Origin of the sequence: Anaerostipes faecis, from assembly GCF_910574135.1 — a bacterium.
In the GTDB taxonomy this organism is placed as follows: domain Bacteria; phylum Bacillota; class Clostridia; order Lachnospirales; family Lachnospiraceae; genus Anaerostipes; species Anaerostipes hominis.
Genome location: NZ_CAJSYK010000005.1, coordinates 1 through 115,343, shown reverse-complemented (window position 1 = coordinate 115,343; position 115,343 = coordinate 1). Strand labels below are relative to the sequence as shown.

General features: G+C 44.2%; 103 protein-coding genes, 2 pseudogenes and 1 other annotated feature (1 of these 106 running past the window's edge). Of the genes and pseudogenes, 18 read left to right on the top strand and 87 right to left on the bottom strand.

Annotated elements, in window-relative coordinates; all coding sequences use genetic code 11:
* The 22 genes from QGT46_RS05405 to QGT46_RS05300 all read right to left on the bottom strand — a co-directional run.
* Positions 1–230: the start of a Zn-dependent hydrolase gene (locus QGT46_RS05405; RefSeq protein ID WP_024729169.1), read on the bottom strand. Its footprint begins 1,030 nt before the window's first position; only the first 230 of its 1,260 coding nucleotides appear in the window; its start codon is at positions 228–230; the stop codon falls past the left edge of the window.
* 12 nt (positions 231–242) lie between these two features.
* Entirely contained in the window at positions 243–683 is a 441-nt protein-coding gene (locus QGT46_RS05400; protein ID WP_148459393.1) for a threonine/serine exporter family protein, read from the bottom strand.
* A 101-nt stretch (positions 684–784) separates the two neighbouring features.
* Positions 785–1,549: a threonine/serine ThrE exporter family protein gene (locus QGT46_RS05395; protein WP_024729167.1), complete on the bottom strand. Its 765-nt coding sequence runs from the start codon at positions 1,547–1,549 to the stop codon at positions 785–787.
* A gap of 15 nt (positions 1,550–1,564) precedes the next feature.
* Entirely contained in the window at positions 1,565–2,947 is a 1,383-nt protein-coding gene (hydA, locus tag QGT46_RS05390) for a dihydropyrimidinase (protein WP_148459394.1), read from the bottom strand.
* 28 nt (positions 2,948–2,975) lie between these two features.
* A complete protein-coding gene (preA, locus tag QGT46_RS05385) occupies positions 2,976–4,232 on the bottom strand; it encodes an NAD-dependent dihydropyrimidine dehydrogenase subunit PreA (protein WP_024729166.1) in 1,257 nt (418 codons plus the stop codon).
* Between the two features lie 16 nt (positions 4,233–4,248).
* Entirely contained in the window at positions 4,249–5,457 is a 1,209-nt protein-coding gene (locus QGT46_RS05380; RefSeq protein WP_024729165.1) for an FAD-dependent oxidoreductase, read from the bottom strand.
* 79 nt (positions 5,458–5,536) lie between these two features.
* Positions 5,537–5,989: a DUF1097 domain-containing protein gene (locus QGT46_RS05375; RefSeq protein WP_024729164.1), complete on the bottom strand. Its 453-nt coding sequence runs from the start codon at positions 5,987–5,989 to the stop codon at positions 5,537–5,539.
* A 507-nt stretch (positions 5,990–6,496) separates the two neighbouring features.
* Positions 6,497–7,084 (bottom strand): Pr6Pr family membrane protein, encoded by a 588-nt coding sequence (locus QGT46_RS05370; protein ID WP_024729163.1) that lies wholly within the window; start codon positions 7,082–7,084, stop codon positions 6,497–6,499.
* A gap of 366 nt (positions 7,085–7,450) precedes the next feature.
* Complete coding sequence (locus QGT46_RS05365) at positions 7,451–8,344, bottom strand: ROK family protein (RefSeq protein WP_148459395.1); 894 nt, start codon at positions 8,342–8,344, stop codon at positions 7,451–7,453.
* A 9-nt stretch (positions 8,345–8,353) separates the two neighbouring features.
* On the bottom strand, positions 8,354–9,223 hold the full coding sequence (locus QGT46_RS05360; RefSeq protein ID WP_024729161.1) for a ketose-bisphosphate aldolase: 870 nt from the start codon (positions 9,221–9,223) through the stop codon (positions 8,354–8,356).
* Between the two features lie 22 nt (positions 9,224–9,245).
* The gene (locus tag QGT46_RS05355; RefSeq protein WP_148459396.1) at positions 9,246–10,100 is read right to left on the bottom strand and encodes a class II fructose-bisphosphate aldolase; all 855 of its coding nucleotides are present in this window, start codon (positions 10,098–10,100) and stop codon (positions 9,246–9,248) included.
* A 28-nt stretch (positions 10,101–10,128) separates the two neighbouring features.
* Positions 10,129–11,217, bottom strand: a complete 1,089-nt coding sequence (locus QGT46_RS05350; RefSeq protein WP_024729159.1) for a PTS fructose transporter subunit IIC — start codon at positions 11,215–11,217, stop codon at positions 10,129–10,131.
* Positions 11,218–11,235: 18 nt separating this feature from the next.
* The gene (locus QGT46_RS05345) at positions 11,236–11,547 is read right to left on the bottom strand and encodes a PTS fructose transporter subunit IIB (RefSeq protein WP_024729158.1); all 312 of its coding nucleotides are present in this window, start codon (positions 11,545–11,547) and stop codon (positions 11,236–11,238) included.
* A 256-nt stretch (positions 11,548–11,803) separates the two neighbouring features.
* The gene (locus QGT46_RS05340) at positions 11,804–12,250 is read right to left on the bottom strand and encodes a PTS sugar transporter subunit IIA (protein WP_024729157.1); all 447 of its coding nucleotides are present in this window, start codon (positions 12,248–12,250) and stop codon (positions 11,804–11,806) included.
* 15 nt (positions 12,251–12,265) lie between these two features.
* Positions 12,266–14,233 carry a BglG family transcription antiterminator gene (locus QGT46_RS05335; protein ID WP_148459397.1) on the bottom strand — a complete coding sequence of 656 codons (1,968 nt, stop codon included), beginning with the start codon at positions 14,231–14,233 and terminating at the stop codon, positions 12,266–12,268.
* A gap of 284 nt (positions 14,234–14,517) precedes the next feature.
* Positions 14,518–15,711: an elongation factor Tu gene (gene tuf / locus QGT46_RS05330; protein ID WP_006568224.1), complete on the bottom strand. Its 1,194-nt coding sequence runs from the start codon at positions 15,709–15,711 to the stop codon at positions 14,518–14,520.
* Between the two features lie 152 nt (positions 15,712–15,863).
* Positions 15,864–17,981, bottom strand: a complete 2,118-nt coding sequence (fusA, locus tag QGT46_RS05325) for an elongation factor G (RefSeq protein WP_024729155.1) — start codon at positions 17,979–17,981, stop codon at positions 15,864–15,866.
* A 53-nt stretch (positions 17,982–18,034) separates the two neighbouring features.
* Positions 18,035–18,505: a 30S ribosomal protein S7 gene (rpsG, locus tag QGT46_RS05320; protein WP_024729154.1), complete on the bottom strand. Its 471-nt coding sequence runs from the start codon at positions 18,503–18,505 to the stop codon at positions 18,035–18,037.
* Positions 18,506–18,759: 254 nt separating this feature from the next.
* Positions 18,760–19,173 (bottom strand): 30S ribosomal protein S12, encoded by a 414-nt coding sequence (rpsL, locus tag QGT46_RS05315; RefSeq protein WP_006568221.1) that lies wholly within the window; start codon positions 19,171–19,173, stop codon positions 18,760–18,762.
* A gap of 206 nt (positions 19,174–19,379) precedes the next feature.
* Positions 19,380–20,729: a sodium-dependent transporter gene (locus tag QGT46_RS05310; RefSeq protein WP_148459398.1), complete on the bottom strand. Its 1,350-nt coding sequence runs from the start codon at positions 20,727–20,729 to the stop codon at positions 19,380–19,382.
* A gap of 185 nt (positions 20,730–20,914) precedes the next feature.
* Positions 20,915–22,558 (bottom strand): tryptophanase, encoded by a 1,644-nt coding sequence (locus QGT46_RS05305; RefSeq protein ID WP_024729153.1) that lies wholly within the window; start codon positions 22,556–22,558, stop codon positions 20,915–20,917.
* A gap of 73 nt (positions 22,559–22,631) precedes the next feature.
* Positions 22,632–23,006 (bottom strand): RidA family protein, encoded by a 375-nt coding sequence (locus QGT46_RS05300; RefSeq protein ID WP_024729152.1) that lies wholly within the window; start codon positions 23,004–23,006, stop codon positions 22,632–22,634.
* Positions 23,007–23,238: 232 nt separating this feature from the next.
* On the opposite strand from QGT46_RS05300, the gene QGT46_RS05295 reads away from it, so the two are divergent.
* A complete protein-coding gene (locus QGT46_RS05295) occupies positions 23,239–23,943 on the top strand; it encodes a helix-turn-helix transcriptional regulator (RefSeq protein WP_024729151.1) in 705 nt (234 codons plus the stop codon).
* 162 nt (positions 23,944–24,105) lie between these two features.
* Here the strand turns inward: QGT46_RS05295 and rpoC are convergent, their stop codons facing one another.
* The 10 genes from rpoC to QGT46_RS05245 all read right to left on the bottom strand — a co-directional run bounded on the left by rpoC (position 24,106) and on the right by QGT46_RS05245 (position 41,295).
* Positions 24,106–27,681: a DNA-directed RNA polymerase subunit beta' gene (gene rpoC, locus QGT46_RS05290; RefSeq protein ID WP_148459399.1), complete on the bottom strand. Its 3,576-nt coding sequence runs from the start codon at positions 27,679–27,681 to the stop codon at positions 24,106–24,108.
* Between the two features lie 30 nt (positions 27,682–27,711).
* Positions 27,712–31,512, bottom strand: a complete 3,801-nt coding sequence (locus QGT46_RS05285; protein WP_024729149.1) for a DNA-directed RNA polymerase subunit beta — start codon at positions 31,510–31,512, stop codon at positions 27,712–27,714.
* A gap of 249 nt (positions 31,513–31,761) precedes the next feature.
* On the bottom strand, positions 31,762–32,130 hold the full coding sequence (rplL, locus tag QGT46_RS05280) for a 50S ribosomal protein L7/L12 (protein ID WP_024729148.1): 369 nt from the start codon (positions 32,128–32,130) through the stop codon (positions 31,762–31,764).
* Positions 32,131–32,171: 41 nt separating this feature from the next.
* Complete coding sequence (gene rplJ / locus QGT46_RS05275) at positions 32,172–32,693, bottom strand: 50S ribosomal protein L10 (RefSeq protein ID WP_024729147.1); 522 nt, start codon at positions 32,691–32,693, stop codon at positions 32,172–32,174.
* A gap of 50 nt (positions 32,694–32,743) precedes the next feature.
* Positions 32,744–32,876, bottom strand: a sequence feature (ribosomal protein L10 leader region).
* Between the two features lie 197 nt (positions 32,877–33,073).
* Positions 33,074–33,943, bottom strand: coding sequence for a cysteine ABC transporter substrate-binding protein (locus tag QGT46_RS05270; protein WP_148459400.1), 870 nt, complete (start codon positions 33,941–33,943; stop codon positions 33,074–33,076).
* Entirely contained in the window at positions 33,930–34,694 is a 765-nt protein-coding gene (locus QGT46_RS05265) for an amino acid ABC transporter ATP-binding protein (protein ID WP_024729145.1), read from the bottom strand. The genes QGT46_RS05270 and QGT46_RS05265 overlap by 14 nt, the downstream gene beginning before the upstream one ends.
* Before the next feature lie 10 nt (positions 34,695–34,704).
* Positions 34,705–35,382, bottom strand: coding sequence for an amino acid ABC transporter permease (locus QGT46_RS05260; RefSeq protein ID WP_148459401.1), 678 nt, complete (start codon positions 35,380–35,382; stop codon positions 34,705–34,707).
* Positions 35,363–36,022 carry an amino acid ABC transporter permease gene (locus tag QGT46_RS05255; protein ID WP_148459402.1) on the bottom strand — a complete coding sequence of 220 codons (660 nt, stop codon included), beginning with the start codon at positions 36,020–36,022 and terminating at the stop codon, positions 35,363–35,365. Before QGT46_RS05255 ends, QGT46_RS05260 begins: the two co-directional genes overlap by 20 nt.
* Before the next feature lie 274 nt (positions 36,023–36,296).
* Complete coding sequence (locus QGT46_RS05250; protein ID WP_148459403.1) at positions 36,297–36,635, bottom strand: hypothetical protein; 339 nt, start codon at positions 36,633–36,635, stop codon at positions 36,297–36,299.
* Between the two features lie 199 nt (positions 36,636–36,834).
* The gene (locus tag QGT46_RS05245; RefSeq protein WP_270431854.1) at positions 36,835–41,295 is read right to left on the bottom strand and encodes a hypothetical protein; all 4,461 of its coding nucleotides are present in this window, start codon (positions 41,293–41,295) and stop codon (positions 36,835–36,837) included.
* Between the two features lie 368 nt (positions 41,296–41,663).
* On the opposite strand from QGT46_RS05245, the gene QGT46_RS05240 reads away from it, so the two are divergent.
* The 3 genes from QGT46_RS05240 (at position 41,664) to QGT46_RS05230 (ending at position 43,366) form a co-directional block, all read left to right on the top strand.
* Entirely contained in the window at positions 41,664–42,161 is a 498-nt protein-coding gene (locus QGT46_RS05240; protein WP_270431856.1) for an IS110 family transposase, read from the top strand.
* Complete coding sequence (locus QGT46_RS17225) at positions 42,145–42,279, top strand: IS110 family transposase (protein WP_235824604.1); 135 nt, start codon at positions 42,145–42,147, stop codon at positions 42,277–42,279. The genes QGT46_RS05240 and QGT46_RS17225 overlap by 17 nt, the downstream gene beginning before the upstream one ends.
* A gap of 565 nt (positions 42,280–42,844) precedes the next feature.
* Positions 42,845–43,366, top strand: coding sequence for a hypothetical protein (locus tag QGT46_RS05230; protein ID WP_148459405.1), 522 nt, complete (start codon positions 42,845–42,847; stop codon positions 43,364–43,366).
* 185 nt (positions 43,367–43,551) lie between these two features.
* On the opposite strand, the gene rfbC is transcribed toward QGT46_RS05230, so the two are convergent.
* From rfbC to QGT46_RS05055, 35 genes are all read right to left on the bottom strand, one after another.
* Positions 43,552–44,106, bottom strand: coding sequence for a dTDP-4-dehydrorhamnose 3,5-epimerase (gene rfbC, locus QGT46_RS05225; protein WP_148459406.1), 555 nt, complete (start codon positions 44,104–44,106; stop codon positions 43,552–43,554).
* A 9-nt stretch (positions 44,107–44,115) separates the two neighbouring features.
* Entirely contained in the window at positions 44,116–44,961 is an 846-nt protein-coding gene (gene rfbD, locus QGT46_RS05220; protein WP_148459407.1) for a dTDP-4-dehydrorhamnose reductase, read from the bottom strand.
* Between the two features lie 3 nt (positions 44,962–44,964).
* A complete protein-coding gene (rfbB, locus tag QGT46_RS05215; protein ID WP_024729138.1) occupies positions 44,965–45,996 on the bottom strand; it encodes a dTDP-glucose 4,6-dehydratase in 1,032 nt (343 codons plus the stop codon).
* A gap of 16 nt (positions 45,997–46,012) precedes the next feature.
* Complete coding sequence (gene rfbA, locus QGT46_RS05210; protein WP_024729137.1) at positions 46,013–46,894, bottom strand: glucose-1-phosphate thymidylyltransferase RfbA; 882 nt, start codon at positions 46,892–46,894, stop codon at positions 46,013–46,015.
* A gap of 367 nt (positions 46,895–47,261) precedes the next feature.
* Positions 47,262–48,449, bottom strand: a complete 1,188-nt coding sequence (locus QGT46_RS05205) for a MerR family transcriptional regulator (RefSeq protein ID WP_024729136.1) — start codon at positions 48,447–48,449, stop codon at positions 47,262–47,264.
* Positions 48,450–48,474: 25 nt separating this feature from the next.
* Positions 48,475–48,642: a hypothetical protein gene (locus QGT46_RS05200; RefSeq protein ID WP_270431867.1), complete on the bottom strand. Its 168-nt coding sequence runs from the start codon at positions 48,640–48,642 to the stop codon at positions 48,475–48,477.
* A 164-nt stretch (positions 48,643–48,806) separates the two neighbouring features.
* Positions 48,807–49,421, bottom strand: a complete 615-nt coding sequence (locus tag QGT46_RS05195) for a hypothetical protein (protein ID WP_024729135.1) — start codon at positions 49,419–49,421, stop codon at positions 48,807–48,809.
* A 19-nt stretch (positions 49,422–49,440) separates the two neighbouring features.
* Positions 49,441–50,979: a Hint domain-containing protein gene (locus QGT46_RS05190; protein ID WP_148459408.1), complete on the bottom strand. Its 1,539-nt coding sequence runs from the start codon at positions 50,977–50,979 to the stop codon at positions 49,441–49,443.
* A gap of 41 nt (positions 50,980–51,020) precedes the next feature.
* Positions 51,021–52,109, bottom strand: coding sequence for a hypothetical protein (locus QGT46_RS05185; protein WP_148459409.1), 1,089 nt, complete (start codon positions 52,107–52,109; stop codon positions 51,021–51,023).
* A 10-nt stretch (positions 52,110–52,119) separates the two neighbouring features.
* Complete coding sequence (locus QGT46_RS05180) at positions 52,120–52,881, bottom strand: hypothetical protein (protein ID WP_148459410.1); 762 nt, start codon at positions 52,879–52,881, stop codon at positions 52,120–52,122.
* A 15-nt stretch (positions 52,882–52,896) separates the two neighbouring features.
* The gene (locus QGT46_RS05175; protein ID WP_301589849.1) at positions 52,897–54,183 is read right to left on the bottom strand and encodes a hypothetical protein; all 1,287 of its coding nucleotides are present in this window, start codon (positions 54,181–54,183) and stop codon (positions 52,897–52,899) included.
* A 5-nt stretch (positions 54,184–54,188) separates the two neighbouring features.
* Positions 54,189–57,590 carry a hypothetical protein gene (locus QGT46_RS05170; protein ID WP_148459412.1) on the bottom strand — a complete coding sequence of 1,134 codons (3,402 nt, stop codon included), beginning with the start codon at positions 57,588–57,590 and terminating at the stop codon, positions 54,189–54,191.
* On the bottom strand, positions 57,587–58,405 hold the full coding sequence (locus QGT46_RS05165) for a hypothetical protein (RefSeq protein WP_148459413.1): 819 nt from the start codon (positions 58,403–58,405) through the stop codon (positions 57,587–57,589). The genes QGT46_RS05170 and QGT46_RS05165 overlap by 4 nt, the downstream gene beginning before the upstream one ends.
* Complete coding sequence (locus QGT46_RS05160) at positions 58,377–59,657, bottom strand: hypothetical protein (RefSeq protein ID WP_148459414.1); 1,281 nt, start codon at positions 59,655–59,657, stop codon at positions 58,377–58,379. The genes QGT46_RS05165 and QGT46_RS05160 overlap by 29 nt, the downstream gene beginning before the upstream one ends.
* Before the next feature lie 12 nt (positions 59,658–59,669).
* The gene (locus tag QGT46_RS05155; protein WP_148459415.1) at positions 59,670–62,414 is read right to left on the bottom strand and encodes a DUF6603 domain-containing protein; all 2,745 of its coding nucleotides are present in this window, start codon (positions 62,412–62,414) and stop codon (positions 59,670–59,672) included.
* A 245-nt stretch (positions 62,415–62,659) separates the two neighbouring features.
* A complete protein-coding gene (locus QGT46_RS05150) occupies positions 62,660–63,469 on the bottom strand; it encodes a LytTR family transcriptional regulator (protein WP_148459416.1) in 810 nt (269 codons plus the stop codon).
* A gap of 229 nt (positions 63,470–63,698) precedes the next feature.
* Positions 63,699–65,051, bottom strand: coding sequence for an MATE family efflux transporter (locus QGT46_RS05145; RefSeq protein WP_148459417.1), 1,353 nt, complete (start codon positions 65,049–65,051; stop codon positions 63,699–63,701).
* Positions 65,052–65,124: 73 nt separating this feature from the next.
* Positions 65,125–65,817 (bottom strand): 50S ribosomal protein L1, encoded by a 693-nt coding sequence (rplA, locus tag QGT46_RS05140; protein WP_024729125.1) that lies wholly within the window; start codon positions 65,815–65,817, stop codon positions 65,125–65,127.
* A gap of 180 nt (positions 65,818–65,997) precedes the next feature.
* Complete coding sequence (gene rplK / locus QGT46_RS05135; protein ID WP_006568184.1) at positions 65,998–66,423, bottom strand: 50S ribosomal protein L11; 426 nt, start codon at positions 66,421–66,423, stop codon at positions 65,998–66,000.
* Positions 66,424–66,500: 77 nt separating this feature from the next.
* Complete coding sequence (gene nusG / locus QGT46_RS05130) at positions 66,501–67,049, bottom strand: transcription termination/antitermination protein NusG (protein WP_148459418.1); 549 nt, start codon at positions 67,047–67,049, stop codon at positions 66,501–66,503.
* A gap of 15 nt (positions 67,050–67,064) precedes the next feature.
* The gene (gene secE / locus QGT46_RS05125) at positions 67,065–67,262 is read right to left on the bottom strand and encodes a preprotein translocase subunit SecE (RefSeq protein ID WP_024729123.1); all 198 of its coding nucleotides are present in this window, start codon (positions 67,260–67,262) and stop codon (positions 67,065–67,067) included.
* Between the two features lie 27 nt (positions 67,263–67,289).
* Complete coding sequence (gene rpmG, locus QGT46_RS05120; protein ID WP_207727542.1) at positions 67,290–67,454, bottom strand: 50S ribosomal protein L33; 165 nt, start codon at positions 67,452–67,454, stop codon at positions 67,290–67,292.
* A gap of 97 nt (positions 67,455–67,551) precedes the next feature.
* Positions 67,552–68,043, bottom strand: a complete 492-nt coding sequence (nrdG, locus tag QGT46_RS05115) for an anaerobic ribonucleoside-triphosphate reductase activating protein (protein ID WP_148459419.1) — start codon at positions 68,041–68,043, stop codon at positions 67,552–67,554.
* An 11-nt stretch (positions 68,044–68,054) separates the two neighbouring features.
* Positions 68,055–68,447, bottom strand: coding sequence for a hypothetical protein (locus QGT46_RS05110; RefSeq protein WP_148459420.1), 393 nt, complete (start codon positions 68,445–68,447; stop codon positions 68,055–68,057).
* Positions 68,448–68,457: 10 nt separating this feature from the next.
* Positions 68,458–70,578, bottom strand: coding sequence for an anaerobic ribonucleoside-triphosphate reductase (gene nrdD / locus QGT46_RS05105; RefSeq protein ID WP_148459421.1), 2,121 nt, complete (start codon positions 70,576–70,578; stop codon positions 68,458–68,460).
* Positions 70,579–70,785: 207 nt separating this feature from the next.
* Entirely contained in the window at positions 70,786–71,319 is a 534-nt protein-coding gene (locus QGT46_RS05100; protein WP_148459422.1) for a hypothetical protein, read from the bottom strand.
* Complete coding sequence (locus QGT46_RS05095; RefSeq protein WP_024729119.1) at positions 71,300–72,358, bottom strand: GerAB/ArcD/ProY family transporter; 1,059 nt, start codon at positions 72,356–72,358, stop codon at positions 71,300–71,302. Before QGT46_RS05095 ends, QGT46_RS05100 begins: the two co-directional genes overlap by 20 nt.
* Positions 72,339–73,862, bottom strand: a complete 1,524-nt coding sequence (locus QGT46_RS05090; protein WP_129700833.1) for a spore germination protein — start codon at positions 73,860–73,862, stop codon at positions 72,339–72,341. Before QGT46_RS05090 ends, QGT46_RS05095 begins: the two co-directional genes overlap by 20 nt.
* Before the next feature lie 85 nt (positions 73,863–73,947).
* Positions 73,948–74,628, bottom strand: a complete 681-nt coding sequence (locus QGT46_RS05085) for a GntR family transcriptional regulator (protein WP_024729117.1) — start codon at positions 74,626–74,628, stop codon at positions 73,948–73,950.
* A 16-nt stretch (positions 74,629–74,644) separates the two neighbouring features.
* Positions 74,645–75,517 carry a 4-(cytidine 5'-diphospho)-2-C-methyl-D-erythritol kinase gene (ispE, locus tag QGT46_RS05080; protein WP_024729116.1) on the bottom strand — a complete coding sequence of 291 codons (873 nt, stop codon included), beginning with the start codon at positions 75,515–75,517 and terminating at the stop codon, positions 74,645–74,647.
* 89 nt (positions 75,518–75,606) lie between these two features.
* Positions 75,607–77,166 (bottom strand): DUF3794 and LysM peptidoglycan-binding domain-containing protein, encoded by a 1,560-nt coding sequence (locus QGT46_RS05075; protein WP_148459423.1) that lies wholly within the window; start codon positions 77,164–77,166, stop codon positions 75,607–75,609.
* An 89-nt stretch (positions 77,167–77,255) separates the two neighbouring features.
* Positions 77,256–77,501 carry a Veg family protein gene (locus QGT46_RS05070; protein ID WP_006568171.1) on the bottom strand — a complete coding sequence of 82 codons (246 nt, stop codon included), beginning with the start codon at positions 77,499–77,501 and terminating at the stop codon, positions 77,256–77,258.
* Between the two features lie 113 nt (positions 77,502–77,614).
* Entirely contained in the window at positions 77,615–79,606 is a 1,992-nt protein-coding gene (ftsH, locus tag QGT46_RS05065; protein WP_034550578.1) for an ATP-dependent zinc metalloprotease FtsH, read from the bottom strand.
* A 69-nt stretch (positions 79,607–79,675) separates the two neighbouring features.
* Complete coding sequence (locus QGT46_RS05060) at positions 79,676–80,077, bottom strand: protease complex subunit PrcB family protein (protein WP_024729112.1); 402 nt, start codon at positions 80,075–80,077, stop codon at positions 79,676–79,678.
* Between the two features lie 56 nt (positions 80,078–80,133).
* Complete coding sequence (locus QGT46_RS05055; protein WP_148459424.1) at positions 80,134–81,438, bottom strand: pyrimidine-nucleoside phosphorylase; 1,305 nt, start codon at positions 81,436–81,438, stop codon at positions 80,134–80,136.
* A gap of 157 nt (positions 81,439–81,595) precedes the next feature.
* Between QGT46_RS05055 and rbr the strand changes: the two genes are divergently transcribed.
* The 4 genes from rbr to QGT46_RS05035 all read left to right on the top strand — a co-directional run bounded on the left by rbr (position 81,596) and on the right by QGT46_RS05035 (position 86,615).
* On the top strand, positions 81,596–82,135 hold the full coding sequence (rbr, locus tag QGT46_RS05050; RefSeq protein WP_024729110.1) for a rubrerythrin: 540 nt from the start codon (positions 81,596–81,598) through the stop codon (positions 82,133–82,135).
* Positions 82,136–82,286: 151 nt separating this feature from the next.
* Positions 82,287–82,898 (top strand): TetR/AcrR family transcriptional regulator, encoded by a 612-nt coding sequence (locus QGT46_RS05045; RefSeq protein ID WP_148459425.1) that lies wholly within the window; start codon positions 82,287–82,289, stop codon positions 82,896–82,898.
* Complete coding sequence (locus tag QGT46_RS05040; protein WP_148459426.1) at positions 82,895–85,462, top strand: PEP/pyruvate-binding domain-containing protein; 2,568 nt, start codon at positions 82,895–82,897, stop codon at positions 85,460–85,462. The genes QGT46_RS05045 and QGT46_RS05040 overlap by 4 nt, the downstream gene beginning before the upstream one ends.
* A complete protein-coding gene (locus tag QGT46_RS05035) occupies positions 85,455–86,615 on the top strand; it encodes an MFS transporter (RefSeq protein ID WP_301589836.1) in 1,161 nt (386 codons plus the stop codon). The genes QGT46_RS05040 and QGT46_RS05035 overlap by 8 nt, the downstream gene beginning before the upstream one ends.
* Before the next feature lie 220 nt (positions 86,616–86,835).
* Here QGT46_RS05035 and QGT46_RS05030 read toward each other — a convergent pair whose 3' ends face one another.
* Positions 86,836–87,291: a nucleolar protein 3 gene (locus tag QGT46_RS05030; RefSeq protein ID WP_235824603.1), complete on the bottom strand. Its 456-nt coding sequence runs from the start codon at positions 87,289–87,291 to the stop codon at positions 86,836–86,838.
* A gap of 149 nt (positions 87,292–87,440) precedes the next feature.
* Here QGT46_RS05030 and QGT46_RS05025 point away from each other — a divergent pair, with 149 nt between their 5' ends.
* The 3 genes from QGT46_RS05025 to QGT46_RS05015 all read left to right on the top strand — a co-directional run bounded on the left by QGT46_RS05025 (position 87,441) and on the right by QGT46_RS05015 (position 90,761).
* On the top strand, positions 87,441–88,415 hold the full coding sequence (locus tag QGT46_RS05025) for a phosphotransferase (RefSeq protein ID WP_024729106.1): 975 nt from the start codon (positions 87,441–87,443) through the stop codon (positions 88,413–88,415).
* A 54-nt stretch (positions 88,416–88,469) separates the two neighbouring features.
* A complete protein-coding gene (locus tag QGT46_RS05020) occupies positions 88,470–90,194 on the top strand; it encodes a phospho-sugar mutase (RefSeq protein WP_148459428.1) in 1,725 nt (574 codons plus the stop codon).
* 264 nt (positions 90,195–90,458) lie between these two features.
* The gene (locus QGT46_RS05015) at positions 90,459–90,761 is read left to right on the top strand and encodes a hypothetical protein (protein ID WP_301589832.1); all 303 of its coding nucleotides are present in this window, start codon (positions 90,459–90,461) and stop codon (positions 90,759–90,761) included.
* A gap of 187 nt (positions 90,762–90,948) precedes the next feature.
* Here QGT46_RS05015 and QGT46_RS05010 read toward each other — a convergent pair whose 3' ends face one another.
* The 5 genes from QGT46_RS05010 to QGT46_RS04990 form a co-directional block, all read right to left on the bottom strand.
* Positions 90,949–91,461 (bottom strand): deoxyuridine 5'-triphosphate nucleotidohydrolase, encoded by a 513-nt coding sequence (locus QGT46_RS05010; RefSeq protein ID WP_148459429.1) that lies wholly within the window; start codon positions 91,459–91,461, stop codon positions 90,949–90,951.
* A gap of 8 nt (positions 91,462–91,469) precedes the next feature.
* Entirely contained in the window at positions 91,470–92,816 is a 1,347-nt protein-coding gene (locus tag QGT46_RS05005) for a glucose-6-phosphate isomerase (RefSeq protein WP_024729102.1), read from the bottom strand.
* 72 nt (positions 92,817–92,888) lie between these two features.
* Positions 92,889–93,689 (bottom strand): delta-lactam-biosynthetic de-N-acetylase, encoded by an 801-nt coding sequence (locus QGT46_RS05000; protein ID WP_148459430.1) that lies wholly within the window; start codon positions 93,687–93,689, stop codon positions 92,889–92,891.
* A gap of 47 nt (positions 93,690–93,736) precedes the next feature.
* Positions 93,737–94,438 carry a hypothetical protein gene (locus QGT46_RS04995; protein WP_148459431.1) on the bottom strand — a complete coding sequence of 234 codons (702 nt, stop codon included), beginning with the start codon at positions 94,436–94,438 and terminating at the stop codon, positions 93,737–93,739.
* A 64-nt stretch (positions 94,439–94,502) separates the two neighbouring features.
* Positions 94,503–95,219 carry a 5'-methylthioadenosine/adenosylhomocysteine nucleosidase gene (locus QGT46_RS04990; protein WP_009290203.1) on the bottom strand — a complete coding sequence of 239 codons (717 nt, stop codon included), beginning with the start codon at positions 95,217–95,219 and terminating at the stop codon, positions 94,503–94,505.
* 142 nt (positions 95,220–95,361) lie between these two features.
* Between QGT46_RS04990 and QGT46_RS04985 the strand changes: the two genes are divergently transcribed.
* Both QGT46_RS04985 and QGT46_RS04980 read left to right on the top strand, forming a co-directional pair.
* Positions 95,362–95,607, top strand: a complete 246-nt coding sequence (locus QGT46_RS04985; protein WP_009290204.1) for a TIGR03905 family TSCPD domain-containing protein — start codon at positions 95,362–95,364, stop codon at positions 95,605–95,607.
* Between the two features lie 25 nt (positions 95,608–95,632).
* On the top strand, positions 95,633–96,700 hold the full coding sequence (locus tag QGT46_RS04980; RefSeq protein WP_148459432.1) for an undecaprenyldiphospho-muramoylpentapeptide beta-N-acetylglucosaminyltransferase: 1,068 nt from the start codon (positions 95,633–95,635) through the stop codon (positions 96,698–96,700).
* A 103-nt stretch (positions 96,701–96,803) separates the two neighbouring features.
* On the opposite strand, the gene QGT46_RS04975 is transcribed toward QGT46_RS04980, so the two are convergent.
* A complete protein-coding gene (locus QGT46_RS04975) occupies positions 96,804–97,694 on the bottom strand; it encodes a PHP domain-containing protein (protein WP_148459433.1) in 891 nt (296 codons plus the stop codon).
* A gap of 127 nt (positions 97,695–97,821) precedes the next feature.
* On the opposite strand from QGT46_RS04975, the gene QGT46_RS04970 reads away from it, so the two are divergent.
* Positions 97,822–98,754 (top strand): AraC family transcriptional regulator, encoded by a 933-nt coding sequence (locus QGT46_RS04970; RefSeq protein WP_148459434.1) that lies wholly within the window; start codon positions 97,822–97,824, stop codon positions 98,752–98,754.
* Positions 98,755–98,801: 47 nt separating this feature from the next.
* Here the strand turns inward: QGT46_RS04970 and QGT46_RS04965 are convergent, their stop codons facing one another.
* From QGT46_RS04965 to QGT46_RS04950, 4 genes are read right to left on the bottom strand one after another with little or no spacing between them, the layout of a single operon-like run.
* Entirely contained in the window at positions 98,802–100,190 is a 1,389-nt protein-coding gene (locus QGT46_RS04965) for an MFS transporter (protein WP_137330115.1), read from the bottom strand.
* A gap of 7 nt (positions 100,191–100,197) precedes the next feature.
* Positions 100,198–101,118, bottom strand: a complete 921-nt coding sequence (locus QGT46_RS04960) for a sugar phosphate isomerase/epimerase family protein (protein WP_148459435.1) — start codon at positions 101,116–101,118, stop codon at positions 100,198–100,200.
* A 12-nt stretch (positions 101,119–101,130) separates the two neighbouring features.
* The gene (locus QGT46_RS04955; protein ID WP_148459436.1) at positions 101,131–102,294 is read right to left on the bottom strand and encodes a Gfo/Idh/MocA family protein; all 1,164 of its coding nucleotides are present in this window, start codon (positions 102,292–102,294) and stop codon (positions 101,131–101,133) included.
* 20 nt (positions 102,295–102,314) lie between these two features.
* Entirely contained in the window at positions 102,315–103,241 is a 927-nt protein-coding gene (locus QGT46_RS04950; RefSeq protein WP_148459437.1) for a sugar phosphate isomerase/epimerase family protein, read from the bottom strand.
* 296 nt (positions 103,242–103,537) lie between these two features.
* On the opposite strand from QGT46_RS04950, the gene QGT46_RS04945 reads away from it, so the two are divergent.
* Together QGT46_RS04945 and QGT46_RS17220 are read left to right on the top strand one after the other, a co-directional pair.
* Positions 103,538–104,413, top strand: a complete 876-nt coding sequence (locus QGT46_RS04945) for a MerR family transcriptional regulator (protein WP_148459438.1) — start codon at positions 103,538–103,540, stop codon at positions 104,411–104,413.
* A 114-nt stretch (positions 104,414–104,527) separates the two neighbouring features.
* Positions 104,528–105,537 (top strand): annotated as a pseudogene (locus QGT46_RS17220) (IS256 family transposase); the annotation flags it as partial.
* An 84-nt stretch (positions 105,538–105,621) separates the two neighbouring features.
* On the opposite strand, the gene QGT46_RS04935 reads toward QGT46_RS17220, so the two are convergent.
* Genes QGT46_RS04935 through QGT46_RS04925 form a run of 3 tightly spaced genes read right to left on the bottom strand, consistent with a single transcriptional unit; the run spans position 105,622 to position 108,849 of the window.
* The gene (locus QGT46_RS04935; RefSeq protein ID WP_081723908.1) at positions 105,622–106,671 is read right to left on the bottom strand and encodes a tyrosine-type recombinase/integrase; all 1,050 of its coding nucleotides are present in this window, start codon (positions 106,669–106,671) and stop codon (positions 105,622–105,624) included.
* Positions 106,659–107,615 carry a tyrosine-type recombinase/integrase gene (locus QGT46_RS04930; RefSeq protein ID WP_148459439.1) on the bottom strand — a complete coding sequence of 319 codons (957 nt, stop codon included), beginning with the start codon at positions 107,613–107,615 and terminating at the stop codon, positions 106,659–106,661. The genes QGT46_RS04935 and QGT46_RS04930 overlap by 13 nt, the downstream gene beginning before the upstream one ends.
* Positions 107,605–108,849 (bottom strand): tyrosine-type recombinase/integrase, encoded by a 1,245-nt coding sequence (locus tag QGT46_RS04925; RefSeq protein WP_148459440.1) that lies wholly within the window; start codon positions 108,847–108,849, stop codon positions 107,605–107,607. The genes QGT46_RS04930 and QGT46_RS04925 overlap by 11 nt, the downstream gene beginning before the upstream one ends.
* Positions 108,850–109,001: 152 nt before the next feature.
* Here QGT46_RS04925 and QGT46_RS04920 point away from each other — a divergent pair.
* Positions 109,002–109,220: pseudogene (locus QGT46_RS04920) on the top strand (transposase); the annotation flags it as partial.
* Positions 109,221–109,393: 173 nt separating this feature from the next.
* Here QGT46_RS04920 and QGT46_RS04915 read toward each other — a convergent pair.
* From QGT46_RS04915 to QGT46_RS04890, 6 genes are all read right to left on the bottom strand, one after another.
* Positions 109,394–109,756, bottom strand: a complete 363-nt coding sequence (locus tag QGT46_RS04915; RefSeq protein ID WP_148459441.1) for a hypothetical protein — start codon at positions 109,754–109,756, stop codon at positions 109,394–109,396.
* Positions 109,756–110,343, bottom strand: a complete 588-nt coding sequence (locus QGT46_RS04910; protein ID WP_148459442.1) for a hypothetical protein — start codon at positions 110,341–110,343, stop codon at positions 109,756–109,758. The genes QGT46_RS04915 and QGT46_RS04910 overlap by 1 nt, the downstream gene beginning before the upstream one ends.
* Before the next feature lie 10 nt (positions 110,344–110,353).
* Positions 110,354–110,893 carry a matrixin family metalloprotease gene (locus tag QGT46_RS04905; protein WP_148459443.1) on the bottom strand — a complete coding sequence of 180 codons (540 nt, stop codon included), beginning with the start codon at positions 110,891–110,893 and terminating at the stop codon, positions 110,354–110,356.
* A gap of 388 nt (positions 110,894–111,281) precedes the next feature.
* Positions 111,282–112,160: an AraC family transcriptional regulator gene (locus QGT46_RS04900; RefSeq protein WP_148459444.1), complete on the bottom strand. Its 879-nt coding sequence runs from the start codon at positions 112,158–112,160 to the stop codon at positions 111,282–111,284.
* Positions 112,161–112,164: 4 nt separating this feature from the next.
* Entirely contained in the window at positions 112,165–112,710 is a 546-nt protein-coding gene (locus tag QGT46_RS04895; RefSeq protein ID WP_034550594.1) for a 5-formyltetrahydrofolate cyclo-ligase, read from the bottom strand.
* A gap of 102 nt (positions 112,711–112,812) precedes the next feature.
* Positions 112,813–113,346, bottom strand: a complete 534-nt coding sequence (locus QGT46_RS04890) for a TetR/AcrR family transcriptional regulator (protein ID WP_137330121.1) — start codon at positions 113,344–113,346, stop codon at positions 112,813–112,815.
* A gap of 172 nt (positions 113,347–113,518) precedes the next feature.
* Between QGT46_RS04890 and QGT46_RS04885 the strand changes: the two genes are divergently transcribed.
* Positions 113,519–115,258: an ABC transporter ATP-binding protein gene (locus tag QGT46_RS04885; protein ID WP_148459445.1), complete on the top strand. Its 1,740-nt coding sequence runs from the start codon at positions 113,519–113,521 to the stop codon at positions 115,256–115,258.
* Positions 115,259–115,343 lie beyond the last annotated feature (85 nt).

Here is a 115,343-nt window from a genome sequence, read left to right as displayed (position 1 = left end):
ACGATGTTCGGAAGATCAGGCTCAGAACCTTTGAGAGTTGCATAGACATTTGCCATATCATCTGTTTTGATCTCTGCTCCGATGGCTTCCATTCGTTTTACGAATTCTCCTCTTGCCTGTAAAGCTTCCGGTGAAAGAGAGTATCTTGTGATGCCTCCGTGTCCGGCATCTCCAAATTTACTCATTGTTGTAATCTTATCCGCCATCCGGCCTAAATCACATGTATACATAAATGAACCTCCTTATTTTTTGTTGAACCAATAGTTTTTAAAAATGTTCCAGCACACAGCTGCCACGATCGTTCCAAAGGCTATAGAAGCGCCCGTGATAAACGCTTCGAGCCGGTACTGTGCAAACTGTTCCCAGTCGGCTTTAAATGCATTCTGCATCATCATAAACAATGCTGCCCCCGGAATGAGGGGGATCATGCCGACTGCAAGATATAATGTCGCGGGTACCTTTGTCCTGACTGCCAAAAATTCTGCATAAATTCCTAAAAATAATGCCGCTGCAAAATATTGTTTTCCGTACTGTGGGACTATAAATCCTGCCGCAAGATATACACACCACGCAAGACATCCTCCTAATGAAGTATAAAATATCTCTTTCCCATGCAGATTAAATAAAAATGCAAAGCCAAGGGCCCCAAAAAATGCTGCGGCGATTTGATTTAATTCACTCATCTCAAACTCCTCTCAACTTCATCTTGCAGCATCCTGCGAAAGTTTTTCAGCACTATTGGAGGAGTGCATTTTAAAGCAGGACGGAGATAGTGCTGAAAAATTCACAGCCAGCTGACCGCTGCAAAGCCCAGGGCAATCGAAAGGCTTAGCAGGACCGCTTCTCCAAAACGGGTCAGGCCGGATAAAAAATTATCGGATATCATCTCCCGGATACAGTTCGTGAACATAAGCCCCGGAATCAGGATCATCACATTGCCGATACTGATCTTATCAGAGGAACAGCCAATGCCTGTACGCGCCGCCATGACTGCCAGCGCCGCTGCTGCCAGCGAACACAGACATGAGACCAGAAACCGGTTCATCTTCATGTTTTTCAAAGGGATTTCCACAGCCTTGATCATGACTCCTATGGCCGCAGAAATCACAGCATCCAGCAGTGTCCCTCCGAAAAACAGGGTAAAAGCAGATGATATCAATGCATAAATGAGCATGCCCTGCCGGTTGGTATACCTGGGCAGTTCATGGATTTGTTTCAGATCCCTTCTAACCTCATCCATGTCCGGAAGGTTCTCACACACATTCCGGGACAGGTTGTTCAGATATTTCAGCTCCTGAAGGTTAAATGCTGAACCATGGATTCTCCTGGACTGGGTTATGATACCGAAATTCTTGGAGGAAATAGTGGCAACAATTGTATACGTAATAGAAAACACCTCAGTCCGTTCAGATCCATAAGCCGTGCAGATTCTAAGGATGGAATCTTCCACGCGGCTGATCTCTGCACCGGAGATCAGCATACGTGCGCCGATCTCCAATGCATTTTCAAGCATCTGTTCCGCTTCTTTTCTAGTCACTGCCTTGCCCATGGTACCCTCTCTTTTTTATTTCAGTTTTCTGGGGCTCCGTTTCACAAACCTGCCCATTCCGGGAGTTCCCTTAAACTCTCCGTCTGCATACACTACATTTCCGCGGAGGAATGTGCGAACCGGATATCCGTGAAGTTTCTTACCTTCCCAGATCGTGTGGTCACAATCTGAATGCATTGTATCAACACTGATCGTGAAATCTTTATCCTTGTCGTAAATAACAATATCTGCGTCCTTGCCGACTGCAATCGAACCTTTCTGGTCACATCCGAAAATCTTCGCAGGGTTCGTGGAGCAAAGCTCTACTGCCCTTGAAAAAGATATTTTTCCGGAGTTTGCCGCATCCAGCATATATGGATATAAGTTCTCTATTCCTGAGCATCCGTTCGGGATCTTGGTGAAATCATCCCTGCCCCAGTCTTTCTCATAGCTCTGGAACGGGCAGTGATCCGTTGCCACCGTATCAATGGAACCGTTCTTTATCGCTTTCCACAGTGCATCCTGGCTTTCCTGGTCTTTGATCGGAGGGGAGCATACAAAGTTGCGTCCGTCCTCTCTCTTATAAACGTCACAGGTGAATTCCAGGTACTGCGGACAAGTCTCCACGAATACCGGTGCCCCTTCTTCTTTTGCCTGAATACAGGCTTCAAGGCCTTCCTTATCCGCCATATGCACCAGATACAGCGGCGCATCCAAATGCCTTGACCAGTGCACAGCTCTTTTGTCTGCCTCAGCCTCCACAAATTCCGGCCGGCTCATGTAATGATACCAGGCACTCGTCTTGCCTTCTTTTAAGAACTGCTCTGTATACATATCAATCAGATCCGGATTCTCAGCATGGACATTGATCATGGCTCCCAGTTCCTTCGCGCGCAGCATCAGCTTTGCAAGAGTTCCGTCGCTTACCATCCATCCCTCTTTTTTATACACCAGGAAGCATTTAAAGCTTGTGATTCCCTCTTTTACGACCTCTTCCATCTCCTCAATGATCGCTCCGTCAGAAAGATCAGTGATACAGCAGTGGGAAGCAAAGTCCACACATGCTTCTTTCTCCAGAACAGCTTTTTTCTCTGCAATGACTCCGCGGATTGTTTCTCCGGTATGCTGAACCGGATAATCAAAGACCGTTGTGACTCCTCCGCAGGCAGCGGCCCTGGTTCCTGAAAGATAGCTGTCTGAAGAAATCGTACCGCCGAATGGCATTGCCAGGTGAGTGTGTACGTCCAGTGCTCCCGGAAGTACCAGCTTTCCTGCAGCATCAAACACTTCATCTGCATCTGCTTCTATATTTTCTGCAATGGCTGCGATCTTTCCGTCCTTCACACCTAAATCCGCAGAAAACATATCAGAAGCTGTCACAACAGTACCATTCTTGATCACTAAGTCGAATTTTTTCATATGATTGTCCCCCAATCTGACTTATGCTTTACTCATACATGGTTTTTATTTTCACTTCATGGTCTTTAACTCCCGGCTTCATCTCAACCTTTCCAGGGGTAATGCAGTCCATAACCGGACAGACATTCAGGCATAAATGGCATCCGACGCACTTATCTTCATTGAGAACCGGCTTCCTCTCTTTTTCATCCCATGTAATGGCCTGATGTCCGCCGTCAAAGCAGGATACATAGCATCTTCCGCATCCCACACACTTATCCTTATTGAAATCCGGATAGAGGATGAAAGTACGGTCGATGTCATCAGCAGGTACGATGTTCGGCAGAGCCACGCCTACCAGATCAGACAATTTATCAATTCCATGGTCTTCCATGAAATGGGACAGACCGCTGATCATGTCTTCTACAATACGGTATCCATACTGCATAACGGCCGTTGTCACCTGGAGATTGGAAGATCCCACAAGAATGAAATCCAATGCGTCCTTCCATGTCTCAATACCTCCGATTCCTGTGATCGGGACATCTTTTAATTCCGGATGCTGTTTCATCTGTGTGATAAAACGCAGCGCGATCGGTTTTACTGCCGCTCCTGAATAGCCGGAGATGGATGATTTACCATTGACTACCGGCATTGCAGTCATATTTTCAACATCAATATTTGTGATGGCTTTTACTGTGTTGATGGCAGCGATTCCCTTAGCTCCGCCCTCCATGGCAGCAATCGCAGGAATCTCCATGTTTCCGATATTCGGGGTCATCTTTGCAATTACCGGAAGATGGGTAGCACCGGAAACAACCTCACAGTATCTGCGCACAAGATCCGGATTCTGTCCTACATCGGACCCCATGGCAGAAGAAGTCATCTGAGGGCAGGAAAAGTTACACTCAATCATATCGACTCCGGCCTCTGTTACTTTCTTTGCAAGGATCTCCCATTCTTCTTCATTGCTTCCCATAATGCTGGCAACAATGACTTTTGTCGGGTAATCCTGTTTCAGCCTTCTCATGTATTCCAGATTGTCTTCCAGAGGTTTATCTGAAATCATTTCCATGTTTTTAAATCCGGTCCACGGTGTTCCTTCCTTTGAGGTAATATCAAAACGCGGAGAACACTCATTTGGTATAAAAATACCGATGGTCTTATAGTAAACTCCTGCCCATCCTGCCTCCAGCGCTTTGGCACACATTTCATAGTTGCTTCCCACCGGAGAGGATGAGAGGAAAAATGGGTTTTCACATTTGACTCCTAAAAAATCGATTGATAAATCTTTCTTTACGGACATATTCAATGCCTCCTTTCTATTTGTTAAAATAGTCTGCAATCTTTTCTGCGGCCTCTTTGCCTTCAGCGACAGCTTCTACTACGGTTTTTCCGCCGTTTACCATGTCTCCGCCTGTGAAGACGTTATCGCCGTCTGCAATGCCTGCTACATCATCTCCGACCACCTGTCCGATCGCCAGCACAACCTGATCGGTTTTCATGGTCAGTCCGGATTCCCCGTCACGTCCTTCAAATCTCATTGCGGTGACATGTCCGTTTTCTCCGACGATCTCTGCAGGTGCAAATTCCTGAATGATCGGGATACCCATACTTTGTACGAAGCTGACTTCATCCATATCTGCCGGAGCTTCTTCAATGGTTCTGCGGTAAACGATAGTCGCTTTCGCTCCCAGCTGTTTTGCAGTTGTGACACAGTCCATAGCCACATCACCGCCTCCGATGACGATTACATTTTCTCCAAGTAACAGCTGATCTGTATTTGTCTTAGCTTCCCTCAAAAAGTCAATGGCAGTTACCACACCTTCCAGATCTTTGCCCGGTATATCCACCATCTTTGATTTCCAGAGACCTGCTCCTACGAATACTGCATCGTAATCACTTTTGAGTGCCTCAAGCTTTGCCGCATCTATGGATTCATTAAATTTAAATTCTACCCCAAGTTTTTCAATAGTCTGAATATCAAAATCAACTACTTCCTGAGGAAGTCTGGTTGGAATAATACCATATGTAAGGACACCGCCTGCTTTATCCTGAGCCTCATAGACAGTCACAGAATATCCTTCCAGAGCCAGCTGTCTTGCACAGGAAAGAGAGGCCGGTCCCGCACCTACACAGGCGATCTTTTCTTTCTTTGGCTCTGCCGCTTTTAAAAATTCCATATTCTGTTTTTTCTCTTCTTCTACGAGGAAACGCTGGATCTTTCCAATCTCGATCGGCTTATCAATACCGGTCCGGCTGCACGCCTGTTCACACATTTTTCCGTATGGACAGACCTGGGCGCAGCATCCTGCCAGCGGGTTATTCTCGCGGACCGTCTCTGCTGCTCCTTTAATATTGCGGAAACGGAGAGAACGAATGAACTTTCCGGGATCTGTTCCTGCCGGGCATCCTTTGCTGCAAGGTGAATCATGGCAGAGAAGACATCTGGATGCTTCTTCCATTGCAGTTCTCAAGTTAAAGCCCTTTTCCATTTCTTCTCCATACTCTTTTTTTGTAATTTTACTCATGGTTGTTTCACACTCCTTTTATATGATCAATTTCATGGTTTTCCATCTGAGACTGGGACGTTCAGACGTTCAGCCGGCACTATTCTTTTCCGAATTTCTTAAAAAGGAATCTTCCGGAATAGTCGCAGGACACTCCGAGAATATTGCCTAACAGAAGACAGATTAAGAGCATCTTCCAATCTCCGCCGCTGGCGAATGCAGAAAAGCCTCCCATAAACGTATTGGGCACCATAGACAGAACATCAATGTGGGACTGGAATACGATCAGCCAGGAAAAGAATCCCGTTACGACTGCTCCAAATATGATCGTGTTGTTGATGCCGCCGGACAGGATGATCAGCATTCCCCACAGCAGCCCTGTGTAGTTGCTGCACATCGATTTGATAAACCCTGTCTTCCCGCATCCGGCAGAAAAATACGACGTGCATCCGACGAATCCTATCCAAGTGGCGAGCCCGAGGGCAGAGCCGACTCCCTGCCAGAGACAGCAGAAAATTCCGGTACCGATGGCATTGGCCATTATTACACTCATAGTTGCTCCTTTCTTATTGCGTTTCTGTTATTTGTTAAGTTCATTGTATCGGATACACGATGTGGAGAGTAAAGAGATAATTTTTTAGTTTTCCTTAAGATTAGTTAATGCAAACTTTTATAAACTACCAGTAAATAATTGTTTGTATTTTAAAAAAAAAGAAATTTTAGTTTTATTTTTAACAAACTGCCACCCGTTAACAAAAAAATTGCATAAAAATATTAAAAATACAACCAATATCATAGATAAAATAACAAAAAAAACCTTCCTGCAACAGGAAGGTTTTTTAAATTTATTATGTATGTCCCAGATGTACAAATGAAAGTTTGCGTTTTTCTTTGATTACCCGTTCTCCGTCAGTAAAACTACTGTCGAACATTTTGTCTGTACGATTTTTAAATAACAGAGAGGGAAACGGCGACCGTTTGAAAAAAATAACATGGATCACCGCCCCTGTATAATCCATGCCAATCAGCGGGATACTGAAATGTCAGCATCCCCGAACTCTCAAAACCAATATTTCTTCCTATTCTTGAATATTATCCTGTTCAGACAAAACATGGCACAGCCCATCATCACCACGGCGGCAGAAAGGATTAGCACAAAGGAAACACAGTAGACATAACCGTGTTCTTTTATATTCAGAAAAAAATAGATATAATCCCCCGTAGCTTTTCCATATGCCACCGCAAAGATGAGATAGAGAAGCGGAACGATCATGACGCTTAGGACCTGACTGCTTTTTTGTACACGGTTCATGTCGCAGAACAGGAAATAGTAAAGTATCATGAAAACAGGGTTGAGCATATGCAGAAAAAGAAACATGCCGTTAAATTTAAATTCGTTTGTGAATGCCGTGCAGACCATCATGACCAGGAATAACAACATCATACAATCGAGATACAGGATCTGTGGAACTTTCCTTCCTGAAAGTCTGCAGAGAACAGTATCAAACAAGAAAATACCAACGGAAAAGTTGCTGAGAAAGGTCAGTTCATGCATGTATCCCAGCCTTCCCCAATAACAGTATAAAGCAGTGCAAATAAATAATATGGACAGTCCCAGTGTCACTGGCTGCCTGAATCTCCTGTTCATACCTGTTCCTCCCTGGAGTCTGATTCTGCTCTTAAACTATATTCACTCCTGCACCCGATGATTACCGTAAAGGGCCAGGAAATAAACTCTGGCAGCAATTTGCGGCAATAGTTTTGATCTATCCTTCTTTCGATTTTAAAACTTCCCTTCCTTATCAGTCATCAGCAGTGCATATACAACCGGTACGCTCTAGTGTCAAGAGGGTGCCAATGTAAATACCAGCGTTACTGCTATTGCCATAAATAAAACCTCCAAACTGAAGAGTGTTATCTTACATCAGTTTGAAGGTTTATACAAACTTTGGGATAGTCCCATCAAAATTTCTCAGGTCTTTTCATGATAATATAGCTAACAGTTATATTGGTTTTATTTCTTTGACTGAAATACAAGGCATGCTGCTCCAATCAATCCACAGTCTTCTCCTAACACTGCGGGTACTACATGGACATTATCTTTTAAGGCATCGTATACTTTCTCTTTCACTCGTTCCTCAATTTCTTCAACAAATGTAGGAACTTTTAATGCTACGCTGCCACCCAGCACAAAAATATCCGGGTCCAGAACACCATATAGAATTCCAAGGAAACTAGACAGATATTCATAGGCATCTTCTATGATATCCGCTGCTGTCTGATTACCTTCCTGTGCCATCTGGTAAACCTCTCCAGCATGAGCTGCCCTAAGTCCCGCATCATTTGCCCTCTTGGTAATAGCTGTTCCGCTGGCAATGGATTCGATGGAACCTTTCTTTAAATTCCCCTGGAATGGACCGTTTTTCCACAAAATAGAATTGGCAACTTCCTGTGCAAATCCCTTTGCTCCTCGGAAAATATTTTGATTTACACAAAAACCTGCCCCAATTCCTGTGGAAATCGTCAGAAACTGCACATAACCTTTTCCTTTTCCTGCTCCGATTGCTGCCTCAGCCAAGCACGCCAAATTTCCATCATTCTCCAAATACACAGACAGTCCTGTTTTTACTTCCAGACATTTGGTCAGTTCAAAATAATGCCATCCCGGAAGATTCGGAGGAGTCAGTACAACCCCATTGATTAAATCCAACGGTCCCGGACAGGAAATACCGATTCCCTCCACTGGATATCCAAATCCGTCAATAACTGTTTTTATGTCATTCAGAGTTGTTTCTGGTTCCTCCTCATTGGTCGGAAATTGTCTGCGTTCTATGATTTTATAATTTTCATCAATTAAGGCTACCCTTGTATTTGTTCCGCCTACATCAATTCCAACTGCATATTTCATACGCTTTTCCTATTGGTAGTAATATTTTACTTTATCTGCAGAGTCAAATAAATTAATCTTATCTCCAATGACTGCTTTACAAGCTTCGATTGGTTCTGGATAGATTTCCAGAGGTTCTCTGTATTCTGGATGAGCATTCAATACTTCTCTGCATTTTTCATAAAATGCGACCTTAATATCACTGGAAATATTAATTTTAGAAATTCCAATTTTTACTGCTTTTGCAATTTCCTCATCTTTATTGCTGGAGCCGCCATGTAATACTAATGGGATATCCAAAGTATCTTTTAATGTCTGTAAGATGTCCAGACGTAATTCTGGTTTCATATCGCTTGGATAAATTCCATGTGCAGTTCCGATTGCAACAGCTAATGTATCAATTCCAGTCTTCTCTACGAAATCTTTTGCCTGATCCGGATCTGTATAAATGATTCCTGTTGTTCCGCCTTCAATGGAGTTTCCTGTTGTTCCGATGGTTCCTAATTCACTTTCCACAGATACATTTGCTAAATGGGCAACTTCACAAACTTTCTGTGTAACTGCTACGTTTTCTTCATATGGAAGCTTGGATGCGTCAATCATTACAGAAGTAAATCCTGCCTGAATTGCTCTTACAACTGTTTCAAATTTGTCTCCATGATCCAGATGGATAACGACTGGTACATCTGTTTTGGATGCTTCATAAATCATAGCCTGAATTAAGCTGTTTTCTACAAAGTTAAATTCATCCGGTGACATTTCCAAAATAACAGGACTTTTCATTTCCTTGACTTTCTGCATCACAGCTTTCAATAACTGATCGCTTCCAATATTAAATGCTGGTACTGCAAATCTTTTTTCGTCTGCTACTTTTAACAGCTCTTTCATGTTCATTAACATAGTAAATATCTCCTTTAATCTCTTATAATGATTTTCCTTCTGATTTTGATAATTTGATGTATTTCTTTACCAGTTCCTGGCTGTCAATCTCCACCTGGTGCATCATGACCCAATAGTTAATATCTGGTTCCTTTTTTAAATGCTTTTTAATACTGTCAACGTTGGCATTCATAAAATCACAGCCTACGTTAATCTTATTAATGCCGTATTCGACGCATTTTTGGATATTCTCATCCCCAGATCCGCTGCCTCCATGAAGTACCAGAGGCATCTGTGTCTTTTCTTTGATTTCCTTTAATCTTTCAAAATCAAATTCCGGTACATAACCTTCTGGATAGTTTCCATGGGAACTTCCAAAAGAAATTGCTAATGCGTCAATTCCGGTTTCCTGTGCAAAGCGCAATGCTTCATCTGGATTTGTTTTCATATCATCATCTGTATAGTTATCCCCTTCACTTGCACCCATACATCCGATTTCCCCTTCGACACTGGCATCAAACTGTTTTGCGAACTCCACGATTTCTCTGGTCATTTTAATATTTCCTTCCAGATCATATCTGGAAGCGTCTACCATAACACTGGAATATCCATCTGCAAGTGCTTTCTTTAATAATCCAACTTCTTCTCCATGATCAAAGTTCAACGCCACCTCTATACTAGCTCTCTCGGCAAGTTTTTTTACAATCGGTGCAATCAAATCACTATCACAGTGATTTACCATATGTTCCTGCACAATGTTTACAATAATTGGTGCTCTTAATGACTGTGCTGCCTGAATCACCGCTCTGGCCGTTTCAATATTGAAACAATTAATCGCCATAACTGCATAATTACCTTCATTTGCTCTTTCAAGCATCCCCTTCATTGATACGTACATTTTACAATTTCCTTTCTAATCTGGTACCTTATGAAATGCTGATTCCTGATAAATCCATTTCCTCTTCTTTTTCATCTGCAACCGGCTCGTCAACTTCTGTTTTTTTCTTCTTAATTAAAACTAACAATACGCCCGTTACTGCAGTACCTGCCAGTAAAGCAATCAGTGCAGCGATTGGATTTGACATTGCTGGAATAACAAAGACTCCTCCAGACGGTACTTTACTTCCTACACCCAATGAAAAACTAATCGCTCCTGTAATTCCACAACCTGTTGCTGTACAAATCACTGTACGAATTAAATCGTTCATCGCAATTGGAATAACACCTTCAGAAATCATACATAATCCCATCGGAAATGCAATTTTGATATTTTCTACTTCCTGAGAAGAATAAATAGGTTTTTTCATAAATTTAGATAATACTAATGAGAATGTAACTCCCAGAGGAGGAACCATGGCTGCTAACACTTTGATTGCTTCAGGTTCTGTAATTCCTTCCAGAAGCAAACCATCACAAATCAGGTTTGGCACCTTACTGATTGGTCCACCAAAGTCAATACACCCTAATGCTCCGATAACAAAGCCGTATACTCCTTTAGAAGACTGGTCTAACCCTGTAATAAAGTTTGTTAATGCGTTTGTTGCCCATACAATTGGATTTCCAATAACAAAGAACATAATCAATCCGGCAATAATTGCAGATAATGTTGGTATAATCATCATTGGCATAAGAGCTTCTGCCCATTTTGGAACTTTCAAATTCTTTTTAATAAATAATGCAATATATCCAACCAGGTAACCACCGATCATACCACCTAAGAATCCAGCTCCCAAGAATGAAGCAATTTGTCCCATTAAGAAACCAGGTGCAATACCAGGGCGATCAGCAATAGAATAAGAAATATACCCTGCAATAAATGATGGTAATAATCCCATTCCTAAAACACCAAGAGAAGTCAATGCATTTGGAATTGTCATTTTTGATAATTCTGTTACATTTTCTCCACCCATTAAGTTACCAACTGCAATTAATAATCCTGATGCTACAACCAATGGCAGCATGTATGAAATAGCAGTCAACGCATGTTGTTTTAATTCTGCTCCTATTTTTTTCATAATCTCTCTTCTCCTTTGTTACTTTTTCAATTCATTTTCAATTTTCTGAATTAATTGCTTGGGTGCCTTCACACACACATTTGTAGGTACTTTAATTGTAGGTTTTCCTTCAAAGCGCTCTGTTCCAGTAATTGCAATATCCACTGCCAGAATTACAATGTCAGCTTCTTTCACCTCATCTGCTGTTAATTCATCTTCGATACCAATTGTACCCTGTGTCTCCACCTTAATGGTGTGTCCCATACTTTCAGCAGCACGAATTAATTTTTCTTTCGCAATGTACGTATGTGCAATACCTGATGTACATGCTGCAACTGCAACAATTTTCATAATTTAACATCTCCTTTCATAGTTCCTATTTGTTATTCCTTACACTAAAATAGTAGCATGGATATTCTTTCTGTGTTCATTGATTAAGGGCTTTTTAATGTGGCACTTTTTTTCTGTTTTTTTTATTTTTTTGTTTTTCCGGGCATTTTAATACGGTAATTTTTAAGCTGTAAATAGTTCATAAAAGAAAAACCACCGGGAATCCGATGATCTTTTTATGAATGTTTTAAGCATTGAATTTTAAATTTTCCCTAGATTAAAATACTGCTTTTATATCTTCCACTGTTTTTGCAGAAAGCAGCTGTTCAACAGCTTCATCATTTCCAAGATTTCTTGCTACTTCTGCCAACAGCTTTAAGTGTGTCTTCGCATTTTCATTGTCATTTCCTACTGCGAACAAAAAAATCAGTTTTACACCCTTTCCATCCAGTGTCTCCCACTCGATTTCATTTTCCATTTTTCCAATGGCAATTCCAACCTGTGTTACGGAATCACTTTTTCCATGAGGAATTGCTACATAATGTCCGATTCCTGTCTGCCCTTGAGATTCGCGAAGATAAATATCTTTCACATAGGATTCTACATCTGCAATATATCCTGCATTTTTCAGCTTTCCTGCCAGATTTGTAATAGCTTCTTTCTTATCTGCAGCTTTCATATTCAAGTCAATTACTCTTTCATCTAATACATCTTTTACATTCATAATAGTTCCTCCTCATCATTGAATTAAATATTTGTAAACTTCAATATTGGTTTCCATACTTTTTAACATGAGAATTTTTTCATCTGTATCAATTAATGAAACATATTCTTTGTAAAATAACTGAATTCTGTTAATTTCATCTTTGGTAATTAGCTTGAATCCAAGTAGAAATACTACTTCCACTGGCTCATCGTCCCACATCACTGGCTCATCCAGAATTGCTATTGCAACCTTGGATTCGTTAACTGCAGCAGGTGAACCATGGGGAAGACTGACACCGTTGCCTATCGTTGTTGTTGTCTTATTTTCCCTCTCCATTACCGTATCAAAAAATTCTTCTGTCACAACGCCCTTTTCTCTCATGGCATCTGACATAACTTTTAAGATTTCTTCCTTTGACTGAACCTTCATGTGTGTGAAAATCAGTTCTGGAGAAAACAGCAGACAACATTCTGGAGAAAAAGGATTCTCACTTACATTAGAGTTAATAGTGTCCAGATAATTTCTTAAAGCAAGAATACCATTTTCACTTAAAATATTAGGAATTACTACAATTCGTTTGTCTTTCACTTTTGTTTCTTTTGATGAGATGATAATATCAATATCATAATAATCATCCAATTTAAAATCATGGGTACTGACAATTTCCAGACTTCTAATTTCCGGAACAACCTTTTTAATTCTTTCTTTCATCAACTGCGCATGTCCCATATTGAAATTCGTCAGTAAGATTGCCTTGTACTGATGTATCTTCCGCTCAATTGCCGCCTGAATATACAAAACGATGTATCCGATTTCATCTTCGGTAATCTGTACATTGTAACACTCTTCAAACAGAATACTAATTGCCCAGCTTGCCCGAAATACGTTTTTATACTCTTTTTTAATAAAATCGATTAAATCATTGCTTTGCGGGGTTCCGTATCGCAGTCGGAAAATGGTCGGTCTCAAATGTACAATAAGGCTTTCTTTTACTTTCTGGTCCGATACTAAATCTACATTCATAATGTTTCCAATGACCGTCAGCAGCCGATCCACAAATTTCACCAGCTGATTGTCATATTTTTTTACTTGTTCCAGTGTAATTTCAATCTCTGAAATTCCTATAAATTTTGAACATAGAATCTGTATGGAAAGAAAAAGAATATCTTCCTGGGAAAAGCGTACATGGAATACTTCTTCCAATTTTTCAAAGATAGCTACAGTAAACGCATACTCATTATATTTTTGAAGAATTTCCAGTTCTTCCATATGATTTTCCATCATCAATGGATTGTCGAACTCTTTTCTCTGATATGCTATACAACAGTAAATAAGAATTTCATAAAATGATTCATCTGTAAATCGATAATCCCATTCGTTTTCTGCCTGTATGATACATTTTCGCACTGTTGATACATCAATGTTCGGAAAAAAATAATCCAGATTCTGATTAATTGTAGCCGAGGTACTTCGTTCCATCATCAGATTCCTCAATGCAATCCGATATTCATTTTCTCTGCTTAACAATCGATATCCGCGACTTCTTTCGTTTACCAGTTTGATGTTATAGTAACTAAGCCATTCTTCACATTCTTTCATTACCTTCAGCATTGTTGGAACACTTAAATATAGTTTCTCTGATAACTTCTGTGTAGTAATTGTCTGCCACGGTCGTAAATTAAATAAAACCTTTAAAGCTTCCGTAACTCGTTCTTTCGGATTATAAGATTCTAACTGAAGTTCTCCCGGCCGATCCAGATAGGCTTCCAATTTTTCTTTTTTTTCTTCTGATATCTCCAGCCAAATACCTACTCTTGGTTTTCTCTGAATAATTCCAAGATTATTTTGAGTTAAAAAATCATCCAGTTCATTAAGTTTATTTCTTACGGATTTTTCAGAGAGTCCGACTTCTTTTGCAATTTTCCCGGTCGCCATGATTTCGCCGTCCATGATACAACCTAAAATCTGTTTCATATAAAACTTCTCTTTCGAACGTTTCATTCTTCCTTCGTCTCCTCTCAGTCATTATGTAAGTTCTGTCTGCACCTCCTCCCTTATGATGATTTAAATTATAGCACGGTTCCTTTTACTTAGATTATCAATTACGGGCGTTTTAATATGGTACATTTTTTTATTTTTCCAGTAAATCCTCCAAAAAACAATAGATAAAATGTGGTAATTTTTAAATAAAAGAAATTCCGTGTATATAACAAAAACCGCTTGAGTGCAAAGCACTCAGCGGTTTCATTTTTTCATTTTAGCATGGTTTAATGCTAACGCGTATATTATTCGATGATTGTAGCAACACGTCCTGATCCAACTGTACGTCCACCTTCACGGATAGCGAAAGATAATCCCTGAGCCATAGCGATTGGGTGAATCAGTTCGATTGTCATTTCTACGTTGTCACCAGGCATGCACATTTCAACACCTTCCGGTAATTCAACAACACCTGTTACGTCGGTTGTTCTGAAGTAGAACTGAGGACGATATTTGTTGAAGAAAGGAGTATGACGTCCACCTTCGTCTTTTGTTAAAACGTATACCTGAGCTGTAAACTTAGTGTGGCATGTGATAGAACCTGGTTTACAAAGAACCTGTCCTCTTTCGATTTCTTCTCTCTGAACACCACGGAGAAGAGCACCGATGTTGTCACCAGCCTGAGCTTCGTCAAGAAGTTTACGGAACATTTCGATACCAGTTACAACAACTTTTCTTGTCTCTTCTTTGATACCAACGATTTCAACTTCTTCAGATACGTGAAGTACACCGCTTTCAACTCTACCTGTTGCAACAGTACCACGTCCTGTGATAGAGAATACATCCTCTACTGGCATAAGGAATGGTTTGTCTGTGTCACGCTGTGGGTCTGGAATCCAGCTGTCAACTGCAGCCATAAGTTCCATGATCTTATCTCCCCACTCGCTGTTAGGATCTTCAAGAGCTTTTAAAGCAGATCCCTGGATAACTGGAGTGTCATCACCTGGGAATTCGTACTCGCTTAATAACTCACGGATTTCCATTTCTACTAATTCTAATAACTCTTCATCGTCTACCATGTCACATTTATTCATGAATACTACGATGTAAGGTACGCCTACCTGACGGGAAAGAAGGATGTGCTCTTTTGTCTGAGCCATAACACCGTCAGTTGCAGCTACTACAAGGATAGCTCCGTCCATCTGAGCAGCACCAGTGATCATGTTCTTTACATAATCGGCATGGCCTGGGCAGTCAACGTGTGCGTAGTGACGGTTATCTGTTTCATATTCTACATGAGCTGTGGAGATAGTGATTCCACGTTCTCTTTCTTCCGGAGCTTTATCGATATTTTCGAAATCAACGGCTGCGTTTCCATCTACTCTGGCACTTAATGTCTTTGTGATAGCAGCTGTTAAAGTAGTTTTACCATGATCGACGTGACCAATGGTACCAATGTTGCAATGAGGTTTGGTTCTCTCAAACTTTTCTTTAGCCATTTTAAATGTCCTCCTTATTAGCCCTTTGGGCAAATAGATAAATTATTATTTACTACCGGGTCGACGAATCACCTTACCAAAGGCCGTCCTACCCTTGATTATATTTCATTTCTTTGAAGAATTCAAGCATATTTTTTATCAAAAAAACCTGCTTATTTTGCTTTGTCTGCGATGATTTTTTCCTGTACGCTCTTCGGTACCGGCTCGTAGCTGTTGAAGAACATAGAGTAGTTTCCACGGCCCTGTGTTCTGGAACGAAGGTCTGTTGAGTATCCGAACATTTCTGCAAGAGGAACGAAAGCTCTGATGATCTTTCCGCCTCCGACATCATCCATACCCTCAATACGTCCGCGGCGTGAGTTGATATCACCGATAACGTCTCCCATGTAATCTTCAGGAGTTGTAACTTCGACTCTCATGATCGGCTCTAAGATGATAGCCCCGGCTTTCTGCATCGCTTCCTTGAAGGCCATGGAACCGGCGATCTTAAACGCCATCTCTGAGGAATCGACATCGTGGTAAGATCCGTCGTATACTGTAGCTTTTACACCGAGTACCGGGAATCCTCCAAGGATACCGCACTGAGCAGCTTCTTCGATACCAGCTCCGACTGCCGGGATATATTCCTTAGGAATGTTACCGCCGACAACAGTGGATTCAAACTTGAACAGTTCTTCACCGTTGGCATCCATTGGCTCAAAGTGTACTTTACAGTGTCCGTACTGACCGCGTCCACCAGACTGTTTTGCATACTTGCTGTCCACATCCACTTCTTTCGTGAAGGACTCTTTGTAAGCAACCTGAGGCGCACCTACATTCGCTTCTACTTTAAACTCACGAAGCAGACGGTCTACGATGATTTCCAGGTGAAGCTCACCCATTCCGGAAATGATTGTCTGTCCTGTCTCTTCATCAGTATGAGCTTTGAAGGTCGGATCTTCTTCTGCAAGTTTTGCAAGTGCTTCTGACATCTTGCCCTGGCCTGCTTTTGTCTTAGGCTCGATCGCTACGTCGATAACCGGCTCTGGGAATTCCATGGATTCCAGGATTACCGGACTCTTCTCGTCACAGATCGTATCACCTGTTGTTGTGATCTTGAAACCTACGGCAGCTGCAATATCACCTGCGTAAACTTTGTCTAACTCTTCACGCTTGTTGGCATGCATCTGAAGGATACGTCCAACACGCTCTTTTTTCTGTTTTGTAGCATTTAATACGTAGGAACCTGAATTCATTGTTCCGGAGTACACACGGAAGAAAGCAAGCTTTCCAACGAATGGGTCTGTCATGATCTTAAATGCAAGTGCTGCGAAAGGTTCATCATCAGATGAATGTCTTTCGATTTCATTTCCGTCTTCATCCACACCCTTGATGGCAGCGATGTCTGTCGGTGCCGGCATGAACTCAAGAACAGCGTCCAGTAATTTCTGAACACCTTTGTTGCGGTAAGCAGTACCGCAGCAGATCGGAACTGCTGTACATTCGCATGTTCCTTTTCTAAGTGCAGCTTTTAATGCTTCCACAGATGGCTCTTCCCCTTCCAGGTATTCCATCATCAGATCGTCGTCTAACTCACAGATCTGCTCTACTAACTGAGTGTGATACATTTCTGCATCATCTTTCATATCATCAGGGATATCTGTGATTGAAATGTCTTCTCCCTTATCATCATTGTAAATGTAGGCTTTCATTTCAAACAGGTCAATGATACCCTGGAAATCATCTTCTTTGCCGATTGGCAGCTGAATTACAACTGCATTGGCACCGAGACGGTCTTTGATCTGTTCCACAGATCCGTAGAAATCAGCACCTAAAATATCCATCTTATTGATGAATGCCATTCTAGGTACATTGTAAGTGTCTGCCTGACGCCATACGTTCTCAGACTGTGGCTCTACTCCACCCTTTGCATCAAATACTCCGATCGCACCGTCAAGTACACGCAGGGAACGTTCTACTTCTACTGTGAAATCAACGTGTCCCGGTGTATCAATGATGTTGATACGGTGTTCTAATGCTCCATCCTTCGGTTTGCAGTTTTCCTGGAGAGTCCAGTGACATGTGGTCGCTGCAGAAGTGATCGTGATACCTCTTTCCTGTTCCTGCTCCATCCAGTCCATGGTAGCAGTTCCCTCATGAGTATCACCGATCTTATAATTTACACCAGTATAATAGAGGATACGCTCTGTCAAAGTGGTTTTCCCAGCATCGATATGAGCCATGATTCCAATATTTCTGGTTCTCTCTAATGGATATTCTCTTCCAGCCAAGATCTTTTCCTCCTATTGTTTTTCGGATAAAGCGGTAGGCCCCGCACACCAGATTAAAATCTGTAATGTGCGAATGCTTTGTTTGCTTCTGCCATTTTGTGCATGTCTTCTTTTTTCTTTACGGATGCTCCGGTGTTGTTGGATGCATCAAAGATTTCATTTGCAAGCCTTTCTTCCATGGTCTTTTCTCCTCTTTTACGAGAGTATAAAGTCAACCAGCGGAGTGCAAGGGCCTGTCTTCTGTCCGGACGTACATCGATCGGTACCTGATAGGTGGCTCCACCGATACGTCTTGCTTTAACTTCCAGCACAGGCATGATATTGTTCATTGCCTCTTCGAATACTTCAAGGGCAGGCTTTCCAGCTTTCTCTTCAATACGGTTGAATGCACCGTATACGATCTTCTGGGCAACTCCTTTTTTACCGTCTAACATGATGTTGTTGATCAGTTTGGTCACAACTTTGTTATTGTAAATAGGATCCGCCAAAACATCTCTTTTCGCAATATGTCCTTTACGTGGCACGTTTCTTCCCTCCTTAATAATTGCCAACGGCAGAAATATTATACCTTTTTCTGACATGCCGCCGACCTTAATTCATCGGTACTCATTCATCCTTGCGCAGTTACCGGCTTTCCGCCGGTCTTCAAGCGCTCAATGCCTGATCGTGCCAGAATTTATATCTATCTCCTGTACTACAGGGAAAACATTCATTTCCGGCACAACTATACAAGGTAGCGTAATGTTACGCTGCTTTGTACCAATTTAGTTTCGTTTGATTATTTCTTCGGTCTCTTAGCTCCGTATTTGGAACGAGCCTGCATTCTGTTTGCAACACCTGCTGTATCAAGTGTTCCACGAACGATATGGTAACGGGTACCTGGTAAGTCCTTAACACGACCACCACGAATCAGAACAACACTATGTTCCTGTAAGTTATGTCCCTCACCCGGGATATAGCTTGTTACTTCGATACCGTTAGAAAGACGTACTCTGGCAATCTTACGAAGAGCAGAGTTAGGCTTTTTAGGAGTCGCAGTCTTAACAGCTGTACAAACCCCTCTCTTCTGAGGAGAGCTTGCGTTTACTGATCTCTTCTTTAAAGAGTTAAAACTTTTCTGAAGAGCCGGTGCGGTAGACTTCTTTGTAGATGTCTTTCTCCCTTTTCTAACTAATTGGTTAAAAGTTGGCATTAATTTTCACCTCCATGCATGTTTTCTGCTGTAGTTACTTATGATCTGTTGTTGCACATAGATATCTACGCGCATTTCCTAATTATAAGTGGGAGAAAATCGTTTGTCAAGGGGATTTCCATGGGTTGCATTAAAAAAGCTCGTATTTCCATAAAATTCGTAAATACAAGCTTTTAATCTTTATTTTTTATGTATTTTAAAATAATTTATCCGATACCGCCATAAAATGCACCTGCGATTAAAGCAACGATCGCACAAAGGCAGTAGACATACTTTGCCAGCAGATAAAACCACGAACCAATTGGTTTTTTCGCCCCTTCATTTACTGCCTTGAGAACATACTCTTTCCCCGCAACCCAAAAAAACATAACAGCAGCCAATAGAGCCCCCAAAGGACAAAGATAGATAGAAACAATATCCATCCATCCAGAGACTATTGCTTGAATAAACAAAGCTACGACAGCTCCCAGTACCAGAACCGTACCTGTAGCAAAGATCCGTTTAATTCCGAATCTTTCCTGTAAAAAAGCCACCGGAGCCTCATACAGATTGATTATAGAACTGATACCGGCAAAAGTCACGCACAGGAAGAAAATCACTCCGACAATCCGTCCTCCTACCATTCCATTCATAACATTTACTAAATAAATAAACATCAAGCCGGGACCGCCAGCAGTCAATTCCGCATTTCCAACTGCCATGGCAGGAATGATGACGAAAGCTGCCAGCATCGCAGACAAAGAATTAAAAAATGCTACATTACGGGCTGCCCCTGGAATGGATTCACTTTTTCCAAGATATGATCCATAAATGACAGATCCATTTCCCGCAACAGACATGGAAAAGAACGCCTGTCCAAAAGCAAAAATCCACACTTCAGGATTTAATAAGCCTGCAGGATTTAAGGAAAAAATATACTTGTACCCGTTGGACGCTCCTGGCAGTGTAGCAATATAAATTCCGAGAGCCATAAACATTATGAACAGAAGAGGCATCATGATTTTATTAGCCTTTTCGATTCCGCCTGAAATACCCATGGACATGATGGCAAAACTGGCAATAACAGCGATTAGAATCCAGGTATTAGCGCCCCAGCTACTCGCAGTAGAATTGAAAGTTCCAACAATAACATTCATATCCTGCCCCATAGAAAACATAGAACCGGAAATTGCCATGATTGTATATTTAAATACCCAGCCCATGACACATGTGTAGCCGATAGCAAGCGCCAGCGAGCCGATGATTGGAATAGCACCGATAGTTTCACCGAGCTTTTTGCTTCCAGTACGCAGTTCTGTACACTTGCCAAATGCGCCTACAGGGCCAGCGCCAGCGGAACGGCCCAGCGCAAATTCGCCAATAACGCCGGAAGCTCCAATCAACACAATAAAAATAAAAAAGGGGATCAAAAAAGTCAAACCACCGTATTTGGAAACCATAATGGGCAAACGCCAGATGTTACCCATACCAACTGCAGAACCGACACAGGCCAGAATAAAGCCCCATTTTGATTGAAATCCGTCACGGTTTTTTTGAATTGTATTAACATTTTTCATTGGTATCCCTCCTTCGGATAATACCGATCTTCTTTAAATTCACAGTTTGGATGCGGTTGAAGTTTTGTATTAATCAAGGCCTTTCCCGCAATCCTAAAATACGACCGCAAGCCACCTTTCAAAAAGACCGCCTGCGGTCGCATAAAAGTCGACGCAAAATTTATAAGATTACAAATTATAGATCATTATTTATTTTCGTTAGGGTAAGGTTCCAGGAACGCATGGAAGTGACGCATTGGCAAGTTGTGTCCCCAGACAATTCTGATATTAGGAATATTCTCACGATCTTCGTACAATGCCTTCACAGCAGCAATGACATAATCTAAATGCTCCTTGGTCAACCGGCTTCGGTCGATTGCGAACCGAACTACGTTTGCCAGCTCCGCCTGCTGTTCAGGTGTCTTCAGATCATACTCCATAGAATAATCGCCTAACTCAGAAGTACGAATCCCATAACGCCGAATCAGTTCAATGCTGAATCCCTGACCGGCAAAAGTATCATGACCACGTTTTCCATCAAAGAATTCATCCATATTGATGTACACGGCATGCCCGCCGGCCGGCAGTACCACGCCTTTAATTCCGGCATTATAGAAGCCCTCAGCCAAATAGTTACACTGACCTACTCGATCATGCATATAGTTGAAATCACAGCTCTCATACAGACCTACGGAAAGAGCCATAATGTCACGCCCTGACATACCGCCATAGGAATCGTTGCCGTAACAGGAAATCTGCTTTACCTTTAATAAAACACCCACGTCCGTCTTGATTGTTCCATCTTCATTGAAGTCTGAAAATTTCTTCCAAAACAATCCTCTATCGCGGAATGCCAGCATGCCACCCATATTAGAATGACCGTCCTTCTTCGCAGACATAGTGAACGCATCACATAAAGAAAACATTTCCGTGGCAATCTCTGCGATTGATTTGTCAGCATAGCCTTCCTCATTCATTTTAATAAAGTAGCAGTTCTCAGCCCAGCGAGCGACGTCAAACACCAAAGGAATATCATACTTATGCGCAACACGGTTGATTTCTTTCAGATTTTCCATAGATACAGCCTGACCACAAATCGGATTGTTGGTAATGCAGGCAAAAACTAATGGTACATTTTCAGGTCCACAGATTTGGATCAGCTGCTCCAACTTCTCGATGTCCATATTTCCCTTAAATGGATTCTTATCATACTTTCCACCTTCCGGAATCTCATACAACAGCTCCTTATTGTATAAATTTCGAGGAATTGAACCCATCTGCTTTATGTTTCCTTCAGTAGTGTCAAAGTGACCATTTGACGGGATAGTGAAAACTTTTCCGGGATAGCGCTGAGCCAAAATCTTTTTTACGATCTCCATCAGAACAGATTCTGCTGCACGGCCCTGCTGAATAATAAAAGTATTAGGACGTTCCATCTGTGCAGCACCACCGTTAAACAGGCCTCCTTCATATTCGCACAGATACAACTCATCCATCATCTTTTCGACGTCCCTGCAATCTGTGCGGACTAAATCAATGGATCTCTTCCAGTTCTTTTCACCCCCGCGCTCAAAAATATCACGGAAGGTATCCAGCAAGACATAATATCCTGTATTACGCCCATAAGCCTCATCCCCCAGAAACAAAGATGCCCACTGCTGATTTGTCATTGCTGTCGTTCCTGAGTCGGACAGCATATCAATCGTCAGCATACCTGCCGGAAATGCAAACTCGTTGTAATGGGTAGCTTTCAGTGCACGTTCCCGCTGTTCTACTGTCACACTCGGGATATCCCGAACTGCAAAACTGTAATGACTTGGAGAAGGAACGTTCAAAGGATACTCATTCATAGTGGATTTCTTCATAGTACTCTTACCTCCATTTTTATAAACATAAATTATTCAATCAACTGTAACTTGGTCTTTATCCTATGGCAATACATTCAATCTCTACCAATGCATCCTTAGGCAGCCTGGCAACTTCCACAGCACTGCGAGCCGGACAGCTATTTGCAAAAAAATCTGCATACACAGTGTTGAAAACTGCAAAATGATTCATATCACTGAGAAAAACTGTTGTCTTAATTACATGATCCATAGAAACACCGGCTGCTTCCAGAACATTTTTACAATTCATCAGAGATTGTCTGGTCTGTGCTTCAATGCCTTGAGGAAATGTACCGGTATCCGGATCAATCGGTAATTGACCGGACGTAATTACGATTCCTCCTGCTGCAATGCACTGCGAATATGGTCCAATGGCTGCAGGTGCTTTGTTTGTACTAATAACCCGTTTCATATGTCACCTCCTTAATTATAATAAAATATTATCAGTATAATATTTTATTGTCAACATTTTTTGTCACATTATTATATTTTTCTTTATTTTTTTCACAAAATTTGTGCAAATTCCCCTCGTTTGGACAACTATCATCGTTCTAACTTTATTATTATTGAGAATTTTTTATTGCCTCTCCTTCGCAGAAATGGTATAATGACTACAATTTAATGAACGCTAGGAAGTGAAATAAATGACAAACGATATCCTTCGCCACTATATACCATTGGTCAAATTTTTAGGGAATACTCTGGGTCCCGATTATGAAATTGTACTTCATGATTTGACACTCAAGCAGCCTGCCATTATAGCTATCGCCAATAAACACATCAGCGGTCGTGATATGGATGCCCCCTTGACCAATATGGCAATGCAGACAATTGCAGAAAAATCCTATACAACTCAAGACTGGAAGTTGAATTACAGGGGTCAGTCTGCTAATGGCAAAATCCTGCGCTGTTCTACCTTGTATATCAAAGACGGTCAAGGTAAACTGATAGGATTGCTGTGCATTAACTTTGATGATAGCCGCTTCCGGGATATTTCCGAACAAGTCTTTGCTTTATGCCATCCCAATAAGTACGTCACCCAAAATATCGCCATCAATACAACTCCGTTAGCCTCGGATAACGGAGATAGCGAACAGGAAACTTTTTATAACAGTATCTCTGCCGCTACCGAAGATGCGCTATTATCGGTTGTAAACACCTTGCAGGTTCCTGCAGACCGATTGACTCAGACAGAAAAATTAAAGATTCTTCAGCTCCTGGATGAGAAAGGCCTTTTTATGCTTAAGGGTGTAGTCCCCATTATTGCACAAAAACTATCCTGCTCTCCGGCCAGCATTTATCGCTATTTGAGTAAAATCAGGCTGGAAAGCCAAAACAAGACCGAGTAAATCCAAAAACAATTAAGAAATGAAAATAATACAAAAAAGCCTTACGGATTTTCAGTTTGCATCTCTGAAAATCCGTAAGGCTTTTTATTTTTACAAAATAGTTATTCTTTATTCAGAAAGCTCCCGTCCCTGCAAAGTGCAGGGACGGGAGCTTTTAAGACCTTATTCGAAATCGATTTCGTCTTCGAGTGTCAGTTCTTCTTCCTCTGTGTTAATTTTTACATTGCGGTACCGTTTCATTCCGGTTCCTGCCGGGATCAGTTTTCCGAGGATAACATTTTCCTTCAATCCGACCAATGGATCGACCTTTCCTTTGATAGCCGCATCGGTGAGGACTTTCGTGGTCTCCTGGAATGACGCTGCGGATAAGAAAGAGTCTGTGGCAAGAGATGCCTTGGTAATACCGAGGATAATCTGTTCTGCCTTCGCAGTCTCTAAGTTTCTCTCTTCCAGCTCCCTGTTTGTCTTTTCAAATTCCAGCACGTCAATCATGGCGCCAGGCAGGTAGTCGCTGTCTCCACCTTCTTCGATGCGGACTTTCTTCAGCATCTGGCGGACGATGACTTCTACGTGCTTGTCGTTGATATCTACACCCTGCAGACGGTATACTCTCTGCACTTCACGGATCATGTAATCCTGAACAGCGCGGATACCTTTAATCTTTAAGATGTCATGCGGATTGACAGAACCTTCGGTCAGCTCGTCTCCGGCTTCCACTTCCTGTCCTTCCATGACTTTCAGCCTGGAACCGTAAGGAATCAGATAGGCCTTCATATCTCCGGTTTCTTTGTTGGTGATGACAACTTCCCGCTTCTTCTTCGTATCTTTGATCTGCACTTTTCCTGCAAACTCAGAGATGATGGCAAGACCTTTCGGCTTTCTTGCCTCGAAGAGCTCTTCGATACGCGGAAGACCCTGTGTGATATCATCACCTGCAACTCCTCCGGCATGGAACGTACGCATGGTCAGCTGTGTACCAGGCTCACCGATGGACTGGGCCGCGATGATACCGACTGCCTCTCCCACCTGTACCGCCTGACCGGTAGCCATGTTGGAACCGTAGCATTTTGCACAGCATCCCACCTGTGACTGACAGGTCAGCATCGTCCTGATCTTGACCTTTGTAAGACCTGCATCGATAACGGTCTTGGCCCTTCTCGGAGTGATCATGTGATTTGACTTTACAAGAACTTCTCCTGTCTCAGGATGTTTGATCTCTTCTGCGGCATAACGCCCTGTGATTCGGTCCTGAAGACTTTCGATGACTTCCTGTCCGTCCATGAACGCCTCCACATACATGCCCGGAATCTGTCCGTCCGCATCCAGTCCACAGTCTGCTTCCCTGATGATCAGATCCTGCGATACGTCTACAAGACGTCTTGTCAGATAACCTGAATCGGCAGTTCTTAAGGCCGTATCGGAAAGTCCCTTTCTCGCACCATGAGCGGAGATAAAGTATTCCAGTACGTCCAGACCTTCACGGAAATTGGACTTGATCGGCAGTTCGATGGTACGTCCTGACGTATCGGCCATCAGCCCACGCATACCGGCCAGCTGTTTGATCTGCTGATTGGAACCACGGGCTCCGGAATCGGCCATCATGAAAATATTGTTATATTTATCTAATCCTGTGATCAGTTTGTCAGTCAGGACATCATCGGCGTCAAACCATGTCTTGACAACCGCTTTGTAGCGCTCTTCTTCTGTCATGAGACCGCGTTTGAACTGATTGTTGATGAACTCAGCCTGATCCTGTGCTCCTGCAAGAATTTCCTTTTTCTCTTCCGGCACTGTCATGTCTGAAATAGAAACGGTCAGGGCTCCTCTTGTAGAGTATTTGTATCCCAGTGCCTTGATATCGTCAAGCACTTCGGCCGTCTTTGTAGCGCCGTGGATATTGATACATTTGTCGAGGATCTGTTTTAACTGTTTCTTTCCTACATGGAAGTCGATCTCTAAATCCAGTGCGTTTTCCGGATTGGATCTGTCTACAAATCCCAGATCCTGCATGATGATCTCGTTAAATAAAATTCTTCCGAGTGTACACTGTACGACCTTGGAAATCTTATTTCCGTCTTTGTCAACCTTTGTACGCCTTACATTGATCCTTGCGTGCAGGGTAATAGCTTTATTCTCGTAGGCAAGAAATGCCTCATTTTCTGATTTAAAATATTTGCCTTCTCCCTTATCTCCCTCTTTTTCCAGAGTCAGATAGTAAATACCGAGAACCATATCCTGTGAAGGAACGGCTACCGGACCTCCGTCGGAAGGTTTCAGCAGATTGTTCGGTGACAGCAGAAGGAAACGGCACTCAGCCTGTGCTTCCACGGACAGAGGCAGATGGACAGCCATCTGGTCACCGTCGAAATCGGCGTTGTAAGCAGTACATACCAGCGGATGCAGCTTAATTGCCTTACCTTCTACTAAGATCGGCTCAAACGCCTGGATACCAAGTCTGTGCAGTGTCGGTGCACGGTTCAGCATAACCGGATGTTCTTTGATGACATCTTCCAGCACATCCCAAACCTCCGGCTGGAGCTTCTCTACCATCTTCTTGGCAGATTTTATATTATGGGAAAGTTTTCTCTCCACCAGCTCTTTCATTACAAACGGTTTAAACAGCTCGATGGCCATCTCTTTCGGAAGACCGCACTGGTAAATTTTCAGTTCCGGCCCGACGACGATAACAGAACGTCCTGAGTAGTCAACACGTTTTCCGAGCAGGTTCTGGCGGAAACGCCCCTGTTTACCTTTCAGCATATCGGAAAGGGATTTCAGCGCACGGTTTCCAGGTCCTGTGACCGGACGTCCGCGGCGGCCGTTATCGATCAATGCGTCTACCGCTTCTTGAAGCATACGTTTCTCATTTCTCACAATGATATCCGGAGCTCCGAGTTCCAGCAGACGTTTCAGACGGTTGTTGCGGTTGATGATTCTTCTGTACAGATCATTCAAGTCAGATGTTGCAAAACGTCCTCCGTCCAGCTGTACCATCGGACGGATATCCGGAGGAATGACAGGGACAACGTCCAGGATCATCCACTCAGGATTGTTTTCTGAGTTTAAGAATGCTTCTACGACTTCCAGGCGTTTTACGATTCTTGCCCTTTTCTGTCCTGTGGCAGTCTTAAATTCGTCTTTCAGGGATTTTGCCTCTGCTGAAAGATCTATGGCTTCCAGCAGTTCTTTGATGGATTCGGCTCCCATTCCCACGCGGAAAGAATTGCCGTATTTATCATAGGCATCCCTGTATTCTTTTTCTGTCAATACTTGTTTATAAGCCAGGTCCGTCTCTCCTGCGTCCAACACGATATAGCAGGCGAAATACAATACTTTTTCGAGACTTCTCGGAGAAATATCCAAGATCAGCCCCATGCGGCTCGGAATCCCTTTGAAGTACCAGATATGGGAAACCGGAGCTGCCAGTTCGATGTGTCCCATACGCTCACGGCGCACATTGGCTTTTGTCACCTCAACGCCGCATCGGTCACAGACAACACCTTTATATCTGATTTTTTTATATTTACCGCAGTGGCACTCCCAGTCTTTGCTCGGCCCGAATATCTTCTCACAGAAAAGACCGTCTTTCTCAGGCTTCAAGGTACGATAATTGATGGTTTCAGGTTTTTTTACTTCTCCCCTGGACCACTCTCGGATCTTTTCCGGGGAAGCCAACCCGATCTTAATTGCATCAAAGGCAATTTTATGATTTGAATATTCGTTGCTTGATCCTATCATTAAGGTTGCTCCTTCCTTATATCTGCACTTCTATGAAATAGTAGTGTCTTCGCCATCTTCAAAGTTCCCCTCTTTAAATCCTAAAGCTCCCAGGGAATCTTCGTTTTCTTCATAATTATTAAATACGCTGTCGCCTTCGATCATCGGTTTCAGATCCTGGTTGGTGTCAGCCAGGTCTACATTTTCCTTGATCTCGACTTCCTCCGCATTTTCATCGAGTACCTTGACATCTAATGCCAGAGACTGAAATTCTTTCAGCAATACCTTGAAGGATTCCGGAATACCCGGCTCAGGAATGTTATCACCTTTGATGATCGCTTCGTATGTCTTCACACGTCCGATGACATCATCGGATTTCACTGTCAGGATCTCCTGCAGTGTATAGGATGCCCCATATGCTTCCAGGGCCCAAACTTCCATCTCTCCGAAGCGCTGTCCGCCGAACTGCGCCTTACCTCCCAGCGGCTGCTGAGTAACCAGAGAGTACGGTCCTGTTGATCGTGCATGGATCTTATCATCAACCAAATGGTGGAGTTTCAGGTAGTGCATGAATCCGATCGTAACAGGGCTGTCAAACTCTTCACCGGTACGTCCGTCTCTCAGCCTTACTTTTCCGGTTCTGTCGAACGGCACGCCTTCCCAATCCTTTTTGTGATCCTGATTTTCTCTTAAATATTCAATCACTTTATCGTCAACGCGGTCTTTCCATTTCGCCTCGAAATCTTCCCAGCTGGTGTTGGCAAAATCATTGGCCATTTCCAGTGTGACAGCAATATCATCCTCGTCAGCTCCGTTGAATACCGGAGTTGCAACGTTAAATCCTAATACTTTTGCCGCAAGGGACAGATGGATCTCCAGCACCTGCCCGATGTTCATACGTGACGGCACACCCAGCGGGTTCAGCACGATATCCAGCGGACGTCCGTTCGGAAGGTACGGCATATCCTCCACCGGAAGGATACGGGAAATAACACCCTTGTTACCGTGACGGCCGGCCATCTTATCTCCCACAGAAATCTTTCTCTTCTGTGCGATATAGACGCGGACTGTTTTATTTACTCCAGGAGGCAGTTCGTCTCCGTTTTCTCTTGTAAAGATCTTGGTATCCATAACGACACCGTAAGCTCCGTGAGGAACCCTTAAAGAGGTGTCTCTGACTTCCCTTGCCTTCTCACCGAAGATGGCACGGAGCAGGCGTTCCTCCGCCGTCAGTTCTGTCTCTCCCTTCGGAGTTACTTTTCCGACTAAGATGTCTCCCGCACGGACTTCTGCTCCGATACGGATAATACCGTTTTCATCCAGGTCTTTTAATACGTCTTCGCTTAAGCCTGCCAGGTCCCTTGTGATCTCTTCTTGTCCAAGTTTCGTATCACGGGCTTCTGCCTCATACTCTTCGATGTGAACAGAAGTATACACATCTTCCTGTACCAGGCGCTCGCTTAACAGGACGGCATCCTCGTAGTTATAACCTTCCCAGGTCATAAATCCAATCAGAGGGTTTTTGCCAAGAGCCATCTCTCCGCTCTTTGTGGACGCTCCGTCTGCCAGGATATCATCCTTTTTCACACGGTCCCCCTCGAAAACGATCGGACGCTGGTTCATACAGTTCCCCTGGTTGCTCCTTGCAAATTTGATTACATTGTAAATGTCTTTGCCGCCGTCGGAGTCTCTGCGCACAATGATTTTTGTGCTGGTGGATTTCTCTACCACTCCGTCGTTCTTGGCCACGATACATACGCCGGAGTCAAAGGCAGCCTTGGACTCCATACCGGTTCCCACCACAGGTGCCTCTGTAGAGAGCAGCGGAACAGCCTGACGCTGCATGTTGGACCCCATCAGCGCACGGTTCGCATCGTCATTTTCAAGGAACGGGATCATTGACGTAGCCACTGAGAATACCATCTTAGGGGATACATCCATCAGATCCAGATTTGCTTTATCGAATTCTGAAGTATCTTCGCGGAAACGGCCGGATACATGGGCGTGAACGAAATGTCCGTCCTCATCCAGAGGCTCATTCGCCTGAGCTACAACAAAATTATCTTCTTCATCCGCGGTAAGGTATACAACATTGTCCGTAACGACCGGATTCTCAGGATCCGTCTTATCCAATACACGATATGGAGCCTCAATAAATCCATACTCGTTGATCCTTGCATAGGTCGCCAGAGAGTTGATCAGACCGATGTTCGGACCTTCCGGGGTCTCGATCGGACACATTCTTCCATAATGGGAGTAGTGTACGTCACGCACCTCGAATCCTGCACGGTCTCTGGACAATCCTCCAGGACCCAATGCAGACAGACGACGCTTATGTGTCAGCTCAGACAGCGGATTGTTGTGATCCATGAACTGAGAAAGCTGGGAGCTTCCGAAGAACTCCTTCACTGCCGCGGTCACCGGTTTAATATTGATCAGAGACTGAGGTGTGATGGTCTCGATATCCTGGGTCGTCATTCTCTCTCGGACAACTCTTTCCAGCCTGGAAAGACCGATTCGGTACTGGTTCTGCAGCAGTTCTCCCACCGCTCTGATACGGCGGTTGCCTAAGTGGTCAATATCATCATGGTTTCCGATGCCGTATTCCAGATGCATATTATAGTTAATAGAAGCTAAAATATCTTCCTTTGTAATGTGTTTCGGAATCAGGTCGTGAATGTTCTTTTTCACTGCCGCTTTTAATTCGTCACCGCTTAAACCTTCTGCCAGAATCTTCTCCAGCACAGGGTAAAATACATTCTCGTGGATGCCAAGTTCTTCCGGATCAAAGTCTACATATTCGGCCAGGTTTACGGTCATATTAGATAATACTTTTGTATTGCCGAATTCGGTCTGGATCAGCACACTCTGAACAGCGGCATTCTGGATCTTATCCGCCAGTTCCAGCGTAACTTCTGTTCCCGCTTCCGCAAGGATCTCCCCTGTGGAAGTATCGATCACATCCTCTGCCAACATATGGCCTGTGATGCGGTTCCTGAATGCCAGCTTTTTATTGAACTTGTAGCGTCCTACTTTTGCCAGATCATAGCGTCTCGGGTCAAAGAACATGCTGTTGATCAGGCTCTCTGCACTGTCCACAGACAAAGGCTCACCCGGACGGATCTTTTTGTATAACTCTAATAAACCGTCCTCATAGTTGTCAGACGGATCTTTCTCCATACTCGCAAGAATCTTCGGCTCTTCTCCGAATAATTCTTTGATCTCTGCATTGGTTCCGATTCCGAGGGCACGGATCAATACAGTGATCGGCACTTTCCTTGTACGGTCCACACGCACATTGAAAATGTCATTGGAGTCTGTCTCGTACTCAAGCCATGCACCACGGTTTGGAATCACTGTGGCAGAGTATAATTTCTTACCGATCTTATCGTGGGCAATTCCATAGTAGATACCCGGAGAACGCACCAGCTGACTGACAATAACACGTTCCGCTCCGTTGATCACAAATGTACCTGTATCTGTCATCAAAGGTAAGTCGCCCATGAAAATGTCGTGCTGTTTGATTTCATCCGTTTCCTTATTATGAAGTCTTACTTTCACCTTCATCGGAGCGGCATATGTGGCATCCCTCTCCTTACACTCTTCGATGGAATACTTGATATCATCCCTGCACAGCTTAAAATCGATGAATTCCAGGCTAAGCTGATCGCTGTAATCCCCAATTGGAGAAATGTCCTCAAATACCTCTTTGAGTCCTTCCCCCAAGAACCAGTTGTAAGAGTCCTTTTGAATTTCAATAAGGTTCGGTACTTCCAAGACGTCATCTTGTCTCGCATAACTCATCCTTATGCTCGTACCCGATTTCATTGGTTGAATTCTGTTTTTTTCCATGGACGTGTTCACCTCTTGATTTCTACATGGTTTATATACTACTTCTGATTGTGCGAATCTCTCACAATTTATATAACGAAAAAAAGGCTTGGCTATGGGCATACAATCCCATATTAAAGCATCGCTTAATAATACCACAGTGTCTATGCCATGTCAAGCACAAATTTCAATAGACGCAAAAAGAATCGGCTGGCCAAACCAGTCCGATTCTTTCATGAAGTTTTCTTACATTAGATATTGAACAAAGAACTATTTTAAAGTTACTTTTGCCCCTTCGCCCTCTAATTTAGCTTTGATATCTTCTGCTTCTGCTTTAGATGCAGCTTCTTTGATCACTTTAGGAGCTCCGTCAACTAATTCTTTTGCTTCTTTTAATCCTAAGCCAGTTACTTCACGAACGACTTTGATAACTTTAACCTTAGCTCCGCCGATCTCTGTAAGCTCTACGTCGAATTCATCTTTTTCTTCAGCTGCTGCACCGTCTGCTGCTCCGCCTGCTGCTACTACAACACCTGCTGCTGCAGATACACCGAATTCTTCTTCGCATGCTTTTACTAATTCATTTAATTCTAATACTGATAAACCTTTAATAACTTCAATGATTTCCTGAGTTGTCATTTTTATTTCCTCCTAATAATTAATTTAATGTAAACCGTCGATTATTCAGCAGCTTCTGTTGCTTCTTCTGCCGGAGCTTCTCCGTCTTTCTCTGCGATCTGTTTAATAACACGAGCAAAGTTGGTAATCGGAGACTGAATGCTTCCGAGGAATTTCGCAAGTAATTCGTCTCTTGACGGAATGCTTGCGATAACCTGTACGCCGTCTTTGTCGTAGAATGTTCCTTCTACAACTGCAGATTTCAGGTTGAATACTTCAATGTTCTTTGCGTATTTTGCCAAGATCCTTGCCGGTGCAGTTGCGTCTGTTTTGGAAACAGCCATCGCAGTCGGTCCGGTAAGGTCAGCAGTCAACGGTTCGAATTCCGTATCTTTTACCGCAAAACGAATCATTGTATTTTTGTATACCTTGTACTCTACACCTGCTTCTCTTAATTCCTTACGCATTGCTGTATCTTCTTCTACAGAGATACCGCGGTAAGAAACTAAAACTGCTGACTGAGCATCTGTAAGCAATTCTTTGATTTCGTTAACGATAGGTTGTTTTAATTCTACTTTTGCCATGATGAAATGGTGCACCTCCTTGATTTATTTTAGTGTACCGCCGCGTGGATCTGAATATAAAAAAAGTCTTTTGTCCGCAAGACAAAAGACACAATTAGTCCAATACTAATTATCATCCTCGGCAGGCCGTTCTTCGTTACGCCATACGGCACCTGCTGTCTTCGGCAGTGATACTTTTAGTAATATATCATATGGTGCCGAAAACGTCAACCAGTTTTTTTATATTTATTGTGTTTCCTGAGATTCCGTAATTTATTCCGGCAACACCTCCGTCAGGTCATAGTTCTTCCCTATACTTGTGACTCCAAAATATTTCATGCAGGAACTCAGCAAAGAAACCGACCAGGACACTCTCCGGAGTTTCCTGATCGGTCTTTGTCTTACTTATATTCTTTTAATTCTTTTTCGTTCATGATAACTGTGTCAGCCTCAACCGTCTTTCCGTAAACCGGAAGCAGGGTCTTCTTATAGTCCTTCTCAAAGAATCCTTCCTTCGTAAGTTTGGTAATCTCATCATCGAGCCAGCTCTTCAGATCATCATTTCCCTTTTTGACAGCCGGTGCGATAAAGTCATGTTCGCCGAGAGATTTGATCCCAGTGGTAAATCCTTTATTCTCCCTTGCCCATGCATATACCAGTGTATTGTCATGTGCCAGCGCGGCTCCTCTGCCGTCCTTTAATGCGTTGAAAGCTTCCGTATTCTGATCATATTTTAAAAGCTCAATATCCGGATACTTCTGTGTGAAATAAGTCTCCGCAGTGGTTCCCTTGTTGACGATCAGCTTCTTTCCTTTTAACTGTTTTACATCGGTAATAACTTTTCCGTTTGGAGAAACCACACCGAGAGAAACTTTCATATATGGAAGTGCATAATCCACGACTTCTTTTCTCTCGTCAGTGACCGTAAAGTTTGCGAGGATCACGTCTACCTTGTTGCTCTGTAAGAATTCCACACGGCTCGCCGCTTCTACCAGCACAAATTCCACCTTGTTTTCATCTCCGAGCAAATCTTTTGCGAGACGGTGGGCAAGTACAACATCGTATCCCTGATTCTTTCCATTTTTATCTACATATCCGAACGGCGGTTTGTCACTGAATACACCGACCTTGATCTTCCCGTTCTTCTTAATCTGTTCTACAGAAGACTGATTGTCGCTTTTTTCTGATTTTTTGTTTCCGCAGCCCGTCATCAGCCCCATAGCCATGCTGAGAACTGCCAGTACTACTAAGATCCTGCTAAATTTCTTCATCTTTTTTCATCTCCTCAAAATTAAACATGTTTAAAAACTTCTTTGCCCGTTCTGTCTGCGGATGTTCAAAAAACTCTCTCGGAGTATTTTCTTCCACAATGCGTCCCTCGTCAATGAAGATCACCCGGTCAGCCACAGCCTTCGCAAACTGCATCTCGTGGGTCACGATCGCCATCGTCATTCCCTGCTTTGCCAGTTCCAGCATAACATCAAGGACCTCCCTGACCATCTCCGGATCTAACGCTGCTGTCACTTCGTCAAACAGCATGATCTCCGGATTCATACAGAGAGATCTGACGATGGCGACTCTCTGCTTCTGTCCGCCGGACAGCTGTCTGGGGTAGGCATCCTTCTTCTCTTCCAGTCCGACTCTTTTGAGCAGGGCAACTGCCATCTCTTTTACCTCTTTAGAGTCTCTTTTCTGTGCTTTCGTAGGACCGAGAAGGATATTGTCCAGAATGGTCATGTGGGGAAAAAGATCATAACTTTGAAATACCATACCGATCTTCTGGCGGATCAGATGCCACGGCACCTTCCCGTCCGAAAGGCTCTGCCCGTCCAGGCTGATCTCTCCGTCCTGAAATTCTTCCAGTCCGTTGATACACCGAAGCAGTGTGCTCTTTCCGCATCCGGAAGGCCCCAGTATAACGACTACCTCTCCCTTATTTATATCAAAAGAGATATCTTTTAATACCTCTGTCTCCCCAAATGCTTTTTTCAGATGACTGATCTTCAATAACTCATTTCCCATTTGCTAACTCCTAACTTTGCCATTTTGCTTCCAGCCTCTTAGCCACGATGGAAATCGGATAGCAGAGGATGAAGTATAAGAAAAATATAAATCCATAGACCCAGAGCGGTGCCGCAGGCGTATTTAAAATACCTCCTTCAATGATCTGCTGTCCGACTTTCAGCACCTCCACCACGCCGATGATCACGACGAGTGATGTCGTTTTCACCATCCTTGTGGCAAGATTTATCGCACCGGGAAGTACTCTTCTTACGGTCTGCGGAACTAAAATGTAGCGGTAGATCTGCAGTTTCGTAAGTCCCAGGGACAGGCCGCTCTCCGTCTGATGCTTCGGCATGGAAGTCACGGCTCCCCGCACGATATCTCCCATCTCTGCAGTTCCCCACATGGTAAACACTACAATGGAGATAAACTCACCTTCCAGATGGATTCCCATGGCCCTTGTGAGTCCGAAGTAAAATAAAAACAGCCACACCAGAATCGGAATGATACGGATAGCCTCAAGATAAAACCGGCAGACCGCTTTTACAATTAAATTCTTTGAGGTCATGATGATCCCGAATATCACCCCGAATATCAATGAAAGCACGACTGCGATCAGGGCAATCTTAATGGTCACAGCCAAACCGGACATGAGCCGTGCCATATTCTGTCCTTCAAATAAAATATTAATTCCCGAAGCCAGCATACCGAGCCTTCCTTTCTAACACACTGAAAATAAACGATATCGGAAGCAAAATGATTAAATATGCAACGACGAGCATAAACAGTGCTTCATTTGTTTTATAATACATGCCAATTAAGTCTTTCGCCACAAACATAAGGTCCGCAAGAGCAATCGCACTGAACACCGAGGTCTCCTTCAGAAGAAAAATCACATTGGCCCCCACCGACGGCATGGCGATGGCCAAAGCCTGCGGCAGTATAATATAACGCATCAGCTGAGGCTTTGTAAGCCCGATGCTCAAACCGGATTCTTCCTGGATCTTATTGACCGCCTCCAGTCCTCCGCGGAACGCCTCTGACATATAGCTGGCACCGAGAAACGTCAGCCCGATCACAGCGATGACAAAAGCATTTAATTTAATTCCGATCTTGGGCAGTCCATAGTACAGAAAAAACAGCTGGATCAGCAGAGGCGTATTTCTGGAAAGCTCTATATAAATTCCTACAACCCTGTTCAGCACAGGAACTCTATAATAACGGACCATAGAACACAAGAATCCGATCATCACTGACAGCACGACGCCCAGAGCCCCGATTCCCAACGTCAGTTTCGTTGCCTCTATATAGAGAGGTATGTTTCGTTCTATAAATAACCAATCCATTTTATGTCCCTTCTACATTTCATACTTTTTTGGTATGTATTATATGAAATAGTATAAACTCCATTTTAAACCTTGTCAATATAAGACATCCGAAATTAATCGTACATTTTTCTATGGAAAAAGTCAACTTTTGTATTCACTTCTTTCCTTTAGTCTATGCCTTTTTTCAAGAGAAAGTTCGTTATGTAAAACTTTACCTCTGTTAAACAGAGAAAAAAGGAGGCAGTATACTATGCAATGTCATTAAGTTAAGGTGGCATTTAGCAAACTGCTCTCAAAAAAACAAAAAACGGATAGACATTTCATAGTCAGGGTACTTGCTGCTGGGAATAAAGTCAAATCTTGCCTGTTTGGTCATGTTTTTGTATTTTTCTTTGTTCACAGCATACGGATCGGTAGAGTGCCTTGTGATAACAATATCTTTTGTGATGTCAAAGACTTCACCAGCAGGTAAATTCAACCCGGATAAAATACTGCCATTGTTTTTAGTTGATTTTAAACCGACGACATAGTCGAATAGTTTTTCTTCCACATGAACAAAAAAATTGTAGTTTTCATAGTCTCTGTCAGCCGTAATGATAACAGGAAACCATTTCGGTAGACGTTCTGTCATAGTAACAACAGCTGCAAGCAGTCTATACCCTTTAAAAAGCTTGACATCTTGTGGAATAGAAGAAAATATATTAAAAAAACGGACATACCCTTTTCTTTGATATATCCGTTTTTTGTTTTTTTGAGAGCAGTTTACTCAATGCCACCTTAACTTAATGACATTGACCAAAAGTAGGGCCGCTTTCTCATAAAAACAATTTTTAACATTTCCGCCTTTTCAAAACTGCAATCAGAGCGCCAGCTGTACCAACCAGTAACAATACATATCCTAACAAATTATTTCTGTCAGAGGTCTGTACAATGTTGGCGTCTGCAATCCAGTTGCCATTGGTATCAATATTGGTGTCCGCAATACCGTCACCGTCTGTATCAATGTTGATATCTGCTTTTCCGTGACCATCTGTATCAATGTTGATATCCGGAACGCCGTCACCGTCTATGTCGATGTTAATGTCCGGAATGCCGTCACCATCTGTGTCAATATTGATGCCGCCCTGTGGTCCCGTTGGTTTGTCAGGGTTGTCTGGACTATCAGGATCGTCCGGGTTATCCGGATTGTCTGGATCTTCCGGGAAAATCGGTATAGTCGGTTTCTCCGGCGATACCGGTTTGGATTCAGGCTTTAATTCACCATCGTTTGGATGATCTTGATCTGCCGGCTCCTTTGGAGTTCCCGGATCCTTAGGCGTATCTGTTTTTTCTTTTTCGTCCGGTGTTAATCCGGATGCTTTTGCAATATTCTTCACTTCTCCCGTGCCTACGATTGCATAAAACTCTACCGTTGCACTTTCAGCGCCGTAAAGATCACCTACATAAACACCGACCGTCTTTTCTTTATCGTCATAACCATCATTTCTTTTTCCGGTATCATTATGCAGTTCTTTTACTGTTTTTCCATCTCTCATGACAGTAATCGGCTGTGTAGAATCCAGTTCCAGCCCTGCCGGAAGCGGATCGACAATTGCCGCATTATACCACACGCTGCCCAGCATTGTATTCCTGATTGTAATCGTGTACTTGATTACATCACCAGGTCTTGCTTTTCCTGACTCTCTTGTAGTATTTTCAGCATTTTTTACAAGCGTAAGATCTGCTTCGGTCGGGCTTTCCGGAACGATTTCTTCAGGCAGTGACGGCGCGCTTGGCGTTCCCTGTCCCGGATAGTCTTTATCATCGTCGTCCGGATATGCGGGATTTCCCGGCTTGCCCTCGATATCATCTCCCGGTGTAATCCCTGTCGTGCCATCCGGTGTTCCCGTCGGCTTGTCATAATCCTCCGGATCAAAATCTCCCGGTTTTACTTCATCCGGATCATCCGGATCACCACTGTATTCATAACCGGATGCGGTTGCGATATTCTTGAGTTCGTTTTTCTGCGCGTCTGTATAGCTGTCTGCTACTTTTGCCAGGAAGGTTACCTGATAAACTTCACCGCCCATAACCTGATCTGCAGCAGGTACTTTTAGGATTCTGGTGGTTTCATCAAAATAGTTGTCCGGGATCATCTGGATTGTGCCGTCAGGCTTATGTAACTTGATGGTGCCCTTCTGCAGTTCCAGCATTTCCGGAAGTTTATCCCATACGATAACATTCGTCCAGACTGTACCGATTTTTTTATTAGTTGTAGAAATCGTATACTTGATGGTGTCCCCGGCTTTTACCGGTTTGTCCGGATAATACAGATTCACAGCTTTCTTTGTAGTTTCCGGCACAGGGCTTCCATGGTAAAGAGGGACTTTTAAGGTGAAAGTCAGTTTGCTTTCCTTATATGCGCTGGTTGCAGGCTGTTTCACTTGAATGTCTACAGTACCGCTGCCCTTTACTTTCACATAGTACAGCTTGCTGCCGTCCAGCTGCTTTTCTTCTATAATTTCCGCAAGGTTCTTGTCTCCTTTGACAAAACTAAACTCAAACGGCGCTTTACTGTCTGTTGTAATATCCAGCGGGAAGTAGTAATAGCCGTCTTTATGCGCAAGTAAATCATCAAAATTCTTGGTTAAAGTATCTTTATCCTGAATCTGTACTTTCGCCGCTTTATCAGTTGCATCTTCTACCTTAAAGTTTGCATTGTCAATCGGAACGATAATAATATCCGGCGATGCTGACGCTTTGCTTTCATAATAGTTCTTGTCAGGTGTATACTTTATTTCGATTTTATGTTTATTGCCTGCGATAGGATCCAGAATCCAGGAGTCGTCCGCGCTTGGTACATAATGATAGGTTATCACCGTGTGATTGCGTTCGTCTTCTTTTTTCTCTTGGGAAACCGTCATCTCAGCCGGATTGTCTTTGCTGTCAGGATCTAACTTAACCGGTTTTCCTAACGGCTTTCCGTCAATATAAAACTGCGCTTCGCCGGTTGGATATCCACAAGTTACAGCAGTATCATCAGCGCTGACAATGTCCGCAACAATCTCGATCGTGTTGCTCGACTCTGTGCCTACTACGGCTCTCGTCGCGCTAATCGTTGTTTTTGAATTTACTTTTTGAATCTCCGCAAAGCCAGTTGCACGATGTCCCCAGTAACTCTTAGCAAAATCGCTGCCTGGTTTAGTAAATTCGCCAGAAGTCACAGTCAACAGATAATATCCTGCATCTGACAGGCTCTGGTCTCCTCCGGTATTCGGAATGGCAGCTCCAATTTCCTTATCATACTGCAGGTAGGAATACTCCATCTTCGTGTTATCGAGTAAGTACTTATTGTCTTTTTTCCCTGTATAAATACCTTTTCCGTCATTATAGCTTGTCAAATCTAATGTTCCGAAAGGTTTTCCGTCATATTTTTTAACGAGATTCTTCGCATAATCTTCCGGCAGCGTAAAATCTACATATCGCTTCAGCTCAGTATTTCCGTCGCCTACTTCCGGTACATAAAACGGTTCAAATGAAACCTTGTCTGTTCCATCGAATATTGCAAAATCAACCTTGATTTCTTTGCCTGCAGCTGATGCCGGCAACCATAGATACAGCTTGCCTTTATCGGTTTTACTTGGCGCGCCGTAAGGATAGTTTGCGCCGCCGATAGATAAATCCCATTCTTCAATATCATCATCTCGCTCACCGAGAGGCTGGTCGCCAACCTTTTCACCACCAAGGTCAATGGTAACCATCTTTACTTCTGTTGTCTTTGCATCATCTGCATAGGCTTTCCCGTCACTGCTTTGGAATTTTCCGCCGTTTACGGATCCGCCGGAAACGATAACCGTTCCGCCGGCGCCGCCGATATCATTCCAGCCGCTTACTGAATATGGAAGCAATGTGCCTCCGGTTACCTTAATGGTATTGCCTGTAGCTGTTGTTCCGCAGGCGCCGCCAAACGCATTTCCGTGCGCGCCGCCCACAGATTGTAAATATCCTCCGTTGATGAAGATATTACCGCAGGTGCCCGTTCCGTTTTTCCTTATGTCGGTCGGGTCCGAGCCCCACTGCTTCGGATGTGATTCTGCGCCGGCGCTGTATCCGGCTCCAATACCTGCCGCATGATAAGCGCCCTTTGCATAAACTTTGGCGGAATTGAAAATCATTGTTCCCCCGTTTGCGCCCTTGTCACCTCCGGAGCTTGGTCTTTTTATTCCGCTTCCCATACCGATGCCGGCGCCTGCATCAGTAAGTCCGCTGCCGGTAGTTCCTCTGGCATCAATGTCGCCTCCATTAAAGACCATGGTGCCGCCGTTTTCCATAGGTCCTGTACCAATTCCGGCAGATGCAGCTCCGCCTCTTGCCACCAGTTTTCCGATATTCGTACTGTTTAATCTGCGCAAAGAGTCGCCGGCTTTTAACTGATCGCCGTTTGCCAAAGTAACATCCTCGCCGATCATGCCGTTCTTCGGTGTTACCATATCTCCATATGTATCCCAGTTTGGCACACTATCGTCAATATACAGAGTAGAGCCACCTCCGCAATGCAGCCCTGCAGTTGCGTAACCTGTCGCATCCAAAGTATTTGTCGTTCCATCTGCCAGAGTAAGGTAACATACTGTCGGCGTCATCAAATTAAACGGCGCATAACTGTGAATATTTACGCCAGCCAGGGTTACATGCGCTTCAATATTCGGCGCAATTTGAATACCGATGGCATTGGCTGCAGCTGGATTCGCATTTTTAATGGTCAGACTTTTGTCCGTTTTGATTAACAGCACATTCTTGCCACCCTGACCTGCATTGGTAACTTCGTAGTCTGTGCCTTCAACGCCGCCTGTCACAACATAACCGCTTTCTGCAGCTGATACGCGAGCTTCCGCGCTGGCTTTCATAACTTTACGTTTGCTCTTTTCATCATCCTGCCCAGATGCCAGCGCATCATCAGTGTCGGAGCCCCCCTCATCGGGTTCAGATACATCTTCATCAGCTCCCGTATTTTCTTCTACATCAGAGGAATCCGGAAGTTCTCCCTCATCTTCTGATTCCGAAACATCCGGCGGTGTCTCTGTGTCTACAGCTTCATCTTCCGATTCCGAAACACCCGGAGATGCCTCTTCATCTGTTTCCGTTCCCGAATTTTCTACGGACTCAATGTCAGCGCTGTTATAATTGCTGGCAACAAAATCACATGCCCAGGTCGGGTACATATTCATGATAAGCAAAAGAAAAGCACAAAAAAGTACACCAATCTTTTTGTAAGCAGATTTGTGCTTTTTCCTGCTCTGCGTCTCTCTCCTCATTACTATGCCTCCTCGTATAATATCTTTTAGATACATTAAATGTACCTTGATAACTAAATAAAATTTGTTCAATAGGCTTAGTAAAGCCCATGGTATAATTGTTCCTTAGTGTCAATCAGGTAATAGTTCTGTTACCTCCTGTTGAACCAGAAATGGTTGCTTCATAGTGAGTCTGTTCCCCTGACACGGATGTTAGCTTCAAACCTGCTGGCTGTTTGTCTGAGTCTATGGATTGCCATCTGGCAGTATGGTTCGCGTCAATCCATCTCAGACTGGATTCTTATACGCGAGGGTGTCGATGCTCCGTGATCATGGGTTTTACCAAGCCGATTGAACACTCAAATACAACATAGAAAGAAGGTGATATCATGAACCCACTTTACGTCGGTATTGATGTGAGCAGCAAATCCAATGTCGTCTATCTGATGCTTCCTGACGGCAGTAAACATAGCAACTTCTCTGTGGCTAACTCGCAGGACGGATCCGCTCAAATGGTAAAAAGGATCTTTTCCGCTGTAACATCCCATTCCCTTGACACGGTAACTATCGGCCTCGAAGCCACCTCTGTTTATGGCGACAATCTCGTGTACTTCTTAAGGGAAGATGCCATTCTGACACCCTACAACCGGAAAATCCATGTCCTCAATCCTAAGCAGGTCAAAAAGTTCAAAGAGGCATACAATGACCTGCCCAAGAATCATTATGTGGACTCCTTCATCATTGCTGACTGCCTGCGTTTCGGTAGAATCAACAAAGAGGTTTATCTTGGAGATTACCGCCCAAGCAGAACTCCTGTCAAATGTGTTGATATCCATTCCGGGTATAGGTCCCGTTATTTCTGCCGGAATCATGGCGGAGATTGGTGATATCAACCGTTTTCCGAGCCAATCACAGCTCGGTAAGTATGCCGGTCTTGCATGGAGACAGCATCAGTCTGGTGACTTTGAAGCTGAAAACACAAAACAGATACAATCCGGCAACTGACTTTTAAAATATTACCTGTGTGAAGGCGCCTTGTCTCTCGTGAGATGTGACACGGAGTACAGCAACTTCTATCACTCCAAATATAAGGAAGTGAACAGGTATCAACACAAACGTGCACTCGCATTAACTGCCCGTAAATTTGTGCGGTTGGTCTTTGCACTGCTCAAAGACAATCGTCTATATCGTTCGGCAGAATAGTTTTACTATCTGCTGATGAGTCCGCCCTGCTCATTTAAAAAAAACTGGTCGACAAGGCTTGGGTAGGTGTGTCCATTTTTATGGATTTATGACAAAAAACAATCAAATTTTTTATCAATTACCTATTGACATATCACCGCTGCACTTATTGATTGTTCATTCCTAATGATTCTTATTATTATACTACTCTATAAATGAAAAATCAATGTGAGAAACAAATCACATCAAAAAGGTACAAAATTTTACAAAACTTCGCCAAAATAACAAAAGGAGGGGACCGGTTAATCCAGAAAAGGATTTTAAACGCCATCGAAAACTTGGTTTTTCTGCAGTAATTAGACTCATTTTATCTATGGGAAGTGCTCCATTGGGACAGGAACTTCTCAAATACTTTCAATTTGATTCCAACTTTCCTTCTGTTTCAGCGTTCATTCAGCAACGCCAAAAGATAAAGCCAGAAGCTTTTTCGACACTTTTTAAAAGATTTTCTTCTATTCCACAAGATGTCAAGCTTTTTAAAGGGTATAGACTGCTTGCAGCTGTTGTTACTATGACAGAACGTCTACCGAAATGGTTTCCTGTTATCATTACGGCTGACAGAGGCTATGAAAACTACAATTTTTTTGCTCATGTGGAAGAAAAACTATTCGACTATGTCGTCAGTTTAAAATCAACTAAAAACAATGGCAGTATTTTATCCGGGTTGAATTTACCTGCTGGTGAAGTCTTTGACATCACAAAAGATATTGTTATCACAAGGCACTCTACCGATCCGTATGCTGTGAACAAAGAAAAATACAAATACATGACCAAAATGGAAACAATACTTTTGTCCCCAAACTTCGGGCAATGCTTTCTAGCGAAGTGTTTCCTTCCAGATATTTTGTGACAGCGGACAGTTTCATTTCAAAAGAATATTTGGAATGTTGTCCCATAAAATATGCTCCTCCTTATCGTGACAGTTTTTTATTTGATCTGACTACTATAAGGGGAGCATATCAGTCAGCCCGTACGCCGGCTTTTCTATATTTTTCTCTATATTTCCTATCACACTGCTATAATAACAGCTATCTTTTAAAACTTAAAAGTGTCCTTTAATCCGGACCATTTTTGATCTTTTTCTGAGATCACCAGCTCTGTACCCTCTTCAAGCGGCCATTTAATACCGATGTCAGGGTCATCCCACCTGATCCCACCTTCATCTCCGGGGTGGTAAAAGTCTGTACACTTATAGCAAAATTCCGCCTCCTCTGAGAGGACAAGGAAGCCATGGGCAAACCCTTCCGGAATATAAAACTGCTTTTTATTCTCTGCGGATAATTCTACCCCAAACCACTTTCCGTAAGTTTGAGAATCTTTTCTCAGGTCCACCGCCACATCAAACACCTTACCACGGACGACGCGCACCAGCTTTCCCTGCGGATACTGTTTCTGAAAATGAAGTCCCCTGAGGACCCCCTTTACTGACATGGACTGATTATCCTGTACAAAGGTCATGCCAAGCCCTGCCTCTTCAAAATCCCTTTGGTTATACGTCTCCATGAAATATCCCCGCTCATCCGGAAACACTGCCGGCTCAATGATATGCAGTCCTTCAATATCACAGTCTGTAACCTTAATCTTTCCCATCTGTTCCTCCTAATATCCGATTTCTTTTAAATACCTGGCAAGCGCATCCTGCCATGAAGGCAGCCTTTCAAAACCCTTTTGTGTCAGCTTTTCCTTATTCATCCGGCTGTTCTCCGGCCTCCTTGCCTTCGCCGGATATTCGTTGCTGCCCACCGGAACCACTTCAATCTCGATCCCCGCCTGTTTAAATATCTCACAGGCAAACTCATACCAGGTACACAGCCCTTCGTTGGTAGCATGATACCTTCCATACTTGTCTGTCTCTGCCATATCCACGAGGAGTCTGGCCAGATCAAAAGTATAAGTGGGAGATCCCGTCTGGTCATTTACAACCGTGAGTCTTTCATGATTCTTTGAAAGGTTCAGCATCGTCTTAATGAAGTTTTTCCCGTTGACTCCGAATACCCAGGCAATCCTCACAATAAAATAGCGCTCCAGAAATTCTTCGATGACCAGCTCGCCTTCATACTTTGTCTGTCCATATACGTTCAGCGGATTTCTCTCATCATCCGGCTCCCACGGTCTTTCTCCCTGTCCGTCAAACACATAGTCTGTGCTGATGTACATCATTTTAAGATCAAGATCCCGACATACCTCGGCTATATTCCGGGTCCCGTCTGCATTGATCTTCCTGCAAAGCTCCACATTGTCTTCTGCCGCATCCACGGCAGTGTAAGCGGCACAGTGAATCACCGCTTCCACATCCGCTTCCGTGACCACCTGCCGTACTTTTTCGGCGTCTGTGATGTCCATTTCCTGTACATCCACACCTATACCCTCATGGCCTCTCTTTTTCAGTTCGTCCATGACATCATGGCCCAGCTGTCCGGCTGCCCCTGTCACTAATACCCTCATACGCTACTCCTGTTCTAACCTTTTTCCATACTGATTCTCAAAATAGTTTGCATATTCACCGGATAAAATATTCTGCCACCATTCTTTGTTGTCTAAGTACCACTCGATCGTCTGACGTATACCGGTATCAAATGTATACTTTGGCTTCCATCCAAGCTCTGTCTCTATCTTTGTCGGGTCGATGGCATAGCGCATATCGTGTCCCGGGCGGTCTGTCACAAATTTGATCAGGCTTTCCGGCTTATCCAATGCTTTAAGTATGGTCTGCACCACCTCAAGATTTGTGCGTTCGTTGTGTCCGCCTACATTGTAGACTTCCCCCGGTTTTCCTTTATGGAGGATCAGATCGATGGCTTCACAGTGATCAGACACATGGAGCCAGTCTCTTACATTCTCCCCTTTTCCGTATACCGGAAGTTCCTCATCCGCCAGCGCCCTGCTTATGATGAGCGGAATCAGCTTTTCCGGGAAATGATATGGTCCATAGTTATTGGAGCATCTGGAAATTGTCACCGGGAGTCCGTATGTGCGGTAATACGCCAGGACAAACAGGTCTGCACTGGCCTTGGAACTGCTGTAAGGACTCGATGTGTGGAGAGGCGTCTCCTCCGTAAAAAACAAATCCGGACGGTCAAGAGGAAGATCCCCGTACACTTCATCCGTAGATACCTGGTGATACCGTTTTACACCGTATTTTTTTGAGGCATCCAGAAGAACTCTGGTTCCCATTACATTGGTTGTCACAAAGATACCCGGATCTGTGATGGAGCGGTCTACATGGCTCTCCGCCGCAAAGTTGACGACCATGTCAAAACGCTCTTTTTCAAACAGGTCCATGATAAACGGCTCATCCGCGATATCTCCCTTTACAAACTTATAGTTGGGCTTGTCTTCCACAGGTTTTAAAGTCTCCAGATTCCCTGCATAGGTGAGCAGATCCAGATTCACGATCTCATCATTCGAATACTTATTCACCATGTGATGAACAAAATTCCCTCCGATAAATCCGGCGCCGCCGGTCACTAAAATCTTCATAATGTTTTCTCCCGTCTTACTTGTCTATATATTTCCCATTCATTACATCCAAAAGGTATTGTCCGTACTGGTTCTTTTTCAGAGGCTCAATGTCTTTTAACAGCTGGTCCCTGGTGATCCAGTGCTGAAGGTATGCGATCTCCTCCGGGCATGCAATCTTCCTGTGCTGATGTGTCTCCACCGTTTTGACAAAGTTGGTCGCCTCCACGAGGGATTCATGTGTCCCTGTGTCCAGCCAGGTGAATCCCTGTCCCAGCAGAGTTACTTCCAGTTCTCCGTTTTCCAGATAGATTTTATTCAGATCTGTAATTTCTAACTCACCTCTGTCCGAAGGCGCAAGGTTTTTTGCGTACTCTACAACCCGGTTGTCATAAAAATACAGTCCCGTCACACAGTAGTTGGACTTTGGATGTTCCGGCTTCTCTTCTATGGAGATTGCTTTTCCGTCAGAATCAAACTCTACAATGCCGAACCTCTCCGGGTCATCTACATAATAGCCGAATACCGTAGCCCCGCTCTTTTTGTTGGCCGCAGTCTGAAGACGTTTCCTGAGCCCGTGTCCATGAAAAATATTGTCCCCCAGGACCATAGCCACATTGTCATCACCGATAAATTCTTCTCCGATGATAAATGCCTGTGCAAGCCCGTCCGGTGAAAGCTGAACCGCGTAGGAAAGCTCGATGCCAAACTGATGTCCGTCTCCTAAAAGTGCCTCAAACCGGGGGGTATCATCCGGAGTGGAAATGATCAGGATCTCCCTGATGCCTGCGTCCATGAGCACAGACAGCGGATAATAAATCATCGGCTTGTCATAGATCGGAAGCAGCTGCTTTGACGTCACCATTGTCAGCGGATACAGCCTTGTCCCGGAGCCGCCGGCTAAAATAATTCCTTTCATAATGAATATTCCCTTTCTCTTTGTCCGTTATCAGTTAGTGTTATTATAGTGGGTGACGTAACGTAATCGTCAAGACTTGATTTTATATTCTAAACATTTTCTTTTTTGTAAATATATTGTCTTATCTTTAATGATAACGTTTGGAATGTTCATGATTGCCGAAGGCAAATAATTTCCTTACGCATCCGTGCACAACCCGCGTAGCGCCTTTATGTTATAGGAGGTTCCGCAGGAGCTTCCTATAACATAAATAAACCTACCTTTGTACTTGGCCAGTCAAGGTAGGTTTATTTCTTACCCCAGAGGCTAACCACCGATGTGGGCAGTTTGCTCCTTTCTTTATTTTCAGTATAAATCTGTTTTCTTATCATTTCGCTTTCTTCGATACAAATACACCAGACTGTTTCGTAATTTTTACTTGCCCCTGTGTATCTATTTTCTTTTTGAGAAACTCCTTAAATTCCATCTGACGGTCATTTAATATCTCATTCTGGTTTCCATGGCAGGAAAGAATATAATCCAGCAGAGGCTCTGCCTCGGTAACGATCAGAGCATCCTCGTACTCAATCTTTTTCACATCTGCAAAATACCTTTTGAGGACAGCTTCCCCTCCCTCAAGGCCAAACATGTCAAAAAGATTCACTTCCGACAAGCTGATACGCGGATCAAATTCCTGGACCAGCATAGTAACTTCTTTCATATGTTCTTTTCCATAAGCGCTGCAGTAAAAAATCCCGTCATCTTTCATTACTCTGTGTATTTCCTCCAATGCCTTTTGAAGACTGCCAACATAAAACAGCACATGATTGGCAATGACCCTGTCAAAGCTCTTGTCAGAAAACGGTATGTTCTGGCAGTCAAACCTCTGAAACGAAAAATCAGGTCCTTTCACCTGTTCAATATTCTTTTCGGCATCAGACAGCATCCCCTCCGAGATATCGGATAGCACGACTTTCAGACCGGACAGTTCTTTTGTTTTTTCATTTTTCCACATCTGCCCGTTGCCGCAGCCGACCTCAAGCACTGCGCCTGCGTCCTTGAAATCCACAAGAGAAAAAAGCCACGGAAACCACCCCTGTTTATTTACAGAAAACCTGTCGTGCAGGCTGATCCTGATATCCAGATTCGTGGAATTTTGATAATGTTCTACCAGCGTCCGCTCCATACTCGTCATATGGATCAGGCCAAGAATCTCATTCCAGTCTACCTCGCTGGTCTCTTCAATCACTTTTGTCGTCTTTCGCAGAGCTTCTTCCATCAGCTTTAAATGCTCTGCTTTTTTGTGCAGCAAATCCGCCTGCATCTGGAGAGATTTCGTAATATCTGATACGTCATCGTTAATGGTCATATTTTTGATCTCTTCCAGGGAAAATCCCAGATATTTTAAAGATAGCACTTTTTGGAGTTTTAAAAAGTCCTGGTCTGTATACATCCTGTATCCGGCATCATTGCGGAAACTCGGCTGTAAAATGCCTTTTTTATCATAATACCGAATGGTCCGGATGGTCACTTTCGCCTTTTTGGCAAATTCACCGGTAGTATAACACTTCTGCATAAGATTCCCGCCTCCCTCGCAGTTTCTATCTACCAGTATAAGTGATTCTCCTTTCTCTCACAAGCCTGTATGAAAGCAGATAAAAAGCTGAAGAGACTCCGGGGATCAAAATCTGTTCAGCTTCGATCATAAGATCCTTTCTGCCCTGATGGTTTGGATCACAATAAAAACATACTTCAACTTTTCCTGCCATAACGCACTCCTTTTGATTATTATTTGATTATATTATTGTTATATTATAATACTATTTTTGTAATATTTCCACTACTTCTCCAAAATATATCTCAACACAAGACATTCCCGGAGGCTCCTGCCCCCGGGAATGTTCTCCTGTTTATTTATAATTTTCAAACTGCTTCAGGCCTGTGCCGTCTCTTTCAAAAAGTCTTCGATCATAAACATATTCATAGTGTCTGTGACCTTTTTACGGTTTGTTTTCCACACTGAAAAATAGATTTCGTCGAGAGTGAACAGGTCCATGTTTCCAAGAAGCTTTGAAGTATCGGCTTTCAGACTGAAGGCATATTCCAGCTCTTTTTCTTTTGTTCCATCCTCCTTTTTAGCAGAACGGTAATAGAGAAACGCCTGCTGTACATAGATACGGATTGACATAGGATCAAAACCGCTGCCTGCTTTCTTAGGATCACTCATACTGCTCACTGTACTGTTCAGCTGAGTCTCCATATCCGCAACTTCTTTGTCTCCTTCTTTGGCTCCCATTAGTTGCTTGACTTCCTCCACCATCTCCTGTATGGTCATTCCCTCCTGTCCGGCAGAATCCGTCGGTGCCAGCAGGAGCATCATGACGTCCCCGTCCTTTTCGAGCGCAGCCACAAAATGATTTTTCAGCAGCGTAAATTTCACTCCCGCATTGATGCGTACAGGGATCGCGACATCTGTTCCCGTCCCTCCTTCCAGAACTATTTCCGGTTCCTTTGGCACTACTTCGCTTGGTTCTTTTGGATCTGGCATAATGTTTCTCCTTTCTCTTTTATGAAAAATTTTTAAACTTCTCTAAATCATTCAGGATATCCTGCGGCAGCTTCGGTTCCGGCTTCTCCATACTGTTTTGCTTTCCAAAGTCTCCCACATAAAAACCATTGGCAAAAAATCCTTCTCCCTGTTCCAGTTCCAGAGAATACACCCGGTCATAATAAGGCTCATCATAAACCTCATCCACCGGACTGTACAGTTCTCCATCCATGAAGATCTTATCTGACGCAGTGACCTCTCTTGCCTGTTTCCATCCTTCCTTTGTCATGACCGGATGGTCCATTGTCATCATGATGGTTTTTCCTCCGGCCTTTATATATTTCAGGATTTCTTCATTTCCCGTATAAATATTGATGACCTTTTCATAGGTTCCCTTGGCGGAAGCCACGTAATCCCCAATCTTTACATCACACACCGGAATACTGCCCCGACCCCTTGTTTTGATCACAGCTCCTTTTTCAAGGCATCCCCAGAGCAGATGCATACAGGGGATCTCCACAAGATTGCCTCCCTCATATTTTTTTGGGACCAGCTGACTGTCCATCTGCAGAGAATATCGAAGCCCATCTGTACACGAGAACTCTATATACATGGATAAATAAAAGTCATCTTCCCCTGCCACGCCGCCCTGGCTGATAAAGCTGTTCCACGCCTGAGGCAGAACTAACAGGTATCCCTTTGTAAATCTCTGTGATATCAAAGGATAAAACGGCGGCATATTGCTCCACTGAGATGCAGGGATTAATTTAATCTGCTGAAAGTTTTGAAACTGCACCGTGGAATGTCTGGTACTATAAATATAAATATCTCCCTGCACCCTGGGATTTTGAGCCGCCTGCTTTCCTGCGTCCATCTCAAACTGCATGGCAATCGGCAGATACACACAAAAATTATTGTTCCGTCTCTCGGGATTCGCATAAAAGTAGTCCGATGTACCCATGGCATCTGTGCGGAAATAAACAATGTTGATCTTGGACCTTCCGGCTTTGGACACCGGATGAAGGATCTGGCCCTTTCCGATAATATCCAGGCCCGCACCGATGACCGCGGTTCCCCTCAGATTTCCTGCCTTAACCGGCTTCCAGAGGGCGGGAACCCTTAACATATAATTGATTTCTGCCTGTATTCCGGACAGTTCCTCCCGTTCCATCCTTATCTTCTCCTCAATCATAAGGAAACTGCACTGCGTTACTGCATAAGAAAAAGTCCATGTTTTCCCCTGCTCATTCCAAATTTTCAGCCTTGCAATCAAATAATTGGGACCGCCTGATTTATGGATCTTTCCTTTTACCGTGAGTATTTTTGCCTTTGGATCATAAAACAGCCTTAATTTTTCAAATTCCTCCCATCCATCAAAATCGGCGTTCTGTGTACTTGCCCTTCCCTCTTCATTCCGGTTCCCGGCCTGCTTTTGTGCCGTTACCATGTCTTCATACAATGCCGGGTATTCCTCTTTTAATTTCTGCTCTCCTCCGAAGATACTGACGAGTATCTCTTTCTCTTTGCCCTTAAAAAGTTCCGTCTGTATTTCCCGCATAATATCCCCCTTTCTTAACTTTCAATGAATTTTGACTTTTATTATCCTCTGTAAATATACTGGCTGCTGTCCTCATAAATATTTTCAATTTTGGTCCTGACTGTACGAAATTCAAACAGATACTGATTGCCCGTATTGGAGATCACTCCGGCCCGGAGCAAAGAGTCCGCAGTAAACCCGTCTCCGCTGTCATAAAGATTCCAGAATTCTTCTGAGAGTTCTGTATAGATTTGATTCTCTGCCATTTTTTCGGGACTGTTTCCGTCATTAAATTTCCTGCTTTTCAAAAAGTTAAAAACACTTTTTTCGTTAATTTTTAAATAATCCACCAGCTTATATACCGGTGACCTGGGAAGCACACCCCACATATTTTTTTCTTCTGCATGGTTTCTGTTAAAGTCTGTAAAATGTGTATGATTTGGATGCTGCCTGACATAAAGTTTTACCGACCAGTCGAAGATTGATCCAACGTAACTGTACATAAATTTCTGCTCCGCCGTGGGATTGACAGCCCCAAGCGGATCGGCCAGTTCCTCTGACAGATCTTTCATCCATGGCATATCCCATTTTCGCCGGTCCCAAAGTGCTTTCTGTAAAAACTCGCCGGTAAGATCATCTCTTCCGATTCCAATCGTCATCTGATTGGCACATCTGATAACGGAGTGGTACTCATTCCGGAAAAAATAAAATTTTCTGCGGTCTCCGGGTTTTCCTTTTATCTTATACGTCTCCAATCTTTCTCCCTGAACCTCTGTCGAGAATTCACCGGCAATATAATGTTTCCCTGCTACTGTAAGGTCAGCGTCCGCAGGGTTTTTTGTCTGTTTCTGCATGGGCACAAATTCCCTGACAAAAAGCTTAATCGCTTCTTTTCTTTTTCTCCATCGGTCCGCTTCATGGTTTCCTGCAGGCGTGGTGGCAAGCTCCAGCTGAAAACACGTCCCGAATCCTGGAATGGTAATTCTTGTGTCTGCAGTCACATCAGCAAGCTTCTCCTCCCCTTCCCAAATAGAAGCAATGGCCTTGCTGTCCTGGTCCAACTCAGCCGGCGAACCATCTTCATTGACGAGAAACAGATATACTTCTTTTATTTCCTGTTCCGTACCGATCGTAATACTTTCGTATGCCATAGTAACCTCCTTATTTCAGTTCAAACGGATAAATATCCGCAAATTCAATTTTCCCCTTTTCTCCTGCATCACACCGGATAGAAAGCGTCACGGTGTCCCCGCCTGTCCGGGTAAAGGACGCATGTCCGGAAGCACTCTTTGCAAATGTGCTCTTGTGATCCGACGCCCCGATGATCACGTCCTTTCCGTCATTGTTCACAATCCTCCACGAGAGCTCATACCTTTGCTCATTCCCATTCTTCATCATCACATATTTAAGCCTCTGGATTTCCAGTGCGTCCGATCTTCCCGCCTTTACCGTCTTTTCTTTATATCCGATTTCTCCGCCGGCAGCCAGAATGTGATATCTATATACGGTGTATTGGTTCTTTAAAACATAACTTCCTGAGTTCCCCTCGACTCTGCCGATTCCATGATCTAAATACCCAAAATCAGTCTTTCCCAGCTCAAAATCAAATTTGGTCTCCTCACCGGCACTGACAGGACCCGCAGGGGATACAGAAATCTCCTTTACATCTTCTCCCCCGCTGATTTTTGCTGTAATCTCTTTTTGTACACTCTCCCTGCCCTTGACTGCTCTGAGGATTACGGTCATTGTTTCATAAATATAGACTTCCAGTTCTCCGTTTCTGTCGACTTTCCAGTTGTACGGATAGATCATACAAAAATCACAGTCCGGACAATCCCACATAAGCTTCAGAAGTTCTCCTGCGGCTGCCTCGTATGTCTGCTCCGGGTCGGTCCCGTTTATTTTAAATGACTTAATTTCCATGGCATTCCCCTTTTTCTAAATTGTAATCTGATAACCTTTGTGTGCTCCGTCAGCATATCTTTCCACATACATCGTCACCAAAATATTCTCTCCTGCCCTTGTTGCCTCTGTTCCCGTCAATATCTGCTGCCAGCTTCCCTCCGTTCCCAGATTCTCACCTCCCTTTATGTCGTAAAGTTCATTCCGCTCACGATCCTGATAGACAATGCGGATGGATTTTGCAGTATTTTTGCTTTTCAGCTCATAAAGTTTCCACAGGACGTCCAAAATCTGAAAGCCTTTATAAAATGTAATGGTTTTCTGAAAATGTACGATATCAATTCTCTCATCCTCTGTTCCATAGTACACTGCACTCTCCACAGACGTATTTTTCCCCTCTGCGGTCAGAACAACAGGGAGACCCGGCGTATAATCGCTGAGATTTGCCGACCCGGAAGAAAAGCTTGTGGAAATATCGTTTATTTTAATATGTTTCCCGCAGCATACGTCCCACTTGATCTTTTCTTCCTCATAGTCGGCCCAAAACTGTCTCAGGCAGAGCGGCAGTACCTGGATCAAAGTTTTTCTAGTATCCTTCTTCTCACCGTTGACTGCTTCCAGCGTATATTCAGCCGTATTTAAAACAGTGACCACCTCGCTGCTCTTTGACGGGTCGATCTCTTTCTTTACTCCTCCGGAGAAAAGAAACAGCTTTTGGGCGTTTTGGGCAAACCAGTTAAGCCTGACTTGTTCTCCGGATAAAGCACACCCCGACTCGGGATAAAAATCCTGGACCTTCACTGTGTGATCCCGTTCTTTTTTAATCTCCAACCCATGTTCCTGCGGATCTTCTGCAAGAATCCCGACAGTGCACCGGATAACAGAAGCACCTTCCGCGGCAGTGGTCACCACGTTTTCCATCATCAGATCCATAATCTGTTGATCCTTCATAGACCACGCTTCGCCCGGTGTTAAAGCATAGATAAATTCTTCTTCCTCCTCAAACCTGCACGCATACCACCCGGCATTTCCACTCCGCTTTTCTTTCTTATGACTTTTCAGTTCTATAAATTCTTCTTTTGAAACATCAACCACAGTCCAGTCATCTATCTTGAATTCTATTTGTCTGAGATTCTTTAGTTCCGCAAAATCTTTGCCTTTCGTTCCCGCCGGAAATGCATACTCGATCTGGCTGATCAGCGGTTCCTCATTCTGATCATACGTAACCTTGATCTCCAGTTTATTTTTGGCAGGAGACGCCTGACTATCAGAGACGATCAGTTTATTTCCTCCCACAGTCACAAACGTAAATGTTCCTTCCATCACAGTCACCCCTTTTCTTTCGCACCGGCCTTAAGCAGCAGCCAGCCTTCTTTGATCTGTTTCCATTCTTCTTCCTGGTCCATGTCCATCCACGGAGGTTTGATGTCCCGTTCCTCATTTTTTATTCCCGGTTTTTCAAAGGATAAAAAGCTCCATTCTTTTTCCATAGCTTTGGGAAGAAACATCTGAAGCTGGCTTTGCGGCGTCAGGAAAGGCCCGTAATACAATGTAAGATAAATATTCTCTATAGCCCGCTCTGTCCAGGCTTCGCTGAGTTTCATCTCTCTGACCGGAAGCAGCCCTGTTGTCATACTGATATTTCCTGCCGGATGAAACAAAACAGTCAGTCTTGTGGGCAAAGCGTCTTTTGTCGTTTTCATGTTCAGCGTTGTATTCTGATCCAGATATGCCGTCCTGCTCTCTGTTCCCTTCTCGCTCCGGCACTGATGAAATACGCAAAATCCCCCGCCTTCTCCGTGCAGATAAAACCCTGCAGTCCCGTCTGTCTGGCGGACTTCGTCTCCGATGCGAAGGGGTATCTGAAGCCGGTCAAGCAGAGACTCTGCCCTTTCACTGTTATCGTAAATCATGGGCACAGGGCTGCTGCCCTTCACTTCCACTTTAATTTCAATCCCTGCCAGTGCCAGCGGCCTGCCCATGCCGGCCTGAATCTGTTCCTGAGCAGTACCGCCTCCGGATCTGCTTGTCCACATACTGTCATCGAGAGCCTTTAAAAATTCCGGCAGCGTGGACGGTTCTCTCCTGCCGGCTTCTAAGAGCCCTTCTGCAAATCCCCGGAGGCCGGGCCCCATCCCGTCTAAGATCTCCTCTTCTTTCCCTGTCTGCCCCGGCGGGTTCCTCAAAGAAATTTCAAAGATGCCGCTGCCGTCCATCCTCATGGTATTTTGAATACTGCCGGCCATAGTGCCGTCCGGATGGTAGATGTGCAGACAGGAATCCAAAAGATTCACCCACAGCCATCCAAAAACCGGTGATATTTCATCACCTATGCCTGTCTCCTGCATAATCCAGCGGCTTCTTAGCCTCATAGGCGCCAGGATTCTCGGCCTCAGCAAAAACCTTGGTGCAGGATTATCCTGCCCCATTCGAAGGTTCTCAGGCACGATTACGTCTCCTACATCATACTTCAGCACCCTTCCAAAGCTGTCGATCACACGGACCCGGTCAATCCTTCCGAAGCCCGCCCTTATGGGATAAAAGGCCTCTGTCGGCTTTCTCTGGTTTCTCTTGGACTGATTCAAGTCCTCGTAAAGTTCTGTCCCCTGAATGGCCCGGGAAGTCAGCGCCGTGATCTCCTGGTCTAACGTCCGGTTCATCCATGGAGCCACAACCACACTTTCCTTTCTGGTGATCAGTTTGTCATGAAAACCGTCCAGGCTCTGTGACAAAATCTTCATCCCTGCCATCTTATTGCCTATATCCCTGTATTTCTCATCCGACACATATTTCTTAAACATCCCTGACAAATAGTCAGCCCCATATGGTGATAAAATACATCTGCCGGTGAAAGGCTCAAAAACTTCCTCCCCGATCGTTTCTCCTTCATAGTCAAAATCCGTCTCTTTTAGCCTCCAGTTTTCAAAGCCCGAAGCCCCCTCTTTTATTTTCGGGTCGGGATAATACTTGATACTCCACTCAAGGATCAGGGGATTCCACGCCGGAGACCATACATAGTTTCCAATAGGACTGGCCATTGTTCCTCCGCATAGGTTTTCTCTGCTATTAAGACAGTCTTCATATGCCGTGACCGCATGAGACATCAGCCTTGTGTCTCTCTGTTTTTTATACCGGCGCAGAAGCTTGTCCGCCGTATAGAAAATACAGCCCCTGGCAGTCAGTGCCCCCTCCCGGACAAGCTGCTCTATGACCGGTTCTTTGATCCGCTCCGTCCCCTCTAAAAGCTGCTCACCTGAAATTTTGACCTTTTCTCCTTCCGTAACTCCCGAAATCTTTACTATGACTTCAGAAATGATATCTTTCCGGTTCCGCCCGGGGATCTTACCGTCAATTTTATACTCTTCCAGCCGCTTATAGATGCTGCTCTGGCCGGCCCCTTCCAGCAAGAACGTAAGGTCTCTCGGCCTCCAGTATCTCTCTCCCGGTGCCTCGATCAATGCTTCCCCGTCTCCAAGCAGAGCTCTGAGTTTTTTGACCGCCTCCTGCTCCAGGGCTTCCTCATGTTTCCTTTTCTTTTCCAGATCAGTGACCGCTTCCATCCTCTGTGAAATTCCGCTCTTTGCCTTTTCAAGAAATTTGGGGTCCATCGCATATTTTCGCCAGAGCAGATAGATCTCCTGCCGTTCTTCTTTAATCTGTTCCTCATATTCCTCCTGATGTCTTCTGCGGCGGAAAATCTCATAAAGGATTTCCTCCCTTTCCCGAAAACACCCGGCTTCTTTTCCCTGAATTTTAAGCTCTTCCTTGGAGGGTTCGGGGAGGAACTGGTACTGTTTGATCTTCTTCTCCCCCTCCAAAGCTCCGTCAAGCTTCTCCCACTCGGACAGGGTGCCGAAAAACAAATGCTTCAGCACTTTTTCCATCTCCGGCTGCTTCAGATAATAGCTTCCGAGGGCTGCCGCGGCCTCTTCCAGTGAATTTCCCACCGCCACATTGGGCATGCTGGTGCCGCTTGGGAGCCCTGTCTCATAGCTGCCGGAGGGACCCGTCCATTTGATTCCGGTGACAATTCCATGGCACACCGTATGATCTTTGGGGTCCTCATTCTCTGTCCAGCCGCACACAATATAAGTAAGTCTTATAAAATCCTCTGTCCCTTCTTTGACCTCAAGATCAGAAAGACTGTCATAACAGCCAAGAACATTTTTACACTCCGGATAATATCCGCTGAAATGAGGCTTCCCCGTACTCACTGCCGAAAGATGGGGAAGATGTTCTCCGGGAGAAGTAATCACGCCGTCGCAGGCTCTCATTTTGCCCAGAAACCGGTACGGTTTTTTCGGATCATGATATCCGATGGACGTGTACTGTTTGTCGCTGTCGGGGAACGCTGAGAGAAGATCACTCTCAAGAATCCAGTTTTTTCTCGTCAAAACCGGTTCCTTTCCTTCGCTTTCCAAAACCGCGATCCTTGTTACAGTCCACCGGTTCGGAAAGTCCGGATAGACGATATCCCCGCCTTCCTCCTGCTGGCTTCCGTGGGTGAACTCCTCCGGAAGAATAAAATGCAGATGTACCCCGGGCTCCTCCGGGCTGTTGTTTCCCGTAAATGTTTTGCTCTCCATGTCATCTCCCGCCGGCGCTGCCAGCAGGCTCCGATAATTTTCATTGATGTTGGCCATGGAAACATTTCTCCCGCTGCCGAACACAGCAGCCTCCACATGGATTGGGAGCAGGCGCATTTCTTCAAGATCATCTGAAATTCTCATTTAAATTCCTCCCCCATTGTATACACTCCGGTCTGTGCGTTTTGTATCATCTCCAGTGCAAATTCTGCCGATGTCATATTTTGAAGTCCTGCTGCCTCCTTCAGTTTGGCCGCCGAGGCTTTCACATCGATCACTCTGTCTTCTTTGGATTTCCAGACAAGCTCCGCCTGTTTGTCACCCAGCTTTCCCTCGTTGATCTCCCGGACCGTTTTTTTCATCACCCCGTCTTCGGTATGGAATCCAAAATGGAGCCCCTCCGGAGGCTGCGCAATCTCAAGCCTGCGGATCTCTCCTTTAAAAATTCCCAGAAGAAGCTGTCGCCCGAGAGTTTCAATCCGAAGCGCCTTTAAGAGCTCTCCTCCCTCCCGCTGACCATATGCCCGAAATTCCAGTCCCCGGAAATTTTCTGTCAAAACGGAATTCAGCAGAAATCCGCTGATCACTTCCGGGACATCCTCTTCTGTATCCGTGTATTCTCTTTCCTGGAGTTTCAGGCGCACCTGCTCATTTTCCCTTAAAGCCTGCCGGTAAATATCCACGATCAGCTCCGTGTCGTGGGCATAGTCGATGGATGCATTCCTTCCCACACTGCAGATCCCGTCCAGCATTGCCAGCACCCAGTTGTGGTCCACCTGAAAAAAGTTCAGGCTGTCCTTTTTCAGCATATCCGGCACCGGAAACAGGTACGCCGCCGGAACATGATAAAACAGGCTTGCCTCTTTTAACAGTTCCAGCACTGATTCCGGAAATCCTTCGGAGCCCAGCCCCTCAAAATAGCCGGTACGGTCACACTTTCCCTGAATCCACCGTCCCATCGGCCTCATCCCCTTTCTCGGCTGCCAGCTGACTGGCCGCCCGGACACATGCGTTTATAAGCTGCTCCCCCACATCTTTTCCCTCTGCAGGAATCCGGTCAAAAAGCTGGCTCTGCTGAAAATTCTGTGCCGCCTCCGAGCAGTGATCCAGCCTCCATGAAACAAGCTCCCTGCACACCGTCAGATGATTCATGGAAACCATCCGTCCCAGCTGCCATGCACATGCATAACTCACATCCATCATTCCGCAGACGGGATCATAAAAATAAAATTGATCTGAGAATATCCGGTATCTGGGTTTCATCTGTTTTTCTCCGTATGGAATCCAGGGTCCCCGATACCAGGAAACCGTTTTGCTCCCATCCCTGACATCGTGATTCACCGGACAGTACCCCCTGCTTAAAATATCCACAAGCTCCCCCTGCTTTCCTTCCGGGTTCACCGCCCTTTTCAGCACACCGGGAGAGATTCTCTTCAAAGCTGCCCGGAAATCATACGGTTGTTTTGTGACGACAAACTCCCATGCATACAGGCAGATCAGACGCACAAATCCTGCATTTTCAGGAATGCTGACCCCCTCATACTCTTTAAGGGAAACTACATAGGCTTTATGGGCAGTCTTTTTCCCCTTTTCTTCCGGCTCCTTCGGATACCTCTTCGACACCAGGCAGGAAAATGTCCCGTCCCTGACCAGAGGATCTGTTACCTTGTCATCAAGCTTCACCTGTCTTACATGAGTGAGGAGTTTTCGCTCTTCCGAGTCTGTGAACAGCCGACGGTATAATTTCAGGGGAATATCCACAAACTCACATGTTTCATCCCCGGTTTCGGCATCGCTGTTCTGCGCCCGGAGGTGTTCGGATACAAAAACACCCGGTTCTTTCGGACAGCAAATCTCTGCCACTTTCATCGTGCGCTTTTGCACTCCCTCATCCTCCGTACAGAGGAATACAGCCAGCCCCGGGCTTCCGTCCCGGCACCCGAACTCCCACGGCAGAGTCCCCCGGTTAAACACAATATGGGGAAGACAGTTTGAAAACTCTCCTTCACTCCCTGCCGCCGGATAAACAGAATACACCTCGCCGGGGTCCATCGAAAATCTTTTTGCCGCGGCGACCAGGTGAATTGTCTCTTTGCTCTGTTTTTCCGTGCCATCTTCTCTGATCCCGGTATTCAATTCTATTTCCAGCTCATAAAGCCCGCTCTTTATCTCAGGCAGATCTTCGTCTGCAAACCTCATGCTCACTTCCATAGCCGGACCTCCTTATTTTTTATCTTCCCGGTATCCCGTACTCCTCATCTCCGCCGGTGCAGAGAGGAGCTGCTTTAAATGTGCTGCAAAATGCTCCATACGGATCTCGTCTTCCGTCCTCACTCCAAACTCATTCAGTTCCGAGAGCCATTCTCTTCTCTTATCATTTTCCGCAATGGAATCCTCCATCTCTTCTCCCGTAAAATCCTTTCCCTCTATGTTTTTTGCCTTCTCCCACATAAAATGCTCCGGACAGTGGTACTCCTCATTTTTTAAGAGCTGTGCCAGCCGGTACCATCCCGGACTTCCTCCTTTATCCGGCGGTATGAAGTGTCCGGTCTTTTCGCCGCCCCAGATGGAAAGTCCCATGCATGCGTCCTTTATCATGTCCTGGTTCATATCCGGTCTCCGGTCATTCCACAATGCCCTGGGGACATTTTTATAGACGGGCCGGTAATTCACCCCTGTCTCCGACATCTTTCCATCCGCATCGTATCCGTAAAGACGAACATCCAGCGCAGCATGAAGTCCCGTAAGCCCCATGGGGTATATGCCATACCCCGGGTTCTTAAGTCTTTCACCCTTTTTGTTCACCTGTGCAGACACAACCGGCAGGGCACTCTCAATTTCCATTTGAAACTGTCTCGCACTTATGTAATGGTATTTGGTCCCTTCTTTCTCCCTTTCTCCAAGATAACCTCCCTGCGGATTCATTCTTGCCAGTTTCAGCGGCTCCTGGCTCTTTTCACTGATGTCGGACGAGGACACTTCTCCTCTTACGCCGCCGCCAAAATCCGGCAGAAATTCTGTGTAAAACTGTTTCCAGTTAAGCCTTGGCGGCTGATTCTGGCTTCCCGAATTGAACTTTATAGTAAAAGAGATGATAAACCATTTTATATGTGCGGTTCCGGAAAATTCAGGCCCCCACAAGTGCAGGTCCGCGCCCAGTTCGATCCTGAAAGTCTTATGAATGAAGCAGAGGTCCAGACGGTAGGACGCGCCCACACTCACTCCTATGTTAATATCGTAGTGAAACGGCTTCCACCGGATCAGAAAGTCCGCATAAGCATGACACCAGGCCGCAAGCTTTCCTGTATGATAATTAAGTTCCAGTTTGCCCCCTGCCATCAGACAGTTTGGCGTCAGCGCAAAATAAGCTTCTCCGATCAGTTCCAGATGATCGCTGATCTTCCAGTTCAGTCCCACCCTGTCCACCGCCGGATAATGCCTTCTCTGGAACTGAGGATGATATCCTCCTACAGAGAGCACAAAATCTCCTGCATATTCTCCTTTAAGCCAGGAATAAAAAGCAAATCCTCCGGTGAGTCCGGCATCCCTGCAAAACAGGTAAGAGTCATTTGACATGGCCCCCTCGATCAGCAGAATTCCGTCATCCGGTGAGAAGACCGCTCTCAGATTAAGGCATCCGTAGACAACCGGATCACTGCACTTGGGAGGAAGTGAGATCTCAGACGTCCCCAGGAGGGAAAGCTCAAACTTCGTCCCGAACTCCACGTTGACAATCACAACCGACTCTACGATGCCGAAGGATGTAAATTTGACCCCTGCCGTCAGAAAATTCATGCCCTCACACGGTTCAATATGATCACTTAGAGTATTCAGGGCATCGGAAGCTCCTGTTCCCGGCTTTAATGTCCCGCCTGTGCCCCTTGCCGCTGCCACAAAAGGAAAATCCTTGACCCCGGACAAAGACGGTATGTTGATTTTCCGGTTCAGGCCAAAACCTGCGCATAATCCCGTAATATAAAAACAAGGCGGCCCGCCGAACGCATAATCAAGCATCAAATATACGAAAAAAGAAGGTTTGTCTGTTTTTTTCGTCAGTCCGTAAGAGCCGAGGGCTAAAAAAGTGAACTTCTCAAATGCCACTGTAACTTCACCGTTATAGAGCCGTCCGGGTTCAGCCACATACAGTCCTCCTGAGATCATCAGGGGAGGTTTTTTCACCGTCACTGCCATGCCTTTTAATCCAAACTGAAAATCAAATTTCGGTCCGGGCTTGATCCCCAGAGAAAGTTCCATGAATTCAAGAGTCAGGACCGAGATCGTAATTCCTGCATCCACACACACCTGGATTGCTCCGTCCTGAAACGCTCCTCCGATTCTTTTTACAAAACAAGGGCCGATTTTTTTGTTCAGTTCCATCCAGTGTACGCCGGATTTCTTTTCTTCTGACGGAGACGGAGGCTTTGATTCCTCAATGTCCTGCTGGGGAAGTTTGACGTCCTCATCTCCGAATTTGTACTCGTTTCCCGAAAAACTGGCTTCTATGAGACACTGTCCCCGGAATCCTCCCTCTTCCTGGTATGCGGCCTGCATATAACGGACTCTGATCAAATCCTGCTCTCCCAAGTATTTTCCCATCACGGGCAGATCGTGAAGCCTGCAGGAGATTTCAGGATATAGTCTGAGACTGTAAATCCCTTCTTTTATTTTGGCAGCAAACAGAAGTCTCCTGTTTTCGGCAGTGCTGATCTCCATTAAAATTTCCTGTCTTCCCGCCCTGTATAATACTCCTGCTCTCTTAAGCTCCATTTCCCAGTTCAAAAATTGGGGAAGACCCAGTGACAGACTGTCCATGATACCCCACAGGCTCAGCTTGTGATGATTATCATTTTCCCATCCGGCACCCAGACAAAGGCCGTGTTCACCATAGACAATGGACACCCGAAAAGGCTCTCCTGCTATATGTACTCCTGTCTGGAGTGCTGCCTTAAGTTTCGGTTCTTCTGCCACATGATCACCTCCGTCTCAAAACAAAGTCTTTCCTGAAAAATAATAAACAAAAAGACCCCTCAGCAATGAAGGATCTTCTTATTATTACCGTTATGTATCTATGCCTGTTAAAACTCCGATGTCATCTGTTTTCCCAAAGACCCTGCAGTTTTGTTACAATGCTTATCTTTTACTATATCGGGGTTTTGTTGTATTTTCAATCATATTCTGCCAATGACTGCTCAGGACAAGTCAATAACCAAATATTATATATAAATTTCGTTTTGTCTCTGGTTCACTGCGCGCAGAACCTTTTCTTTGATCTCCCTGTATTTTTTCTCAGGAATCGGAAGCTCAATTCCCTGGCTGATCGCCAGCTGGTATCTCTTAATTCCGGTAATATATCTGCTGTTGACAATAAAACTTCTGTGCGTTTTTATGAAACCTTCTCCGACTTTTTTCTCCAGATCGGATATAGATTCCCTGGACAGAATATCCCTGTTCAGACAATGGATCACACTGTCTGTATTTTCTGCTTCTATATATACAATGTCTTTATTCCTTATAACATAAGTCCGATCATGTTTCCCGTAGGCAATAAGGCGGCTCCGATTTTGGCTGAGCAGTTTTTTAACATATTCATATGTCTCTGTTCCCATCGAGTGAGAAAAACGTTCATTATTTTTCTGGAATTCAATCGGATTTGATACATGAAAATGAAGCAGCTTAAACTTCTGCCCCTCTGTCTTCCATATAAGAGTAATGCGCTGAACTGCACCTAATATTTCACCCCTTCCCTGTGAAGCGGCAACCTTCATACACCCTGCTACAATAAAAATATCATCACTGTTTGCAACTACCTGAAATTCTTTTTTAAGAATATCACATCTGGGCACATCAAAATTTTTAATGTATTCACAAACCTGTTCATAGCCTTTGATACACTGTCCGTCCGCGGCTCCGATCCACGTTACATCCGGATGAAGTTTTTGGATTAAATTATTCGAATCCTGATGATAAAAGCTTTCAATTACTTGCCTGGTTAATTCTTCTGCCTGATGATAAATTGAGATCATATCCAGTCCTCCTTTACGTTTCCGCGGAAGCATTACTCCCGCACACTTAAGTCAATCGCCTGTATTCTCTCTTTTCCATTATATCACATTGATCATTTTGTTAAGTCCCCGGTTAAGTATCATAAAATAAAAAAATATGTACATAATAACATTGTGCACAGTGATGAAATATACTCTGTGGAAAGACAGTAAAAAGGCCGGGACTCCGCTTCCCCGGTCTTTTTACTGCTCATATATATTTTTTCTGTGCCCGTTTCCCGAACCACACCGACACGCTGGTCCCTATCACCCATCCGATGGGCCAGGCAGCCCATATTCCTACAGCACCAAACGGAACTGACAGCACATAGGAAAGGGATACCCTCGCGATCAGATCGGCAAATGTGGAAGCCATAAATCCTTTCATTTCACTCATGCCCCGGAGCATTCCGTCGCAGACAAATTTTACACTGACCAGCGCAAAGAACGGAGCATTGATCCTCAGAAAATCAACCCCCACTCCCATGCTCCTGACTGCCTCTGCAGAGTTTCCGGAAAGAAACAGCCCCATTGCCTGACGGCTGAAGACCAGACAGAGAACAGAAAATACTGCGGCCATAGCCACAATAATTTTAATCCCGGCATTTGTGCCTTCCTTTGTTCTCTCCCATTTCCCGGCGCCAGCATTCTGAGCTGTAAAGCTTGAAACTGCATTGCCGATAGTTCCAAGTACCGAAAGGATAAAGATCTGTATTTTAAATCCTCCCGAATAGCCTGCCACGACCACAGACCCAAAGCTGTTGATCCGTCCCTGCACAAACAGCTGTCCCACCGATACAAAAGACTGCTGCATAATGCTTGGAACCGCGATCCATGTCATTTTTTTTAGAAGAAGAGGACTGAATCTCTGATAGTTTCCGGCCTGTATTTTGGCATTCTTTTTAAATACCGTCACCACGGCCAGAACAGAGGCAATACCCTGGGCTATAAAGGTAGCCCATGCAACTCCTGCGACACCCATGGAAAACGTGGTGACAAACAGCACATCCAGAATGATGTTCAGCACCGATGAAAAGATTAAAAAGATCAGCGGTGTGATAGAGTCACCCAGCGCTGTAAAGATTGCATTTGCCCCGTTATAAAGCATCAGGAACAAGATGCCCATGATATAAATCCTCAGATACAGGGCCGAATCTTCAAATATATCGGACGGGGTGGACATGGCACTCATCATCCACCTGCATCCCACCAGCCCCAGCACCGTCAAAATAACACTCATGATCACGATTGTGATCACCGCCGTGGAAATACAGCTTTTTACTCTTTTATATTTTTTGGCTCCGAAAAAGCCGGATATGACAACATTAATTCCCATGCCGGTCCCCACGGCTATGGCAATAAAGATGACTGTAATAGGCTGGGACGCGCCTACTGCTCCCAGTGCATCGACTCCAATGAACCGGCCGGCCACAATGCTATCCACAACACTGTACACCTGCTGAAATATCATACTGAGAATCATAGGGAGCGCAAATTTTCCGATGACTTCAAATGGTTTCCCTACCGTTAAATCCTTCATATTTTCCTCTCTTTTTGCACGCATGGCACACAATTTACTGCATTCAAAAACCCCTCTATAAATTTAGAGGGGTTTGTCATAACTTTAACTATTTTATTTAAGCAAACTTGCCTGTGTCAATTTTAACTCCAGGTCCCATTGTAGAAGTGATTGTCACATTCTTAAAATACTGACCTTTTGCTGCTGACGGTTTTGCTTTGATAATAGCATCTATTAACGTCTGGAAGTTGTCCGCTAACTGTTCTTCTGTAAAAGAAGCCTTACCTACCGGTACATGAATGATATTGTTCTTGTCCAGTCTGTATTCGATCTTACCTGCTTTGATATCTTCGATCGCTTTTGTAACGTCCATTGTTACAGTGCCGGCTTTCGGGTTCGGCATTAATCCTTTTGGTCCAAGATCACGACCTAAACGTCCCACGATACCCATCATATCCGGTGTTGCAACTACTACGTCAAAGTCAAACCAGTTTTCTTTCTGGATCTTAGGAATCAGTTCTTCTGCTCCTACATACTCTGCTCCTGCTGCCTTTGCTTCTTCTGCTTTTGCATCTTTCGCAAATACAAGAACACGAACTTTTTTACCGGTACCATGAGGCAGTACGACTGCTCCACGGATCTGCTGATCTGCCTGACGGCCGTCTACTCCGAGACGGAGATGTGCTTCGATCGTCTCATCAAATTTGGCATTCGCTGCTTTTTTTACTACAGATACTGCTTCCTTTACGTCGTACAGTTTCGTTCTGTCAACTAATTTGGCAGCCTCTGCATATCTTTTTCCTTTTTTCATTCTAAAAATACCTCCTGTGGTCATATCGGGAGCAACCCTCCCACTTTCTAAATTTAAGGAAGTTACACTCGACTAAGCGTTCAGGCTTCGTCTTCGACTCGCCTTCACTGAGTCTCGGTAACGGCTTTCACACTAAATTCGGCCTGCGCCTCTGGCTTGCCCTCATTAAGTGTTTAATGCCTATTCCTCCACTTCGATTCCCATGCTTCTTGCTGTTCCTGCAATCATGCTCATTGCAGCTTCGATAGATGCAGCGTTTAAGTCTTTCATCTTTGTCTCAGCAATCTGCTGTAAATCTGCTTTGGATACTGTTGCGACTTTCTTTCTGTTCGGCTCTCCGGACCCGGACTGGATCTTGCAGGCTTTCTTTAATAAAACTGCTGCCGGAGGAGTCTTTGTCACAAAGCTGAAACTTCTGTCCTGATATACTGTGATCACAACAGGAATGAGCAGGTCTCCCTGATCTGCAGTCTTTGCATTAAATTCCTTTGTGAACTGTACGATATTTACACCGTGCTGACCAAGTGCAGGTCCTACCGGCGGTGCTGGTGTTGCCTTTCCTGCCGGAATCTGAAGTTTAATATATCCTTCTACTTTCTTTGCCATAATCGTTAACCTCCTGATGATTGTGGTAATTACGGGAGATATCCCTCCCACCTTGTTACGTGCAGAGGTTTTGTCATTTACTCTGCTTTTTTGATATCTAAGAAATCAATCTCTACTGATGTGGCACGTCCAAACATCTCCACCTCGATGGTCACTGTCTGTTTGTGCTCATTTACTACGGTAACTGCACTTGTCGTACCTTCCCAAGCACCGGAAGTAACAACAATGATATCACCTACTTCAACATCAATATCAATTCTTTCCTTCTTAGGCGTTTCTTCGTTTGTACCGCCCACGTTGATTCCCAATGGCTTCATCTCAGCCGGTGTCAATGGGACCGGTTTGGAGCCAGGGCCTACGAATCCTGTCACACCTCTGGTGTTTCTGACAACATACCATGTATCGTCGTTCATCACCATGTGGATCAGCACGTATCCTGGGAACATCTTCTTGGAAACCTGTTTTTTCACACCATTCTTCAGTTCCGTTACGTCCTGAAGCGGTACCCGGACTTCTAAAATCTGATCTTGAAGCTTGCGGTTCTCGATCGTCTTTTCGATATTTGCTTTTACTTTATTCTCATATCCGGAATAGGTATGAACTACATACCAATTTGTTTCTGCCATATGCTCTCCTTACCTTTACCCTACTAACATCTTGATTCCATATTGAAGTCCCAAATCCAGAACAGCAATAATCATACCAATGATAATAGCACACACGACCACAACGCCGGTTTCTTTGGCAATGCGTTCTTTAGAAGGCCAGATGATTCTTCCGAATTCTGATTTCAATTCTCTGAACCAGCTGGTTTTGCTTGATTTGCTGGTATTCTTCATGTTCTCACTTCCTTAAATAAACGTGCATTACTTAGTTTCTTTGTGTAATGTGTGTCTTTTACAGAACTTGCAGTATTTCTTTGTTTCCATACGTTCCGGATGTGTTTTCTTATCCTTCATCATATCATAATTACGCTGCTTACATTCTGTACATTCTAATGTGATTTTTGTGCGCACAACTTCCACCTCCATTGTTTTTAAAATAAGGCATAAAAAAAAAGACCTCTTCCAACGCTAAAGTCTAGCTTACATATTGTATCATGGAAGAGGCAGGCCGTCAAGCCTTGTTTTATCTTATGTACAGCACTTTTTTCATTTGTTCCAGCGACTTTTTCACATCGATCACCTTCTGGTTGGAACTTCCTCTCCATTTGAGGGCAGTGTCCTTTAAGTCTTCCTCAAAACGACCGTCCACCAGAACATCTGTATTTTTTACGGCATCCAGAGTATAGACTTCATCCCACAGAAAACCTGTATACATCCATATGGTCTTTTCCGGAAACTTTTCTCTGACCTCTTTGACCAGCTGTTCTACCGGCTCCCGGTTCTCAGGGTGCAGAGGATCTCCTCCGCTTAACGTCAGACCGCTGATATAATTTTTGCTGAGCTCTTCAAACAGTTCTTCTTTTGCCGCCCGGTCAAACTCCAATCCGCCATGGATATCCCAGGTGACCGGATTGTGGCAGTTTTTGCACTGATGGGTACATCCTGACAGCCATAAGACAACTCTTAAACCGTCCCCATTCAGCATATCGTCCTTTGTAATGTTGTGATACCTCATACTTCCCACCTCTATGCTAATATCATCCAAAGCCCCGCCGCTGCAAAGACCAGAAACGGCAGGAGCCGCTCTGTCCCAAGTAAAGACACAAATGACTGCGGTATAAAAATTTCCTTTGGATCTGAAGGGTCCAGGAGCACTTCGGTCTCCCGGCCTTCTGCGTATTCTTCTTTTTCCCTGTATTTATACAGCCTGAGAACCGAACTGTACTCAATGCCTTTATATGTATAAGTAAAGACAGGATTTTTCATTTTTAAATTCAGATAATTGACATATGGTTTCTGCCCGGTGCAGACAGCCCGCACTTTCACAGAATACCGCCGTATGTTTAAAAATTGTTTGACCACAGGCTGAATCAAGATTCCTGAACCGATTACTAAAAGTACTGCACCAATATAAACCATGGCAGCCTCCCTACATCGACTTACGGTCGGCGATCTCCGCCATCTTTGCGTCATTGAGCCTCGTGTCTCCCTTGACTCTGGAATAAGACAGATAACCGTTCATGCGGTCGATCTTGGTCAGATTCCTGCTTCCGCAGACCGGACACACATCCATTTCCAGCTCCTCATGCCCGCAGTCGTCACAGTATGACAGGGATAGATTCACCCCTTCATAGTAACCCAGGTCCATGGCACGCCTTACCAGCGTCCGTATAGCGTCTTTATTGTAGCTGATCGGATACTTCACGTACTGGATCTTTCCGCCGTTGCATTTTTCCCAGAAACGTCCCTCTAAGTTCTGTTTCTCGATCGGCGTCAGATCTTCGGATACATGGCAGTGAAAAGAGTTGCTCACATATTCCCGGTCAGAGACATTTTCGATCACACCGTACTTTTTTCTGAACTGTTTCACCTGAAGTCCGCAGAGGTTTTCTGCCGGTGTTCCATAGATCGCATACAAATGCCCGTCTTCTTTCTTAAACTTAGTCACCTCACTGTTGATGTACTCAAGGACTTCCAGTGCAAATGCGCCGTCCTGAGCAATGGATTTTTTGTTGTGCAGCTGCTGAAGTTCATTGAGCGCCGTGATCCCAAAAGATGCTGTGGCAGACTCAAGCAGCGGCTTGATCTTGTCGTGAAGTCCCAGATGTCCTCCCAGGAAGCCTCCCTCACAGTAAGCCAGAGGATTTGTGGATGCCTTCATCTCTCCCAGATAATCGTAGGTCCTTCTGTGGAGCTCCCTGATCAGATTCAGATAATAGTCCAGCACTTCATAGAAGTCACGGCTTTCCTGCTTTGCCTTTGCATAGATCATCGGCAGATGCAGACTTACCGCCCCGATGTTAAAACGGCCCACAAAGACCGGCTTGTCCTGCTCGTCCAGAGGCTCTGCCCCTCCCTTTTCATACCAGGGAGATAAAAATGCTCGGCAGCCCATAGGGCTTACGATCTTTCCATATCTTTTATACATGTCCGGGACATATCCGTCCCCTGTAAGGCTCAGCCAGTCGGGATACATCGTCTTGCTGGAACAGCGGATGCCCGCTTCAAACACATCCTCCAGTTCTCCGCCGGGTCCATGGAGATTTTCATCGTAGAGAAATACGATCTTTGGAAACAGCACCGGTTTTTTATGTCCTTCTTTTCCCTGTCCTCTTCTCCTGACATCCAGCATCGTAATCGTTGCCATCTTTGCAAACCGGCCTGTGCCGGTTCCTGCGGTCACTGTGATAAAAGGATAGTCTCCGCGGCTGGAAGAAACACTGTTAAACTTATATTCAAGTCCCTGGAATCCCTGACAGAATTCTTTCTGCACATCCTTGAGGGACTCGGTCTCTGCCCGCTCTCTGGAAAGGCCGAGGGCTTCATACTTTTCAATGCCTTTTTCATAAGACTTCTCGGCATACGGTTCCAGGATCAGTTCAATATTCGGCACCGTAAATCCGCCATACTGCTGGCTGGCCGCGCTCAGCACGATGTCTCCTATGACGTCAAAGGCCACATCCAGTGTCTTTGGTTCATTGTACCAGAGATTCCCCATCTCAAAGCCGCCTTTTAACACGGCCTCCACATCAAACAGACAGCAGTTCATCGTATCTCTTCTGGCTGACATATCATGAATATAAATGTACCCGTCCCGGCAGGCCTGAATCTCTTCTGTCGTTAAAAAAAACTTCTGATACAGAGACTTGTTCAGCTCATTAAAGATGAGACTCCGCTTCGTTGACACAAGGGCGCTGTCTGTATTGCTGTTCTCTTTGTCTCCTATGTACATGATGGACTGGCTTTTCTTATACACATCATCCAGCATTTCCACAAAATCCTGTTTATAATTCCGGTAGTCCCGGTAGCTTTTGGCCACGTCGGGATTTACCCTCTCCAGAGCCCCTTCCACCACATTGTGCATCTCCGTAATATGTACTTCCGCCTTATTAAGCTCGTCCACTCTCCCATTGACAAACCCACAGATCTCATCAATCTCATCTTCCGTAAATTTCACAAGGGCACGGTAGGCGGATTTATTTACCGCCGTCACCACCTTCTGAATATTAAAATCCTCTTTTGTTCCGTCCTTTTTTACTACCCGTATCATACTCTCTCCTCCCTGACTGTTCCCAGAGCATCGTCCTGCCTGCGGCATATCCCGCTGAAAGCAGGAGACACCGCAGGCAGGGGACTCATCGCTATTTTCTCAATCAAATTACTATATATTGTTTGATATGATCTTTTATTCTACTATATCTTGTGTGAATGTATCCATCTTACCATCTCATCCAATACAAGTCAAGGCTGATTTTTGTCACTTTCTGCCGTAAATCCTGCCAAGGCTCAGATCCTTGGGCTTTTTCACTTTCGGAGAACTTTCAATGCCTTTGGCCATGTATTCACCAAAGGAGACAGGCAGCTCCTTCTCGATCGAAAAAAGCTCTTTTAACTGTTTTTTACTTTTAAGAATCAGTACGGATTTTGCGATTTCCGAATGATTTAAAAGCTCCTCTATCATAGTATCATCAATCTGTCCGTTGGTAAATACAATCACCTTTAAATGCCCAAAGTTTAATTTTTTCGGCTGGGTTCGCTCAAAACTTTGGTTTGTCTCATTTAAAGACCTGCCTGAATAAACCACAGACTTGGACGGCACGTTCGTTCCCTGGTTATCCTGAGCCTTGGAAAAATCTGCACAGGAATAATCGATCAGATATCCGTTCTCTGTCTTTTCGATGCCCATTGCCAAAACATAGCTGCTGTCCTCGATGTCCCCGGCTTCTTTGCAGCCCGTAAGTGCCGCTGCTGTGACTGCGGCCATCAAAAGGCTAATGATGATCTTTTTCATGGGTGCCTCCTCTCCGTTCCAGCCAAAACAAAACTGCCGGAATTAAAATGCCCAGCAATAGATTTGCAAAAAGGAACACAGAAATATAATTTTCCCAAAGACGGATCATAGGGATCAGAAATCCAGTGGTCAAAAACAGTCCGCCGTAAGAAATCCACCTGCCCCATTTCTTTTTCCCCGGAAATGTGTTTTCAAAACTCCAGTTTCCATAAAACAGGTATCCGCTCAGCACACAAAAGACTCCAACGATCCAGAATGCGATCAGGAAAATGTCCAGCCTTGCCATGATCCCTCCCGGCATGGCTACATTCTGGGCCATGGAGATCACCGGAAACGGGTCTCTCCTGATCATCCGAAGACCCAGGCTTCCCGCCGTGGCGGCAAACACTCCTGCCGATAAAATGATAATTCCAAGTAGCGTCCTCTTATTTATTCCCTTTTCCTTCATATGCCCCTGATAAAACCACACCAGTTCCATAGGATGAAACAGTGCGAGCACATACAGCCCGCCCATCGCCAGATTCTCCGGTTCAAACTTCCGGATCAGGAAGGGTTTCATAGAAAATTCCGTGGTACTGAGAAGAAGGATAAAAATAAACGGGATCAGGATAAACCAGAACAGCCCTTCCATGACTCTCGCTCTGTCGTCCAGCCCCTCCCCGTTCATCCGGAAAGCCAGAAAAATGATCGGCAGTCCGATCCAGTAAATATTCATATACGGCAGAAGGAACACCCTGGCTAAGATCAGCATATATGCATAAAAAAATGCGGCGTTTATAAAAAATCTCACATAATAGAGAAAGGAAATCACCCGGTGCTTTTTTAATACCTCTTCCATGGTCAGACTGCCTTCTGCTTTTTGTACAAGCCACGGATAGCAGGCCGCGGCAAGGGCCCCAAGGAGCACCGTATAAAGCCCTGTTTCACCGGATTTCAAGGCAGATGCCTGGGGAAGGAACATGCCCACTCCGCAGAAGGTTTCCAGAAGAAAGATCCTGCTTCCCTGCTTTTTAGAAATTTCAAGATTCGCCGTCCACATGATGTTTCCTCCTTCCCTGGCGTTTTTTCGCCCCGTCCTTTGTAAACCATGGCCTGAAAATCATACGCCTGATAGGCAGGCGCACCATATAATCCTCCCAGGGGTCCGTTTCTTCCACCGTGGCTGATACGGTCGGAAACAGATACGGGATTCCATAGCTCTGAAGCTTCATCAAATGGATTGCAATCGCAAGGAATCCGAGAAAGAATCCATAAAGACCCCATATGGCACAGACGATCATAATAGAAAATCTCAGCAGCCGGAATACCCCCGAAAAGCTTTCATTTGGTATAGAAAACGATGCGATGGCTGTAAAGGCTACAACAATTACCACGATCGTGCTGACAATATTGGCATCCACCGCTGCCTGTCCTACGATCAGCCCTCCTACAATGCCTATGGTGCCGCCCAGCTGTCCCGGAAGGCGGATACCCGCTTCCCTTAAAAGTTCAAACGCAAGTTCCAAAAGCAGAACTTCCACGACGACAGGGAAAGGCACTCCCTCCCTGGCCGACACAATGGACAGCATAAACGGTGTGGGAAGAATTTCCGGATGATAATTTGCAATGGAAATATAAAATCCCGGCAGCCCGATGGCAATAAAAGAAGAAATATATCGAAGGATTCTGGCAAATGTGGCTACTTCCCACCGGTTATAGTAGTCATCACTGGCCTGAAAAAAAATATTCAGCGTCACCGGCAGCACAATGACCTCCGGAGAATTGTCCACCACGAGCACAACTCTTCCCTCCATGAGCCCGCTTGCCGCCTTGTCCGGCCTCTGAGTCAGCTGGTACTGGGGAAACGGAGATTTGCTGTCCTGCTCCATGAGCTGTTCCAGCATTCCGCTGTCAAAAATTCCGTCAATATTCAGTTCATCCAACTGTTTTTTTATCTCCTTTACTACCTCATCTTTGGCCAGATCCTCGATATACATAAGCGCTACATCTGTTTTGCTCCTTGTTCCGATCCTAAGCTGGACAACCTTCATTCTCGTATCCCTGACCCGTCTTCGGATCAGTGCCGTGTTGGTCCTGAGACTTTCATTAAAGCTGTCCTTCGGACCGATCATGGCTACTTCCCTGTCGGCTTCCTGCACTCCTCTGGTAGGGAAAAACTTGCTGGATATAAAAATCCCCTGATCAAGCCCGTCAAAAAACAGTACTGTATCTCCTGATAAAACGGCCGTGACAACTTCATCCATTGTCGTGACCATCTTCCGGTCTGCACTCTCAATCACCCAGGAGGTCACAGACTCTTTCAGAGGGTGAAGAGGGTCTGTGAGGAGAGGTTCCAGTACATTTTCCTGGATCATGTCGGCTTTGGCAAGCCCGTCCGTGTAGATCACATACATTCCCGTGTGTTTTTTCTTCCCGACGTAAAACTTCTTCTTTACAATATCATTGCAGTCTGAAAATACCGCTTCGAGATAAGCAATATTCTGTTCCAGATCCTTTGATATTACACCTTTCATTTTGTGATTTTTATCATGAAATCGATCCATTTTTTCACACCACCTTTGAAAGTAGTATGAGCAAAAAAAAGAACTCTATGCGTACGCACAGAGTTCTGTCTGAAAGTCCTCAGACCTATTTTTCTTCTTCCTGGATCTTTTTGATCACCGTCTCTTCCTGATTGTCAATATGACGTTTCATGATCTCTTTCGCCCTCTCTTTGTTCCCGGCGAACATGGCTTCCACCAGTTCCTCGTGTTCTTTGAGAAGGACCGCATGATATGCCGTATCCTTGACATATTCCAGACGGTAGCGGTAAATCTGTTCTCTCAGATTGTTGATGATCTGGATCAGCCTCTTGTTCTGAGTCGCCTCGAAGACGGCATCATGAAATTCCACATCACAGTCTGCGATCTTAGGATTGTCATCCGTCTGGATGGCCTCCCGGAAATTGTCGAGGGCTGCCTGAATCTTCTCTCTGGAACTTTCATCCAGGCGCTCCGTGGCAAGTCCTGCTGCCAGTTCTTCCAGAGAACTTCTCACTTCCAGGACATCTCTTAAATCTTTTTCCGTGATGCGGGCTACTTCCGCGCCCTTTCTCGGGATCATGACTACCAGCCCCTCAAGCTCCAGCTTCCTTATGGCTTCCCTGACCGGGGTACGGCTGACTCCGAGACGGTTTGCCAGCGCGATCTCCATCAAACGCTCTCCGGGCACAAACTCTCCGGTGATGATCGCCTGTCTGAGTGTATTGAACACCACATCCCTCAGCGGCAGATATTCATTGACATTTACTTTTAATTTATCACTGCTCATCTTTCGTTCCCTCCAATTATGATTCTCTATTGACCGGCGCCACCACATAGGCCTGCTTCACATCTTCAAAGGATCTTAGATTGGAAAGGGCTCTCTGTGCCTTTTCCTGTGAAGCAAAGATTCCAAAGACCGTCGGTCCGCTCCCGCTCATGAGTGCATTCTCGGCTCCCTGTTTAAGCAGGAACTCTTTGATCTCATCGATCACGGGATATCTTGGTATGGTGACTGTTTCAAGAACATTTTCCATCCTTCCTGTGATCCCCTTCAAATCCTGATTTTCAATGGCAGATATCATTCCTGTGATGTCCGGGTGTGAGGAAAGGCCCGGCACGTCCAGATTCTCATACACAGTTTTCGTGGATACACTGATCCCCGGCTTGGCAATCAGTATATGGCAGTCCGACACAGGGGGCAGCTTTGTAAGTTTTTCTCCGATCCCTTCGGCCAGTGCAGTTCCTCCTATGACACAATAAGGCACATCCGCTCCCAGCCCGGCTCCGATCTCACACAGTTCCTCTTCCTTAAGTCCCAGTTCAAACAGCTGGTTCATTCCTCTCAGTGCTGCGGCGCAGTCAGAGCTGCCGCCCGCCATGCCTGCGGCGATAGGGATACGCTTTTCCAGATACGCTTCCACGCCGTCTTTGAGCGAATACTTTTTCTTTACGGCTGCGATGGCCTGACAGACAAGATTCTGTTCATTGACCGGAAGAAATCTAAGATTGGCGGAAAGTGTGACGGAATCACCGGAAGTCTTTTTAAGCTCCAGCCGGTCAAAAAGACCCACTGTCTGCATGATCATCCTTACCTCATGATACCCGTCATCTCTCCGCCGTACTACATCCAGCCCTAAATTTACTTTTCCATAAGCTTTCAGAACTACCTTTTTCATCTGTACTCCTCACTGTCTCCTGCCGCTGAAACTTAGTATTGTATACAGAACATTATAATATTGTTCCTATAAAAATGCAATCCTATTTATCAATTCCATTCAATTTCTTTGACTATTAACAGTTTATCACCTGGCTTTACTTCCTCAATGCCTTCATTTTGATCACGGATATCGTCAACGGTAGTAAAATAACGTTTTGCTATGGACCACAGAGTATCCCCGTCCTTCACGATATATCCGACGATTCCCGGGATCTTCTGCAGTTCTTCATAATCCAGAGGCTGCTCAGATACATTTGTCATAATCTTTTCCGCTTTTTTGTGGAAAGAGATGAAGTCAAATATAACATTTGCTTTGATCTCGATCTCATCCCCTTCCGTCGGAGTGGCGCTGATATGATCCAGCATAACATCCAGCTGATAATCGTCCTCTTTCATCAGACCATTAGCCTCGATAAAGTAAGAAAACGGTTCCATATATGAGCTGCTCATTACCGGGTTCTGGTCCTCGCTGGACAAAAACAGCACATCCGCCATCAGGACACCCTCCACCTGGAGCCCCTGCTCTTTGACTTCCACATCGTCTAAATTGCAGCTTCCTTTGACAGAAAGCACCTGCAAAAGCTTTCCCGGCTCCTGCTCGATGGAAAAACGCTTCGCCATCTTCATGGTAGCCTGATTTTTTCCGATCAGGGATTCAAAAGCAAAGTCTTTATATTCCGGCACCAGAGTCTTCTGCATCGTATAGCAGTCTCCCACGTAAGAAAGCACCTGATCTTCGTAGACTTTAATATCACACTCAAGAGTTGCGTCAACCGATACCACTCTCTCTTCTCCGTCCACATCCGGACGGATCTCCAGCTGATGGTTTCCAAGGGAAATGTGGATCTTGCCGATCATTCCCGGTGCACATTCATAGCACTCCAATTCTGTGTGCAGCGGGATCTCCCACCTGGCATACTGGACCGGAAGCTGTTCATCCTCTCCGAGATATAAAATAAACACATGCATATCACCCTGTATGTCGATGCTATGGTCTTTTAACTTTCCCTGTACATTCTCAAGCTCCACCTGGCTCCAGAGAATCTCATAGATGTTGGATTTGTTGGCCGGCAGAACCAGCTCCTCTTTCATTCTGGCAATGTCCTTTTTATTGACGATCAAGTCTGTCACCTGAACTTCCTTTTTCAGGGAAGATATCCCGTCACCAAGAACATCGATAATGCCTTCCTCTTTAATCTCCTCGTTGACATGGAGGGTCAGGGTCAGAAGTATTCTTATGCTCAGTTTCCTGGAATTGATCAGCACTGTGTTGATGTCATCAATGACATAAGAAACCTTCACATAATCTGTCGGCACAGCGCCGTCCATATGTATATACTCCTCAAAGGGGAGAACAAAATCCAGAGACTCTAAATAGGTCCTGGCGTCAATTGTCCCGTACAGGCCTGAAAAATGAAATTCTCCCTTGATCCGGATACGGTCCACCATCATCTCTGTCTCCTGCATGATCACCAGCCCTTTGGTCTGGATCATCTTCTCCACATCCGGCTTCGTATCAGGCACATTGCAGTCCTGGTCGATTGTTATTTGTACCTGCTTTCGTTCTTTTGCAACGATTCCATAAAAATCCTTTTTGTTAAAATCCATAAAAAATTCCTCCCTGTCTTGTATATACAAATATATTCAGACAGGAAGGAATCTATTCCTTCAAGATTAAAATTGTATCCGGTACAGTGTCAGCCTTCCAGCAGCATCATCCTGACATCTTTCGTGATCACGTCCTGATAACTGAAACTGACAGTTTTGCTTTTGGTGCTGCTGTCGTCTTCAATCTCTACCAAAAAAATGTTCGGATATGTCTCCGTAATGACTCCCTGTGATGTTACAAACTTGTGTCTACCTTTATTTGAGCTGATCTTGATTTTGCTGCCAATGCGCTCCTGAATTGACTTACGAATGCATTGAATATCCATCTGTGTCATTCTTTCACCCCATTCTATCTATACAGAACTCGTGACACTTTCTGTATACTGTGAACTTTATTGTATCATTATAACCGAATCCTGTCAAATCTATACATGGGATGTCCAGAATGTTACATATCCTGAGAATTTTTTTCCATATCTTCCGACGGCTGTTCCTGTGCAGGCTCATCCTCTGTCGTGGAGCTTGAGGCATCTTCCCTGGAATCTTCCTCTTCCTGTTCAGAATTTTCTTTCTTGGCATTGAAGATTTCCATAAACTCTTTTCCTGTGATCGTCTCTTTCTCGATCAGGAACTGTGCAGCCTCATCCAGTATGTCCATGTTGTCCCGGATCAGGTAAAGCGCCTTTTTATATGCATCTTTCAAAATTCCCATAACCACCTCGTCTACCTTTGCCGCGGTGGATTCCGCACAATTCATAACGGGACGTCCGTCCAGGTAACGGTTAGTAATGGATTCCAGGCCGATCAGGCCGAATTCTTCGGACATACCGTACTGTGTCACCATGGCTCTCGCGATGGCCGTGGCCCGTTCGATGTCATTGGACGCACCGGTTGTCACCGTGTGGAACTTGATCTCCTCGGCCGCACGGCCTCCAAAGAAGGATACCAGGTCTGCCAGCATCTCGTCTTTTTTATTCAGGTACTTCTCTTCCTCCGGCCTCTGCATCGTATATCCGAGGGCTCCCATCGTCCTTGGCACGATGGTGATCTTCTGCACCGGCTCAGACTCCTTCTGGAGAGCCATGACAAGCGCATGTCCCACCTCGTGGTATGCAACGATCTGTTTTTCTTCCTTGCCGAGGATACGGTCTTTCTTTTCTTTTCCGGCGATGACCACTTCCACAGCCTCAAACAGGTCTGACTGAGACACATACTCCCTTCCTGCTTTGACAGCAGCCAGGGCCGCTTCGTTGATCATATTGGCCAGATCCGATCCCACTGCCCCGGATGTAGCCAGGGCGATCTCTTCAAAGTCTACGCTCTCATCCATCTTAACGTCTTTGGAATGGACTTTTAAAGTCTCGATTCTTCCTTTCAGGTCCGGGCGCTCTACGATGACGCGCCTGTCAAAACGTCCCGGGCGCAGAAGTGCTTTATCCAGTACTTCCGGACGGTTGGTAGCAGCCAGAATGACAAGTCCTTTGGAAGTATCAAATCCATCCATTTCAGATAAAAGCTGGTTTAATGTCTGTTCACGCTCATCGTTTCCTCCACCCTGGATGCCCGTGTCACGGCTTTTTCCGATGGCATCGATTTCGTCTATAAATATAATACACGGAGCCATAGACTGGGCCTGCTTGAACAAGTCACGGACTCTGGACGCACCGACACCAACGAACATCTCCACGAAATCAGAACCGGACAGGGAGAAAAACGGAACATTCGCTTCTCCCGCCACTGCTTTGGCTAGCAAAGTCTTACCGGTACCCGGAGGTCCCACAAGAAGTGCTCCCTTGGGCAGTTTTGCACCGATCTTTAAATACTTGTCAGGGTGATGCAGAAAATCCACCATCTCGGTCAGGGACTCCTTGGCCTCCTGCTGTCCCGCAACGTCGGCAAAGGTGACGCCTGTCTTCTTCTCCACATAGACCTTGGCGTTGGACTTTCCTACGCCCATCATACCGCTCTTTCCGCGCATCATAAACATCAGCAGTCCAAAAATAATGATGGCAGGCAGAATGCTCACGAGAACACTCATGAGAACCTCAGATCCGTCCTTTGCCTTTGCCTGGTAATTTTCGATCCCTGCCTTCTCCAGCCGGTTGACCAGCTGATAATCAGGTACGGGAAGCTGGACTACTTTGTATGTAGTCTTATACAGCGGGTTCTCTGATTCTTTCGGAATAACGGTGATCACATCACTTTCGAACACAACCTTTTTAATTTCTTTTTTCTCTATCATCTTGACAAACTTGCCGTAGGAAATCTCGGTCTCTGTACCGTTTTTCCATTTGCCCACTACAAAGTTGAACAAGACAGCCACTAAAATAGATGTAATCAAAATCGATATGATCATCTGAATGGAATTCTTGTTATTTTTATCCGGTTTCTTCTGTCTATTATCCACGAATGCTTTTCCTCCTTCGATCTTCTCAAGCATTTATAGACTCCATTATATGGTTTCACTGCTTGAAAATCAATAAAACAATTCTAAAGTTTTTGTGACATATCACAAAAATACTACGTCTTTTTCATAATTCTGGCTCTTGATCACGATATATGGATATGAATATCCTTTTTCCTGCTGCCGCTTCGGAACTCCGATCAGGTTCGTGTCTATATAGACATGGCCTTCATCCATGGTCATCTTTTTCACCCGGACCTTATATCCGCTTCCTGTCTGTTTCCCATATCCGATCACATAGTACATTGTCTCTTTCATAGAATACGTAAAATGAAAAACTTTATCCTTCTGTTCATTAATTCGTGCCGCTAATTCTTTCGGCAAATTTTCTTTTTTGCAGACTGCATAGTCTACATTCTCTTTTGCGCCGTGCTTTTCCTGATTTAAGCATCCGACACACAAACAGCAGCTTACAGCCATCATGATAAAAACGATATATCTTTTCATAGCGCGCTCCGTTTTTTTATTAACTTATGAAAAAAGAAGCCCTCTCATGAATTCTTTTAAGAAAGTATCTCTTTGATCAGCGGCCCCGGCTCCTTCATCTCAGACTCAACCGTCACATTTTTCAGAAAATGCTCTTTTGCTTTTGCCAGTTTTTCTTTATCGTTGGCGTATATGACCGCCAGTCCTTCCCCTTTTCTTACTGCCTCTCCTTTTTTCTTCCGGAGCACCAACCCCACAAACGGATCGACCGCGCTTTCCTTCGTTTCTCTTCCTCCGCCCAGCAGGAGAGAACAGACTCCGATCTCCTGTGTGTTAAAAGCAGTGACAAAACCGTTTTTTACAGAGGGGATTTCTTCTATATAACCTGCCTTGCAGAAATTTTCCGGATATTCGATCCATGACGGATCTCCCCCCTGTGCCGTGACAAATTCCGTGAATTTATGCAGCGAGCTTCCGTCCGAGATCTTCTGTTTTAATATCTTTCGTGCCTCCTGCGGTGTTTCCGCTTTCTTTGCCATACAGAGCATCCGGGAGCCAAGCGTCAGCACAAGCTCCGTAAAATCTTCGGGACCTTCTCCCTTAAGTGTATCAATGGCCTCTTTTACCTCCAGCGCGTTGCCGACTGCTCTTCCCAAAGGCTGATCCATATCCGATATGACCGCTGCCATATTTTTTCCGGCAGTTTTCCCGATCCGGATCATAGCCTCCGAAAGCTTCCTGGCATCCTCAAAGTTTTTCATAAAAGCACCGCTGCCGCACTTCACATCCAGCAGTATGGCATCCGCGCCGGCCGCAAGCTTTTTGCTCATAATACTGCTGGCGATCAGCGAGATCTGATCTACGGTTGCCGTCACGTCACGAAGTGCATATAAAAGCTTATCCGCCGGTGCCAGGTCTTTTGTCTGTCCCATGATCGCTATGCCCACAGATGCTACCTGTTCCATAAACCGCTCCTCTGTGAGCGCTGTCTGAAATCCCGGAATGCTTTCCAGTTTATCAATGGTTCCTCCTGTATGTCCCAGTCCTCTTCCCGACATTTTTGCAACAGGAACACCACAGGACGCCGCCAGCGGTCCCAGCGCAAGAGAGGTCTTATCCCCCACTCCTCCGGTGCTGTGTTTATCTGCTTTGATGCCCGGAATCCCTGACAGATCCAGCCGGTCTCCGCTCTCTGCCATGGCCATCGTGAGTTCAAAAGTCTCCTGTGTGTCCATTCCCCTGAAATACACTGCCATCATCATTGCCGACATCTGGTAATCCGGAATTTTTCCATGTAAATAGTTGTCTGTCATCCACCTGATTTCTTCTTTTGCAAGGGAATATCCATCTCTTTTTTTCAAGATCAGATCATACATTCTCATAGGGGCCGCCTCCTTTAAGCATACATTGCGTCCATTAATTGAATATTTTATCCTTATTGTACCATAATAATAACAGAGTATGTATTGACTTATATACTTATATCTGAGACAATAAAACAATAATAATTACTATTATAAAATTAGGAGGTTATGTGGAATGCCAAATTTAAAAGGAACGAAGACAGAACAGAACTTGATGGCTGCATATGCGGGGGAGTCACAGGCACGTACAAAATACGATTTTTATGCAAGCCAGGCAAAAAAGGACGGCTATGTGCAGTTCGGCAATATCTTTGCTGAAACCGCATTGAATGAAAAAGAACATGCAAAAATCTGGTTTAAACTACTGCATGACGGAATGCCTTCAACAGAAGTCAACTTAAAAGATGCTGCTGCGGGAGAAAATTTTGAATGGACGGATATGTATCCGACTTTTGCCAAAGAAGCAAAAGAAGAAGGTTTTGATGAAATCGCAGCCCTGTTTGAGATGGTTGCAGGCATCGAAAAACGCCATGACGAACGCTATCAGCAGCTTACAGAGAATATCGACAAAGGAATTGTTTACAGGAGAGATACAGAACAGGCATGGATCTGTACAAACTGCGGACATGTACATTACGGAACCGAGGCGCCTGAAGTATGTCCGGTCTGTGCACATCCGAAAAAATTCTTCCAGATTCATTCAGAAGACTATTAAAAAGAAACGGAGACAAAAAGCCGCGGCAGACTATGATGTTCTGCCGCGGCTTTTAAGTTAAAAATTAGCCTTGACAAGCGACCATCGGTCGCTATATAATAAAAGCGAAACAAGAAACGACCGATGGTCGCTATAAGGAGCTATCATAAATATGCCAAAAGGAATTATGCTTACACCAGAACAACAAGAAGAACGCCGAGAAGAAATAATCAGTGTTGCTTTGCAGCTCATAGAGAAAAATGGATTCCAAAAAACATCAATGAGGGAAATTGCGATTTTAGCAAACATGGGAAAGTCCAGTCTGTATGATTTTTTCAAAACGAAAGACGAGATTGTTGTATATGCAGTTGAGAAAGAAATAGAAGAAACAATTAAAAAGGTTCATAGGATTATTGCCGATGAATCCTCGCCGGAACAGTGTCTTAGAAAAATCATGCTGAATCATCTTGGAGTACCAAAGCAGTATCGAACGGTGCTGATGTGGTTAAATACAGAATCTGACTATTTAGAAGAAGATTATCGAAATCGGCTGAAAACTGCGCGTTACGCATATCAGGATATTATAAAATCTGTAATTGAAAATGGAGTGGAATCAGGCGTCTTCCGTAAGACGAATGCCGATCTTATGACGCGTTTGTTAATTAACTCCATTATATCAAGCATTTACACATCCCGACCATCAGCCAGTCCGGAGAAAATGCTTGATGAAACAATGGATATATTTCTACACGGAATTATGAATGATGGAGGTGAATTATTATGATTTATTATACTCTACCCTTGTTGCATAAACAGGCAACCCTTGAAATGGTCGGCGGAAAAGGTATGTCTTTATCAAAACTTTTGACAGCGGGTATCCCTGTGCCGGAGGGCTTTCATGTTACGACTACTTCATACAAGATTTTTGTTGAAAAGAACCATATTCAGCCTCACATTAATAAGTTGCTGGACGGTATTGACTCTAACAATACCAGCCAGCTTGAAAATGTATCTACGCAGATAGGGATGCTTTTCCATAATGGAGAAATGCCGCAGGAAGTATCAGATGCAATTAAAACCGCATATGCCGGATTGGGAAATATAGCGGTGGCTGTCCGTTCCTCCGCAACCGCCGAGGATTTGCCCGACGCTTCTTTTGCAGGCCAGCAGGAAACCTATCTTAACATACAAGGTGAGAATGAAGTTCTTGACGCTGTAAAGAGGTGCTGGGCTTCCCTATGGACAGCTCGCGCTATTGCTTACCGCGTGAAGAATGATATAAAGCAGGAAATTGTCGCACTTGCTGTTGTAGTACAAAAGCTTGCGTTTTCCGATGCGTCCGGCGTTATGTTTACGCTAAACCCCATCAATGGCAGACGTAGCGAAATGATTGTTAACGCCGCGTGGGGACTTGGCGAATCGGTGGTTTCTAGCTTAGTCACCCCTGATACAATCGTTGTAGATAAAAATGCTGAACGAATTGTATCGTATGAAGTAGCAAACAAAGAGATTATGACAGTCCGCAACTCAGATGGAACAGAAGAAATCCCAACTCCTGAACAGTTGAGGAAAAAACATGCGCTTACTCGCAATCAAGTTATGCGATTGACACAGCTTGGAAAAAAAATTGAGAAGTATTATGAAATGCCTATGGATGTAGAGTGGGCACTGGAAAAAGATAAGTTGTATATTGTTCAGGCTCGCCCCATTACTGTCCTACCGCCGGAATGGACATTACCGGAAAAGGATGTTATATATACAAAAGGCAGTCTAGCGGAACACTTGCCAAATCCTGTTACGCCTTTGTTCGCCACACTTGGGCTTGAAATAGTCAACCGTGCGTCGGCGCTTTTATGGGTAGATATGTTTGGTAAAAGTGCGAAAAAGCTACTGCCAGAAAACGGAGCATATACGATTATTAACGGATATGTTTATCTTTCCGCTAATTCAAAGCCACTTTTGATTGCTGTCAAATCCCTTTCACCCCGTTCTTTACGCCGTGCGCTCACGAACAGTGTTGCACGCTGGGAAACAGCACGAAAAGAATTTGAGGATGTGATTAAACAATGGGAAGAAAAGCCCCTGCATACGCTGAATGCCCATCAAATAATGGAGGGGATTCAGACTGTATTTTATGCCGCTTGTATTTATTTTACAAGAATTCAGCTTACATTGCCAGCCGCCTCTATCAGCGAAACATTGTTTACAAAATTTTTTCAGGGAGCGGCTCGTCGCGCTGGTATGACAGATATTTCTGTTTTCCTGCTTGGATTTGATACGATTGCTCTGCAAGCCGAAAAGAACCTGTGGAGTCTCTCGGAATGGGTTAAGCAAAATAATACTCTCAACCTTTATCTGCAAAGTAATCCAACAGCAAAGATAGCGGAAAATTTTATGTCCTCAGTTCCGCCTGACGAAGTTTCGCTGGAAGTATGGATAGAATGGAAAAATCGAATCAATCAGTATTTTAAAGAGTTTGGTCGTACCGCTTATGAATTTGATTTTGCATATTCCACACCGCAGGAAACACTTACACCAACCTTTGAATCCATAAAAACCTTTGTAGAAGGCAAAGGTGAAAGTCCTTTTTTACGTCAATCCAAATTTGAAAAGCATAGGAAACAGGCAGAAGAAGAAATTTTACAACATATAGGTAGCTCACGCAAAAAACTGTTTTTGAAGTTGCTCCATTGGGCGCAGGAAACTGCTCCTATGCGTGAAAATGCTATTTATTGCATGGGAATGGGGCATCCTCTGATTCGCCAGATGTTTCATGAAATTTCGGCACGCCTTATACGTGGCGGAGCTACTTCGCATATAGATGATATTTATTGGCTCACAAAATTGGAATTGGAAAAACTCATAGTACAGTTAGACAAAAATATACCTTTATCCGATAGAAGAAATTCGATACTTGAGCGAAAAGCGGAACTCAAAAAGTATCAGGGCTATGTGCCACCAGCTCAGTTACCTGAGAAGAAAGTAAAAAGCATATCACATGCACCACAGAAACAAAAAGATGGAAAAACCGTGTTGAGGGGTATAGGAACCAGTTCTGGTGTCGTGACAGCTCGTGCCTGCGTACTAAATAGTCCGGCAGATTTTAAAAATTTCCAGCCAGGAAGTGTTTTGGTTGCCGTTACTACAACTCCGGCTTGGACACCCTTATTTGCCTCTGCAAGTGGAATTGTAACGGATATTGGAGGTCCTCTCAGTCATTCAAGTATTGTTGCACGGGAATGTGGTATCCCTGCCGTTATGGCGACACACACAGCCACGAGAAGTATTAAAAATGGACAAATGATAACGGTGGACGGCTCGGAGGGGACGGTGACGATTGATGAATAAAAAACCGATTTTCGCTTTAAATCTTGCTACTTTGGTGATTGCGTTAGGATATAGCTTAATTCTTCCGGTCATGCCATTTTACATGGAAAATCTAGGTGCTGGCGGTCGTGAGCTTGGATGGCTCACTGCCGTATATGCTCTGGCACAAACAGTATGCGCACCTTTTTGGGGTGCACTGTCCGACCGAATTGGTAGAAAGCCGATTATCAGCATTGGTATTATAGGATATTCCATCAGTTTGTTCCTGTTCGGTTTGGCTTCATCCTTTTGGACACTATTTATAGCTCGCAGTTTATCGGGTATTTTGTCATCTGCTACGTCCGTTGCATCTTTGGCATATGTTGGAGATTCCAGCTCGGAGGAAGAAAGAAGCAAGAATATGAGTCAACTTGGAGCTTCAATGAGCGTTGGCGTAATGATGGGACCATTATTGGGAGGCATTCTTGCAGGCTATTCGCTTGCGCTCCCATTTTTTACAGGAGCCGGCATTTCATTTATTGCCTTTCTGCTAATTCTAACACTTTTGCCAGAGTCAATTGAGCGTTCAGGACAGACGAAAAAAAGAAAACCCTTTGATTTTTCAGACCTGAAAAGTATAATTTTTGGCTCAGCAGGAATGGTTTTGATACTTATTTTCGTCGTGCATTTCTGTCAAACAGGCTTGCAAGGAATTACGGGGCTGTATGTCGTAGATAAGTTTGGATTTTCCACTAAGCAAGTTGGTGTTATTTGGATGGCTCTAGCAGGTATTTTGATTGTAGTACAAGGCTTTTTGACTGGTCCTTTAGCAAAAAAAATTGGTGAGAAGCGACTAATACTGATAGGTATGTTTTGCAAAGCCTTAGTAGCATTTGCCATGGTATTGACAACTGGGTTTGTTAGTGTGTTGGTGGTTTTTGGCTTATTTGCGGTATCTTCTGCTATTACAGTACCCACATTAAACGCAACCCTTTCAAAAACTGACAATCAGCATAAAGGAACACTGATGGGATTTGCCAGTACCGCCGGAAATCTTAGCAAAGTTATTGCTCCTTTATTAACTGGGTATCTGTATGAAAGCAATATTGAATTACCATATATAACCACGGGAGGGATAGCTTTAACCGGAGTGGTTATCTGCTATATCTGGATAAAAAATCAAAAGAACAAATGATGGAAGAGGACGTTTATATGGAGGTTATACACAGTAACTAATCTGGTATAGAAATTCAATTGAGGCTTTTCTGCTTTATTAAAGTCTTGCTACTACTTAAACCTATAAAAAGAACTGTCAGCCTCCGAAATATTTTTCCTCATTTTTTCATACTTATGCTCTTCCCCTCTATGTAATAAAAAGCACACAGGAACTATAAATTCCTATGTGCTTTTTATACTTATTTTTTCTTCACGGATAAAATCTGCATGTTTGCCTGGCCTTCTAAGGCTCCATAAGTAAAGGAGATCTTTGTGCCCGGTTCCATGTCATTTAAAGCGTCCATGACCTTCTCATCCTCTATGATGAACGTCTTGTATTCCCCGCTGGACATCTTTACTTCCACTGAATTACTGTCGCCGAAACCATTGTATACTCCAGTTGCACTTATCGGTTTCTTCTGCTCATCCTTTTTGTCTGCGATCGTAGCTTCAGTTGTGGATTTCGCAGCTTCAGTGGTTGCTTCGGTCTCCTCAGTAGCTACCGTGGACACTTCCTCGCTGGCGGTTGTCTCCTCTGTTTCAGCCGTTGTGGCTTCTGTGGAACCCTCGGAGCTTGGGCTCTTCTTTCCACATGCCATCAGGCCAACAGCCCCGATCATCAGCATACATGTTATAAATAAATATTTTTTTCTCATATTTTTGTTCCTCCAATTGTACTTCTGTAACATTTGTAACATTTAGATTAGTACCAGTATACCTCATTTTTTTCCGAATTACAAGACGATATCATATCCGGCACCCCGGGCACATACAATTAGAGGTAGAACTTTGAGGAGGGCATATTGTGAACGACAAATACAAAATACTTTTAGATCAATATGATCTGCATATTGATTATTTAAAAAGAGGCCGCGGCGAGATCATCTGCGGCACTGATCAGGGGTTATTTGCCCTGTCTGCTACGAAACTGTCCGAAGAACGTCTGGCTGTCGAACATCAGTGGAAAGAAGAATTGATTGACCAGGGATTTACAAAAATTGACCAATATATCGTAAACAAAGAACATGAATTTATTTCTTATGATAAATACTATGAGCCTTTTGTTATGAGAAGGACTTTCAATGGTACAGAATGCAATATCCACTCTCCTTCCGATCTGTCTTCCGCCTGCAGGAATCTTGCCTCTTTCCATCGCGCGTCAGGCAGAATTCCCTACCATGCGGACTACGGGACGCCTCATTTCTCCCTGACAAAGAGCTATCATCAGCGGAGACGGGAGCTTAAAAGTATTTGGAAATATATCGGGAGCAGAAAGAACAAAGGAGACTTCGAGTATCTTTTTTTGCAGGAGATTCAGCCTTTTTGGAAACAGCTTGAGGATTCCAGCGCGAAAATGGAAAAACTTACAGGGTTAAGGGAAGGCTGGTGCCACGGTTCCTACAACCATCATAATGTGCTGATAGGACCCCATGGGACTGCCACACTTCACTTTGAACATTTTTATTATGGCTATCCTCTGACCGATCTGTATTATTTTATCCGAAAGGCTCTGGAAAAAAATGATTATCAGTTCAGTATCTGTGAGACTATGCTGAAAGGCTACAATAAAGTTCAGCGCCTCACAATGAATGATTATTCTTTTTTGTATGTGCTTTTTTTATACCCGGAAAAGCTTTGGAAAATCTCAAATCAATACATGAATCATAAGAAACACTGGGTATCTCCAAGATATCTCAATAAGCTTCAGGATATTGTTGATTTAAAAGAAAAAAGAGAGAAATTTCTTTTACAATATCACAACTTTTATAATGTTTTTTAGGCCCAAATAAGTTATAATAAAACATAAGGAAAAACGTAAAGGAGGAGCACTACTATGAACTATCAGGAAACATATCAGGAATGGCTTAACAATCCATATTTTGATGAAGCTACAAAAGAGGAACTTAAGAACATTCAGGATGATGACAACGAGATCAAAGAGCGGTTTTACTCTGACCTGGCTTTTGGAACAGCAGGCCTTCGCGGGATCATCGGTGCCGGCATCAACCGTATGAATATCTATGTTGTCCGCAAGGCGACTCAGGGACTCGCAGACTATATCCTGGAACAGGGCACGGACAAAAAGCGCGTTACCATTGCTTTTGACTCCCGGCATATGTCTCCGGAATTTGCTGAGGAAGCAGCCCTGTGCCTGGCAGCAAACGGCATCAAAGCATATATTTTTGAATCACTTCGTCCGACTCCGGAATTGTCCTTTGCAGTCCGTTACTATAACTGCATTGCAGGAATCAATATTACCGCCAGCCACAATCCTCCGGAATATAACGGCTATAAAGTATACTGGGAGGACGGTGCCCAGTTTACGCCGCCTCACGACAAAGGGGTAACCGCCAAGGTAAACGCCATCACAGATATTTCCAAGGTTAAGACAATGTCCAGGGAGGAGGCGATCAGAGCTGGATTATATGAAGTAATCGGCTCCGAAGTCGACGATGCATACATCACCGAAGTAGAAAAGCAAGTACATAATCAGGATGCGATCGACCAGATGGCATCAAAATTAAAAATTGTCTATACTCCTCTGCACGGAACAGGAAATCTCCCTGTCCGCCGCGTATTAAAGGATTTAGGCTTCCAGAATGTCTATGTAGTGCCGGAGCAGGAACTGCCCGACGGGGCTTTCCCAACCGTAAGCTATCCAAACCCGGAATCCAAAGAGGCATTTGAACTTGGCCTGAAGCTTGCCAAAGAAAAGGATGCCGACCTTGTATTGGCAACAGACCCTGATGCCGACCGCCTCGGAGTCTATGTGAAAGATTCAAAGACCGGAGAATATATCGCACTGACCGGCAATATGTCCGGTTCTCTTCTGTGTGAATATGTTTTAAGCCAGAAGAAAGCCATGAACGGATCTCTCCCGGATGACGGAGCCGTTGTAAAATCTATTGTCACAACCAACCTGGTGGACGCAGTGGCCGAGGGCTACGGCGTAAACCTGATCGAAGTGCTCACAGGCTTCAAATTCATCGGACAGCAGATGCTGAACTTTGAAAATACGGGCAAAGGAACTTACCTGTTCGGTCTGGAAGAAAGCTACGGCTGCCTGATCGGAACTTATGCAAGGGATAAGGATGCGGTATCCGCAACCGTAGCCCTCTGTGAAGCTGCCGCATATTATATGACCCAGGGTAAGACCTTGTGGGATGCAATGACCGACATGTATGAGAAGTACGGCTATTATCTGGATAAAGTCAAAGCCCTTGAATTTGCAGGGCTGGACGGAGCTGAAAAGATCCAGAATATGCTCAAGTCTCTGAGAGAGAATCCGCCGAAAGAAATCGGAGGACTCAAGGTATTAAAATCCCGGGATTACCAGAACGACACGATCACTGATCTTACCACCGGTGAGACAGTTCCAACCGGTCTTCCATCTTCTAACGTGCTCTACTACGAACTGGAAAACAACGCATGGCTTTGCGTGCGTCCTTCCGGAACAGAGCCTAAGATCAAGTTCTACTATGGAGTGAAAGGTTCCTCCATGGAAGATGCAGAGGCCATCGGTGACAAGATCGAGACCTGGGTAGGACAGTTTTCTTAATCATTAAACTATGACGGAAAAGACGGATCAGGAGGATGCCTGCTCCGTCTTTTTTCTGCCCTGTTTATGTGATAAAATAAATGTAATAAAACTTCTACACAAGCATTGCAGACAGTGGGTTGATTATGGGCGGATATCAGATAAAAAACAGAAGAAGCCGCTCCCTCTTTCTCTTCCGATTCCCTCAAGGATGTTTACCTTCAGTATACAAAGGATGATCTTCTGGAGATCGCCCATATCCATCAGCTGGATCACTGTTCACAGATGGAGAAGCCTGATCTGGCCTCATATCTTTCTGAATACATCTTAAACCCCGGCGCCATGAATACAGAGAATTTCAGGAAACGCAGGGAACTGACATGGAAACAGATCCAGTACTGCTACTACTGTGTCCGTATTTACGTAGCCGCACCGCTTGAGCATATCGCCGAACTGTACAACGAGTATGAGCAGGCAGATACCTTTGCCGGGAAGATGATGGGTCTGTACGCAGACACCCGTCTGTTCATAGCTTCCGGCCATACCCCGGCAGAACTGGAGCATATGAAACACCGGGAAAATTCCTGAAACCATTCACCTTTTTATGATTACAAATGTTTCTATACTAGAAGGTATCATGGAAATTACAAAAACTTTTTCCCCTGAATATCATATCATTGGCCACAAACTCTCAAAAACGTGATATTTACATATTCAGGCATATACTTTCTGTCAAAAAAAGACCCTGCCCTTTAAAGGCAAGGTCTTTTTTCTGTTATTTGGTTGTGCTGCCGAATCCGCCGTTGCGGACTTCCTTTGCATCATCGTCTATGGTCACACCATATTCCATAAAAATGCCCTGTACGATCCCGGTTCCCGCTTCTACTCTGACAACCTTTCCTTCATTAGAATCGTTGGTGAGCTTTACAAAGATATGTCCCTCGTTGTCTGAATAAAAGTAATCACTGTCAATGATCCCTACCGTATTGTTCATCTGAAGGCGGAATTTAAACCCAAGGCCGCTGCGCGGAAACAGGTTCAGTACCCAGCTTTGCTCCATATACACACGGATGCCTGTCGGGATCTTGATCGTCTCACCCGGTTTGAGTTCAAAATCAACCGGACTGTAAAAATCGTACCCGGCGGAACCTCTGGTAGCCCTTCTGGGAAGCTCAATGCCGTCAAAAATCTGTCTCACTTCATCCTCGGAGATACCTTCAAAGGTATCCTGCCAGCTTTCTAAAAACTGTCCAAAACTTACTTTATGGAACTGTGCAATCTTTTTCATTTGTTCTCCTATAATCTCTTTAATAAGTCTTCTCTTCTGTCTTCAAATCCAGGTTTTCCAAGCAGGGCAAACATATTTTTCTTGTATGCTTCCACTCCCGGCTGGTCGAATGGATTCACGCAGTTTAAGTAACCGCTCATACCGCACGCAGACTCAAATGTGTAGAACAGCTGCGCAAGATGGTATGCATCCATCTTAGGAATATCAAATCTTAAGTTCGGAACGCCTCCGTCCACATGAGCTAAGATGGTTCCCTTCATAGCGTTCTGGTTTACGAAGTTCATAGACTTGCCTGCCAGATAATTTAATCCATCCAGATCGTTTTCTTCTGCTTCGAGCACAATATCTAATTCCGGTTCTTCCACGTTCAGCACGGTCTCAAAGTGGTTGGAAGATCCGTCCTGGATGAACTGTCCTAAAGAATGAAGGTCTGTGGAGAAGTCAACGGATGCAGGGAAGATACCTTTTCCGTCTTTTCCTTCGCTTTCTCCGTATAACTGTTTCCACCACTCAGAGATAAAGTGGAGGTTCGGCTCGTAGTTTGCAAGTATCTCCATGCCCTTTCCTCTGCGCATGAGAATGTTTCGGATCGCAGCATACAGCATAGCCGGATTTTCCTTAAACGGCGCGTTAAGGAACATCTCTCTTCCGTCCTGGAATCCTTTTACGAACTCATCAATATCAATTCCCGCAGCTGCGATCGGAAGGAGTCCTACGGCTGTCAGGACTGTAAAGCGTCCTCCTACATCATCCGGCACAACGAAGGTCTCGTATCCCTCGTCTGTGGCAAGTGTCTTCAATGCCCCCCTTGCCTTGTCTGTGGTAGCGTAGATGCGCTTGTTTGCTTCTTCTTTTCCGTATTTGTCTTTGAGAAGTTTTTTGAAGATACGGAATGCAATTCCGGGTTCTGTCGTCGTTCCTGATTTGGAGATAACATTTACAGAGAAATCTCTGTCTCCGATCACGTCGATCAGCTGTTTTACATATGTACCGCTGATATTATGTCCGGCAAAATATACTTCCGGAGCTTTTCTCACTTCTTTGTCCAGCTTGTTGTTAAAGTTGTTGGACAGCCCTTCGATCACGGCTCTGGAACCAAGGTAGGATCCTCCGATCCCAATGACAACCAATACATCGGAATCGCTCTTAATCTTGTCAGCAGCTTTTTTGATTCTCACAAACTCTTCTTTATCATAATCCACAGGAAGATCTATCCATCCTAAGAAGTCATTTCCCGGGCCTTTTCTTGACAGCAAATACTCTTTCGCATCCGAAACCTGCTTCTCGATCATATCGATCTCATGGTCCCTGATAAAATCTTTTGCGTTGCTGTAATCAAACTTAATTTTTCCCATGTCTTTCTCCTTTACTGTTGTCTCTCTTGTTTAAATGCGTTATCTATATTTTAACAAATAACACCCTTCTATTCAATAGTCCGGGAGCTTTTTCAGCGACCGGAATTCAAATCCTTTTGCCCTCATATTCTTGATAACGGTCTCCAGTGCTTCCGCGTTAGACTGGGATACATTGTGCATCAGCGGAATGGCTCCATTGTGGTAATTTTCTTCAAAATGCTGGACCACATAGTCTTTGCCCGGCTGGCTGTTCACATTAAAATCCACATATGCCATACTCCAGAAAACTGTCTTATATCCGAGCTTCTTTGTCAGCGCCAATGTATGTTCGCTGTATTCTCCCATAGGCGGGCGCATAAACATATCCATATCATAACCGGTTGCTTTTTTGCAGTATTCCGCACAGTCAATGAGTTCCTGCTTATTGTCCCTGTCTGAGACCGTCGGCATGCTCTTATGGTGGACCGTATGATTTCCCACCACATGTCCCTCTTTCTTCATTCTCTTTACTAAATCCGGATTTTCCCGGATGAAAGGCTTTGTCACAAAAAATGCCGCCGGCACTTTCTCTTTCTTCAATACATCCAAAATTTTGGGCGTAAAACCATTTTCGTATCCGCAGTCAAAGGTCAGATACATCACTTTCTTATTTTTCGCCTTCGTATCCACCGAGTATGCATCATATTTGGACAGATCCACATTCTGTGAAAATTCCGGCTGCTGATGTTCTTTATTTCGTTTCAGCCACCATCCTTCTTTTGTATTGCTTCCCTGGCTGATCACTTTCGTAGTCTCCACCTGTGCCTCTTCCTTTTGACAGCCGGCGAGACCAAGCATGCAAATGATACAGAATAATAAAAAAACTTTCCTCATGTTTTGATTTCCTGCTTTTTTATTATTCTATTATGTATACATTAGATTTATAATCCATTTATAAAATCTTTCACCGCCTGCATTTCCTCATCAGTCAGTTCAAATTCTCTGGATGCGGCAGCTTCCTGCCAGTGTCTTTCTATTTTTTTTGCCTCTTTCTTTTCTTCCTTTACCTGCTCCTTTTCTTTCTGCTTCTCCTTCTGCTTTGCCTGTTCTTCTTTTTCCTGTTTTTTCACTGATTTCAGATAGCGGTTAGGGAGGATATTTTCGAGGAAATGGATCAGATTGGCCCTGACGAGCTGTTTTCTGCCATCAAAGGTGATCAGCCTGTCCACAAACACGAGAAACAATCCGGCCGACAGGCTTAAAAACAGACTCTCTGCCACAACACTTAAATCGGCTCCTTCTATGTACCCCCAGACTGCGCCAAGACAACCCATGAAAAAACTCAGGACAGCACACAGCCCGGTGATCTGTTCCATAATCTCGGAAGACACTCCGGCTATCTTGTGATTTTTCATATACTTGTCCACAACACAGGGAATGTTGTTCAGGTTTGCTTCCAGCTGATAGTAACTTTCAAACTTTTTTTTCAGCACTCCCATCCACTGTTTCTTATCCCCGTCCATCTCATAAGAATCTCTCAAAAGCCTGCGGTAATTTCTCCAGACAATAAGCTTTGACAAGACACCTGCTGCCATGACTGCAATCAGTCCCGGTAAAAAAAATGCGTTTTTTAATACATCCATGATATTTCTCCTTCTTCCTTTATGATTCTTATATTATAGAATCACAAAGAGGGGAATACACGGATTATTGCCTTACAAAGTTTGACGCTTCTTTGTCTAAAATACCGTGAATGAGTCTAATTATATGCTTTATTGCAGCTTCCTCAAATTCGCTGTAATTTACTGTTGCTGTGTCGTCGCACTTGTCGGAGATGGCTCTTAAAATCACAAAGGGTACGTCATTTAAGTATGCTGTCTGGGCCATGGCCGCCCCTTCCATCTCCGCACAGTACCCGCCAAAATTCTCGATCAGCCAGTGTTTCTTTTGGTCGCTGGAGATAAACTGGTCGCCGCTTAAAACCCGCCCGGTAAAGCATTGGATATCCGGATTGGCCTTTTTGCAGGCTTCCTCCGCCTCTTTTATCAGTGCGGCATCCGCCTGGAACACAGAACACTCCATACGCGGGATCTCTCCCAGCTGATAACCAAAGCCCACGGCATCCATATCGTGCTGTACAGCATCGCTTGAGATCACGATATCCCCAATCTCAATATCCTTGTACAGGCCGCCTGCGACCCCGGTATTGATCAGTTTTTCCACACCAAAGCTGTCGATCAGTATCTGCGCGCAAACAGCCATGTTTACTTTTCCAATGCCGCTCATAACGACAACCGTGTCATTTCCCCAGAGCCTTCCCTCATAAAAATCCATGGAGGCTTTTGTCTTCTTTTTTACATTCTCCATAGAAGAGATCAGGGATTCCACCTCTTCTTGCATTGCCCCGATAATTCCTATTCTCATAAATCATTCTCCTTTTTACTGTCATTATTTCCGTCTGATAAAAATTATAACACAGCTTCCCCATCTATGTATTCTCCGATTTTTATGATATAATACGGATTACCCATTTGGTATACAATAAAAAAATCAGGAGGTAACTACGATGGTTTACAAAACAAAAGGCGTCTGCAGCAGCGCTATTGAATTTGAGATAGAAGACGATATAATAAAAGACATACAGTTCCGGGGAGGCTGCCAGGGAAATACCACAGGCGTGGCAGCCCTTGTAAAAGGAATGTCAGTAGACGAGGTGATCGAACGGCTTTCGGGCATCCAATGCGGTTTCCGCGGTACCTCATGTCCTGACCAGCTTTCGAAAGCTTTAAAGGAATATAAAGAGACTCATTGACATCTGTTTAATTGATGGAGGTATTATGAAACGAATCGTATTGACCGGAGGGGGTACTGCCGGACATGTCACTCCGAATATGGCATTGGTACCTGCACTGGAGAAAGAGGGATATCAAATCAGCTATATAGGCTCCAAAGAGGGGATGGAAAAGAAGCTGATCGAAGACATTGGTCTTCCCTACTACGGTATTTCCTCCGGTAAGCTCAGAAGATATTTTGATGTGAAGAACTTTACGGATCCCTTTCGGGTCATGAAGGGTTATTTTGACGCTAAGAAAATATTAAAGCAGTTGAAACCCAATGTCGTGTTTTCCAAAGGCGGATTTGTCACCGTTCCTGTTGTCATGGCCGCTAAGCATCTGCGGATCCCTGTCATCATCCATGAATCTGACATGACACCGGGTCTTGCAAATAAATTAAGCATTCCAAGTGCCAATAAGGTTTGCTGCAATTTTCCGGAAACCGTAAAACATCTCCCAGAAGGGAAAGCTGTACTTACTGGTTCACCGATCAGAGAAGAGTTGTTTACCGGTTCTAAGGAAAAAGGCCTTAAGCTTTGCGACTTTACATCTTCAAAACCTGTTCTGCTTATCATCGGCGGAAGCCTTGGTTCCGTTGCCATCAACAATGCGGTCAGGGAAAATATTGATGAGCTGTTGGAGGATTTTCAGATCATCCATATCTGCGGGAAGAATAACCTGGAATCTATGCTTGCAGGCAAAAGCGGTTACCGCCAGTTTGAGTACGTGAAAAAGGAACTGAAGCATCTCTTTGCCTGTGCAGACGTTATCATCTCCAGGGCAGGGGCCAACGCCATCTGTGAGCTCCTGGCCCTCAGGAAGCCAAATATCCTGATTCCGCTGGGATTAAACGCCAGCCGGGGAGACCAGATCTTAAACGCCCAGTCATTCCAGCGGCAAGGCTACAGCTATGTACTGAACGAGGAGGAGGTCACCTCTAAGTCCCTGCTGAACGCAGTGCACGAGGTTTATGACAACCGGGCAAGCTATGTGAATGCCATGAATCAGAGTGAGCTTTCCGATCCCATCGGAACCATCGTTAAGCTGGCCAACGAGCTCGCAAGAAAATAGACGGATTATCTAAGTATTCCATGCAAGAAAATAGTCAGGCCCTTCAAAATGATAGGAAGGGCTTGACTATTTTTATTCTTGATTATTTTTTCTGTTGAACTGTCTACTTCACGATGCTCTCAAGCTGGGGCAGGATTTCATCTTCCGGATGGCTGCAGCCGTGCTGTCCGATACAAATAGACGGCTTGGTCTTCCCGTGGTAATCACTTCCGCAGGTCACAAACAATTCATACTTTCCGGCCTCATGGCTGAAAAACATAGCATCCTCCGGTGAGTGATAACTGCTGAAGGCTTCTACCCCATCAATGCCGGAAACGGCGATCTCTTTCCAGAGTTCCATGTGGTCCTTTAAGTTCACTCCCGGATGCGCCAGCACTGCCTTTCCCCCGCTTTCATGGATCTGAGTTATCACCTCTTCCATAGAAGGGAACTTTATACCCACATGACAGGGTTTACCCTGGGAGTAATAATCCCAGTAAAAATTCACGTAGGGATTGCTGCTTCTGTCTCCTCCCGGACGGTAAGGCAGGAGCAGTTCATGTTCCTTATATTCCGGTTTATTTAATAGAACTTCCGCAAACATCTCCCCTGTCCACCGGTTTTTCCAAAACATAGTTTCCGTCAGGGCTTCCATGTCTTTCTCAGACACATCAAAGCCTAATTTTCTCGTCCCCTCAAGCATCTTAACCGATGCTTCACCGCTCTGCTCTGATATATTGTCCTCGATCTTTTGAAAAGCCGCGTCCCTTTCATCTATTCCATACCCAAGAACATGCAGGTTAACCCCTTGAAAGGTGCAGTCGATCTCTATCCCTGAGATAAAATGAATCCCCTCTTTCTGGGCTGCCTTTCTTCCTTTCTCCACGGCCCAGACACAGTTATGGTCTGCAATGGCCATATACCGGATGCCCTTTTCCTTGCATTTTTGCACTAATTCTTCCGGCTGAAACTCCCCGTCATCACTGAAATAAGAATGCATATGTAAATCTATCATAAAAACCCATACCTCCTGTATATCTGTACACCAGTCACCTTAATATATAAATACCGTCTTTTGCCGATTGAAACAATATAAATTTGGACCTATAATATAAAAAAAACGACAAAAAGGAGGAATCTCTATGCCTTTGCAGGATTGTACAATCTATACTGACCAGGACAGGCGGGAAGTGCGGCCCCACGGAACCATCGAATTCCCGTGTGCCGGCTATGACTCTGTCTATTCTGTTGACAGCGTCAGCAGGATTCCTTGGCACTGGCATGAAGAACTGGAAGTCATCTATCTGTACTCCGGAACTTTAGAGATAAGGGTTCCCGGCAGATCCCTGCGCATGAATGCAGGAGACAGCCTGATGATCAATTCCAATATCCTTCATGAGGCTGAAACCTCCGGCACCTGCCGGCTTCATTCTCTTGTATTTCATCCGGATTTCATATGCGGCTCTGAAAGCTCTGTTTTCTATATAAAGTATATCCAGCCGCTCATCAGCTCCTGTGCCATAGACTGCCTGCAGTTTTCTCCTGTAAACGATACTGTGCCGGAATCCACACAGTGCATCTTAAAGGCTTTCGAGGCCTTTTCTGTAGGTTCACAGGGCCATGAATTTACAGTCAGGGAACAGCTCTCCCGCCTTTGTTTTCTTCTGTATCAAAGCCATGAATCTGTGATCTCAGAAACCACGGCGAGGCCGGACCAGGATTCCTGCCGCATCAAAACAATGATTCATATGATTGAGGAGCGATTTGCGGAACCATTAAAGCTATATGACATCGCAAAGTCCGCCAATATCGGTGAAAGGGAATGTTTACGGTGCTTTCGACGGACGCTGGGGGTCCCGCCCATGCAGTATCTGATCCGCTACCGCCTGTTAAAAGGCGCCCTTATGCTCACCAAGACCAACCAAAGCATCTCGGAAATCTCCATGGGATGCGGTTTCGACAGCCCCAGCAACTTCTCCCGGATGTTTAAGAGGACTTACCAGTGCTCGCCCCGTGAATACCGGAACCGTAATAAAGAACAAAGTGGGCAAGCCCGCCGTCCTGTTATAATATAAAATGCAGGGAGGAAACCTGATTCAAAGGCTCCTTCCCTGCTGTTCATTTATAGCTGACCCTGAAGTTCCCGTTCTGTCAGTTCCTCCATGATCGTTTCATATTTTTTGTCCAGTTTGTACAGGACAAGTGTTATGATGACTACGACCCAGACAATGATCGGTCCCGTTTTATAAATGTTTATGATCATATCAATGGCCGACTGGGGCTGGGTGACTGCTCCTGCCGCAGAGCTCAGATAGCCTGCCAGTGAGAGAAGTCCCGTCATGATGGCTGAGGCCAGGCCGGAACCGATCTTTGTTCCCACCGACCCGCCGGCAAATATCAGGCTCTCCTGGCGGATATGGTGCTTCCACTGTCCGAATTCCACCACATCGCCCAGCATGCCAAAGACAATAGCATTTAACGGCGATAATCCGATACCCCTGATGATACAGCACAAAAGCATCCACTGAAAACTGTAGGGATTGGCAAAGAACACAAGCTGTCCGGCCAGCGCTAACACCGCCCCCGCAAGCGCCATATTCCTCTTGCCGAAGTGTTTTAGCAGGATAGGGCATACGATACACGTGGATGCCACGATGGTCAGAGTTTCCGTCAGATACAGTGTACTGTACATCCATGTATCGTTGTGGAATATGTACTTGCAGTAATATGGCAGAATGGTCCCTGTCACACCGTAGATCACATTCTGCATCATCCAGAGGACCAATACGGCCCAAAAATACTGATTGGTCACTAAAAGCTTTAATGCCTTTAGTGCAGGTATCTTTTCCTGCTTCTCACGGGCTTCAATCTTTACGGTCTCCTGGCAGTTGGCAAAACAGATGATTAAAAGGACCATGGCGATCACAGCCCATATGCCCATGACGATCACCCATGAGGACTGGGTATCCCCGAACAGCTTTACTAACGGCATGGTGCAGGTTACTGCCAGGATACGCCCGAACGGTGACATTCCCATTCTCACGATACTGAGCATGCTCCGCTCCTCAGAACTTCTGGACATCATAGCAGATAGGCTTCCGTAGGGCAGATTGATGGCCGTATAACAGATGGTCGTACAAAAATTATACGTCACAAACATATACAGAAACTGCAGAAAGTTTGTCGTGTGGGGCACTGTGAATAACAGCACGGCTGAGACGGCATACGGTGCCGCCATCCACAGGATCCACGGCCTTGATTTCCCCCATTTGGAGTTGGTTCGTTCCACAATAAATCCCATGATAACGTCAGAGAATCCGTCAAATACTCTGGAGAGCAGCATGACCATTCCGACTGTTGCGGCAGAGACTCCCACGTAATCTGTGTAAAACAGCGTCAGCACCGTGCTGATCATCCCAAAAACCACATTGCACGCCGTATCTCCGCATCCATAAGAGAATCTTGTTTTCCATGATAATTTTTCTAATATCGTTCCTTGCTTCTTTTCCATTCTCACTCTACCCTTTCAGCAGTTCCCGTTCAATGCGTTCTCTTGCCTCCGGCGCCTGCTTCTCCATCTTTTCCGGGAATCCGAACATGGATACACATGCGATGTTGTCTCCTCCGGCTTTCGGTGCAGCTTCCCTTAACTGGCTGTTTGCGAAGTCCATGTCTCTTAACGTCTCAAAGATCCCGTCAAAGTCCACGTCTCCCTCTCCCATGGCTAAATGCTGGTGGATTGTCACATCCGCTTTTCCTCTTCCGTTTAACCACGGCGGGTTGGCGATATAGCGGCAGTCCATGGTCTGGTTGAACGTATCCGCAAACAGTACGTGGGTCAGTTCTTCCCCTGCGTACTGTAACATGGAGCGCACATCCCCTTTGCCCTCGTCATAAAAGAATCCGTGTGGGGAAGAATACACATAACCAAGGTTCGGGGAGCGGAAGGATTTCACCAGATCACAAGTCTCATTGTTTAATTCGCAGAAGTCATACGGATGGGACTGGATCTCCACCCGGAGCCCTTCCCTCTCAATGATCGGCAGAAGTTCTTCCATAGAACGGAACCACATGCCGTTGCAGATCTCCTGCTGGTTGGGATCCCCAGACAGCTCCGTGTTGATTACCGGCACGCCCATATCCACGGCGATCTCGATCATCCGTTTCCAGTTGGCTACTGCCATCTGTCTCTGCTCCTCTGTAGGTCCGGACCAGCGGTACACTACGATAAAGGAGGAGATCTCCACTCCGGTTTCCCGGAGTGCTTTCCTGTATTCTGCCTCACATTCCCTGGAGAACAGCGGGTGTTTATAGAATGGATTGATCCTTGGATGCGGAGATTGTTCGATGTATTTATAACCCCAGTCTGCCACCTGATGCACCATCCGGTTGATATCCATCTGCTTTGCCAGCACATCCACGTCAAATGCTATTTTCATCTCATCAGCTCCTTACTTATAATCTACCCACTGTGCGCCCTGATCTGCGGATTGTACACAGTTTTCTACCCAGCGCACGCCCTCTGCCCCTGCGTGTACATTGGGATACCAGAACTCCACGTTCTCTCCTCTGTCACATGCGTCCATGGCCTGCGCAAAGCGGCTGTATAAGTTACTCCATGCCTCAAACAAACCTTCCGGATGCCCTGCCCCAATACGGTCTTCCTCCAGGGCAGAAGGTGCCAGATATCCCATACCTCTTTCCAGAACACGTACAGGTTCATTCTGCACTTCATAGGTCAGCTGGTTCGGATGCTCATCCCACCACTCAATAGATGCCTTTTCACCGATGACACGAATCTTCTGCCCATGCATGGAACCGCAGTTTACACAGCATGACCAAACGTATCCCACGGCACCATTATCATATTCCATGATGGTCATGGCGTTGTCCTCCAGAGGTTTTCTGGACTCGACGAAGGACTGTCTGCTGCACATCAGCCGTTTGATCTTCATATCCGGAAGCATGACTTCAGATAAGTACAGCGGATGGGTTCCCACATCACCCAGCACATAGGACGGTCCTGCAACCTTTGGATCCACCCGCCATTTTGTGGAGGCTGTATTTTTTTCGACTGCCACGTTGTGGAATCCATGGGAGAACTGCATATTGACAATACGAATCTTTCCCAGCTTTCCTTCGGCGATCAGCTGTCGTGCCTCCTCGATGACCTGATGTCCCGCATAACCGTAAGTAACACCTACGATTTTATTTTGTTTTGCGGCCAGTGCCTCTAATTCCTCCGCCTCTTCGGTTGTAAAACAGAGAGGTTTTTCACATACAACATGAAGCCCGGCAAGCAAGGCTGCCTTTGTGATCTCAAAGTGTGTTCCGTTGGGAGTTGCAATGGAGACCGCCTGGATCCCGTCCTGGCGCTTAGCTTCCTTTGCAAACATAGTCTTATAATCTGGGTAACATCTGTCCTCATCCACATGAAGCTGCTTACCAAACTCTCTGCCCCTCTCCGGGTCAATGTCAAAGGCACCTGCAACCAGGTCAAAATTAAAATCTCTCATTGCGGCAGACCGGTGGATATAGCCAATCTGGCTTCCCTTTCCTCCCCCTACCATAGCCCAGCGGATCGGTTTTTCAATTTTCTTTTCTCCGTAATACATAGTTTTGCTCCTTTTCTGAATTAGATTTCATATCCTAAACTTTTTAAATATGTAACACTGGCCTTCACGTCCCGGAGGCTTGTGTCTGAATTTCTTGGATCACGTTCCTGTTCTATGGTGATATATCCGCTGTACTGGATATCCTCCAAGGTCTGCTTGATCTCAGGGTAGTCCAGTGCGCCTTTTCCTATGGGACACATGGCTCCTTTTCCACAGCCCTCAAAAAAGCGGATATGTTCTCCCAGAACTTCCCGGTATACCTTTTCATCCACATCTTTAAAGTGGACATAATCCAGGCGGTCCGCATACTTTTTCAGCCATTCTGCCGGATCCATGCCGGAGTAATAAAGATGCCCTGTATCCAGGCAGAGACCTGCCAGCTCATAAGGAATGTCCCTTACCACCGCTTCGATCTCATCTGCAAATTCAATATAACCTCCGGCGTGAGGATGAATGACCGGCCGCACACCGTATTCTTTTGCTTTTTCACAGATTCCCCTGATGTGGCCCATCATCGCTGCCCATTTTTCTTCTGAAAGCCTCGGCGCTTTGTCTGGATGTCCAGCCGCATAATCTCTCTCATCATGACCCCAATCCATGATGGTCATATAAGGCGCAGCAAAATGCTGGCCCTCATGTACCGGAAGCGGCGGAAGCTTTGTGACCAGAGAACAGATCTCTTCTGTCTGTCTCAATACGTTTTCATAGTTTTCTTCACTCAGCAGATCGTCGAAGATCGTCCCTGCCACAATGGCTAATCCATTCTTTTTTAACTCCTCAGAGACTGTCTCCACATCAATCGGGAGATATCCGTAAGGTCCAAGCTCAATGGCCCGGTAGCCCGCCTGGCCTGCCTCCTTAAGCACCCTCTGCCACGGCGGCAGATAAGGGTTCTTTACATCATCCACGCCCCAGCAGCAAGGAGCTCCGCAGATATTCATACTCATGTTAAAACCTCCTGTTTTGTTTGTTCATCATCGCTTTCTGTAATTATTATTTTAGAGAAAACAAAGGTCCTCCGCCTTTACTATTTTGTTCGCTGTGAGATTAAAAACAGGGGCATTTCAAAGAAATATATTAGAAATGAGAACAAGGACTCCACTATCTTGTATAAGACACAAACAAAGTACCCATAAATTACTCATATAATGATTTTTAAAAAGACATGAAAAACCATTGACTCTCACGTAACGTGATAATGTAAGATAGAATCAAAGATACACAACAGATTGGAGATGATGTCTTGAGAACCATAAAAGAAGTTGCAGTACTTTCAGGCGTCAGCGTGCGGACCTTACAGTATTATGATGAAATCGGTTTATTAAAACCCGCAAAGGTCACCGGCGCCGGTTATAGACTATACAACGATGAATCCATAAACACTCTACAGCAGATATTACTTTTTAAGGAGTTGGAATTTCCTCTGAAGGATATTAAAAGAATCATGGAAAATCCCAATTTTAATAAAAAAGAAGCTCTGAGCAGGCAAAAAACACTGCTAAAAGCAAAACGAGACAGGCTGAACAGACTGTTAGACCTGATTGGCAGACTGGAACAAGGAGAAACCTATATGAGTTTTAAAGAATTTGATTTAAGTGAATATATCCAGGCATTGGAGCAGTTTAAAAAAGAGAATACAGAGGAGATTATGAAATACTGGGGAAGTACCGAATCCTTCGATGAATTTATAAAAAGAGCCAGGGATCATGAGTCCAGCATCGCTCAAACGGCGGTGGAGTATTACGGCAGTGTTGAAAAATACACGGATGCCATGAAAGAGAGCCTAAGCCATTTCTCTGAGAATATGGAGAAGATGCGGAAGATCAAAGAAAAAGGGTATGTAGAAAAGAATAAAGACTTGATGGAGCAGCTGACAAGTGACGTTTCAAGGGATGTCAAATCTGAAGAAGTACAGAATATCATTGGCCAGATGTTAAACCTGCTGGATGAAGAAGACCAGCCTACAATGGATCTGGGCGAGAACTACTATGATAAGCTGATTGACGGATATCTCCACAATCCAAAGCTGATCGAGGCTATGGATCAGCAGTACTGTAAAGGAGCTTCAAAGTTTATAGGGGAAGCATTACAATATTATCTCAAGAAAAAAACCATGTAACTCTAGGGACTATCCTAAAGTTTGTGTAAACTTTCAAACTGATGTAAGATAAAATTACTCAGTTTGGAGGTTTTATTTATGGCAAGAAAAAATGACAGTCCACAAAAAGCAGCAATGCGAGAAATGATGAGAGATTATCTCAAAAACAATGATGTCAGCATCAAAAGTGGTACGGATGTGAACTCGATTATGCGTGACATGATGTCCGTGCTTTTGGAGGGCGCATTGGATGAGGAACTGGAGGAAGAACTCGGTTATTCCAAGTATGATGATCGGAATAAAGATACCGACAATAGTCGAAACGGACATTCCAGTAAAACCATGCATACCAGCTATGGGGATATGGATGTCGCAATTCCCCGTGACCGCAATGGAGATTACGAACCACAGCTTATCAAAAAGTGTCAGCACACAGTAACTCAGGACATATAAGAAAAGATTCTTTCCATGTATGCCAAAGGCATGACTACCAGGGATATCGAATCTCACTTGAAAGAACTTCATGACATGGATATTTCTGACAGTACAATCAGCAGGATTACGGACAAAATACTTCCTGTCGTGAAAGAATGGCAGGAACGACCTTTAGAGAAAGTCTACGCAGTTGTATTTATGGATGCCATCCACTATCACGTACGAAGTGAGGGACGCATTGTAAAACGTGCTGTCTACATAGCCTTGGCATTGATATGAACGGAAAAAAAGATGTGCTGGAAATGTACGTGGGTGAAAATGAAAGCGCTAAATTTTGGCTTTCTATCATGAATGGGCTCAAGAATCGAGGTGTAGATAACATTCTGATTGCCTTCGTGGACGGACTGTCCGGATTTCCGCAGGCGATAGATGCTGTTTATCCCAAAACGGAAGTACAGCAGTGTATTATCCATCAGATTCGGAACTCCACAAAGTTTGTTACTTACAAAGACATCAAAGTTTTAATGGCGGACTTAAAGCGAGTCTATGCTGCACCGACCGAGGAAATCGCCTTAAATGAACTGGAGTTGTTCAAGGACAAATGGGATGGTAAATATCCTAAAATTTATAAATCATGGCATGATAACTGGGCAACGTTATCCACCTATTTTAAGTATCCAGAAGCCGTCGGACGGCTTATTTATACAACTTATACCGACAAAAAAACTATACCGACATTTCCAGGAATCCCACTGCATACAGATACTTTTGAAAAAATGTCGGCATAGTTTTTCTTATAGCCTATACAGTATTTTTGCTGTCTCTGCTTTTTTCCAACTCTTTTCAGTATTCTTTCTGTCTGGGTTAGCTTTTCCAATTGCTTCCGCAAGCGTATTCAACGTTACGAAAGCATAAAACCCAGATGTTGTAGAAATATTTTCATGCCCCAGCATCTGTTGAATATAGGATAGTGGGCAACCTTCCTGATACAGGTTCATGGCACGTGTTTTTCTTAGCATATGAAAATGCACATTTGCTGGCATATGGATCCCATTTACACGGCATTTTTCGGTATATTTTTTTAACACTTTCTGTATGCAGTCATCAGAAAGGCTATGGATCCGCCCGTGCGTGACAGCATAAAAGAGAGGCGCTGAGGGATCTGAGATATCTCCATGGAACTCATAGAGGTATTTACGCAGATGTTCTACTGTTTTTCCCATTAAGGGTACGCTACGGTATTTTTCTCCCTTTCCAAGTATCCGAACATAAGGGATTTCCGCATCAAGGTGAATATTTTCTACGTTCAGATCTATTAATTCTCCCACCCGCATTGCCGCGTCATATCCTAGAATGAGCAGCATTCGGTTCCTGCGTTCGGAACGTTTTTCCTTTCCAGGCGCCTCAAGGATTCCACTTAGCTGGTCATCTTCGAAATATTCAATCTCTCTGCCGGGAACATTCAGGCTGCGTATGGTCTTACTTGCCGCAAAGAGATAAGTGATATCCATACACTCTTCTGCCGCAAAAGATAACAAGGATCTTACTGCCGTCATCCGCAGATTGCAGGTTTTAGGACTCCACTTTTTTTCCTGTCCCATCCATACAAGAAAATCTTTCAGGTTCTCTTTTTTCAGATCACAAAAACATATTTTTTCACGTTGGATTCCTTTCACATCTTCCAGATAATCAATACAGATATTTAGCGAAATGCGGTAAGCTGTAACTGTATTTGTACTCTTTTTTCTTATTTTGGGCAACTCATGATTCAGAAAACATGCGGCTGTCTCCCAGAAGAAAACACTATCATGGTCTTTTGCTCTATTTCGTTTCAAATATCCCACACCTCCGGTATCAGTTTTTCCGAATGACCGGATTTTGCAATGACCGAACCATAAATATCTGGTATCAGGTGAAAGTAGTAAAGTGTATTTTTTATGTCAGAGTGCTCCATATAGCGCATAAGATAAGGAAGCATGGCATTTACATCCTTTCCCTCCCGAAGCCAGCGGTTCATATTCGCATAAACAAAATGATGCCGAAAATCATACGCGCGGATGCTGATACCGGAATTCTTTTTTTCTGGAAAAGCAGAGTACCAGAAACGCAGAAAGTTCTTTTCTAACATGGACGCGCCATATGGGGCATCATACCGGTTTGGAAAAAACGTCTTACGGTTCGGAAACAACTGCCCTATCCGAAGATCATAAGTATTGAGATAATCCCTGAGTTCTCCGGAAATATAAACTCTACGGCTCTTTGAGCCTTTCGATTGAAGGACATCAAGATATCCTTCACCCAAATGTACGTTTTCCCGAGCAAGAATGCGGGCCTCTTTACACCGGAGGCCACAGCAGTATAGTAACCGGAACATTGCGGGAAGTACTATGTGGCGGCCTTTATAATGCGGATTATCCATAACCTTGTCACATTCACTAAAAAATGCCGTGATCTCTTCTTCTGTAAAAAAGTATGGCTGGACTGGTGTTGGAAGATGGATTCTTCCAGATGGGATAAGATATGCCTCTGAATATCCGCGTGCTATGAGATACCTGCTGAATTCACGTAAAAACGCGGCAGCATTGTAAAGACTTCCCGGGGCATTTTCATACTTTCCAAGGAATATTTCAGCACTTTCCTTAGTCGGTACTATCACTGCTGTTTCCATTTCTAAAACAGATAAAGCATATTTCTTCAGATAATAAACCCCACTTTGGTATGCATATCCATTCTGCTTTTTATAAGAAATAAACTGATCAATTAAAGTCTGGAGGGAATCATTCTGCATTAGGATCTCCTCCTTTCCGAATAGCAGGAAGCGGAAGTGTGCAGGCAGCAAGGCTGGATGCGTCTGTTGAAAGATACACAGAGACAATGTTTGGATCCTTGTGTCCGAGTACGGCGGAAATATCAGACATGGGAACACCGGCTCGGAGCATGCAGGACGCTGCGTTATGCCGTGTCATTCTGCTTCCGCTCACTCGTCCTTTCTTTTGTATTCCGGCCATGTTCTCCATTTTTTGTAAGATTGGCCATACAGCTCCGGCTTCCAGCTTTTTGAATGGTGCAAAACTTCTCAGGAATACATGTGTATCTTCAATTTTGGGACGTTCCTCCATTATGTAATCCACAATCGCATTTCCATACGAAGCTTTCAGCGGTACAGTAAGCATCCTTTTTGTTTTGTCCTGCTCAATGTAAATGGCATCCTTCTCCCAGTCAATGTTCTTCAATTCCAGTGAACAGACATCCGTTCCGCGCAGCCCTGTTTCCAACAAAAGCCGGCAGATAGCGGTATCTCTCCTGGTCATAATTCCAGACGAAAGCAGTTTCTCTATAGCGTCAAGTTCCTCACTGCTGTAAACTTCTATAATCTTTGTCTCCCGTGGAAGATGCACTGGTATCTCCATAGAAAATCTTTCTGTAGATTCATTCGCAGATAGGAATTCACGAAACCCGGAGAGTACGCTTCCAATTGTTGTTGGCCGAAATCTTCCATCATTATAAAGCGACAGGATAAATCTGGTCACATCATTTGCTTTTACATCAGACAGAGATGTATATCCGTTTTCCTGACAAAAAATCAGGAAATATGTGACAATACGTTTATATCCATACATGGTATTCGGACGGAGTTCTCTATCTTCCATCTGTCTGATAAATCGTTCCAGATCCATACGGAAAACATTTATAGTGATTGCGCCGGATAGGCTTTCTGGTTTTTGTCTTCCCCAATCAATAGAGCCGTCTTGCTCAAGTGACTTTAGTAGTCTGATACAACGTAGCCGGTGTGTCCGCTCCTTTTTCCCCCACTTTTCACTGCATCCCACTGGACTATCTAAAAAGGATTCAATGAGTTTTTCGGAGAGATACTCTTCTCCAATGTCTTCTGATATAGACTTGAGGCTCGAAAAACTGGAACGATAATGGGAAGATATCTTCTCGCCATACTTTCTTTTCTTCATTTGCCCCATTACTTCCACAACCAGATCATCTAGTTTTCTTTTGTTATCCTTCATCATCAGGAACCTCCTTTTCTTCCCATGATGAAGTATATCTTTACGGCTGTCAAAACTATGCCGACATTTTTTCAAAAGTATCTGTATGCAGTGGGATTCCTGGAAATGTCGGTATAGTTTTTTTGTCGGTATAAGTCGTACTAACACGATGTCGTGTTAGTACAACAAATGCGATCGAAGGATTTAACCGCCAGTTTCGTAAAGTGATAAAATCCAAAACGGTATTTCCGATAGATGACAGTCTCTTGAAAATGCTGTACCTGGCAATGATGGACATCACCAAAAAATGGACAGGACACCGTCAGGATTGGGGACAGATACATTCCCAATTGGAAATCTATTTTGAGGAACGCCTGGCAGGCAGAAATTTATAAAATCAACCTGAATCAAGCAGGTTTTATTGACATGCAATGAAATCCCTGTATAATGCAGGTAAGGGCAGAATCAAACGAAATCGGCTCTGCCCTTAAGTAACTATTCACATATCTTATATCAGATTTTTTAGTTTACACAAAACTTGAAACGGTCTCTAACTCTAATTTTAGAATTATTTGATCGGTATCTGTCCTACTACCTTTTTAGAATTAGAATCTATCAGAAGTATTCTGAAATCATGTCCTTGTGTATCACCAATCTGAACGGTCAGATCTCCTTCCAAAGGTTTCGTGTCCTTTATAGCAGACTCTGCCTGTTCTTGATCTTCTTTTGTTGCTTTTTTTACTGAAACTTTTTTAAAATCTATTTTTATAAAGTTCATCGGCGATTGTTTCCACAAGTATAATTTACAATTTTTAATGATTTGATTATTAATCTGAGAGGTTTCATTTATAAAATAGTTTTTGCAAAAAACGATTATAAAAATGGATAAAACGACTGCCAGCAAAATTATAAAACTTTTCTTTTTTCTCATTATTTCACCCCAAACTTATATTTTATAACTGCACTATTTTGAATTTCTTTTATTTCCTTCTTCATACTATTATCATTAGTATAAATTTCATTATCTCTATTACTTATTGCTATTTTCCCATAATTTACACCTGTCGGTACATAATAGTTCTTCTCAGTCTTTTGAAGCATTAATAGATATCTTTTTCCTGGTTTCATCTTTTTATACCCATTTATATGGTATATGCTTCTAGTATTTTCATCATATGCTTCATTCTCCAGTATTGTAATTATGTCATAACTTTTATTTTTGCTCGTCTTATTAACTTTCTCAACTTTAAATGTTGAAAGCGTATATGTTGCCAGTAATTCACCATTTTCATCTCTTTGAACGACATTTTCTTCTTCATCCGTTTTTATGCCTTCAACAATTAAATCTGAAGCCTGTTCGACCTGTTGTAAGTTAGCATACTCATCAGTTTTTGCACTAACTTCTACTCTTGTTATATTTTTAGAAGTTTTCTCTCTTGTATAGATATTACCTAAAATAATTACCAAAGAACTTAGTATAAATGTAACACTTATTTTTAAGACTGTTTTTTTCTTCATTATCTACACCTCACTTATAAATCTTTTTAACGCCACTTTTATCGTCTGATAACGCATATGCTTTTTTATTGAATCCGGTTGCTCTCATAACTGAAACAGTATTTTTACTTTTTTGACAATGATCTAATCCAACTGAATGTCCAACTTCATGAACAATTACTTCGTTTTTGTAAGCAGACGATGCATTAAAAAATGATTTATATAATACAATTCTTGATTTAGTAGCTCCTTCTCTATAATTTACAGCATAGGTCCCATTTGATACTGCACTATTTTTAGCAAATATAATACGATTAGTTTTAGAATCATTTGAAAACTTATATTGCTTAAATCCTACAAATTTAAAAGGGCTCCCTGAATATGTCCATTTTTTTGTATAAGTAACAATTTTACTCTTATAGTCTTTCATAAGAGCCTCGGCGATATAAACAGTTACATTTTTGGGTGTAGTAAACTTTCTATTTGATATTATTACATATGCATTTACAGTTGTACTAATTAAAAAAAATAAAACGACAATTAACACTCCATTAATAAAATATTTTTTCATTATAAACGCCTCCTTTTAATTATGATTTTAATTGTTGTTTTAATTATAACAACAATCATACTGTTCTACAATAAAATTACTATTTTTTAGTAATTATGTACAATATAGAAAATACTTATATTTTTTCTATTTTTTTGAATGTACAATTTAAAACTGATTATGGATTTAGTTTAATTTTTATGTAAATTATGAAAAATGCTATTTTGTGCAATATAACTAATAACCACATTAGGACAATTCGCTATGTAATTTTTAGAATTTCATATAAATACAGATTGAATAAATATTTTTCTTAACTACCAAAACATTTAATGTAAAAATCAACAACCAATATACTTATTTAAGTTTTTAAAGTACATTGATTTACATAAATTATTATTTTTTCTATTCATGACTGGTCCCTCCTGCCCCTCAGCTTTTCCAGATACATGTTCCGGTACCGGATCGGCGTCATACCAACAGTCTTTGTAAACAGTGTGCTGAAGTAATTGGTGTTGTCGTATCCCACCATAGTGGCGATCTGGGTCGCCGTGAGATCGGTAGAGATGAGCATTGTCTGGGCAAGGCCGATCCGCCTGCGGATAATATAATTGATGGGAGTCATACCCGTGGCTTTTTTCAGGCCGTGGGAGACATAAGTGGCAGAGCAGTGCATATCCTCGGCGATCTTGTCCAGATTTAATTCCTCTGTAAAGTGTTCATTCAAATAATCCAGGATCCTTGAGATAAACTCTTCCTCCCTCGTCTCCGCAGCCATAGCCTGCGGAAATGTATCCAGCTGGCTGGCAATGACCACCATGGAGGCGCAGAAAAGCTGCGATGCCAGCTGGCCTGCCGGATTCAGCTCTTCCATCATGTAAATCTGGTCACACATCGTCTTTAAAAACGGAAACAGGGATCCTGCATGGCGGATATAGGGCCCGCCCTCCGGCACCATCTGGTTTTTCTTAAGTCCCTTTAAGCGAAGGTTTGTAATACCGATACAATAATGGCCGATGTTGGTCTTCTCGGCCGTTGCGATCTCATGAAGGTCTCCCTGGTTATAATAAGCCACACAGCCTTCTTCTATGGGATAAATACTGGTGCCCACCTGATAGGTTCCGGTCCCCTTATATACAAGCAAAAGTTCACAGATAGATTCATGGCTGTGCAGCGGACGGCTTATTTTCTCCGGGGTGCTCTCCTGTCTGGATATGTATACCATGGCTGGCAGCTGTCCGTCCTCAAAAACTTCTTGTAAATTCTGGTTAATATCAAATCGAATCAAAGTTTCACCCCTTCTCCGTGACCACAAGGTCCATTGGCACATCATAGCTGTCTGTAGGAATCTCCTCCCACAGAAGCTCTTTTCTGCATAAAACCACCTTCAAAAATTCTGTATCGCTTAGATACCGGTCATAATACCCGGCTCCATGTCCGAGACGTTTTCCACAGAAGTCTGCGCTGATACAAGGAATAATCCCCAGGTCAATCTCTCGTTTCTCCACAATGGGAGTATTTCTTTTTGGCTCCATGAGTCCGTAGATGCCGTGTTCTAACTGGTCCATACAGGTGATCTGCCTTACTTCCATGATTCCGGGAGCTGTGCACAAGGGCACTCCCACCCGTTTTCCCTGTCGGAAGCATTCTGTTAAAATCAATTCTGTGGATACTTCCTTTCCCACGGATATGTAGCAGAAAACAGTCTCCGCCCTCTTAAATTCCGGCAGCATAAGGATCTGTTTCTGAATCTCTTCTTCCGAATCCCGAAGATATCTTGTGGATAACTTCTCTGTTTTTTGTTTGATCTGTTGACGGATGTACTGTTTTTCTTTCATATCCTCCACACCTCTGTCTGACCTTTCTTTACCAAAAAGGATAGCATATGAAAACAAAGTGGACAAGCCCATCATCTTTCCATCCAGCCATACAGACCGGTACTAAAACATATTTGAGATCACCTCACCTGCGATCTCACAGATTAAATCCGCTTCCTCTCTCATCTGTATAAACGGCTCAGTGATACAGGATATCGCAACTGTAAGCTTTACTTTGTTCTTCATTGTATCCTCTAAAAGTCCGGTAGACATTAACCTTTCAGACAGGGTGTTCGTTACGATCAATGGAAGCGGCAGTTTATGTTCGTCTTCATGCAGATATGGAAAAGTTTTTTCCAGACGTCCAAAATCAAAATCCTCCAGGAACTTTTTCACAAACATCTTTGGGTTTGTAAAGAACTCCATATAATAATCCAGATTTCCAAGAGTTCCTTCTATGTGCTCCAGGATCACTTCTTCATATAAGTCATAGATATCTGAATAATGCAAATAAAACGTTCCCTTATTGATCACAGCCTCCCTGGCCAGTTCCGTCACTGTGATCTTGCGGATAGGCTTTTTTCTCAGAAGCTTCTTTAAGACCCTTTTTAAATTTGCCTTTGTTTTTACAACTCTTAAATCTTCCCGTTTTTTCATGGTTTCAGAATCCCTCCTAAAAGTTCTGTATTCCTATCTGTGAAAGGTAATGAACACATCGTACGATGCCGTAGATTAATCAACGATATTTAAGAACCGTTGATTGAATAATAGACGATTGTTGATTATTATATTAATTTGTATAGAGAAAAAAGTAAAGGAGAAATGTTATATGATTCAAACATTAGGAAAAAGTATAAGGCAATATAGAAAAGAATCTATTAAAACACCGGTTTTTGTGACCTTGGAAGTTATCATGGAATGTATCCTTCCTCTGGTTATGGCAGAACTGATTGACGAAATGACTGCAAATTCAATGAATCCGGTCATAAAATACGGGATTGCTTTATTTATCATGGCAATGATGTCGCTTGTTTTTGGTATCCTGTCCGGAAAATATGCGGCAACTGCGTCCTGCGGATTTGCAAAAAATCTGCGAAAGGATATTTATTTTAAAATACAGGATTTTAGCTTTGCTGATATCGACAGGTTCTCGTCATCCTCTCTTGTGACCAGACTTACAACAGATGTCACCAATGTACAAAACGCTTACCAGATGATTATCCGTATTGCGGTGAGGACTCCGCTGATGATGATTTTTTCAGTGATTATGAGTATGGCGATCAATGTAAAAATGTCTCTCATTTTCCTGGCTATGATCCCTGTCATCGGTCTGGCACTTTTAGGAATCGCATGGTTTTCCTTTCCGGTTTTTCAGAGGATTTTCCGAAAGTACGATGCCTTAAATAATTCGGTTCAGGAAAATGTCTCCGGCATCAGAGTTGTGAAATCCTTTGTCCGAGAAGACTATGAGAAAACAAAATTCCAAAAAGCGTCTGAGGATGTCTGCAATGACTTTACAAAGGCCGAAAAACTGCTCGCCCTGAATAACCCGATCATGATGTTTGGGATTTACCTTGCCATCTTCCTTGTAAGCTTGATCGGTGCCCAGATGATTATCAAAACACAGGGGAGTGTGTTAACTACGGGCCAGCTTTCTTCTCTTATCAACTATGGCGTTCAGATCCTGTCCTCCCTCATGATGCTGTCTATGGTGTTTGTCTTATGTTCCATGGCCGCAGAATCAGCCAACCGTATCTGTGAGGTGCTCACTCACGAAAGCAGCCTGGTAACTCCTGAAAATGGTATTACAGAAGTGAAAGACGGCAGTATCCGGTTTGACCATGTTTCGTTTAAATATAACAAACACAGCAAAAAGGACGCTCTATCTGATATTGACCTTATGATACCGTCCGGCGCTACTATCGGGATTATGGGCGGAACAGGCGCTTCCAAAACAAGTCTGATCCAGCTTATTTCAAGACTTTACGATGCCACAGAAGGGACCGTGTATGTCGGCGGAAAAGATGTACGTGAATATGATCTTGAAGCGTTGAGAAACGAAGTGGCGGTTGTACTGCAGAAGAACATTTTATTCTCCGGAACTATTAAAGAGAATCTCCGATGGGGTGATCCGAATGCAAGTGACGAAGAACTCAGGCACGTATGCAGGCTTGCCCAGGCAGATGAATTTATCAGCCAGTTTCCGGACCAGTATGACACCTACATAGAACAGGGCGGAACCAACGTTTCCGGCGGGCAGAAGCAGCGTCTCTGTATTGCCAGGGCACTGTTAAAGAAACCGAAGATCCTGATCATGGATGACTCTACTTCAGCGGTAGACACCAAGACAGACGCCCTGATCCGGCAGGCCATGAGAACGGAAATCCCTAACACCACAAAGATCATAATCGCACAGCGTGTTTCCTCCATAGAAGACGCAGACTTGATTCTTATTATGGAGGGCGGCCGGATCAAAGAATCTGGAAGCCATCAGGAGCTCATGAAACAGAAAGGTGAATACTATGATGTCTATGTTTCACAGAACAATAACTTCTCGGAATCTCAATGAATGAGATTCTAACTGAAATTTGAAAACTGAATATCGTGCAGGAATAGAGATTTGGCAAAAAAGGGCATAAACGTTGGACATAGAG

Bases quoted from the DNA above. Each gene is read 5' to 3' on its own strand.
- QGT46_RS05400 (WP_148459393.1), bottom strand. From the start codon at position 683: ATGAGTGAATTAAATCAAATCGCCGCAGCATTTTTTGGGGCCCTTGGC.
- QGT46_RS05395 (WP_024729167.1), bottom strand. From the start codon at position 1,549: ATGGGCAAGGCAGTGACTAGAAAAGAAGCGGAACAGATGCTTGAAAAT.
- hydA (WP_148459394.1), bottom strand. From the start codon at position 2,947: ATGAAAAAATTCGACTTAGTGATCAAGAATGGTACTGTTGTGACAGCT.
- preA (WP_024729166.1), bottom strand. From the start codon at position 4,232: ATGTCCGTAAAGAAAGATTTATCAATCGATTTTTTAGGAGTCAAATGT.
- QGT46_RS05380 (WP_024729165.1), bottom strand. From the start codon at position 5,457: ATGAGTAAAATTACAAAAAAAGAGTATGGAGAAGAAATGGAAAAGGGC.
- QGT46_RS05375 (WP_024729164.1), bottom strand. From the start codon at position 5,989: ATGAGTGTAATAATGGCCAATGCCATCGGTACCGGAATTTTCTGCTGT.
- QGT46_RS05370 (WP_024729163.1), bottom strand. From the start codon at position 7,084: ATGAACAGGAGATTCAGGCAGCCAGTGACACTGGGACTGTCCATATTA.
- QGT46_RS05365 (WP_148459395.1), bottom strand. From the start codon at position 8,344: ATGAAATATGCAGTTGGAATTGATGTAGGCGGAACAAATACAAGGGTA.
- QGT46_RS05360 (WP_024729161.1), bottom strand. From the start codon at position 9,223: ATGTTAATGAACATGAAAGAGCTGTTAAAAGTAGCAGACGAAAAAAGA.
- QGT46_RS05355 (WP_148459396.1), bottom strand. From the start codon at position 10,100: ATGTACGTATCAATGAAGGGGATGCTTGAAAGAGCAAATGAAGGTAAT.
- QGT46_RS05350 (WP_024729159.1), bottom strand. From the start codon at position 11,217: ATGAAAAAAATAGGAGCAGAATTAAAACAACATGCGTTGACTGCTATT.
- QGT46_RS05345 (WP_024729158.1), bottom strand. From the start codon at position 11,547: ATGAAAATTGTTGCAGTTGCAGCATGTACATCAGGTATTGCACATACG.
- QGT46_RS05340 (WP_024729157.1), bottom strand. From the start codon at position 12,250: ATGAATGTAAAAGATGTATTAGATGAAAGAGTAATTGACTTGAATATG.
- QGT46_RS05335 (WP_148459397.1), bottom strand. From the start codon at position 14,233: ATGAAACGTTCGAAAGAGAAGTTTTATATGAAACAGATTTTAGGTTGT.
- tuf (WP_006568224.1), bottom strand. From the start codon at position 15,711: ATGGCTAAAGAAAAGTTTGAGAGAACCAAACCTCATTGCAACATTGGT.
- rpsL (WP_006568221.1), bottom strand. From the start codon at position 19,173: ATGCCAACTTTTAACCAATTAGTTAGAAAAGGGAGAAAGACATCTACA.
- QGT46_RS05310 (WP_148459398.1), bottom strand. From the start codon at position 20,729: ATGAAAAATGTTAATACAATTCAAAAAAACCGTGACGGATTTCAATCA.
- QGT46_RS05305 (WP_024729153.1), bottom strand. From the start codon at position 22,558: ATGAATGAGTATCCTTTGAACGTTCCTTCTCCAAGTCATTACAGTTTT.
- QGT46_RS05300 (WP_024729152.1), bottom strand. From the start codon at position 23,006: ATGAAACGGGTTATTAGTACAAACAAAGCACCTGCAGCCATTGGACCA.
- QGT46_RS05295 (WP_024729151.1), top strand. From the start codon at position 23,239: ATGACAAACGATATCCTTCGCCACTATATACCATTGGTCAAATTTTTA.
- rpoC (WP_148459399.1), bottom strand. From the start codon at position 27,681: ATGATAGGATCAAGCAACGAATATTCAAATCATAAAATTGCCTTTGAT.
- QGT46_RS05285 (WP_024729149.1), bottom strand. From the start codon at position 31,512: ATGGAAAAAAACAGAATTCAACCAATGAAATCGGGTACGAGCATAAGG.
- rplL (WP_024729148.1), bottom strand. From the start codon at position 32,130: ATGACAACTCAGGAAATCATTGAAGTTATTAAAGGTTTATCAGTATTA.
- rplJ (WP_024729147.1), bottom strand. From the start codon at position 32,693: ATGGCAAAAGTAGAATTAAAACAACCTATCGTTAACGAAATCAAAGAA.
- QGT46_RS05270 (WP_148459400.1), bottom strand. From the start codon at position 33,943: ATGAAGAAATTTAGCAGGATCTTAGTAGTACTGGCAGTTCTCAGCATG.
- QGT46_RS05265 (WP_024729145.1), bottom strand. From the start codon at position 34,694: ATGGGAAATGAGTTATTGAAGATCAGTCATCTGAAAAAAGCATTTGGG.
- QGT46_RS05260 (WP_148459401.1), bottom strand. From the start codon at position 35,382: ATGCTGGCTTCGGGAATTAATATTTTATTTGAAGGACAGAATATGGCA.
- QGT46_RS05255 (WP_148459402.1), bottom strand. From the start codon at position 36,022: ATGGATTGGTTATTTATAGAACGAAACATACCTCTCTATATAGAGGCA.
- QGT46_RS05250 (WP_148459403.1), bottom strand. From the start codon at position 36,635: ATGACAGAACGTCTACCGAAATGGTTTCCTGTTATCATTACGGCTGAC.
- QGT46_RS05245 (WP_270431854.1), bottom strand. From the start codon at position 41,295: ATGAGGAGAGAGACGCAGAGCAGGAAAAAGCACAAATCTGCTTACAAA.
- QGT46_RS05240 (WP_270431856.1), top strand. From the start codon at position 41,664: ATGAACCCACTTTACGTCGGTATTGATGTGAGCAGCAAATCCAATGTC.
- QGT46_RS17225 (WP_235824604.1), top strand. From the start codon at position 42,145: ATGGCGGAGATTGGTGATATCAACCGTTTTCCGAGCCAATCACAGCTC.
- rfbC (WP_148459406.1), bottom strand. From the start codon at position 44,106: ATGGGAAAGATTAAGGTTACAGACTGTGATATTGAAGGACTGCATATC.
- rfbD (WP_148459407.1), bottom strand. From the start codon at position 44,961: ATGAGGGTATTAGTGACAGGGGCAGCCGGACAGCTGGGCCATGATGTC.
- rfbB (WP_024729138.1), bottom strand. From the start codon at position 45,996: ATGAAGATTTTAGTGACCGGCGGCGCCGGATTTATCGGAGGGAATTTT.
- rfbA (WP_024729137.1), bottom strand. From the start codon at position 46,894: ATGAAAGGAATTATTTTAGCCGGCGGCTCCGGGACAAGGCTGTATCCG.
- QGT46_RS05205 (WP_024729136.1), bottom strand. From the start codon at position 48,449: ATGCAGAAGTGTTATACTACCGGTGAATTTGCCAAAAAGGCGAAAGTG.
- QGT46_RS05200 (WP_270431867.1), bottom strand. From the start codon at position 48,642: ATGGCAGGAAAAGTTGAAGTATGTTTTTATTGTGATCCAAACCATCAG.
- QGT46_RS05195 (WP_024729135.1), bottom strand. From the start codon at position 49,421: ATGCCAGATCCAAAAGAACCAAGCGAAGTAGTGCCAAAGGAACCGGAA.
- QGT46_RS05190 (WP_148459408.1), bottom strand. From the start codon at position 50,979: ATGCGGGAAATACAGACGGAACTTTTTAAGGGCAAAGAGAAAGAGATA.
- QGT46_RS05185 (WP_148459409.1), bottom strand. From the start codon at position 52,109: ATGGCATACGAAAGTATTACGATCGGTACGGAACAGGAAATAAAAGAA.
- QGT46_RS05180 (WP_148459410.1), bottom strand. From the start codon at position 52,881: ATGGAAATTAAGTCATTTAAAATAAACGGGACCGACCCGGAGCAGACA.
- QGT46_RS05175 (WP_301589849.1), bottom strand. From the start codon at position 54,183: ATGGAAGGAACATTTACGTTTGTGACTGTGGGAGGAAATAAACTGATC.
- QGT46_RS05170 (WP_148459412.1), bottom strand. From the start codon at position 57,590: ATGAGAATTTCAGATGATCTTGAAGAAATGCGCCTGCTCCCAATCCAT.
- QGT46_RS05165 (WP_148459413.1), bottom strand. From the start codon at position 58,405: ATGGGACGGTGGATTCAGGGAAAGTGTGACCGTACCGGCTATTTTGAG.
- QGT46_RS05160 (WP_148459414.1), bottom strand. From the start codon at position 59,657: ATGGAAGTGAGCATGAGGTTTGCAGACGAAGATCTGCCTGAGATAAAG.
- QGT46_RS05150 (WP_148459416.1), bottom strand. From the start codon at position 63,469: ATGATCTCAATTTATCATCAGGCAGAAGAATTAACCAGGCAAGTAATT.
- QGT46_RS05145 (WP_148459417.1), bottom strand. From the start codon at position 65,051: ATGCGTGCAAAAAGAGAGGAAAATATGAAGGATTTAACGGTAGGGAAA.
- rplA (WP_024729125.1), bottom strand. From the start codon at position 65,817: ATGAAAAAAGGAAAAAGATATGCAGAGGCTGCCAAATTAGTTGACAGA.
- rplK (WP_006568184.1), bottom strand. From the start codon at position 66,423: ATGGCAAAGAAAGTAGAAGGATATATTAAACTTCAGATTCCGGCAGGA.
- nusG (WP_148459418.1), bottom strand. From the start codon at position 67,049: ATGGCAGAAACAAATTGGTATGTAGTTCATACCTATTCCGGATATGAG.
- secE (WP_024729123.1), bottom strand. From the start codon at position 67,262: ATGAAGAATACCAGCAAATCAAGCAAAACCAGCTGGTTCAGAGAATTG.
- rpmG (WP_207727542.1), bottom strand. From the start codon at position 67,454: ATGGAGGTGGAAGTTGTGCGCACAAAAATCACATTAGAATGTACAGAA.
- nrdG (WP_148459419.1), bottom strand. From the start codon at position 68,043: ATGAGGTATCACAACATTACAAAGGACGATATGCTGAATGGGGACGGT.
- QGT46_RS05110 (WP_148459420.1), bottom strand. From the start codon at position 68,447: ATGGTTTATATTGGTGCAGTACTTTTAGTAATCGGTTCAGGAATCTTG.
- nrdD (WP_148459421.1), bottom strand. From the start codon at position 70,578: ATGATACGGGTAGTAAAAAAGGACGGAACAAAAGAGGATTTTAATATT.
- QGT46_RS05100 (WP_148459422.1), bottom strand. From the start codon at position 71,319: ATGAAAAAGATCATCATTAGCCTTTTGATGGCCGCAGTCACAGCAGCG.
- QGT46_RS05095 (WP_024729119.1), bottom strand. From the start codon at position 72,358: ATGTGGACGGCGAATCTTGAAATTTCTAAAAAGCAGGGAAGCAGGATC.
- QGT46_RS05090 (WP_129700833.1), bottom strand. From the start codon at position 73,862: ATGGATCGATTTCATGATAAAAATCACAAAATGAAAGGTGTAATATCA.
- QGT46_RS05085 (WP_024729117.1), bottom strand. From the start codon at position 74,628: ATGAGCAGTGATAAATTAAAAGTAAATGTCAATGAATATCTGCCGCTG.
- ispE (WP_024729116.1), bottom strand. From the start codon at position 75,517: ATGAAAAAGGTAGTTCTGAAAGCTTATGGAAAAGTAAATTTAGGGCTG.
- QGT46_RS05075 (WP_148459423.1), bottom strand. From the start codon at position 77,166: ATGGATTTTAACAAAAAGGATTTTTATGGAATCGTTGCAAAAGAACGA.
- QGT46_RS05070 (WP_006568171.1), bottom strand. From the start codon at position 77,501: ATGACACAGATGGATATTCAATGCATTCGTAAGTCAATTCAGGAGCGC.
- ftsH (WP_034550578.1), bottom strand. From the start codon at position 79,606: ATGCTTGAGAAGATCGAAGGAGGAAAAGCATTCGTGGATAATAGACAG.
- QGT46_RS05060 (WP_024729112.1), bottom strand. From the start codon at position 80,077: ATGAAAAGATATATCGTTTTTATCATGATGGCTGTAAGCTGCTGTTTG.
- QGT46_RS05055 (WP_148459424.1), bottom strand. From the start codon at position 81,438: ATGAGAATGTATGATCTGATCTTGAAAAAAAGAGATGGATATTCCCTT.
- rbr (WP_024729110.1), top strand. From the start codon at position 81,596: ATGCCAAATTTAAAAGGAACGAAGACAGAACAGAACTTGATGGCTGCA.
- QGT46_RS05045 (WP_148459425.1), top strand. From the start codon at position 82,287: ATGCCAAAAGGAATTATGCTTACACCAGAACAACAAGAAGAACGCCGA.
- QGT46_RS05040 (WP_148459426.1), top strand. From the start codon at position 82,895: ATGATTTATTATACTCTACCCTTGTTGCATAAACAGGCAACCCTTGAA.
- QGT46_RS05035 (WP_301589836.1), top strand. From the start codon at position 85,455: ATGAATAAAAAACCGATTTTCGCTTTAAATCTTGCTACTTTGGTGATT.
- QGT46_RS05030 (WP_235824603.1), bottom strand. From the start codon at position 87,291: ATGAGAAAAAAATATTTATTTATAACATGTATGCTGATGATCGGGGCT.
- QGT46_RS05020 (WP_148459428.1), top strand. From the start codon at position 88,470: ATGAACTATCAGGAAACATATCAGGAATGGCTTAACAATCCATATTTT.
- QGT46_RS05015 (WP_301589832.1), top strand. From the start codon at position 90,459: ATGGAGAAGCCTGATCTGGCCTCATATCTTTCTGAATACATCTTAAAC.
- QGT46_RS05010 (WP_148459429.1), bottom strand. From the start codon at position 91,461: ATGAAAAAGATTGCACAGTTCCATAAAGTAAGTTTTGGACAGTTTTTA.
- QGT46_RS05005 (WP_024729102.1), bottom strand. From the start codon at position 92,816: ATGGGAAAAATTAAGTTTGATTACAGCAACGCAAAAGATTTTATCAGG.
- QGT46_RS05000 (WP_148459430.1), bottom strand. From the start codon at position 93,689: ATGAGGAAAGTTTTTTTATTATTCTGTATCATTTGCATGCTTGGTCTC.
- QGT46_RS04995 (WP_148459431.1), bottom strand. From the start codon at position 94,438: ATGGATGTATTAAAAAACGCATTTTTTTTACCGGGACTGATTGCAGTC.
- QGT46_RS04990 (WP_009290203.1), bottom strand. From the start codon at position 95,219: ATGAGAATAGGAATTATCGGGGCAATGCAAGAAGAGGTGGAATCCCTG.
- QGT46_RS04985 (WP_009290204.1), top strand. From the start codon at position 95,362: ATGGTTTACAAAACAAAAGGCGTCTGCAGCAGCGCTATTGAATTTGAG.
- QGT46_RS04980 (WP_148459432.1), top strand. From the start codon at position 95,633: ATGAAACGAATCGTATTGACCGGAGGGGGTACTGCCGGACATGTCACT.
- QGT46_RS04975 (WP_148459433.1), bottom strand. From the start codon at position 97,694: ATGATAGATTTACATATGCATTCTTATTTCAGTGATGACGGGGAGTTT.
- QGT46_RS04970 (WP_148459434.1), top strand. From the start codon at position 97,822: ATGCCTTTGCAGGATTGTACAATCTATACTGACCAGGACAGGCGGGAA.
- QGT46_RS04965 (WP_137330115.1), bottom strand. From the start codon at position 100,190: ATGGAAAAGAAGCAAGGAACGATATTAGAAAAATTATCATGGAAAACA.
- QGT46_RS04960 (WP_148459435.1), bottom strand. From the start codon at position 101,118: ATGAAAATAGCATTTGACGTGGATGTGCTGGCAAAGCAGATGGATATC.
- QGT46_RS04955 (WP_148459436.1), bottom strand. From the start codon at position 102,294: ATGTATTACGGAGAAAAGAAAATTGAAAAACCGATCCGCTGGGCTATG.
- QGT46_RS04950 (WP_148459437.1), bottom strand. From the start codon at position 103,241: ATGAGTATGAATATCTGCGGAGCTCCTTGCTGCTGGGGCGTGGATGAT.
- QGT46_RS04930 (WP_148459439.1), bottom strand. From the start codon at position 107,615: ATGCAGAATGATTCCCTCCAGACTTTAATTGATCAGTTTATTTCTTAT.
- QGT46_RS04925 (WP_148459440.1), bottom strand. From the start codon at position 108,849: ATGATGAAGGATAACAAAAGAAAACTAGATGATCTGGTTGTGGAAGTA.
- QGT46_RS04915 (WP_148459441.1), bottom strand. From the start codon at position 109,756: ATGAGAAAAAAGAAAAGTTTTATAATTTTGCTGGCAGTCGTTTTATCC.
- QGT46_RS04910 (WP_148459442.1), bottom strand. From the start codon at position 110,343: ATGAAGAAAAAAACAGTCTTAAAAATAAGTGTTACATTTATACTAAGT.
- QGT46_RS04905 (WP_148459443.1), bottom strand. From the start codon at position 110,893: ATGAAAAAATATTTTATTAATGGAGTGTTAATTGTCGTTTTATTTTTT.
- QGT46_RS04895 (WP_034550594.1), bottom strand. From the start codon at position 112,710: ATGAAAGAAAAACAGTACATCCGTCAACAGATCAAACAAAAAACAGAG.
- QGT46_RS04890 (WP_137330121.1), bottom strand. From the start codon at position 113,346: ATGAAAAAACGGGAAGATTTAAGAGTTGTAAAAACAAAGGCAAATTTA.
- QGT46_RS04885 (WP_148459445.1), top strand. From the start codon at position 113,519: ATGATTCAAACATTAGGAAAAAGTATAAGGCAATATAGAAAAGAATCT.